The organism is Psychroserpens luteus (assembly GCF_015319355.1).
Classification (GTDB): Bacteria; Bacteroidota; Bacteroidia; order Flavobacteriales; family Flavobacteriaceae; genus Psychroserpens; species Psychroserpens luteus.
Genome location: NZ_JADILU010000005.1, coordinates 1 through 115,343, shown reverse-complemented (window position 1 = coordinate 115,343; position 115,343 = coordinate 1). Strand labels below are relative to the sequence as shown.

General features: G+C 32.7%; 77 protein-coding genes, 1 tRNA gene and 1 pseudogene (1 of these 79 running past the window's edge). 55 read left to right on the top strand and 24 right to left on the bottom strand.

What is annotated here, in order from left to right; all coding sequences use genetic code 11:
- Positions 1-789: the 3' portion of a TdeIII family type II restriction endonuclease gene (locus IM744_RS12595; protein ID WP_194508505.1), read on the top strand. 24 nt of this gene lie to the left of the window's left edge; 789 of the gene's 813 nt are visible here — the last part of the coding sequence; the start codon falls outside the window, past its left edge; the stop codon is at positions 787-789.
- 6 nt (positions 790-795) lie between these two features.
- On the opposite strand, the gene polA is transcribed toward IM744_RS12595, so the two are convergent.
- From polA to IM744_RS12580, 3 genes are all read right to left on the bottom strand, one after another.
- Complete coding sequence (gene polA / locus IM744_RS12590; protein ID WP_194508504.1) at positions 796-3,645, bottom strand: DNA polymerase I; 2,850 nt, start codon at positions 3,643-3,645, stop codon at positions 796-798.
- 224 nt (positions 3,646-3,869) lie between these two features.
- Positions 3,870-6,032, bottom strand: a complete 2,163-nt coding sequence (locus IM744_RS12585) for a T9SS type A sorting domain-containing protein (RefSeq protein WP_194508503.1) — start codon at positions 6,030-6,032, stop codon at positions 3,870-3,872.
- Positions 6,033-6,201: 169 nt separating this feature from the next.
- Positions 6,202-9,186, bottom strand: a complete 2,985-nt coding sequence (locus IM744_RS12580) for a T9SS type A sorting domain-containing protein (protein WP_194508502.1) — start codon at positions 9,184-9,186, stop codon at positions 6,202-6,204.
- A 122-nt stretch (positions 9,187-9,308) separates the two neighbouring features.
- Between IM744_RS12580 and IM744_RS12575 the strand changes: the two genes are divergently transcribed.
- Positions 9,309-11,234 (top strand): histidine kinase dimerization/phosphoacceptor domain -containing protein, encoded by a 1,926-nt coding sequence (locus tag IM744_RS12575; protein ID WP_194508501.1) that lies wholly within the window; start codon positions 9,309-9,311, stop codon positions 11,232-11,234.
- On the opposite strand, the gene IM744_RS12570 is transcribed toward IM744_RS12575, so the two are convergent.
- Positions 11,231-11,845 carry a response regulator gene (locus IM744_RS12570; RefSeq protein WP_194508500.1) on the bottom strand — a complete coding sequence of 205 codons (615 nt, stop codon included), beginning with the start codon at positions 11,843-11,845 and terminating at the stop codon, positions 11,231-11,233. The genes IM744_RS12575 and IM744_RS12570 overlap by 4 nt on opposite strands.
- Positions 11,846-11,942: 97 nt before the next feature.
- Between IM744_RS12570 and IM744_RS12565 the strand changes: the two are divergent.
- Positions 11,943-12,399: pseudogene (locus IM744_RS12565) on the top strand (isoaspartyl peptidase/L-asparaginase); the annotation flags it as partial.
- 110 nt (positions 12,400-12,509) lie between these two features.
- Here IM744_RS12565 and IM744_RS12560 read toward each other — a convergent pair.
- From IM744_RS12560 to IM744_RS12550, 3 genes are all read right to left on the bottom strand, one after another.
- Complete coding sequence (locus IM744_RS12560) at positions 12,510-14,300, bottom strand: T9SS type A sorting domain-containing protein (RefSeq protein WP_194508499.1); 1,791 nt, start codon at positions 14,298-14,300, stop codon at positions 12,510-12,512.
- Positions 14,301-14,529: 229 nt separating this feature from the next.
- Positions 14,530-14,727 carry a hypothetical protein gene (locus IM744_RS12555; protein ID WP_194508498.1) on the bottom strand — a complete coding sequence of 66 codons (198 nt, stop codon included), beginning with the start codon at positions 14,725-14,727 and terminating at the stop codon, positions 14,530-14,532.
- Positions 14,728-14,884: 157 nt separating this feature from the next.
- Positions 14,885-18,901 (bottom strand): hybrid sensor histidine kinase/response regulator transcription factor, encoded by a 4,017-nt coding sequence (locus tag IM744_RS12550; protein ID WP_194508497.1) that lies wholly within the window; start codon positions 18,899-18,901, stop codon positions 14,885-14,887.
- A 118-nt stretch (positions 18,902-19,019) separates the two neighbouring features.
- On the opposite strand from IM744_RS12550, the gene IM744_RS12545 reads away from it, so the two are divergent.
- Positions 19,020-19,949: an isoaspartyl peptidase/L-asparaginase family protein gene (locus tag IM744_RS12545; protein WP_194508496.1), complete on the top strand. Its 930-nt coding sequence runs from the start codon at positions 19,020-19,022 to the stop codon at positions 19,947-19,949.
- On the opposite strand, the gene IM744_RS12540 is transcribed toward IM744_RS12545, so the two are convergent.
- Genes IM744_RS12540 through IM744_RS12530 form a run of 3 tightly spaced genes read right to left on the bottom strand, consistent with a single transcriptional unit; the run spans position 19,950 to position 22,288 of the window.
- A complete protein-coding gene (locus tag IM744_RS12540; RefSeq protein ID WP_194508495.1) occupies positions 19,950-21,047 on the bottom strand; it encodes an HTTM domain-containing protein in 1,098 nt (365 codons plus the stop codon). It abuts the gene before it with no gap.
- Positions 21,044-21,385, bottom strand: coding sequence for a hypothetical protein (locus tag IM744_RS12535; RefSeq protein WP_194508494.1), 342 nt, complete (start codon positions 21,383-21,385; stop codon positions 21,044-21,046). Before IM744_RS12535 ends, IM744_RS12540 begins: the two co-directional genes overlap by 4 nt.
- 42 nt (positions 21,386-21,427) lie before the next feature.
- On the bottom strand, positions 21,428-22,288 hold the full coding sequence (locus IM744_RS12530; protein ID WP_194508493.1) for a cyanophycinase: 861 nt from the start codon (positions 22,286-22,288) through the stop codon (positions 21,428-21,430).
- Between the two features lie 101 nt (positions 22,289-22,389).
- Between IM744_RS12530 and cphA the strand changes: the two genes are divergently transcribed.
- Positions 22,390-25,032 (top strand): cyanophycin synthetase, encoded by a 2,643-nt coding sequence (gene cphA, locus IM744_RS12525; protein WP_194508492.1) that lies wholly within the window; start codon positions 22,390-22,392, stop codon positions 25,030-25,032.
- Between the two features lie 68 nt (positions 25,033-25,100).
- On the opposite strand, the gene IM744_RS12520 is transcribed toward cphA, so the two are convergent.
- Together IM744_RS12520 and IM744_RS12515 are read right to left on the bottom strand one after the other, a co-directional pair.
- Positions 25,101-25,373 (bottom strand): hypothetical protein, encoded by a 273-nt coding sequence (locus IM744_RS12520; RefSeq protein WP_194508491.1) that lies wholly within the window; start codon positions 25,371-25,373, stop codon positions 25,101-25,103.
- A gap of 348 nt (positions 25,374-25,721) precedes the next feature.
- On the bottom strand, positions 25,722-25,985 hold the full coding sequence (locus IM744_RS12515) for a hypothetical protein (RefSeq protein ID WP_194508490.1): 264 nt from the start codon (positions 25,983-25,985) through the stop codon (positions 25,722-25,724).
- A 172-nt stretch (positions 25,986-26,157) separates the two neighbouring features.
- Here IM744_RS12515 and IM744_RS12510 point away from each other — a divergent pair, with 172 nt between their 5' ends.
- Positions 26,158-27,570: an aldehyde dehydrogenase family protein gene (locus tag IM744_RS12510; protein WP_194508489.1), complete on the top strand. Its 1,413-nt coding sequence runs from the start codon at positions 26,158-26,160 to the stop codon at positions 27,568-27,570.
- Here IM744_RS12510 and IM744_RS12505 read toward each other — a convergent pair.
- From IM744_RS12505 to IM744_RS12495, 3 genes are read right to left on the bottom strand one after another with little or no spacing between them, the layout of a single operon-like run.
- The gene (locus IM744_RS12505) at positions 27,567-28,568 is read right to left on the bottom strand and encodes an isoaspartyl peptidase/L-asparaginase family protein (protein ID WP_194508488.1); all 1,002 of its coding nucleotides are present in this window, start codon (positions 28,566-28,568) and stop codon (positions 27,567-27,569) included. The two genes, IM744_RS12510 and IM744_RS12505, sit on opposite strands and share 4 nt — an antisense overlap.
- A 38-nt stretch (positions 28,569-28,606) precedes the next feature.
- Positions 28,607-30,277, bottom strand: coding sequence for an MFS transporter (locus tag IM744_RS12500; RefSeq protein WP_194508487.1), 1,671 nt, complete (start codon positions 30,275-30,277; stop codon positions 28,607-28,609).
- A 39-nt stretch (positions 30,278-30,316) separates the two neighbouring features.
- Entirely contained in the window at positions 30,317-33,265 is a 2,949-nt protein-coding gene (locus IM744_RS12495) for a GH92 family glycosyl hydrolase (RefSeq protein ID WP_194508486.1), read from the bottom strand.
- A gap of 112 nt (positions 33,266-33,377) precedes the next feature.
- Between IM744_RS12495 and IM744_RS12490 the strand changes: the two genes are divergently transcribed.
- The gene (locus tag IM744_RS12490) at positions 33,378-34,604 is read left to right on the top strand and encodes a metallophosphoesterase (protein WP_194508787.1); all 1,227 of its coding nucleotides are present in this window, start codon (positions 33,378-33,380) and stop codon (positions 34,602-34,604) included.
- Between the two features lie 143 nt (positions 34,605-34,747).
- The gene (locus IM744_RS12485; protein WP_194508485.1) at positions 34,748-35,044 is read left to right on the top strand and encodes a thioredoxin family protein; all 297 of its coding nucleotides are present in this window, start codon (positions 34,748-34,750) and stop codon (positions 35,042-35,044) included.
- 83 nt (positions 35,045-35,127) lie between these two features.
- Here the strand turns inward: IM744_RS12485 and IM744_RS12480 are convergent, their stop codons facing one another.
- Both IM744_RS12480 and IM744_RS12475 read right to left on the bottom strand, forming a co-directional pair.
- Positions 35,128-35,775 (bottom strand): polysaccharide deacetylase family protein, encoded by a 648-nt coding sequence (locus IM744_RS12480; protein WP_194508484.1) that lies wholly within the window; start codon positions 35,773-35,775, stop codon positions 35,128-35,130.
- Positions 35,776-35,781: 6 nt separating this feature from the next.
- Positions 35,782-39,108, bottom strand: coding sequence for a glycosyltransferase family 117 protein (locus IM744_RS12475; protein WP_194508483.1), 3,327 nt, complete (start codon positions 39,106-39,108; stop codon positions 35,782-35,784).
- Positions 39,109-39,257: 149 nt separating this feature from the next.
- Here IM744_RS12475 and IM744_RS12470 point away from each other — a divergent pair.
- Positions 39,258-39,331, top strand: a tRNA-Gln gene (locus IM744_RS12470).
- Between the two features lie 62 nt (positions 39,332-39,393).
- Here the strand turns inward: IM744_RS12470 and IM744_RS12465 are convergent.
- Positions 39,394-40,218 (bottom strand): universal stress protein, encoded by an 825-nt coding sequence (locus IM744_RS12465; protein WP_194508482.1) that lies wholly within the window; start codon positions 40,216-40,218, stop codon positions 39,394-39,396.
- Positions 40,219-40,371: 153 nt separating this feature from the next.
- Here IM744_RS12465 and rimP point away from each other — a divergent pair, with 153 nt between their 5' ends.
- The 3 genes from rimP to infB all read left to right on the top strand — a co-directional run bounded on the left by rimP (position 40,372) and on the right by infB (position 44,930).
- On the top strand, positions 40,372-40,836 hold the full coding sequence (rimP, locus tag IM744_RS12460; RefSeq protein WP_194508481.1) for a ribosome assembly cofactor RimP: 465 nt from the start codon (positions 40,372-40,374) through the stop codon (positions 40,834-40,836).
- 9 nt (positions 40,837-40,845) lie between these two features.
- Entirely contained in the window at positions 40,846-42,078 is a 1,233-nt protein-coding gene (nusA, locus tag IM744_RS12455) for a transcription termination factor NusA (RefSeq protein ID WP_194508480.1), read from the top strand.
- Between the two features lie 65 nt (positions 42,079-42,143).
- The gene (gene infB, locus IM744_RS12450; RefSeq protein ID WP_194508479.1) at positions 42,144-44,930 is read left to right on the top strand and encodes a translation initiation factor IF-2; all 2,787 of its coding nucleotides are present in this window, start codon (positions 42,144-42,146) and stop codon (positions 44,928-44,930) included.
- Between the two features lie 112 nt (positions 44,931-45,042).
- Here the strand turns inward: infB and IM744_RS12445 are convergent, their stop codons facing one another.
- On the bottom strand, positions 45,043-45,423 hold the full coding sequence (locus IM744_RS12445; RefSeq protein WP_194508478.1) for an SPOR domain-containing protein: 381 nt from the start codon (positions 45,421-45,423) through the stop codon (positions 45,043-45,045).
- A 242-nt stretch (positions 45,424-45,665) separates the two neighbouring features.
- Here IM744_RS12445 and IM744_RS12440 point away from each other — a divergent pair, with 242 nt between their 5' ends.
- From IM744_RS12440 to IM744_RS12325, 24 genes are all read left to right on the top strand, one after another.
- Complete coding sequence (locus tag IM744_RS12440; RefSeq protein WP_194508786.1) at positions 45,666-46,964, top strand: c-type cytochrome; 1,299 nt, start codon at positions 45,666-45,668, stop codon at positions 46,962-46,964.
- Between the two features lie 90 nt (positions 46,965-47,054).
- Positions 47,055-50,312, top strand: coding sequence for a TAT-variant-translocated molybdopterin oxidoreductase (locus tag IM744_RS12435; protein WP_194508477.1), 3,258 nt, complete (start codon positions 47,055-47,057; stop codon positions 50,310-50,312).
- A 33-nt stretch (positions 50,313-50,345) separates the two neighbouring features.
- Positions 50,346-52,076 carry an NrfD/PsrC family molybdoenzyme membrane anchor subunit gene (gene nrfD / locus IM744_RS12430; protein ID WP_194508476.1) on the top strand — a complete coding sequence of 577 codons (1,731 nt, stop codon included), beginning with the start codon at positions 50,346-50,348 and terminating at the stop codon, positions 52,074-52,076.
- Between the two features lie 9 nt (positions 52,077-52,085).
- Entirely contained in the window at positions 52,086-52,616 is a 531-nt protein-coding gene (locus tag IM744_RS12425) for a DUF3341 domain-containing protein (protein ID WP_194508475.1), read from the top strand.
- 9 nt (positions 52,617-52,625) lie between these two features.
- Positions 52,626-53,186, top strand: coding sequence for a c-type cytochrome (locus tag IM744_RS12420; protein ID WP_194508785.1), 561 nt, complete (start codon positions 52,626-52,628; stop codon positions 53,184-53,186).
- A 24-nt stretch (positions 53,187-53,210) separates the two neighbouring features.
- Positions 53,211-54,605, top strand: coding sequence for a quinol:cytochrome C oxidoreductase (locus IM744_RS12415; protein ID WP_194508474.1), 1,395 nt, complete (start codon positions 53,211-53,213; stop codon positions 54,603-54,605).
- A 25-nt stretch (positions 54,606-54,630) separates the two neighbouring features.
- Positions 54,631-55,692 (top strand): cytochrome c oxidase subunit II, encoded by a 1,062-nt coding sequence (locus tag IM744_RS12410; protein WP_194508473.1) that lies wholly within the window; start codon positions 54,631-54,633, stop codon positions 55,690-55,692.
- 26 nt (positions 55,693-55,718) lie between these two features.
- Entirely contained in the window at positions 55,719-57,512 is a 1,794-nt protein-coding gene (locus IM744_RS12405) for a cytochrome c oxidase subunit I (RefSeq protein ID WP_194508472.1), read from the top strand.
- Between the two features lie 203 nt (positions 57,513-57,715).
- Positions 57,716-58,228 carry a hypothetical protein gene (locus IM744_RS12400; RefSeq protein ID WP_194508471.1) on the top strand — a complete coding sequence of 171 codons (513 nt, stop codon included), beginning with the start codon at positions 57,716-57,718 and terminating at the stop codon, positions 58,226-58,228.
- Positions 58,229-58,369: 141 nt separating this feature from the next.
- On the top strand, positions 58,370-59,392 hold the full coding sequence (gene ruvB, locus IM744_RS12395; RefSeq protein WP_194508470.1) for a Holliday junction branch migration DNA helicase RuvB: 1,023 nt from the start codon (positions 58,370-58,372) through the stop codon (positions 59,390-59,392).
- Between the two features lie 7 nt (positions 59,393-59,399).
- Positions 59,400-60,734: a cytochrome P450 gene (locus IM744_RS12390; protein ID WP_194508469.1), complete on the top strand. Its 1,335-nt coding sequence runs from the start codon at positions 59,400-59,402 to the stop codon at positions 60,732-60,734.
- Positions 60,735-60,877: 143 nt separating this feature from the next.
- Positions 60,878-62,221, top strand: a complete 1,344-nt coding sequence (locus IM744_RS12385; RefSeq protein WP_194508468.1) for a cytochrome-c peroxidase — start codon at positions 60,878-60,880, stop codon at positions 62,219-62,221.
- Between the two features lie 56 nt (positions 62,222-62,277).
- Complete coding sequence (gene queG, locus IM744_RS12380) at positions 62,278-63,195, top strand: tRNA epoxyqueuosine(34) reductase QueG (RefSeq protein WP_379660179.1); 918 nt, start codon at positions 62,278-62,280, stop codon at positions 63,193-63,195.
- A 153-nt stretch (positions 63,196-63,348) separates the two neighbouring features.
- Complete coding sequence (locus tag IM744_RS12375; RefSeq protein WP_194508466.1) at positions 63,349-64,254, top strand: hypothetical protein; 906 nt, start codon at positions 63,349-63,351, stop codon at positions 64,252-64,254.
- Between the two features lie 248 nt (positions 64,255-64,502).
- Entirely contained in the window at positions 64,503-66,785 is a 2,283-nt protein-coding gene (locus IM744_RS12370) for an NADP-dependent malic enzyme (protein WP_194508465.1), read from the top strand.
- Positions 66,786-66,908: 123 nt separating this feature from the next.
- Positions 66,909-67,490, top strand: a complete 582-nt coding sequence (ruvA, locus tag IM744_RS12365) for a Holliday junction branch migration protein RuvA (protein WP_194508464.1) — start codon at positions 66,909-66,911, stop codon at positions 67,488-67,490.
- A gap of 4 nt (positions 67,491-67,494) precedes the next feature.
- Entirely contained in the window at positions 67,495-74,994 is a 7,500-nt protein-coding gene (gene sov, locus IM744_RS12360; RefSeq protein ID WP_194508463.1) for a T9SS outer membrane translocon Sov/SprA, read from the top strand.
- Positions 74,995-75,053: 59 nt separating this feature from the next.
- Positions 75,054-75,434 (top strand): glycine cleavage system protein GcvH, encoded by a 381-nt coding sequence (gene gcvH / locus IM744_RS12355; protein WP_194508462.1) that lies wholly within the window; start codon positions 75,054-75,056, stop codon positions 75,432-75,434.
- Positions 75,406-75,783 (top strand): VanZ family protein, encoded by a 378-nt coding sequence (locus tag IM744_RS12350; RefSeq protein ID WP_194508461.1) that lies wholly within the window; start codon positions 75,406-75,408, stop codon positions 75,781-75,783. Before gcvH ends, IM744_RS12350 begins: the two co-directional genes overlap by 29 nt.
- Positions 75,784-75,852: 69 nt before the next feature.
- On the top strand, positions 75,853-76,578 hold the full coding sequence (locus IM744_RS12345) for an energy transducer TonB (RefSeq protein WP_194508460.1): 726 nt from the start codon (positions 75,853-75,855) through the stop codon (positions 76,576-76,578).
- Between the two features lie 116 nt (positions 76,579-76,694).
- Complete coding sequence (locus IM744_RS12340) at positions 76,695-77,486, top strand: energy transducer TonB (protein WP_194508459.1); 792 nt, start codon at positions 76,695-76,697, stop codon at positions 77,484-77,486.
- Between the two features lie 137 nt (positions 77,487-77,623).
- Positions 77,624-79,735: a gliding motility protein RemB gene (locus tag IM744_RS12335; protein ID WP_194508458.1), complete on the top strand. Its 2,112-nt coding sequence runs from the start codon at positions 77,624-77,626 to the stop codon at positions 79,733-79,735.
- Between the two features lie 102 nt (positions 79,736-79,837).
- Positions 79,838-80,323, top strand: coding sequence for a hypothetical protein (locus IM744_RS12330; protein WP_194508457.1), 486 nt, complete (start codon positions 79,838-79,840; stop codon positions 80,321-80,323).
- Positions 80,324-80,371: 48 nt separating this feature from the next.
- A complete protein-coding gene (locus tag IM744_RS12325; protein ID WP_194508456.1) occupies positions 80,372-81,019 on the top strand; it encodes a hypothetical protein in 648 nt (215 codons plus the stop codon).
- Between the two features lie 27 nt (positions 81,020-81,046).
- On the opposite strand, the gene IM744_RS12320 is transcribed toward IM744_RS12325, so the two are convergent.
- A complete protein-coding gene (locus IM744_RS12320; protein ID WP_194508455.1) occupies positions 81,047-81,931 on the bottom strand; it encodes an MBL fold metallo-hydrolase in 885 nt (294 codons plus the stop codon).
- 127 nt (positions 81,932-82,058) lie between these two features.
- Here IM744_RS12320 and cyoE point away from each other — a divergent pair, with 127 nt between their 5' ends.
- The 15 genes from cyoE to tsaB all read left to right on the top strand — a co-directional run bounded on the left by cyoE (position 82,059) and on the right by tsaB (position 95,571).
- Positions 82,059-82,952, top strand: a complete 894-nt coding sequence (gene cyoE, locus IM744_RS12315) for a heme o synthase (protein WP_206694494.1) — start codon at positions 82,059-82,061, stop codon at positions 82,950-82,952.
- A 1-nt stretch (position 82,953) separates the two neighbouring features.
- The gene (locus IM744_RS12310; RefSeq protein ID WP_194508454.1) at positions 82,954-83,535 is read left to right on the top strand and encodes a cytochrome c oxidase subunit 3; all 582 of its coding nucleotides are present in this window, start codon (positions 82,954-82,956) and stop codon (positions 83,533-83,535) included.
- A 138-nt stretch (positions 83,536-83,673) separates the two neighbouring features.
- Positions 83,674-84,651: a cytochrome c oxidase subunit 3 gene (locus IM744_RS12305; RefSeq protein ID WP_194508453.1), complete on the top strand. Its 978-nt coding sequence runs from the start codon at positions 83,674-83,676 to the stop codon at positions 84,649-84,651.
- Positions 84,652-84,670: 19 nt separating this feature from the next.
- The gene (locus IM744_RS12300; RefSeq protein ID WP_194508452.1) at positions 84,671-85,111 is read left to right on the top strand and encodes a cytochrome C oxidase subunit IV family protein; all 441 of its coding nucleotides are present in this window, start codon (positions 84,671-84,673) and stop codon (positions 85,109-85,111) included.
- Positions 85,112-85,179: 68 nt separating this feature from the next.
- Positions 85,180-85,893 carry a hypothetical protein gene (locus tag IM744_RS12295; RefSeq protein WP_194508451.1) on the top strand — a complete coding sequence of 238 codons (714 nt, stop codon included), beginning with the start codon at positions 85,180-85,182 and terminating at the stop codon, positions 85,891-85,893.
- A gap of 66 nt (positions 85,894-85,959) precedes the next feature.
- Entirely contained in the window at positions 85,960-86,715 is a 756-nt protein-coding gene (locus tag IM744_RS12290; RefSeq protein WP_194508450.1) for an SCO family protein, read from the top strand.
- Between the two features lie 13 nt (positions 86,716-86,728).
- A complete protein-coding gene (locus IM744_RS12285) occupies positions 86,729-87,268 on the top strand; it encodes a DUF420 domain-containing protein (RefSeq protein ID WP_194508783.1) in 540 nt (179 codons plus the stop codon).
- Between the two features lie 3 nt (positions 87,269-87,271).
- Positions 87,272-87,499: a hypothetical protein gene (locus IM744_RS12280; RefSeq protein WP_194508449.1), complete on the top strand. Its 228-nt coding sequence runs from the start codon at positions 87,272-87,274 to the stop codon at positions 87,497-87,499.
- 134 nt (positions 87,500-87,633) lie between these two features.
- Positions 87,634-88,371 carry an ABC transporter ATP-binding protein gene (locus tag IM744_RS12275; protein WP_194508448.1) on the top strand — a complete coding sequence of 246 codons (738 nt, stop codon included), beginning with the start codon at positions 87,634-87,636 and terminating at the stop codon, positions 88,369-88,371.
- Positions 88,364-89,608, top strand: a complete 1,245-nt coding sequence (locus IM744_RS12270) for an ABC transporter permease (protein ID WP_194508447.1) — start codon at positions 88,364-88,366, stop codon at positions 89,606-89,608. Before IM744_RS12275 ends, IM744_RS12270 begins: the two co-directional genes overlap by 8 nt.
- Position 89,609: 1 nt before the next feature.
- The gene (locus tag IM744_RS12265; RefSeq protein WP_194508446.1) at positions 89,610-90,869 is read left to right on the top strand and encodes an ABC transporter permease; all 1,260 of its coding nucleotides are present in this window, start codon (positions 89,610-89,612) and stop codon (positions 90,867-90,869) included.
- 34 nt (positions 90,870-90,903) lie between these two features.
- Positions 90,904-92,061, top strand: a complete 1,158-nt coding sequence (locus tag IM744_RS12260) for an efflux RND transporter periplasmic adaptor subunit (protein WP_194508445.1) — start codon at positions 90,904-90,906, stop codon at positions 92,059-92,061.
- Between the two features lie 55 nt (positions 92,062-92,116).
- Entirely contained in the window at positions 92,117-93,559 is a 1,443-nt protein-coding gene (locus IM744_RS12255) for a TolC family protein (protein WP_194508444.1), read from the top strand.
- Positions 93,560-93,562: 3 nt separating this feature from the next.
- Positions 93,563-94,867 carry an efflux RND transporter periplasmic adaptor subunit gene (locus IM744_RS12250; RefSeq protein ID WP_194508443.1) on the top strand — a complete coding sequence of 435 codons (1,305 nt, stop codon included), beginning with the start codon at positions 93,563-93,565 and terminating at the stop codon, positions 94,865-94,867.
- Between the two features lie 26 nt (positions 94,868-94,893).
- A complete protein-coding gene (gene tsaB, locus IM744_RS12245; protein WP_194508442.1) occupies positions 94,894-95,571 on the top strand; it encodes a tRNA (adenosine(37)-N6)-threonylcarbamoyltransferase complex dimerization subunit type 1 TsaB in 678 nt (225 codons plus the stop codon).
- Here tsaB and IM744_RS12240 read toward each other — a convergent pair.
- The 3 genes from IM744_RS12240 to IM744_RS12230 form a co-directional block, all read right to left on the bottom strand.
- Complete coding sequence (locus tag IM744_RS12240) at positions 95,568-96,380, bottom strand: mechanosensitive ion channel family protein (RefSeq protein WP_194508441.1); 813 nt, start codon at positions 96,378-96,380, stop codon at positions 95,568-95,570. The genes tsaB and IM744_RS12240 overlap by 4 nt on opposite strands.
- 89 nt (positions 96,381-96,469) lie before the next feature.
- Positions 96,470-97,177, bottom strand: a complete 708-nt coding sequence (locus IM744_RS12235) for a hypothetical protein (protein ID WP_194508440.1) — start codon at positions 97,175-97,177, stop codon at positions 96,470-96,472.
- Positions 97,178-97,257: 80 nt separating this feature from the next.
- Entirely contained in the window at positions 97,258-97,458 is a 201-nt protein-coding gene (locus IM744_RS12230; protein ID WP_194508439.1) for a dodecin family protein, read from the bottom strand.
- Positions 97,459-97,622: 164 nt separating this feature from the next.
- Between IM744_RS12230 and IM744_RS12225 the strand changes: the two genes are divergently transcribed.
- The 3 genes from IM744_RS12225 to IM744_RS12215 are packed head-to-tail and all read left to right on the top strand — an operon-like array spanning position 97,623 to position 110,418.
- Positions 97,623-99,479, top strand: a complete 1,857-nt coding sequence (locus tag IM744_RS12225; protein ID WP_194508438.1) for a T9SS type A sorting domain-containing protein — start codon at positions 97,623-97,625, stop codon at positions 99,477-99,479.
- 6 nt (positions 99,480-99,485) lie between these two features.
- On the top strand, positions 99,486-110,000 hold the full coding sequence (locus IM744_RS12220; protein WP_194508437.1) for a SpvB/TcaC N-terminal domain-containing protein: 10,515 nt from the start codon (positions 99,486-99,488) through the stop codon (positions 109,998-110,000).
- A gap of 52 nt (positions 110,001-110,052) precedes the next feature.
- The gene (locus tag IM744_RS12215) at positions 110,053-110,418 is read left to right on the top strand and encodes a hypothetical protein (RefSeq protein ID WP_194508436.1); all 366 of its coding nucleotides are present in this window, start codon (positions 110,053-110,055) and stop codon (positions 110,416-110,418) included.
- A gap of 120 nt (positions 110,419-110,538) precedes the next feature.
- Here the strand turns inward: IM744_RS12215 and IM744_RS12210 are convergent, their stop codons facing one another.
- The gene (locus IM744_RS12210; RefSeq protein WP_206694492.1) at positions 110,539-111,435 is read right to left on the bottom strand and encodes a NifU family protein; all 897 of its coding nucleotides are present in this window, start codon (positions 111,433-111,435) and stop codon (positions 110,539-110,541) included.
- 358 nt (positions 111,436-111,793) lie between these two features.
- On the opposite strand from IM744_RS12210, the gene IM744_RS12205 reads away from it, so the two are divergent.
- Positions 111,794-115,343: choice-of-anchor L domain-containing protein (locus IM744_RS12205; protein ID WP_194508435.1), on the top strand; the 3,550-nt coding region annotated here is incomplete at its 3' end.

Below are 115,343 nucleotides of genomic sequence, written 5' to 3'. Positions count from 1 at the left end.
GTATTTCAAATTTCAAGAGAAACAGTAATCAATAGTATTACCAATTTCATTGGTAACCGTATTGATGTAATTCCAAATTTTCAAATTCTAGACTTGATAATACCTGTGGAACGTAAAATCCGTTCTATAGTTGGAGGAATGGAAACTTCTTTAGGAACAACTCTTTGGGAACCATTGGCTAAAAATCTAGCATCACTCAATGGATTTGAAGTAATCAATGAAAATCTTCCTAAGCCTGCAAATATGCCTGCAAATCTGCAAAGTACCTTACAGATAGTTATTGAAGGTAGAAATAGTAATAATCCTGTTTTTACATCTGAGTATTGTCATAATAGGATTAAAGAAATATGTCAAACTTTTGTTGATAATCCTATTAACGATTTTGTTAAAGCGCCAAGAGGTTTTGGTGTTGATATATGGTTAAGAAAATCTGAAATCAATTATTTTTTTGATACTAAAACAGTACAACCAAATGTTGGAGCTTTATCGAAATGTTTTGAGCAAGTTATAAATTGGTACGCTTTTTTTTATTCTCAATTTCCAACTCAATCAGCTCAGTCAAGAATAGTATTTCCTTATAACCCTTATGGTGAAATTGATTTTTGGTCAAAAACTATGGGTGGAGGATGGCCTCTAGAACCAACTAATGAAGGCTGGGTTGAAAATGAATTTTGGGATTTTTGTTCAGGTGTAGAAAACACATATCAAATAATTCACGAGTCGTTTATTTCAATTTCAGAAACAGGTGATTTAGAGGAAATCATCCAAGAGATATTTTATGGTAATTAATTTATCCTAATGCGCCTCCAACCAATTCAAACCCGTATCCACTTCAACATCCAACGGAACATCCATCACAAAAGCATTCTCCATTTCAGTTTTAATCAACGTTTTCATGTCTTCGAGTTCTGGTTTATAGACATCAAAGACCAATTCATCATGAACCTGTAAGAGCATCTTAGTTTTAAAATTTCCGTGGGATAATTTATTATAAATATTAATCATGGCAATTTTAATAATATCTGCTGCGCTACCTTGAATTGGTGCATTTACAGCATTACGCTCTGCAGCTCCACGAACAACAGCATTACGAGAATTGATGTCTTTTAAATAACGACGACGACCTAAAACGGTTTGTACATAACCATGATCTCTGGCAAAATCAACTTGCTCACTCATGTAAGCACGCAATTTTGGATAGTTCTCATAATAGGTATCAATAAGCTCTTTGGCTTCACCACGAGATAAATCTGTTTGGTTACTGAGTCCAAAAGCAGAAACACCATAAATAATCCCGAAGTTGACCGTTTTTGCATTACTACGTTGTTCTCTCGTTACTTCTTCTAACGGAACTCCAAATACTTTTGAAGCTGTAGATGCATGAATATCCTCACCATTTTTAAAAGCTTCAATCATGGTTTCTTCTTTACTCAAAGCTGCAATGATACGCAGTTCTATTTGCGAATAATCGGCAGCGAGTAAGGTGTAATTCTCATCTCTTGGCACAAAGGCTTTACGCACTTGGCGACCACGTTCTGTACGAATTGGAATGTTTTGTAAATTAGGATTATTACTACTCAAACGTCCAGTTGCAGCAACGGTTTGCATATAATCTGTATGCACACGACCTGTAGATGGTTCTACTTGTAATGGTAATGCATCAACGTAGGTGCTTTTCAGTTTTGCGAGACCTCTATAGTCTAATACTTTTTGGATGATTTCATGATCTTTTGCTAAGTATGATAAGATATCTTCACCTGTTTTATATTGACCTGTTTTGGTTTTCTTTGGTTTATCAACCAATTTCATGTTTTCAAAAAGAACGATACCTAACTGTTTTGGTGAGGCAATATTGAATTCTTGACCTGCAGCAGCATAGATTTCTTGTTTGAGATTTGAGATGTCTTTAGTTAGGTCTTTAGATAATGAATTTAGAAAATCTTTATCGAGATTAATCCCTTCCAATTCCATTGCAGCCAGTACACGTAGTAAAGGCACTTCTATATCATCAAATAATTTTTGCGTGTTGGCTTCACCTAATTCTTTCTCAAAATGCTCTTTTAATTGTAAAGTGATGTCTGCATCTTCAACTGCATATTCGGTTTGTTCTTCTATGGGAACATCACGCATTGACAATTGATTCTTCCCTTTTTTACCAATCAATTCTGTGATAGAAACTGGTGTGTAATTGAGATACGTTTCTGCCAATACATCCATATTATGACGCATATCTGGATTGATGAGGTAATGTGCCAACATGGTATCAAAGAGTTTGCCTTTGACGTCAACGTTATATTTTGCTAGGACTTTAATGTCGTATTTTAAATTCTGACCGATTTTTTCAATCTGCTCGTTTTCAAAAAATGGTCTTAAGAGCTCTATGAGGTTTTGAGCGTCTTCTTTTTCCTGCGGAAATGGGATATAAAACCCTTTTCCGGTTTCCCATGAAAATGCAATTCCGACTAACTCTGCTGTCAACGGATTCAAGCCAGTAGTTTCTGTATCAAAACACACTGAGGTTTGATTCAGAAGATTTTTTACAAATAATGTCGTTGCCATTCCTGGAGCGACACTTTGGTAAAAGTGAGACGTTGTTTCTATGGTTTTTCTTGTGTATTCTGAAGTGGTTTCAGTTTGTGCACTATCTGAAGGTGCAGCGCCAAACAAAGAAAATTGACCTTCTCCTGCAGATTTTTCTTCTTTAGGCGTTGTTTTTGGAGCGTCTTGTTTTTGAGATGTTTCTGTTTTTGGCGCAATCGCTTCCGCAGAAAATGTTTTTAAGAAATTATCTATTAATCGTCTAAACTCTAAGTCCTGAAAAATCTCTGTGACTTTAGGAATATCTGGCTCAGACATTTCAAAATCTTTTTCATTAAAGTCTACAGGAACATCGAGCATAATAGTTGCCAGTTTTTTGGATAACAATCCAAGTTCTCCATTGGCTTCAATCTTCTCTTTCATTTTACCTTTAAGCTCATGAGTATTGGCTAGCAGGTTTTCCATGCTACCATAAGCTGCTAAAAATTTCTTAGCGGTTTTTTCTCCAACACCTGGTAATCCCGGAATATTATCACTCGCGTCTCCCATCATGCCTAAAAAGTCAATGACCTGTAAAGGATCTGTAACTTCAAATTTTTTCTGCACTTCTGGAATTCCCCAAGTTTCATAACCACCTCCAAACATTGGTCTGTACATGAAAATGTTTTCAGACACGAGCTGAGCAAAATCCTTATCTGGTGTGACCATAAAAGTTTTGTAGCCTTCTTTTTCGGCTTTTTTGGCTAAGGTTCCAATGACATCATCTGCTTCATAGCCTTCTTTCACCATAATTGGAATGTGCATGGCTTTTAAAATCTCATAGATGTATGGAATGGCAGTTTTAATACCATCTGGAGTTGCATCACGATTGGCTTTGTAAGCTTCAAACATTTCTACACGATCGGCACTACCACCTTTATCAAAACAAACCGCTAAATGATCTGGACGTTCTCGTTTAATAACGTCTAAAAGGGAATTCATAAAACCCATAATAGCTGAGGTATCTTCTCCTTTAGAGTTGATTCTTGGGTTCTTTATAAAAGCGTAATACCCACGAAAAATTAAAGCGTAAGCATCGACTAGAAATAAGCGTTTTTGATCTGACATGTTATATCATTTATTATTTAAGTGGCTTCGTAAAATGTCTTTTTTTGGAAAAGAGTCATCGAATAAGCATGAACTGACAGCTTGCAAAATACAAAACTTAGACCTCGATATGAAACAATGGTTTATTAAATAATCAACAAAAAGAAAGTCGCTCCCTATAGCGACTTTCTTACTCTAAATATAACTGAAGACCATTCAATTATGGGATAATATTATAGTGAGATTTACTCTAATATTATTCTTTGATATTTAATACTGTTGTTAGATTTTACTTTTACGATATACATTGAAGCGTTGAGGTGTTCTAGATTAATAGAATTTTGATTGGATGTTTTTGCTACAATTTTTCCGAGGATGTCATAGATCAAAATGGAATCAACAGTGGTTTCCGAAGAAATATTTAATATCCCATTTGTAGGATTTGGGTATATGACAATGCTATTCTCAAAAGTATTACTATTTGTACTTAATGTTGGAGCACTTTCTATGGTGAAACTTTTATAAGAATTGTTATTTATTAGTGCTAAAGGTCTAAATACACGAAGCTTGTATGTTGTTCCGTTTGTTAAATTTTCAACACTTCCTTGGCCAGAGAAACAGCCTAATTCATTTCCGTTACAGGCATCATAGATGGCAAAATTATTCCATGTTAATGATCCGTCAATAATTATTGAGCCATCCATTGGCATTGTAAAATCGTACCAAACATCTGCATAGTCTTCTGCTGTTGTTCCTGAGCAACCCACTTCATTAATAATAGTTGCTCCTACAATTCCGAAGTAAACTGTAGATGCTATTGTGGAAACAGTAATGTTTTCTGCGGAAGCGCAATCGTCGTTATTTATAATTTCAAAAGCTTGAATGGAAAATGCTCTATAGTCGTTATTATCTGCAAGGTCTAAAGTTCTAAAAACACGAAGTTTATAATTTGTTGAAGCAGTTAAATTAGTAAATAACTCATCTCCAGCTCCACATTGAATTAGTGTTCCACCACAAGTGTCGTATAAAGCTAGACCGTTCCAAGCAATTGTGGCATCAACATAGAGGTTGCCATTTACAGGCATTGTGAAATCGTACCAAATATCTGCATAATTTGTAGTTGTGCCAATACAGCCTTCTTCGTTATTTATGGATGCTCCACCAATATCGAAATTAATTGCAGATTGTGTTGTTGAGACTGTAATATTTTCTGCGGAAGCACAATCGTCATTAGTCACAGTTTCAAAAGCTTGAATGGAGAATGCTCTATATTCGTTATTATCTGCAAGGTCTAAAGTTCTAAAAACACGTAGTTTATAATTTGTTGAAGCAGTTAAATTAGTAAATAACTCATCTCCAGCTCCACATTGAATTAGTGTTCCACCACAAGTATCATATAAGGCTAACCCATTCCAAACAATAGATGCGCCAACAAAAAGGTTGCCATTTACAGGCATTGTAAAATCGTACCAAATATCTGCGTAATTTGTAGTTGTACCAACACAGCCTTCTTCATTATTTATTGATGCTCCACCTATTTCAAAATCTATAGTGGATGCTGTCGTAGATACTGTGATGTTTTCTGCGGAAGCACAATCATCATTTGTTACGTCTTCATAAGCAATTATGCTGAAGTTTGAGTAAGTATTGTCTGCATTTTCACTAGTTCTAAAAATTCGTAATTTATAATCTGTTCCAGAAGTTAAGCCAGTTATAAATTCATTGCTGGTACCACATTGTATTAGTGTACCACCACAACCATCGTATAAAGCGATATTATTCCAAAAAATACTAGCATTTATATATAAATTACCATTTACTGGCATTGTGAAATCGTACCAAATGTCTATATAATCTAAGGTTGCTCCTGAGCATCCAATTTCATTATTTACAGAAGCTCCACCAATTTCAAAATCTACTGAGGTTGCTGTTGTTGAAACTGAAATATGTTCAGAAGAAGCACAATCATCATTTGTTGCTGTTGGAAAAGCTTTAATACTAAAATTTTGAAAGCTTGTATTTGTGGCCTCGGTTGATGTTCTATACATACGTAAAAGATACGTGTTTCCAGATGTTAGATTAGTAAAAAGATCTTTTGTGTTTACGCAATCTATTTCTGTACTACCACATGAATTATATAAAGCAAATTTGTTCCAAACAATTGTACCATCTACCAATATATTACCATCTAAAGGCATTGTGAATTGATACCAAACGTCAGCATAATCTCCAGTTGTACCACAAATAGTTTCATTGTTGATTACAGCTGTATTAATATCGAAAATAAAATTTGTAGATGTATTTGTAACAGTTATTAACTCAGCGTTATTGCAATCATCATTTGCAGGTTGGCCAAAGCTTAATGCCACAATAAAAAGCGTTAATAATAAAGTGTATTTTTTTTTCATGATTATAGTTTATTTGTAAATATATACGTTTTATGAAATTTGGATAAGTGATTTAGTTCTAATTGTATAGATGGTATCAAATCCTGTTTTATTGGTGCGATTTTGATCAAAGAAAGTCGCTCTTTATAACGACTTTCTTGATTAAAATTAAGATATGCGCATATATATCTTATTCAATTATAATTCGTTTTGAGATATGACCATTTTTAGTTGAAATTTTTAGAATATATAGTCCAGATTGATATTGACTAACATCTATATTTAAAGATTTTGTTACTACTATTTTCTTACCTAAAATGTCAAATAATTCAATAGAAGTTATAGATTGATTATCATTAATAGATATGTTTAACACATTTTCTACAGGGTTTGGATATATTGAAATAGAATTATTTAAATTAAATTCGTTTGTAGAAAGTACACTACAATCTTTACTAAAACTGGTTTCGTTGTCTATTATAGTCCAATTTTCAGTGCTGTAATATGTGTCGTCAACTTCTATACACCCTAGTTGATGATTATTAGTAGTTCTAAATGAAACGATATTTATGTTATTTCCATTTTTAACATTAAGGCTATTAAGTTCATTACTCTGACATAATAAGGTTGTAATAGCTGTATTATTGGTTAAATCAAGGTCAACAATATCATTCCCTGTACAATCAAGCAATTCTAAATTAATATTATTATCAAGATTTAAACTTGTAATATCATTTACGCCACAATATAAAGTGGTTAGCGCAGTGTTGTTATTGAGATTTAGACTTGTAAGGTCATTGTATTCGCAACGTAACAATTCTAATAAGGTATTATTGCTGAGGTCTAAATTTGAAAGTGTTAAGTTGCTGCAAACTAAATTTATAAGGTTATGGTTGTTGGTAAGGTCTAAAGACGTTAGTTGTGTATAACCGCATCTTAAATCTTCTAATAGTGAATTGTTTGATACATCTAACATGGTAATATCATTATGATAAAAATGCAATAAGCTAAGCTGTGTATTGTTGGATACATCTATACTTGTTAAGTTGTTGTTATAGCATCTTAATTCTCTAAGCGCTGTTAAGTTGCTAACATCTAAGGTTGAAATGTTATTGAAAAAGCATGATAGTTCTTCTAAAGCTATAAAGTCTTCAATGCCTGTAAGATCTGCTATACCTAAAGATGCTATACTTAACGATGTTATAGCATTAATACTTGCGGTAGGTACGTAATCATCTAAACTTCCTGTGTCATAACCTAAATCTATGAGTGCTTGCTCAAAATTATCGTCTGGTACATATGTTAGACTCAAACTGCAATCTTCACTAAAACTAGTTTGAGGATCAATACTTGCAAAATCATCTATCCAATTTACTGTAGAGGCAACATCATCTACCTCAATGCAAAATAGGTTTGGGTTGTTTTCAGCATCTAAAGTAGAAATAATTGCATTGTTACCATTTTTAATATTTAAGCTTGTGAGCTGGTTGTCCGAACAACGTAAGTCTGTTAATTGGGTATTATTGCTTAAGTCTAGTGCAACAATTGCGTTGTCTCTGCATCTAACATCTACTAAATTAACATTCATATCTAGTTCTAAACTAGACAAGTTACTATTGTCACAAGTTAAATGTGTTAGAGCTATATTAGTATCTATGTTTAAAGCTGTAAGCTGATTGTTACTGCAGATTAGCGCCTCAAGTTGGCTATTATTACTGAGGTCTAAGTTAGAAACTGATGTATTACTACAATATAAGCCTAATAGGTTAGGGTTGTTGGTAACATCTAAGGACGTAAGAGAATTGTCACTACAATTTAAAGATTCTAATAGTGTATTGTTTGAAATATCTATAGAAGTAAGTTGATTGTCACTACAACTTAAAGTTTCTAATAGTGTATTGCCTGAAACATCTATAGTCGTAATAGCATTATCATTACAATTCAATTTTTTTAGTACAGTATTACTAGAAACATCTAAGCTTGTTAAATCATTACCATAACAATCTAAACGTTCTAAAAGTGTATTATTTGAAATATCTAAACTTGTCAAATCATTATCACCACATTTTAATTCTCTTAGCACTGTTAAATTGCTAACATCCAAACTAGAGATATTGTTGGCTAAACACTGTAGTGATTCTAATGCTATAAAATCTTCTATACCTGTAAGATCTGCTATGTCTAAAGCGACCATTTGTAACGTTGCTATAGAATTAATGTTTGCTGTAGGTACATAATCATCCAAACTTCCCGTGTCATAACCTAAATCTATGAGTGCTTGCTCAAAATTATCATCTGGTACGTATGTTTCACTTACACTGCAATCTTCGCTAAAACTGGTTTGAGAACCAATATTTGTCCAATTCTCTGTAGAATAAGCAGCATCATCTACCTCAATACACAATAGATTTGGGTTATTTTGAGCACTCATAGAAAGATTAATATTGTTACCGTTTTTAAGATTTAAGCTTGTAAGTTGGTTGTTTAAACAATTTAAGTGTGTTAATTGTGCAGTATTGCTTAAATCTATTGCAGTAATTGCGTTATTAAAGCATATAAGATCTTCTAAATTTACATTATTATAAAGGTTTAAACTTGACAAGTTATTATTGTCACAGGTCAAATCAGTTAGAGCCGCATTAGTATCTACGTTTAAATTTGTAAGCTGGTTGCCATAACAATTTAACTCTATTAGGTTGGGGTTGTTGTTAACATCTAAGGAAGTAAGTTGATTGCTATAACAAAATAAATATTCTAATAATGTATTATTTGAAACGTCTAGTGTTGCTATATTATTATTATTAAAAGCCAAAATTGTAAGCGCAGTATTATTGGAAACATCTAAACTTGTTAAATTATTATAACCACATCTTAATTCATTAAGTGCTGTTAAGTTGCTAACATCTATATTAGAAATATTATTTGTATAGCACAACAGCGTTTCTAAAGCTACAAAATCTTCAATACCTGTGAGGTCTGCTATGCTATTACCATTTATAGATAATTCTGTAATAGCATTAATGTTTACTGTAAGCACCGAACCGTCTATAGCACCAGAATCATGTCCTAAATTAATTAAGGCTTGCTCAAAGTTAGGATCAGGAATAGCAGTTGTTTGAGATAGACAAATAGTGCTAAAGCATAAGCATAAGGTAAAAAGTAGTACTGTTTTCATAAGAATGGTTTTAATTATTAATGGTGTAAAATTCTTAAATTAGGCGAAGTTTTTTTTCATACTAATGGGTGGTTTTTTTAAAATTTGTGTTTACTACCTTTGTAACCATAAGAAATAGACAGTTGTATAAAATTTTAAAAAGTTGTATCGTTATTTTAGTATCCTGCAATGTTTTAGTTGCACAGGATGCTAAATTGGATAAGTATCAAGATAGTTTACAGAACATTATTAAGACTAGTTCAGTAATCAGTGATAAGAAAGAAGCCTTGTTTTTATTGGGAGAATATATAGTGCAACGGAATCCTGATTTGGCAGAAACAACAGCGAAAAATTTAGAAGCTAATTATATAAGTAAAGATGATAGTATAGCGTTAAGACGTAATAATTATATTTTTGCAGCTAGCCATAGATGGCATGGAGATTATAGCACAGCTTTAGATTATTATGAAGATATTCACAAGTACTCAAAAAGACATGATGATTCTCTTGATATTGCCAAGAGTGCCCATTTTATAGGTTCTATTTCTATGTTTTTAGGTAAAAATGTAGTTTCCCAAAAACGTCTTATTGAAGCTGCAGAAATTTATAACCAAATAGGAAGCCCAACAGAAAAAGCTAAAATTAATAATAGCTTAGCTAGTTTTTATCTCAATATGGATCAACTAGAAAAAGGAAAAGATCAATATTTAAAAGCACTGAGACAGTTTGAAATTTTAAAAGATAGTTCTGGTATGGCTAGCGTAAATGCTAATTTAGGATTGGTTTATATCGAACTGGGTGATTTCAAAAAAGCAGAAATGCATTTAATGAAGCAAAAAGAGTTAAATGTCATCTTTCCAACTCAAAGAGAAATGGGGTTTCATTACGATTTTTTGGGGATATTAAGACAGGAAGAAGGTCGGCTAGAAGATGCCTACCAAGAACATCTTAAAGCCTTTAATATTAGAAAAAAGTTGAGTAGTACCTATAATTTGTGCGAATCTAATCTTAATATGGGAGAGATTTTGATTAAATTGAATAGATATGCTGAGGCAAAAACGTATTTAAAAGACGTATTTAATTATGATGAGCATCAGTCTTTAAATCAACAACAACGTGCTTACGAACTATTAGCAGACGCTAATAAAAAAAGTGGAAATTATTTAAAAGCTTTGGAGAATTATGAGTCGTTTAAACTGATTAGCGATTCTATCTACTCAAAAGAATCATTAGAAATTATTGCTGAAAAAGAAGCACAATACAATAAGCAAAAAAAAGATGTACAGATTGCTCTTTTAAATAAAGAAAAACAGCTTTTAGATAAAGAAGTATCACAGTCTAAAACCATAGCAATTATAACAACTATAGGTTTATTATTACTACTTGTTTTGGTAATTGCTTTGTATAAAATTTACTTAAAAATTATTCAAAAAAATCGAATTATTAATAAAGCTTTGAAAGATAGAGAGCTTTTATTGCATGAAACACATCATCGTGTTAAGAATAATTTACAAATGATTTCTAGTTTACTTAATCTTCAATCTAAGTATGTAACAGATGAAAGAGTACACGAGATTTTACAAAATGGGAGAAATCGTGTGCAATCTATGGCCATATTGCATAAAAATTTATATGTTGGTGAAGACCTAAATATGGTCAATATTCAAAACTATTTTGAAGGTTTGGTTGAAAACATCCTCAATTCTTACAATAAAACAGAAGGCGATATTAAGCTTGAGATCAAAGCAAAAAATATCATTATGGATATTGAATCTGTAGTACCTATTGGGTTAATTGTAAACGAATTAGTGACTAATGCACTAAAGCATGCATTTCCAGCAACTACAATTGAATTGCCAGCAATAAGTCTAATAATGGTAGAGTTGGATAGGGATCATGTATTAATTGTTAAAGATAATGGTATAGGAATAGATGAGACCATTGAAAATAAAACAGAATCTTTTGGCCAACGTTTAATCAGCTTATTTACAAACAAATTGAAAGCAACAGTTACCACTAATACTAGCCATGGAACTGAAATTTCTATTATATTTCCAAGAGGAAATTAGCGCAACAATTCGTTAAGTAAAGTAATTGTTTCCAACCGCGTGTGCGTATTCATTTTTTCGTAAATATTTTTTATATGAGATTTTATGGTGTTAACACTTACGTATTGATCTTCTGCTAATATTTGATTCGTTTTTCCTTCATGCAGGCCTTTTAAGGTTTCAAACTCTTTTTGTGTTAAAGGCGTTTTTATTAATGAATTAACGATCTCGCGATTTAAATTAATAGGTAATATGAATTTTGAAAAACTATACAAGGCTATTTCAATGGTTGAATAGAGTTCCTTTTCGTTAAAAGGTTTAACAACATAACCCATTGGTAGGGTTTTTTTTGCTTGGTCTAAAATTTGTTTTCCAGAGTATGATGTGAGATAAATGAAAGGTATCTTTTTAGTATTGTTAATATGTTCTGCGACTTGAAAACCTTCAAAATTGCCTTCTAAATTAATATCTAGTAATACTAAATCAGGTTTTAATGTGTTAATGGCATCAATAGCATCCTTCTTATCATAAGCCACACCAACAGTTTTGTAATTAACATTTGACAGCATACTTCTAATGTCTTCACAAATAATAGGATCATCTTCTACAATCAAAATTTGAATTTCAGACATGCGTAGGTTTTAGTAGTTACTCAAATTTACAAAAACTTATCACTTCATAGAAATTATTTAAAATACAATGTGTAATTTTCAAATCTAAAAAAATGAAATTAATACATTTTCAATAGCCATACATGGAGGCGCAGGAACACTCGTTAAAGGGATGATGACTTCAGAACTAGAGGCCTAAATAAAGCAGATTTAAAAAACGCTTTAGACCAAGGTTATACTGTTTTAGAAACTGGTGGAACAGCCATTGACGCAGTTGAAAAAGCAGTTCAGGTCTTAAAAATTCACCTCTATTTAATGCAGGGAAAGGGTCTGTTTTTACAGCTACAGGATCTCATGAAATGGATGCAAGTATCATGGACAGAAAAATCTTAAATGCATGAGGAGTGAGCTTAATTACTGGAATTAAAAATCCTGTAAGTCTTTCCCGTGATGTAATGGAAAAAAGTGAGCATGTTTTTTTAGCTGGAGAAGGTGCGATGCAATTTGCTAAAGAATTGGATTATAAATTAGAAGAGCCTTCTTATTTCTATGATGAGTTTCGACATAAACATTGGTTTACTAATTACTGAAGATTAATAAAGTCGCTCCATGTAAGCGACTTTTATACTCAAAAATATAATTGAAGACAATTTTCAATTATGGGCTTAAATTCTAGACTTAGTATTTACTCTAGTAGTATTCTTTGATATTCAATAGTGCTGTTAGATTTTACTTTTACAACGTACATTCCAGAGTTTAAATGTTCTAGATTAATATAATTTTGATTAAATGTTTTTGCTACAATTTTTCCGAGGATGTCATAGACCAAAATAGAATCAACAGTGGTTTCCGAAGAAATATTTAATATTCCATTTGTAGGATTTGGGTATATGATAATGCTATTCTCTGTAGCAAAGTTATTTGTGCTCAAGGTTTCAGATGTTTGAATAGTAAAACTTTTGTAAACATCATTATTTGCAAGTACTAAAGTTCTAAAAACACGAAGCTTATATATTGTTCCGCTTGTTAAGCCTACAAAATCTCCATCAGACTGAAAGCAACCTAATTCATTGCCATTACAAGCATCGTAGAGTGCGAAATTATTCCAACTTAGTGTTCCGTCAATACTTACATTGCCATCGGTAGGCATTGTGAATTCATACCAAACATCTGCATAGTCTTCTGCAGTTGTTCCAGAACAGCCAACTTCATTATTAATGGTAGCACCAGCAATCCCAAAGTTAATCGTAGTTGGTGAGTCTGTAACTACAATAGTTTCTGCAGAGGTACAATCATCGTTATTTATAATTTCAAAGGCTTGAATAGAAAACGATCTGTAATTGTCATTATCTGTAAGAGCTAAAGTTCTAAATACGCGTAATTTATAATTTGTTGTCGCTATTAAGCCAGTAAATAATTGATTGGCAGTGCCACATTGTATTTCTGTGCCATTACAGGTGTCATATAAAACAAAATTGTTCCAGCCAATTGAGCCATCAACATATAGGTTTCCGTTAACTGGCATTGTGAAATAGTACCATATGTCTGCATAGTCTGTTGTGGTTCCTGTGCATCCAATTTCATTGTTAATGGATGCTCCACCAATTTCAAAATTTACTGTGGATTGTGTTGTGGAGATTATTATGTTTTCTGCTGAAGCGCAATCGTCATTGGTTACGTCTTCATAAGCAATTATGCTGAAGCTTAAATAAGTGTTGTCTGCATCTGCACTAGTTCTAAAAATTCGTAATTTATAATCTGTTCCAGAAGTTAAACCAGTTATAAACTCATTGCTGGTACCACATTGTATTAATGTCCCACCACAACCATCGTATAAAGCGATATTATTCCAATTTATACTAGCGTCAATATATAAATTACCATTTACTGGCATTGTAAAATCGTACCATATATCTACATAATCTAAAGTAGCTCCTGAGCATCCAATTTCATTATTTACAGATGCTCCACCAACTTCAAAACTTACTGTAGATACTGTTGTTGAAACTGAAATGTTTTCAGCAGAAGTACAATCATCATTTGTTGCTGTTGGAAAAGCCTTAATACTGAAATTTTGATAGCTTGTATTTGATGCATCGGTAGATGTTCTATAAACACGTAAAAAATAGGTGTTTCCAGATGTTAGATTAGTAAAAAGATCTTTTGTGTTTACGCACTCAATTTCTGTACTACCACATGAATCATATAAAGCAAAATTATTCCAACTAATTGAACCATCTACAAATATATTACCATCTAGAGGCATTATAAATTGGTACCAAACATCTGCAAAATCTGTAGTTGCACCACAAATAGTTTCATTATTTAATACCGCTGTATTAATATCGAAAATAAAGTTTGTAGATGTATTTGTAACTGTTATTAACTCTGGATTATTACAATTATCATTTGCAGGTTGGCCAAAGGATAATGTTGCAATAAAAAGAGTTAAAAATAAAGTGTATAATTTTTTCATATTTTTAATTTTATGAATTGATTAGAATTGTTTCAAAGCTTATTGTACAGCTGGTAATGTATAAAGTGTCATTGGTTGTTTTTTTAGAAAAATCTGCACCCTAAATTTGCTTTCAAACTCTAGAAATAAAATTTGAAATTATCAATTATTGGTTGATAATAATACCTTATGTGTTCAATTTTTGACAAACGTTTTATGGTACTTAGAGTATTAATAAATTTATTTATGATTATAGTTTTACATCTACATCAAAAGTGTTTCTGACGTCCCTAAAAATGGTGTGAATATAATAGGATGCACCTAAAATAAGTTCGGCACCTCCAAGAATAAAAGGATTGAGATTTCCTAGAAGTTGAATAGAAACATGACCAGCAAGAAAGCTAGAATTGATAATTAAGAGAGAAGCTAGAATTGTTGAAATTTTCATAATATGTTGATTTAATGATTAATAGCATTGTAAACTTATTATTAAACTCAAGACATGGTCTAGATTATTTTTTCAAAAACGGGTAGTATTTTTTCAAAATGAAGAAAAAGGATAGGGAGTATTCAATTAGTAATACTTTTTTGTTATTGATTATCAATTAGTTGCGGAATTCAGTTGGGCTTTGGTCAAATTCTTCTTTGAAAGCCTTACTAAACCAATTGGGATCGTTAAATCCTGTATTATAAGCGATTTCAGAAATGGATAAATCAGTAGTTTTTAGTAATTCTTTAGCTTTTTCTAGGCGAACTTTTCTTATAAAAATTGCTGTACTTGTATTGGAAATGGCTTTTAGTTTTCGGTATAATTGAGAATCACTCATGAGCATAAATCTCGCTAATTGGATAGCTCCAAAATTTGAATTATCCAAATGTTTATGAATGGCTTCTATAGCTTTATTTAAAAAGATGAGGTTTTTATCGGTTGTTACTTTTTTAAGCTCAGTTTTTTCTACAATTGTATGAACTGAGTATATTTCCTGCAGTTTTTTTCGCTTAGCAATTAGCATCTGCATGCGTAATATTAATTCTTCTTTTTGAAAAGGTTTGGTTAAATAAGCATCTGCACCACTTGTAATTCCTTCAATTTTATCCTCTTGCATGGCTTTGGAGGTTAACATTATAATAGGAATATGATTGGTGTTAGTGTTGCCTTGAAGTTTTTGAGTGAGTTCATAACCATCCATAATTGGCATCATGACATCTGTAATTACAATATCCGGAATGTTAGCTTTAGCAAGCTCCAATCCTTCTTTACCATTTTTAGCAAAACTAACTTTATAATGTGGTTGTAGGCAAGAAGCTATGTAATGAGCCATATCTGTATTGTCTTCAACTATGAGTACTGTATTAGAATCTTTATCTACAAGGATGTCATTTAATTGTGGGACAACTTTGTCAATTGTTACTGTTTTGTCGCTAAGATCTAAAACTTTTTCTTCTGCGTTATTGGTTATTGGTAATGTTACCGTGAAGGTTGTGCCAATGTTTAATTTAGACTTAACATTAATGCTTCCTTTAAAAAGTTCAACTAATTCTTTTATTAAGGCAAGACCAATACCTGTGCCTTGTGCTATTTTATGTTCATTGTTTTCAACTTGAAAAAAGCGATCAAAAATATATGGTAATTCTTCTTCCGAAATTCCATGACCTTGATCTATGACTTTTACTCGAAGCGTATTCTTTTCTATTTTGGTAATGTCTATTTTGAGTTCGGAATCTTTAGACGAAAATTTTAAGGCATTGGAAATTAAATTAGAAAGAATTTGACGCCATTTTTCGGCATCATAATCCATAAGAATTTTGTCTGGATTGGCACTAAATTTTAATTCAATTTTCTTGTCTGGAGCAATGCTTAAAAAACTATCGACAATATGTTTTGAGTAGGCTACAATATCATTCTGAATTAAATTTAAGTTAAGTTGTCCTTTTTCTAGCTTGGCTAAATCTAGCATTTGGTTGACTAAATTAAGCAAGCTGTTACTGCTTTGTTCTATGGTGTTCAATGAGGAATTAACATCGTCTTTACTAGAAAAGCGTTCTTTTAAATTATCTAAATAACCAAGAATTATTGTTAAAGGTGTTCTAAATTCATGTGTGATATTTGTGATGAAACGGGATTTTAAATTGTCTAATTCCTGTAAACGTTTAGACTCTTGATTAGCAATTTGTTTTTGTAAGCTTAAACGATAAAATATATATACAAGAGCTAAAAAAGCAAGTATATATAAACAATACATAAAGTTACTCTTGTACCAAGGAGGTATTACTTTTATTTTTAGTTGCAAAGGCGATGTACTCCAAACTTTATTACGAGATTTTCCCTGTATTTGGAGAACATGATTTCCTTTAGGTAATTCTAATAGTTGAATTTCTCTGGTATCTCTTAAGTCGTTCCATTCATTATCATTTAAAGCATAAATAAATTGATTGTTTTTATTGGGACGTAAATCTAAATCTGAAAAGCTAATGTAACACGGGAAATCTCTGTCGTGTAAAGTAATCTCATCTGTCTTAGTAATACTTTCATTTAGTATAGACGGATGGGTTGATGGACTTATTTCTTTATCTTTTACTCTTAATGATGTAAATGTGATATTACCCTCAACATCTAGTTCTGAGACTTTGTTTGGGTCAAAAATATTAAAGCCACTAATGCCACCAACATAGACTTGGTTAGAATCTTTATCATAATAATGAGCGCCTAAGTTGAACTCTGAACTTTGTACACCATCGCGTTGATTATAATTGGTGAACTTCTCAGAATTTTTATCAAATTTAAAAAGACCACCATTTGTTGTCAACCATAAATTATGAGATTTATCTTCAGTAATACTGTAAACAAAGGTGTTTGTTAAACCATTTTCTTCATCATAACGCTTAAACGTGTTTTTTTTTGGGTCAAACTTATTAAAACCATCTTGTGTAGCAATCCATAAAATTTGGTTTTCATCATGCCAAGTATGTAAGGTCGTGTTGCTACTTATACTATTAGCATCGTTTATGTCGTGATAATAGTTGGTGAATTTTGGTTGCGAATAATTAGAGGTTTCAAATGTTAGTTTATTTAGACCATCTTCTGAAGTGATCCAATAATTTAAATCCTTGTCTTGGGATATATTATAGGTAAAGTCAGAACTTATAGAATTAGACTGAATGTCGCTTTTATAATTTTCGAATGTTAGTGTATCCTCTTTTAAGTTACCCGTGAATCTATTTATTCCACCTCCATAAGTAGCAATCCAAACATTATTATTGTGGTCTATATAAACTCCTCTAGTTGCATTTGAGCTTAAGGAAGATAAATTAGTTTCGTCATGATAGATACTAATTATGTTAGGTTTTTTTGGATTAAAATTTTTAAGATCTATTATAGAAACGCCCTTGATGGTGGCAACCCACAAGTTGTTATCTTGATCAATAGCCATGGCTCTTATAACATTAAAAGCGAATGTGTTGTTTGTGTTTTCTTTTGTAATTTGGGTAACTTCATCTTTGCTGTTAATACAATTAATACCTTTACGAGTACCAACAAATAAGTACTCATCGTTTTTAGCGAAAGATAAAATAAAACTATTGTTAAGAGCTATTTCAGAATTGGTGTTAATAGTTTTAAATACGGGTTTTTTTAAAGGAACAACATCCAAATTATTTGTTCCTATCCAAAGTAAATTACCATCAGTAAATGTATCGTAAACTCTATTAGAGGAAATGGAGTTACTATGTTTTTGTTCTCCCTTGTATGTGGTGATAGTTTCAAATTTAAGATCATTAAAATTTTTAGCAATAAAAAGACCATTAAACGTTCCTAAGTAGAACACATTATTGTAAAAATTAATGGATTCAATATTTAATTTTTCGGACTTTTCATTAGACTCTAATTCTATTTTATTGAGTGATTTTGTTTTCTGATTAAATGCAAATAATCCATTAGAAGTCCCTAACCATAATGTGTCGTCTTTTATAAATATTGTATTTATTACACCAACAGAATTACCTAGTTTAATTTCATCAAAGACTCTGTTATCATCAAGTATGTTTCTTATAACAAAGACTCGACCTTCATTTGTGCTAACAAATAAGGAATCATGGTTTATGAAACTTGTGTTAAATTGTAGTTGTTCATTATTAGCTTTTGTAATTATAAAAGGATGGTAATTATCATTTTTCTTTTCAAAAACAACAATGCCTTGATTCAAAATAGTGGCAATAATACTACCATTAGACATTTTAGATAAGCTAGTACAATTACCTTTTTTTATTATAGTTTTTTTAAAACTATTTAAGTTAGAGTCATAAATACAAATACCATTATCATTAGTTCCAATCCATATATTATTGTTATTATCCTCAACTAGTGTATTAATAAAATTTCCAGAAATTGATAAACTATCTTTTTTTTGATTTTTGTAGACTTTAAAAGAGGTTCCGTCAAATCTATTTAACCCATCCTGTGTTCCAAGCCATAAAAAACCATTTTCATCTTTTAAGATACTTCTAACTGTTTCTTGAGACAATCCGTCATCTAGTCCATAATGATAAAACGTATAGTCTTGTGCATGTAAAATGTTCCAACTAGTTAAGATTAAAAAGAGCACAGCTAAACAACTAGTTTTCATTGATTTATTTAAGGTGTTATGTTATAAAAATACAATTTTTTAGTTAATAGATAGTTGATTCATTTTTATTAAAATAATAGAAACTAAAGTGTATTTTTGAATTTTAAAATTTAAAGTGATGAACACATTTTCAATAGCCATCCATGGAGGCGCAGGAACTTTAGTAAAAGGTATGATGACTTCAGAATTGGAGGCAAAATACCGAGCAGATTTAAAAAATGCTTTAGATCAAGGGTATACTATTCTTGAAAACGGAGGAACAGCTGTTGATGCAGTTGAAAAAGCGGTTCAGGTTTTAGAGGATTCTCCATTATTTAATGCAGGAAAAGGATCAGTTTTTACTGCTACAGGATCTCATGAAATGGATGCCAGTATTATGGACGGTAAAACGCTAAATGCTGGAGGAGTAAGTTTAATTACTGGCATTAAAAATCCTGTGAGCCTTTCTCGTGATGTGATGGAAAAAAGCGAACATGTTTTTTTAGCTGGAGAAGGTGCAATGCAATTTGCTAAAGAATTGGATTATAAACTAGAAGAGCCTTCTTATTTCTATGATGAATTTCGTCATAAGCAATGGTTAGAAATTAAGGATACAGATAGTTTTCAATTGGATCATGCTACAAAAAAAGATTCAAAATTTGGAACCGTTGGAGCAGTAGCTTGCGATCAAAACGGAAATATTGCTGCAGCAACGTCAACTGGTGGAATGACCAATAAAAAATGGGGACGCGTTGGTGATAGTCCGATGATTGGTGCAGGAAATTATGCTAATAATAAAACGTGTGCTATTTCATGTACAGGAAGTGGTGAGTTTTTTATTAGAGGAGTTGTTGCTTATGATGTGGCTTGTTTAATGGAGCATAAAAACATGAGTGTGCAGGAGGCTTCTAACGAAGTTATCAATAAACGTATTCTGGAAATTGGTGGTGATGGTGGTTTAATTGCGGTTGACACTAAAGGGGATATTGCAATGCCTTTTAATACTGAAGGAATGTATCGTGCGAGTAAAACTTCCGAAGGAAAAGAACTTATCGCGATTTATAAATAATTATTGCTTTTTTTGACGCTTCCAATTTATAGGAATAAAATAGAATATCATTGCCCAAACAAAGATGGCATTGGTGATAAATAGTGTCGTCCTGTGATTATAAAGAATGATGTAAATGATAATGTCTAAAATTATTAATAACATGAAAACATTAGGTGTGTAGAGTAAAATGTCTTTTAAGGCTTTATGATTATATAGCGTTTCGTTTTCTGTTTTCAAACTTAACCAATGGGTGTTTTCTGAAGGCATTGGTGACCAAATTTGCTTCTTATCAACATCTAATAATGTAAAGAACCGTTTTAAAAGGTTTAAACTTTCAGCTTTATAATTGATAATTAATTTTTTCTTCGGAAGGTTTAGAAACACCAATAAAATGAGGACTAGTGATTCTAAGAAATGTCCGAATCTAAAAGAAGTAAGCGTAAATAAGGTGGTATGAAAAATGATGATAAACCATATTGTTAAGGAGCGTTTTCTTTTAAATAGAATCATGATTGCAATACCAAACTCTGTAAACATAGCGATATAAGACAATAGTTTTGCTAGAACTAAATCTGGAAATAATTGCGATACATATAGATATACTGGGTTTTCTCTTGCGCTTCTTAACCAAGTGTCCATGAATGCTCCAGACCACCAATCTGGCTCTAAAAATTTATTGATTGAAGCACCAAAATAAACCAAGCTCAATTGAAAAATAAATAGATAAGGAGGTTGTTTGCTATTTGATAATCCAGCCAAAATAAGTGCGCATGCACAAATAAACGTATGATTGAAAAACAAGGGTTTAGATGCTAAAATATTTAGTATAACTACTAAGCCAATGACCAAACTAGCAGTTCTCACTTTGATATTAAAAAATAAGCTAAAAGCACTTAGAGCAAATAACGTTTTTAATGTGTAGTTAAAGAGATTTGGATAGTTGTTAAAACTGTCAAGAGCAGGAATAAAAGGAATAAATGGGTCTGCAATTTTAAAAAATAAATGATGTGTGACTAAAAGTATAACTAAGAGTTTACACATCAATAATACATTAGGATGCATTTTTGTGCCTACAAACTGAAATGGTCGTACTATAAAAGCTGCGAGATTGTTCATCGTTTATATGTCCATTCTTTTTCTGGGTGACCATTAGTAGAATATTTCACTGTTACTTTAGCATTGTCATCCTTGCCATAAGTATCTTCATATTGAGAAATGAGTGAGAAAACATTGTCTATTGAGCGTTGTTCCCAGCCTCTCATTTTGTATTTGTAGCGTGCTTCGGCTTCTTGTTGTGTTAGTGTTTTTCCGTCAATGGTTACTAAGGTTTCAAACAGTGTGTGACTGTCATAAGGTGCCCAACAAAAAAAACGTTCGGGAACAAATCGTGCATAAGCAATGCCACCTACTTGGAGTAAGAGAAAAATAATTCCGAAGAAAAATCTAGTTTTCATAAGATTTAAATCTACAAGAAATTGAAATGATTATCAAAAAAACTAGATGAAAGGCGCTTCTATAGGTAGCACTTTCACTTTTTTCTTGTCAATATGAAAACGGTCTCCATTAGATAAAATATGGGTGCGCATGCCAGTTAGAGACATTGGAGTACCTGTTTTTAATTCTTTATGTTTATTATGTCTTAAACGTCTGCCATCAAAAATAATAACCATTCCAGAGCCAATAACGCGACATTTATTATTCTTAATAATCATACCAGTGTCTTCAGCTAGTCCAATACCAATAAGTTTTGGAAATTGGGCTACAGCTTCAGAAATTCTACCAAAACGACCACGTTTAATAAAGTGTGTATCTATAATTAGGCCTGGAATTAAACCTAAACCTTTGTACATGGTTACAGCGCCTTTGATAAATGCTTCTGTGGCACTTCCTCCAGCAATCATTTCTTGAGACATCATCATTGCTCCAGCACTTGTACCAGCGACAACAAAACCTTTTTCGTTTTTATAACGGTGTTTTATAATCTCATGGATTTCTGTACCACCTATTTTATCAGTGATTTTGGATTGATCACCACCAGAAAACATAATGCAATTAGCAGATTTTATTAAATCTATAGACGCTTGTTTTTCAGAGTCTTTTTTGCTTCTAATATCTAAAACAGTGACGTTTTTGCACCCTAAAGTAGAAAAAGCTTCTAAATAATTTTCTCCTACTTCTACAGGAATACTTGATGCTGTGGGAATTACAACAATATTAGCATCTGTTCCTCCAGCTTCTCTTACAACATGAAATAAAATACCTTCATCAATGAACTCTAGAGTGTATTGTTCGCTCTCTTCTATTCCTTTATCTTCATTTCCACCAATGGGAATTAGTGTTCCTTTATTCTTCAGCATAAATATGGGATTGCATATGTTTTGGGCAACAAAAATAAACTAATTTTTTATGGGAAAAATTTATATATTTATAATCTTTCACTAACAAAAAACTACAAAACATGAATATACGCGAGATAAATGCGATGAGAGGTCCAAACTATTGGTCAATAAGAAGACATAAACTTATTGTTATGGTATTGGATTTAGAAGAAATGGAGGAATACCCTACAAATAAAGTTGAAGGTTTTTCTGAACGTTTAAAGACAATGTTTCCATCCATGTTTTCTCATCGTTGTTCTGAAGGTTGTGAAGGTGGTTTTTTTATGCGTGTAGACGAAGGCACTTGGATGGGTCATGTTATAGAACACATTGCACTAGAAATCCAAACACTTGCAGGAATGGATACTGGCTTTGGGAGAACTCGTGGTTATGGAGAAGAGGGGGTTTACAACGTTGTATTCTCTTACATGGAAGAAAGTGTTGGTCGTTTTGCAGCTAAATCTGCAGTTAGGATTTGTGAAGCACTAATAAGTGGAGAAACATATGATTTGGAAAATGATATTCAAGAAATGCGCGAACTTCGTGAAGCAGATCGATTAGGACCAAGTACAGGATCTATTATTGAAGAAGCAGAAGCTAGAGGGATTCCATGGATTAGATTAAACAAATACTCATTATGTCAATTAGGATATGGTGCCAACCAAAAACGAATTCAAGCGACTGTTACTAGTGAAACCAGTAGTATTGGTGTAGAAATCGCTTGTGATAAAGAAGATACAAAGTACCTTTTAGAACAAGCTGAGGTTGATGTGCCAAGAGGTGATATTATTAAAAGAGAACGTAGTCTTGCTGAAGCTTGTCGCTATGTTGGTTATCCTTTAGTTATTAAGCCTGTAGATGGAAATCATGGAAGAGGAATTACTGTAGATATTCAAAATTATGATGATGCTTTAGTGGCTTTTCATCATGCAAAAGACAGTTCGCGTAGTGGAGCAATTATTGTAGAAAAATTTATTGTAGGAGAAGATTATAGATTATTAGTGATTAATAATAGATTAGTTGCTGGAGCTATTAGAACTCCTGCTCACGTTATTGGAGATGGGAAATCAACGGTTCAAGAATTAATAGATATAGTAAACAGTGATCCGCGTCGTGGTTATGGACATGAAAATGTATTGACCAAAATTACTATAAATGAGTTAACGCAAACCATAATAAAAGATGCAGGTTATACTTTAGAATCTATTATTGCTGAAGGTGAAAGACTCATTTTGAAAGACACAGCAAATTTAAGTACTGGTGGAACAGCAGAAGATATTACAGATATTATACATCCTGCAAACGTAAGTATGGCAGAACGTATTTCAAAAATTATTGATTTAGATATTTGCGGTATCGATATCATGACCACAGATATTTCTAAACCACTTTCTGAAACAGGAGGTGCAGTTTTAGAAGTTAATGCTGGGCCAGGATTTAGAATGCACTTAGCTCCAACATCTGGATTACCAAGAAATGTTGCAGCACCAGTAATTGATAAATTATTTCCAACTAAAGGAGAGACAGGACGTATTCCTATTATTGCAACCTCAGGTACAAATGGAAAAACAACGACGACACGTTTAATAGCACACATTGCTAAAATGAATGGCTATCGTGTTGGTTACACGACTAGTGACGGTGTTTATATTCAAAACAGATTGTTAATGACAGGTGATTGTACAGGACCTGCAAGTGCAGAATTTGTACTTAAAGATCCAACCGTGAATTTTGCAGTTTTAGAATGTGCTAGAGGTGGATTACTTCGTGCTGGATTAGGATTTAAAAAGTGTGATGTAGCTGTAGTTACTAATGTTGCTGCAGATCATTTAGGCTTAAAAGGAATCCATACCATAGAGCAATTAGCAAAAGTGAAAGCGGTAATTCCAGAAACCGTTTTACCCGATGGTTATGCCATTTTAAATGCAGATGATGATTTAGTTTATGACATGCGACGTAATTTAGAATGTAATGTAGCGTTGTTTTCTATGGATGAGAATAATCCACATATTAAAGCAATGCAACGTTTAAATGGTATTACAGCAGTTTATGAAAATGGTTGGGTAACTATTTGTAGAGGTGAGTGGAAAATGCGCTTAATGAAAGCTGAAAATATTCCGTTGACGTATGGAGGGAAAGCTAAATTCATGATTCAAAATGTACTTGGAGCAGTACTTGCTGCTCATGTTCAAGGTATAAGTATAGAAGATATGAAAGCTGGTTTAGAAACATTTATTCCTTCAGCATCGCAAACACCTGGACGTTTAAATATGTTTGAGTTTAACGACTTTACAATTCTTTTAGATTATGCTCATAATCCAGCAGGAATGCGAGCACTTCAAAAGTTTACAGACGAATTAGAGTGTACTGTAAAAGTGGGGATTATAGCAGGAATAGGTGATAGAAGGGTAGAGGATAATAACGAAATGGGATCAATTGCTGCCGAAATGTTTGATGAAATCATTATTCGTCAGGATAAACGTTTAAGAGGTAAAACAGAAGAGGAACTCATTAAAATGCTTAATGATGGTATTAAAATGAAAGATCCAAATAAGAAAACGACTATTATTCCTTCGGAAAAAGAAGCCATAACTCATGCAGTTAAAAATGCAGTCAAAGGATCGCTTATTATATTATGTAGCGATGTGATTCCTGATGCTTTAGAATTAGTTCAAAAATTTAAAGAACAAGAATCTCGAGGAGAATTGACTTTTGACTCATAATATTTAAAATTATGACATAAAAAAATCCGAAACGCAAGTTTCGGATTTTTTTATGTTTTATATGAAGACTAGCAAAGCTTAACTGTTTTTACTTTTATCTGTAAACTTTTTCTGTAAGCTTTAATACTAATAATTTCAATACTCTTCTTTCTGTTTATTTTTAAAACTTGAGCTTTAAATGCAGAACTTGAAGCAGTTTCTTGTTTTATGTTTTTAGATTCATTGGTATTTTGGATTACAGTTTTAACAATACCATTAGTTTTAATATCTTCATTAGATACCTGTGCCATTGAAAGTAAAGGTAATAATGTAAAGGCTAAAATTGTTAATACTTTTTTCATAATCTTCGATGCTTTGATTTATAATCTCAGTTCAAAGAAACGTAACATTACTCTCGATGATTAATATTTTAGTTAAAGCGGACGATTTTTAGTTAAGATGAAAGCACTTGTAAAAAATAACGATGAAATACATAAAATACTCTTGAATCCCAATAAATACGCATAGGATTAAGTGACAAGTTATATGGATAACCTGTATTTAAATAGTTTTGGTAAGTTTAGTCTAAACAATTAGATATTTAAAAATTAGAATCTAGATGATAACTAACTTTTTATTAATTATTATGACATTTAATATAATGACATGAAAAAAATCAAAATATAAATTTTAGTATTTTTATATGCTGTCTAGCAAAGTTTAATTGTCTTCACTTTTATCTGTAAACTTTTTCTGTAAGCTCTAATACTTATAATTTCAGTACTTTTCTTTCTATTTAGTTTTAAAACTTTAGCTTTCATTGTAGAACTTGAAGCAGTCTCTTGTTTTATTTCTTTAGTTTTTTCGATTACAGTTTCTATAGTATCATTATTTTTGATAACTTCATTTGTTTCCTGTCCTATTGAAAGGAAAGGTAATAATGTAAAGGCTAAGATTGTTAATACTTTTTTCATAATCGTTGAGGGATTTATTATTAAACTTATGTCAAAGAAACACAACATAATAGATGATGATAAAAAAAATGGATAAACCGGTTGGTTTCTAGTTAAGATGAAAGCACTTGAAAAAAACATCGACGAAATACATAAATATGGCTTGTAGCTCAATAAAAACGTATAGGATTAAATGATAGATTTCACAGATAACAAGTATTCAAATCTTTTTGAAAAGCAAAAAGCACATCAATTAACTATTGGGAAAACGACTTATAAGGATCGTATTAAAAAGCTAAAAAGGTTACAGGTGGCTATAGAAAAGACCTATAAGCAAGAATTACGAGACGCTCTATATAAAGATTTTAAAAAACCTCAATTAGAAGTTGATCTTACTGAAATTTACCCAGTAGTTGATGAAATCAAATTTATAAGTAAACATTTAAAATCTTGGCTTAGAAACCAAAAAGTAGACACACCAATATCTTTATTAGGGAGTTCATCTTGGATTAAAAATGAATCTAAAGGCGTTTGTCTAATTATCTCACCTTGGAATTTCCCAGTCAATCTTACCTTTGGACCATTAGTATCTGCAATTGCTGCAGGAAACGCTGTGATTTTGAAACCAAGTGAAATGACACCTCACACTTCTAAAGTGATGTCTAAAATTGTGAGTGAACTTTTCAATGAAAATGAAGTTGCACTCATTGAAGGTGAAGTTGAGGTTTCGCAAGAGCTACTCAAATTACCATTTAATCATATCTTTTTTACAGGTTCGCCACAGGTTGGTAAAATTGTAATGAAAGCAGCATCAGAGCATTTGACTTCTGTCACCTTAGAACTAGGCGGTAAATCACCAGTAATCGTTGATGACACTTCAAATCTAGATAAAGCGGTTAAGAAAATTATCTTCGGAAAGTTTCTAAACGCAGGTCAGACTTGTATTGCACCAGATTATGTGTTGATTAATGAATCTATAAAATCAGAATTTATTAAAAGCTTTAAAAAACATCTTAAAGATTTTTATTCTGAAGACGTCTCTAATTCTGATTCCTTCGGAAGGATTGTAAATCAAAAACATTTTGAAAGATTGAATGGGTATTTGGAAGACGCAAAGTTTCGAAATGCAAGTATTACCATTGGCGGAAATTCCGAAGAAAAAGAAAATTATATTGAACCAACCGTTGTGTTTGACGCTTCAGAAGACAGTGAACTCATGCAAAATGAAATTTTTGGACCAATACTTCCTGTGAAAACCTACACGTCAATTTCTGAAGTTTTAGATTATATCAATTCAAAAGAAAAACCTTTGGCGCTTTACATTTTCAGTAGTAATAAAAAGCGTATTAATGAGATTATTAATAATACGCGTGCAGGAAGTACATGTATTAATCATAATCTGTTACAGTTTCTAAACCATAACTTGCCTTTTGGAGGTTCTAATAATAGCGGAATTGGAAAATCTCATGGCTATTTTGGGTTCTTAGAATTTACAAATCAGCGTTCAGTATTAAAACAACATACCCTTGGAGCTGTTGATTTATTAACGCCTCCTTATACTAATTTTAAACAAAAATTGGTGGATTTGACGATTAAGTGGTTTTAAGCTTTATTAAAAAAATCTGAATGAATTTGCTCATTCTTCCCATCTTGATATTTCATATAAGTGAATCCCTTATGAATACAATATGAACCCGTTTCTCCAGCTTTATTAATAGCGATGTAAGCAATTTGAAAATCTTTGTAACGGTTATTTTTGCTCGTAATTCGATTCACAGCTTCTTCACATGCTTTTTGCGGAGACATTCCATTTCGCATCAATTCTACGATTAAAAAACTACCAACGGTTTTCAATACTTCTTCTCCCATTCCTGTCGCTACAGCACCTCCAATAGTATTATCTATAAATAAACCAGAACCAATAATTGGAGAATCTCCAACACGACCTTTCATTTTATAGGACAGTCCAGAAGTGGTGCAAGCACCTGCTATATCTCCATCGTTATCCATACAAAGCATGCCAATGGTGTCGTGATTTTCAATATTAATTAAAGGTTTGTATTCTGGAGATTCTAACCATTTTTCCCATGCTTTTTTAGAATTTTCGGTTAGAAGATTGTCTTTTTTGAATCCTTGTCGGTAAGCAAATTCCTCGGCACCTTTAGCAGCTATGATAACATGAGGAGTTTCGGTCATGACGCGTTTTGCTAATTCAGCAACGTTAGTGATATTTTCAACACATAATACAGATCCGCAATCGCCATTGCTATCCATAACACAAGCATCTAAGGTTACATTGCCTTCACGGTCTGGTGCACCACCTTTACCAACGGTTGTATTTTTTATATTTTCTTCTTCAACTTCAACTCCAGAAATTGCAGCATCCAAAGCTTTTGTTCCTTTACTTAATTCTTCACCAGCTTTAGCATTGGCATCTACAAAACCCCAAGTACAAATTGCAATAGGAGTTTTAGAGGATTGAGAAATCAGGGTTGCTTCTTTTTTTTCTTCGGAAGGATTATCAACACAACCAACTAAAGAACTGCCAACAGCTAATCCAGCACTTGATAACGCAGCATTCTTGATAAAATTCCTTCTCTTCATCTCAAAATTATTTCTCCTTTCCGGTTAAACCGAAATTATTAATATGTAACACCTTGTTTATCTAAAACAGTTTTAGTTCTAAAAGCATAGAATAATAAATACAGAAAACAAGCCACAGCAATCCAATATGAAGATTGAATATTAAATACATCTGCCAATTTACCTTGTACTGGCGGAATAATGGCGCCACCTAAAATCATCATAATTAAAAATGCAGAACCTTGAGAGGTATATTTTCCTAATCCAGCAATACTTAATGTAAAAATACATGGCCACATAATTGAACAGAATAAACCACCAGATAAAAATGCAAATAAGGCTACATTTCCTGATGAGAATAAACCAACCAACATACCTAACATACCCAATACACTAAATACTTTTAAAGTTCTTACAGGACTATCTTTTGCTAAAAAGAAACCTCCAATTTGAACAGCAATACAAATACCAAAAAAGAGAATTTCATTTGCTGAAAAGCTATATTTAATTGAATTAGCTAGGATAATGACTCCAAACGCTACGTAAGGAACAATGATAAGTAATACTTTTTTAAAACCTTTACTAGGATTGAAAACTGTAATGGCTCCAACCCAACGACCAATCATCAATCCTCCCCAATATAACGATACATAAGGTGCAATTTGAGCATCATTAAGTGATGGTAATCCTAATTCGTTTAAACCGGTTCCGTCTACCGCTCTTTTGAGTAATTCTCCTAAATTACTACCAACAGTTACTTCTACACCAACATATGTAAATATGGCTAACATCCCTAAAACCAGTTGTGGGTATTTCATTGCTCCCCAACCTTCTGCTTTTTTTGAAGATCTAGAATATGCAAATAATAATGAACCTACAACAGCAGCTAGTGCTATAATTAATAGGAACAGACGTGTGTGTTCTAATGTTTCAGAAGCAGTTTCGTTACCTGTGTACGTGCTAAAAATATAACCAAAACATCCAATGATGATTACGGTTAGAACAATAAGAAGATTTCTAGCTTTATTTGCTGGTTCAAATGCTGTGTCAGATTTTAATGCTGGCAACTTTTTTGAAAAGTAAAACAGTGCAGCAGCAATTAGAAACAATACGCCAACTCCAGCATATAATCCTTGTACAGTAACTAAAGTGATTTCATTGTTAGCAATCATTGTAGCCAATTCTTCTGTGCCTCTAGTTGCAGAACCAAAGATTACTAAACCAACTACAATTGGTCCAATCGTAGTTCCGAAAGAATTAACACCTCCTGCTAAATTTAAACGATGAGAACCTGTTTTAGGGTCGCCTAAAGCTATAGCGAATGGATTGGCTCCTGTTTGTTGGAGGGAAAATCCTAAGCCAACTATAAATAATGCAATTAGCACTAGATAAAAAACACTTGTATCGCCTTGTTCTGCACCTGCAGTCGCAGGAAACATGGCAAATGCACCAAGAGCAGATAATAATAAACCATAGACAATACCATTTTTATAACCCCAATTATTATAAATATCCTTTTTTAAAGAGCCAGAAATTATAAATAATAATAAGGCACCAAAATAGTAAGCACCATAAAAAGCAAAGTCAACCAGCTGTGATTGAAACTGGTCAATATTAAAATAGGTTTTGCAAAATGGAATAAAAACACCATTAGATGCTGCAATAAATCCCCAGAAAAAGAAGACAGTCACTAGAGTAGTTAATGCCGATTTATTATTTTGATTTGTCATGTGTGAGTTAATTAGTTGGCTAAATATAATTTAATAAGTTTATTTGATTGATATTTCATCAGCAAAAATCCAACTTCTGCCATCATGAGGATAACCTAAATGCCATTTTGGAAGTTCGCCTATTTTTTTAGCGATGATTTTTATGTAACGATAATTTTCTGTAGGAAAACTAAAAGACGTGTTTTTTATGAGTACATCATCGTTTCGTTTAGCAGTATCAATCTTGATGGTTTCGATTGATGTAAATGTTTTGCCATCTTTTGAAACAAGACATTCAACTTCTGTAGGATAAAAAATCCAAGCACCTTGATCTTGTAAAAAGTTGATTGAAATGTTGCTAATGGGCTTTGTGCTTCCTAAATCTACAGTTGCAATGATATCTTTATCTGAGTAACCTTGCCAAGTTCCTGTTCTAAAATCTTGTGTACCCATAATGCCATCTATCAACGCGTCGTTGCCTCCAGCATTGTATTGATTGGCATATTCGGTATCTAATTTGATGGAGAGATTTGGATCTATTTTATAGAATTTAGTTTCAATAGTTGCACTTTTATTTCCTAATTCACCAACTGCATAAACGTTTAATGTCATAGCTTCGGAAATTTTAAATGGCGCAGTATATAGCCTAAATTCAGAATTGTTTAGGCTATAAAAAATTTCTGTATTAGAATTTACGATTCCCAAACTAACCTCTGTTTCGCCTTTGAAAGCAACATCACCTTTGGCTATAAAAGGAGCAGGAACAATGACATGTTCATTAATTTCGGTTTTAGGTTCTTGACCTTCTCGACTTCCCCAAATTGTAGGAATATCGGTCATTTTAAATTCTAATGTTCCGCCAGCCATGATATCTTCATGTGCTATAAAAGTCTTGTCTAGCTCTTTTTCGTTAAGGAAAACATGTTCGATATAAATATTGGTGTCACTTAAATTGTTGGCAACGATTGTAAATTGTTTTCCGCTTTCTAAATTTATTGTGGCTTTATCAAATAGAGGTTTACCTATAATATATTGATTACTCGCAGGAGTTACTGGATAGAATCCCATAGATGAGAATACGTACCAAGCGCTCATTTGTCCGCAATCTTCATTTCCCGAAATGCCATCAGGTTCATTAGTGTATAACTCAGTTAAAATCTGGTGTACTTTTTCTTGCGTTTTGTGAGGTTTATTGACAAAATTATAAAGATAAGCCATATGGTGACTTGGTTCGTTTCCGTGAGCATATTGTCCAATAAGACCAGTGATATCTGCTTGATTGCGACCAGAAGTTTCTGCTTCTGCAATAAATAATTCATCTAATTGCGCTTCTAGTTTATCTCTTCCGCCGAGAAGATTCATAAAACCAGAAACATCTTGTGGTACGTAAAAACTGTATTGCCAAGAGTTGGCTTCAGTATAATTAAAATTCACTTCATACGGATCAAAAGGAGCAAACCATGTGTTTCTAAAACGTCCACGCATGAATTTAGTTTCAGGATCGTAAATGTTCTTGTAGTATTGCGCTCTTTGGGTATATAATTTATAATCGTCATCCTTTCCCATTGCTTTTGCCATTTGTGCAATCGTCCAATCGTCATAAGCATATTCGAGTGTTTTAGAAACCGATTCACTTTCTTCTTCCACAGGAATAAAGCCAAACTCCTTATAAGATTTGAGACCGAGTTTATCTCTCGTAGCCGAATGTTTCATAGCATGCAACGCTTTTTCTGCATCATAACCTCTAATGCCTTTCATGTAAGCATCTGAAATTACTGGAACTGCATGATAGCCAATCATACAACCTGTGTAATTGGCACTTAAATCCCAAATAGGCATAATACCACCTTCATCATGTTTTGATAAAAAAGTGTTGATAAAATCATTAGTGCGATCTTGTTCTATAATCGTATAGAGCGGATGAGCAGCACGATAGGTGTCCCAAAGTGAGAATACGGTATAATATTCAAAATCTTTAGTTTCGTGGATTTCTAAATCCATACCACGATAGCGACCATCAACATCTTGATACAGATTTGGAGCTAACATGGTGTGATATAATGAGGTGTAAAAATTTGTTTTATAATCTTTATTTTGAGATTCTATAACAATCTTATCGAGTTGATTCTCCCAAGTATCTTGAGCTTCTTTTTTAATTTGATCAAATGTTTTGTTTCCAATTTCTTGCTGTAGATTTTTTGTTGCTCCAGCTTGATCAACTGCTGAAATTCCTACTTTAACATAAACAGGATCGTTGTTTGGATTGTCAAATTCTATGGCAGCTTTCTTACTTTGGTATTTATAGTTTTTAGAAATTGGAGTTCCATTTTCGTCGTATGTGATGTTTTTTATAGGTTTTGAAAATTGAATGGTGTAAAACAAACGTTGGTCTGTTGCCCAAGCTTTAGAATGTCTAAATCCTGAAATTGTAGAATCATTTATCTTCTGGATTTTGTAATCTAAAACTTGATCGCGATGCTCTAAATCTAGGATTAGGAACTGCTCGCTTTCCTTAGGAAATTGATATTTATGAATTCCGCTACGTTTTGAAACGGTTAGTTCTACATCAATTTCAGTAGAGTCTAAATGTACTTTGTAATAACCTGCTTGTGCAATTTCGTTGTCATGTGAGAAATGTGCACGATAGCCTGATTTATTGTCGCTTCCATTATTGAAATTGATACTGTTAGTTGGCATTAAAAGAATATCACCATAATCACTAACACCAGTTCCGCTGAGGTGTGTATGTGAAAACCCATAGATGTATTCATCACTATAATGGTAACCAGAACATCCATCCCAACCATCGAGTCGAGTATCTGGACTGAGTTGCATCATCCCAAAAGGCATTGTTGCTCCAGGATACGTGTGGCCATGTCCACCTGTACCAATAAATGGATTGACATATTTAATAAGTGGTTTGTCTTTTTTAGCAATTTCTATTGGTGATTCTGCTTTACAACTTATTAGAATTAAGGCTGTTAAAACAATAGAAAAAAGAGATTTCATAGAAGGGTGTTTAAATCGAATGAAAAGATACTAATTCTTAACGTATCGTTAAAAATATTTTGAAAAGTTAATTTGGTTTTTAAATCGGTTATCTTTGAGAAAACTTCATTTTATGTTGCGTTGGATTATTTTTGTTGTAATCTATATTATATTCTCATTTTACGGACTTCAAGCTGTTAAAACAGTAACCAAAGCAAGTGCGTTGCACTATCTTTTTATTTTTATCGCAGTAATTGTTGCAGGAAATTTTATCTATCAATTCTCCATAGGTGCTGAAGGACGTGTATTAAACCCATCAAAAAGTTATGCCTTTGGTGTTTTATTGGCTTTTATGTCTTTAAATCTAGTGATAGTTCCTATTCTTCTTGGAGAAGATATTATAAGAGGAGCAATGGGTTTGTATGATAAATTGGTCACTAAAGAAACCTTAGACATTCCTTCTCGACGCAAGTTTATTAGCCAGATTGCTTTAGGTATTGCAGCACTTCCTTTTGCGTCTCTTCTTTACGGAATGTATAAAGGAAAATATAGATTTAGGGTTTTAGAATACGTTTTACATTTTGAAGATTTACCCGAAGCATTTGATGATTATCGTATAACACAGATTAGTGATATACATTCAGGAAGTTTTGATAATAGAAAAAAGATTGAATATGGTGTGGATCTTATTAACGAACAAAAATCTGATGTTATTTTTTTTACAGGTGATTTAGTGAATAATAAAGCTTCTGAAATGGTACCATGGACAGATTTATTCAGTAAGCTAACAGCTAAGGATGGTGTCTATTCTGTATTGGGAAATCATGATTATGGTGATTATGTAGATTGGCCTTCAGCAGATGCTAAAAGACAAAATCTAGCCGATTTAATTCAAATTCAGAAAACGATGGGTTACGATGTTCTACTTAACGAAAGTCGTTTTATCGAAAAAGATGGACAGCGTATTGCTGTAGTAGGTGTTGAAAATTGGGGAAAAGGTGGATTTAAAAAAGCTGGAGATCTTAGAAAAGCTACCACAAATGTAGATTCTAAAGATTTTAAGATATTATTAAGTCACGATCCAAGTCATTGGGAAGAGTGCGTAATCCATGATGATTATCACTATCATATAACCTTGAGTGGACATACCCATGGTATGCAATTTGGAATTGAAATACCGGGTTGGATTAAATGGAGTCCTGTGAAATGGCGTTATAAGCAATGGGCTGGGATTTATGAAAAACTTGGACAATATATAAATGTTAATAGAGGATTTGGATATTTAGGATATCCTGGACGTGTTGGGATTTGGCCTGAAGTAACTGTTATAACACTTAAAAAAGGCACTAATAACGCATAATATTGTAGAAATGTTATATTTACTCTTAAATTGTTTATTTTTATATATATGTAAGAGTGAACCTATTGAGATGTGATACCTAAAGTGTTACCAAAAATCCATGTAGGTTTGTGTATAAATATCTGATTTAAAAGTTTAAATGTATGTCAAAATTTGGGGAACTTATAGATGTAGATATTCCTGTCTTGTTAGATTTCTTTACAGAAGGAAATGATCAGTCTACAGCAATGCATCCTGTAATGAGAGATGTTGCAGCAGCTCTTGGTGACAAAGCCAAAGTCATTAAAATTGACGTTGATAAAAACAAGGAATTGGCCGAAGCGCTTCGTGTTAAAGGCTTGCCAACACTCATTATTTATAAGAATGGTGAAATGAAATGGCGTCACAGTGGAGAGCAAGATGCTAATACATTGATTGGTATCGTGCAAGAATATCTTTAGTTCCTGCGCAGGCAGGAATCTCATTCTATAATTAGACCATTTTTATATTTAGTAATACGCTGAGTTATGGACTTTAGTCTAAATTAAATCGCTTTAAATATATATCCTTTTTCACTAAATGTTTTTAATACCTTCGGAAGCGCATACATCATGTTTCTTGATGCTTTTACACTATCGTGAAACACAATTATACTTCCTGATTTACTTTTAGAAATAACATTTTCTAAACATTTTTCTTCGGAAATATCTTGTTCCCAATCAAAAGATAATACATCCCACATAATAATTTTATAGCCTAATTCTAGTAATTTTTTACCTTGTTTTGGTGTAATCTGTCCATAAGGAGGACGAAAGAGATTGGAGATTGGAGATTGATGAGTTGCGATTTTTGAATCAATAATCACCTGAGCCTGATTGATGTTTTCTATGTAATCTTTGGTTTTAGTTTTCCAGCCTTTAATATGATTTTGGGTGTGGTTGCCAATAGTATGACCATCTCGAATAATGTTTTCAAAAATATCAGGATGTTTCTCAACATTATTACCAATACAAAAAAAAGTGGCTTTGGCATTATATTGCTTTAGAGTGTCTAAAGTCCAATTCGTAATCTGCGGAGTTGGCCCATCGTCAAAAGTTAAATACAACTCCTTATTATTAGTTGCAATGTCCCAAACATAGTTTGGGAACATCTTTTTTGCAACTATAGGTGTTTTAACTGGAGCTATTTTCACAGTCTCTTATTCTTGAATTCCTAAAATTTTATCTATAGTATCTTTAGGGAAATCTCGTTCTTCTCTTACTGGTGGTTTTGCCTCCTCTTCCTCTTCTCCTGTGAAGTGTTTGAATAGTTTAAGGTAGTTATTAAACTTCTCTGTTTCTTGTATAGCAAAGTCTTTGTCATTATAAATCACTAAGATGTCTACAAGACTTCTGTAGCGTTCAATGTCTGTTACAATTTCATCTAAATAACGCGTTTGGTTTTCTATAGATAACTCACTCCAATACGTTAAGTTTTCTTGATATTTTCTTGTAACGTCAGTATATACTTTTCTTGCTTTATCCTTTTTGTCAATTTCGTAATAACCACTAATGTATGGTTCTAAAAGTGTATAGAAACCAAACTTGTCTACTGGCATTTTTTCCATTGCTAAATCAGCAATGTTTTCTGCCTCTTCTAATTTGTCTTCATTTATTAATTGCTCTAAAAGTCTGGCAAGATTACCTCTATAAGTGATACCGTTTTTACGGGTTTCAACATCATGATAAATCTTATCGCTACCACTATTTCCCCAATCCCAAGACATTACTTTTTCGTACATAAGGTCTGAGTCCACACGTCCCATATCAAAAGGATTAGCTCTATCTACTGCTGTTTTTATTGGAACTAGTTTGTAACATAATCCGTCGAGTTGTAAATAATCCTTCATCCAGATATAGTCATCATCACTAAATGCACCTCCTGTAAAATATATAGGACGTTTCCAATCATTGTTTGCAATGATATCTAGCATTAATAACCTGTTTTTGTATAATGCGCCTCCAGAAATATTAATATCAATATATGGTACTATTTCATCAGCATCCTTTTCTTTAACAATTCCGTATTTTAAAACATTGGCTTTATTAACAGGAACTCTTACATGAGATGTAGGTAAATAGTTTGAGTTTTGTAATTGTTCAGGATATCCATTTGGATCTTCTCCTTTACGTTGCATCGCATATTTAAGAGTGTATTTAGGATCATCATTAGATATGAAATTCATGTACTCTTTAATCATCATAGTGTCTTGAGTGATTTCATATTTCATGATATAATCACGCGTACCATATTTATACTGATCATGTGTTAACTGTGAAGGAATAGGGTCGCTTTCATAGGCTTTACGCTTCATTTGATCGATGTACCAATCGGTTTGAAATAAACTAGTGTTTACCACACGAACATCTGTTCTCACGCCTTCTATTTCTTGTAAATACCATAATGGGAAACTATCATTATCTCCAATGGTAAATAGTATAGCGTTTGGCGCACAGGATTCGAGATATTTTCGAGCCATAGCTTGTGCTGTATATTTTTCAGATCGGTCATGATCGTCCCAATTTTCTGCAGCTAAAATCCCAGGAACTAATATGAGAGAGACTATAGTTATTGCAGGAGCTAAAAACTTGGAGCTGGTGTATTTCCGAAGCATATCAAAAATAGCATACACTCCAAAACCTATCCATATCGCAAACACATAGAATGAACCTACGACAGAGTAATCTCTTTCTCGAGGTTCAAAAGGTCTCACATTGGTATAGAATTGAATGGCTAATCCTGTAAATAAAAAGAAAACGAGTAATACCCAAAAACGTTTTGGATCGCGTCCTAATAAGAATAAAAAGCCTATGATGCCTAAAATTAAAGGTAACATATAATAGGTGTTTCTTGCTTTATTGTCTGCAACATCACTAGGAAGATTCTCTTGCGATATGCCTAAACGAGCTTCGTCAATAAAGTTAATTCCGCTTATCCAATTTCCATGTAAATCATCATATTTACCTTGAATATCATCTTGACGTCCAGAGAAGTTCCACATAAAATAGCGCCAATACATATAACCCAACTGGTAATCTATCATATAATAGAGATTATCACCAAATGATGGTTTTTCTATGATTAGAAAGTCTCTACCAAACTGTTTTAAGAAGTTATGATAATCTTCATAATCGACTTTGCCTTGAGCAACTTCATTTTTAAATTCATTAACCAATTGTCGTACTTGGTTTTCCATTTGATATTCAGGTTTGATCCTAAAATCTAATAAACCGGTGAACATCATATAGTTTTCTGCATGCTCAGTACTCCACATTCTTGGTAGAATAGAGGCTTGCTTTGAATTGTAGCGCTGTTCGGCATTTTTCCACTTGTTAACTATAACATATTCGCCTTTGACGTAATCTTTTTCATATTTAGGTTTAGCATCTTTATATGGATTGTTTTCATCAAGACCAGTGTATTGATCTGTAAACAATGGTCCGTAAAACAAATGTGTTTCAGGATATTGCTCTAAATTATAATAGGCTAATAATTCTCTGGCACTTGATGGATTATTCTCATTAATAATCACATTAGCATTTGCACGAATAGGTAACATCACCCATGATGAAAACCCAATAAATATAAAGATTAAGCAAAGCGTTAATGTATTTGCGTATTTGTATCCTTTATCACGAGTGTATTTTAATCCGAAATAGAACGCAGCAATCAAAAGTATTCCAGTAATTATTGATCCAGAATTAAAGGGGAGACCAATGGTGTTGACGAAGAAAATTTCCGAAGCACTAAATAGAAGTAATGCATTTGGAAGTAGTAATTTGAATATAAAAAGCAAGATCGCAGCAGCAATGACATTTGCTAATATGAAATTGACTACAGTGATTTTTTTATAATTTTTAAAATAATAGATTAATCCTAATGCTGGGATTGTCAATAGTCCCATAAAGTGAACTCCAAATGATAATCCAATAACGAATGCAATTAAGATTAACCATCTATGACCTCTAGGCTTGTGCATGTCTTCTTCCCATCGTAATCCTAAATAAAACAGAATAGCCATGATTAAAGTTGCCATCGCATAAACCTCAGTTTCTACAGCATTAAACCAAAAAGAATCTGTAAAAGTGAACGCTAAACTACCAACTAAAGCACTTCCTAAAATAGCAATAGATGTGTTTTTAGATAATTTTTCATCTTTAATCTTTGCTAGTTTACGCAACAATATTGAAATCGTCCAAAACATAAATAGTATTGTAAATGCACTTGATACTGCACTCATCATATTTAGCATGGCACCAATTTGTGCAGGCTCTAAAGCAAACATAGAAAAGAAAGCTCCTAACATTTGAAATAAAGGTGCTCCTGGTGGATGTCCTACTTGTAATTTTGAAGAGGTGAGTATATATTCTCCTGCATCCCAGAAACTAACAGTAGGCTCTATCGTTAGTGCGTAAGTAATTAAAGCTATAGTAAAGGCAAGCCATCCTAAAATGGTATTCCATTTCTTGAAGTTGAAATGTGTCATAAACAAGTCTATTTAATGCGAGCGAAATTAACAATAATTATCAAAAGCATTACCTATTTTAAGTAAACGTTATCATTTTTTGATTTTTTTATAAAAAATTGTTTGCACAAGTGAAACTTTGTTATAAATTTGCATCCTCTTAAAGAGATTGGCCTATGGTGTAACTGGCTAACACATCTGTTTTTGGTACAGAAGAGTCTAGGTTCGAAACCTAGTAGGCCAACTAAAAACGAAAAAGTCCTTACTAAATTTAGTAAGGACTTTTTTATTTTGATAATTTTAAAATTAAATTTTAAACGTAATCACTGGTCTCTTGGCGTGATTTACAAGATCTTCACTAATGCTGCCATTAAAGAAATGAGCAATGCCTTGTCTCCCATGAGTGCTAATCCCTATTAGGTCTGCATCAATATGTTTAGAAAAATTGAGAACACCTTTTTCTACAGATTCATCATTATAAATGTTTATGGTGAAATTTTTAAAACTATTATCACTTATAAATTCATCGATTCTATCATTTGCTTTTAATGTCGTTGTAAAATTACTAGCAGTATTAACCATTAGTAAATGTAATTGTGCTCCAAAAGCTGTAGCGAATTTTGTGGCTTGACGATAAGTTTCTTTATTGTCATTTTTGAAATCTGATGCAAAAACAATATCATCTATACTGAAATCAACATGATTGTTTTTAATAACTAATACAGGTACATCAGAGTTTCTTACTGCTTTTTCTGCATTTGATCCTACAAACATTTCTTTAATACCACTTGCGCCATGTGAGCCCATTGTAATCATTGTAATGCCATGTTCTTTACAGATTTCAGAAATACCGTTAAATGAGCCATCAGGTTTAACAATTTCATGTACTGTGATATCTTTTAAATAGTCACTATTCATGATATCCTCAAATTTTTGATGAGCCATTTTCATAAAAAACATAACTTCTGGTACATCTGCATGAGAATTTACAGCATCAATGTCTTGCATGGGAATTTCTAACATATGCAGTAAATAAATCTCGCTGTTATGCTTTTTTGCTATTTGCGCAGCAACTTTTAAGGCGTTTTCTGCTTCTGCTGAAAAATCTGTGGGAACTAGTATTTTTTTCATATTGATAGAGTTGTTTATGATTATATAAATTTAAGAATAAAAAACGAGACTTAATGACTTGTGAAAATCAATAAAAATGTTGTATATTTGCAGCGTTGTTTGAAGAAAAAAGAATAATGAGCGGACGAGAAGTCCGCTCTTTTTATACTAAAAATGTTCAGAGATACCGTAAAAAACTTATTAGACGAAGCCTTAGAAGAGCGTGAAGACCTGTTTTTAATCAGTTTTGACGTGTTGCCAGATAATTCAATAAAAATTATTATTGATGGTGATAATGGTGTTTTAGTTGAGGACTGTATATTTATAAGTCGCGCAATTGAACATAATTTAGATAGAGAAGAGGAAGATTTTTCTTTAGAGGTGTTGTCTGCTGGAGCTACAGAGCCTTTGGTAAATATGAGGCAATACATGAAAAATATTGGTAGAACGTTAAGCGTAAAGACCAAAGAGAATGAAACAATAGAAGGAGCGTTGACTCAAGCAAATGAGGAAACTATTCTTTTAGAGTGGAAAACAAGAGAGCCTAAGCCAGTTGGTAAAGGGAAGGTAACAGTAAATAAGCAAGCAGAAATAGCGTATGACGCTATATCAAAAGCTCAAGTGGTAATAAAATTTTAATTCATAATTATGGAAAATATTGCGTTAATTGACTCGTTTTCAGAATTTAAGGACGATAAATTAATTGATCGTGTAACGCTAATGGCTATTTTAGAAGATGTATTAAGAAATGCGTTGAAGAAAAAATATGGTGATGACGATAATTTTGATATTATTATAAATCCAGATAAAGGAGATTTAGAAATTTGGAGAAATAGAATTGTAGTTGCAGATGAAGAGGTTGAAGAACCTAATCAAGAAATAGCATTATCTGAAGCTCAAAAAATCGAACCTGATTTTGAAGTAGGTGAAGATGTTGCAGAGGAGGTTAAATTAATAGATTTAGGACGTCGTTCAATATTAGCGCTACGTCAAAATTTAATTTCTAAAATTCACGAACACGACAATACTAATATATATAAGCACTTTAAGGAGCTTGAAGGGGAAATTTATTCTGCCGAAGTTCACCATATTCGTCATAGAGCGATTATTTTATTAGATGACGATGGTAATGAAATTATCCTTCCTAAGGATAAACAAATCCCATCAGACTTTTTTAGAAAAGGAGAAAATGTAAGAGGAATTATTGAAAGTGTTGAATTAAAAGGAAATAAGCCAGCAATTATAATGTCTAGAACTTCACCGAAATTTTTGGAGAAGTTGTTTGAACAGGAGATTCCTGAAGTATTTGATGGTTTAATTACAATCAAACATGTGGTTAGAATACCAGGTGAAAAAGCAAAAGTAGCAGTAGATTCTTATGATGATAGAATTGATCCTGTTGGAGCTTGTGTAGGTATGAAAGGTTCTAGAATTCATGGTATTGTTCGTGAATTAGGTAATGAAAATATTGATGTTATTAATTATACTAATAACTTACAATTGTTTATCACAAGAGCTTTAAGTCCTGCTAGAGTAACCTCAGTGAAACTAGATGAAGAAAATAAACGTGCCGAAGTTTTATTAAAACCAGAAGAGGTTTCTAAAGCAATTGGTAGAGGAGGTCACAACATTAGATTAGCTGGTAAATTAACTGGTTATGAAATAGATGTGTTTAGAGAAGGTGCAGAAGAAGATGTTGAATTATCAGAATTCTCAGATGAAATCGAAGGATGGGTCATTGCAGAATTTAGTAAGGCAGGTTTAGATACAGCAAAAAGCATTCTAGAACAAGATGTTATTGATCTTGTGAAAAGAACAGATTTAGAAGAAGAAACGATTATTGACGTTATTAGAATTCTTAAAGAAGAATTCGAAGATTAATGCTAAGTAGCCTTATTTAGGTGATTTTGGTAGAATAGATTTTTAAGTTATATTACAAGCAATTTATGGCTCAAACTAGATTAAATAAAGTATTAAGGGAATTAAATATCTCTATAGATCGCGCTGTTGATTTTTTAGAATCAAAAGGTGTCGACATAGAGAAGAGTCCTAATACTAAAATATCAGAAGAGGTTTATGGAATTCTTTCAGGTGAATTTCAAACCGATGCTAATAAAAAAGTAGCTTCTTTAGAGGTTAGCGAAGCAAAGCTAAAAGAAAAAGAAGAATTACGTGAGCAACGTGAGCGTGAATTGGAAGAAAAAGCTGCCAAAGAAGCTAAGAGTCGCGAGGTTGTTAAGGCCAAAGCAGAGCTTAGTGGTCCTAAACAAGTTGGTAAAATAGACTTGAATAAGGATAAAGCACCTAAAGTTGAAACTCCAAAAGAAGTAATTCCTAAAGCTGAAATAGCTAAAGAGGAAGCTCCAAAAAAAGAGGCTCCAAAAGAGGTTGCTCCTGCTGTAGAGAAAACAGTTAAAAAGGAAGAAGCGCCAATAAAAGCAACTCCTGCTAAAGAAGAGGTTAAAAAAGCTGATTTACCAAAAGCAAAAGCAGAGGTAGTAAAAGAAGCGAAAGAAACTCCTAAAACAGAAGAGAAAGCAAAAAGTAGCGAGCCTGTTGAAGAAACATTAAAAACACAGTACAAAAAACTTACTGGTCCTAAAATTGCTGGTGAAAAAATTGATCTTTCTAAGTTTAAGAAACCTAAAAAGAAAGAGGATAAAAAAGCGTCTGATACAGATAAAAAGAAGAGACGTAGAATTAGTAAAGGACCATCAACTGGAGGAGATAATAGATCTAACAATAGAACAGGAAATCAAAGAGGTGGTTACAAAGGTAAATCACCCGCAGGTAAACGAACATCTACTGTTAAAGCAGAGCCAAGTGCAGAAGAAGTACAAAAGCAAGTACGTGAAACACTAGAAAAACTTCAAGGTAAATCTAGTAAAGGAAAAGGCGCAAAATACAGAAGAGATAAAAGAAATCAACATAGAGAGCAGACTGAAATCGATGCACAAATCGAAGATGCAGAAAGCAAAATCCTTAAAGTTACAGAGTTTGTAACTTCTAATGAAGTTGCTACCATGATGAATGTTTCGGTAACCGAAATTATTTCAGCATGTATGTCTCTTGGTATGATGGTTACAATGAACCAACGTTTAGATGCCGAAACTTTAGCTGTTGTTGCAGAAGAGTTTGGTTATAAAGTTGATTTTGTAACGTCAGATATTGAAGAATCAATTGAAGAAGTAATAGATAAACCAGAAGACTTAGAACCTCGTGCGCCAATTATTACAGTAATGGGTCACGTAGATCATGGTAAAACATCTTTATTAGATTACATACGTAAAGAAAATGTTATCGCAGGAGAATCTGGTGGAATCACACAGCATATTGGTGCTTATGGTGTTACATTAGAAAACGGACAAAAAATAGCTTTCCTTGATACTCCAGGTCACGAAGCCTTTACAGCGATGCGTGCTCGTGGTGCTCAAGTAACAGATTTAGCTATTATTGTAGTTGCTGCAGATGATTCTATAATGCCACAAACTAAAGAAGCAATTGCTCACGCTCAAGCAGCAGGAGTACCTATTGTTTTTGCGATTAATAAAATTGATAAGCCTGGTGCAAATCCTGAAAAAGTAAAAGAAGGATTAGCACAAATGAATTTATTAGTTGAAGATTGGGGAGGGAAAATCCAGTCTCATGATATTTCAGCTAAGAATGGAACAGGAGTCAAAGAACTATTAGAAAAAGTATTGTTAGAAGCCGAATTATTAGAGCTTAAAGCAAACCCAAATAAACATGCAAGCGGTACAGTTGTCGAAGCATTCTTAGATAAAGGTCGTGGTTATGTATCTACCATTTTAGTACAAGCAGGAACTTTAAAAATTGGAGATTATGTATTAGCTGGTAAAAATAGTGGGAAAATAAAAGCCATGCATGATGAACGTGGACACGAAGTAAAAGCTGCTGGACCATCCACTCCTGTATCTATATTAGGATTAGATGGAGCGCCTCAAGCTGGAGATAAATTTAATGTCTTTGAAGATGAACGTGAAGCTAAGCAAATTGCAACGAAACGTATGCAATTACAACGTGAACAAGATGTTCGTACAACTAAGAAATTAACACTTGCAGAAATTGGTCGTCGTATTGCATTAGGTACATTTAAAGAATTAAACATTATTATTAAAGGTGATGTAGATGGTTCTGTTGAAGCATTAACAGATTCGTTCCAAAAATTATCTACCGAAGAAATACAAGTCAACATTATACATAAAGGTGTTGGTGCCATTACAGAAAGTGATGTGTTATTAGCAACTGCATCAGATGCGATTATTATCGGATTTAACGTGAGACCAATGGGTAATGCACGTCAAATTGCAGATAAGGAAGAAATCGATATCCGTATGTACTCGATTATCTATGATGCGATTAATGATCTTAAAGATGCAATGGAAGGCATGTTATCTCCTGAACTTAAAGAAGAGATTACTGGTACTGCAGAAATTAGAGAAACATTCAAAATATCTAAAATAGGTACTATTGCCGGTTGTATGGTTGTTAGCGGTAAAATCATTAAAAGTGCAGGTATTCGTTTAATTAGAGATGGTGTTGTTATTCATACTGGAGAATTAACATCGTTAAAACGATTTAAGGATGATGCTAAAGAAGTATCAAAAGGTTATGATTGTGGTATTCAGTTAAAGAATTACAACGATATTCAAGTAGATGATATAATAGAAGGATTTCAAGAAGTAGAAGTTAAGAAGAAACTTAAGAGTAAATAAAATTTTCATTTATTCTGATATTTTTCTTCTGAATGACTTCGGAAATATAAAAGCAAAAAAAATGCGACTCTTTTGAGTCGCATTTTTTATTTATAATAAGCTTAACCTAAAATTAATCTTCTTTTTTAGGTTCAAAAACCATGGCTTTAGAAAATTTCTTTTTGATTTCTAATAAAGCAATATCAGCTTCTAAACGTGTACTGAAATTTCCAACCCAAACTTTATAATTAGGCGTTTCATAAACCATTTCCGCAGGCCATTGTGCAAAAGTATTACTAAACTTTCGTTTAAGAGTCTCTGCTTCAGATCGTGATCCGAAATCCAATTGAATTTTATATAAATCAACGGTCTTTACGTCTTTTTTGTATTCTAATAACTTAGTAATGTCGCTATCTTGATCAATTGTAACTACACCTTCTTGTGCAACTAGTTGATTTGAAAGCACTAAAAAGAGTATTAGTGAGAGTGTTATTTTTAGAATATTTAGTTTCATATAATTTGAAATTTGCTACAAAGAAAACGTTTTTTTTTAAGTGTTGTTTTAATATTGATAATATTAATTAAATTAAACCCACGTATATTATTTAGAATCCTTATAAATTATCAATTAACAGTTCTGTAACATTTAAAAAATGGACTATAAGTATTATTTTTGCGGGAGATTTTACACACGCTTTTTTTTAAAGTAGTATGAAAAAATCGTACCAAAGTTTAGAAGATAATCCAACTAACAATATGATACAGGTGATTTACCGACATTTAGCCTCAAAAATTCCTTACTTAGGATTGGTTATTTTACTTACGTTTTCTACTTCACTTAGCGCTCAAGAAGGCGATCCTGTTAAGGGAAAAACTATATTTAATACTAATTGTGCATCATGTCATAATCTAGATAGAAAGATGACAGGTCCTGCACTTCGTAATGTAGAATCGCGTTTAGAAGATGAACAGGGTCTAGGTAGAGATTGGTTAGATAAGTGGATTCGTAACAGTGCAGGATTGATTAAATCTGGAGATGCTTATGCGAATCAGGTTTACAATGAGTACAACGGAACTGCAATGACTGCGTTCCCGCAACTAGAAGATCAAGATATTTCAGATATCCTAGCTTATACTGCTGAGCCAGCTAAAGAGAAGGTTGTAGTAGATGAAGTAACTTCTGGTGGTGGAGGTTCTTCAGAAGGAGGGATTTCAAGCAAACTAATATTAGGTGCATTAGCAATCTTATTTGCTTTACTTGCAATTGCTTTAATTTTAGTTAGAAAAACATTAAATCGTTTTGCTGAAGAAAAAGGTATTGAAGCTGCGCAAAAAGATAAGAGTCTTCCTATATGGAAAGCATTTGTACAAAATCAATTTTTGGTTTTAGTGACTGTGATTTTCTTTTTATTAGCAAGTGCATATTTTGTATATGGTTATTTATCGCAAATTGGAGTAGATCAAGGTTACGAACCAGTGCAGCCAATTCATTACTCACATAGAATTCATGCTGGTGATAACGGTATTGATTGTAAATACTGTCACTCATCTGCTAGAGTTAGTAAGCATTCAGGTATTCCTTCTTTGAATATTTGTATGAACTGTCATAAATCAATTTACCAAGTTGCAGACGAAACTCAGCAAGAAGGTATGGATGAATATGGTGTTGATTATAATGCTGAAATTCAAAAACTATACAAAGCTGTCGGTTGGGATGAAGCTGAGCAAACATATACAGGAGTAACTGAGCCAGTAAAATGGATTAGAATACACAATCTTCCGGATTTTGCTTATTTCAATCACTCACAGCACGTTGAAGTTGCTGGTGTACAATGTCAAACTTGTCATGGTCCTGTTGAGGAAATGGAAGTGATGTATCAACACGCGCCTTTAACAATGGGATGGTGTATTAACTGTCACAGAGAAACAAATGTTAATGTAGAAGGTAACGCGTATTACACAAAAATACATGATGAGTTATCTAAGAAATATGGTGTAGATAAGCTTACAGCTGCTCAAATGGGTGGATTAGAATGTGGTAAGTGTCACTATTAATCTAAACGATATTAGTAACCTTTGAAAAGGTAATCTTAGAAATAGGATTTAAAACAATAAATTTAATAAGAAGTAATTCAATTATATAATATGTCATCAAACAAGAAATACTGGAAAAGTGTTGAAGAGCTAAACGAAAATAGCTCTATTGTTGAGACGCTAAAACAAAATGAATTCGTAAACGAAATACCTACGGATGAATTTTTGGGAGATAAAGAGACTTTAGAGTCGTCTTCTACTACGCGTCGTGACTTTTTAAAGTATGTTGGTTTTAGTACTGCAGCAGCATCACTTGCTGCTTGTGAAGGACCAGTGATTAAAGCAATCCCTTATGTAGTTCAGCCAGAATCAATTATTCCTGGTGTTGCTAATTATTATGCAACAACAATTGCTAATGGGTTTGATTTTGCATCTGTTTTAGTAAAAACACGTGAAGGTCGTCCTATCAAAATTGAAAACAACGATTTAGCAAAAACACATAATGGTGCTAATGCAAGAGTTAACGCTTCTGTTTTAGGATTATATGATAGTTTGAGAGTTAAAAGTGCTATGAAAGGTGGTCAAGACATCTTATGGTCTACTTTTGATACTGAAACTAATCAGAAATTAACAGATTTAAAAACTGCGGGTAAAGAGATTGTGTTATTAACACAAACCTATGCTAGTCCGTCAACGTCAAGATTAATTTCAGAATTTAAATCTAAATACGGAAATGTACGTCACGTTATATATGATGCGGTTTCAGAATCTCCTGCATTAGACGCTTTTGAAGGGAGTTATGGAACTCGTGGTTTGGCGAGTTATGACTTTTCTAAAGCAATGACAATTGTTTCAGTTGGAGCAGATTTCTTAGGAGATTGGCAAGGTGGTGGATTTGATTCAGGATATGCGAAAGGACGTGTTCCGAAGAACGGAAAAATGTCTAGACATATTCAGTTTGAATCAAATATGTCATTAACTGGTGCAAATGCGGATAAACGTGTACCATTAACGCCAAGTCAACAAAAACAAGTATTAGCTAAATTATATAGTTTAGTAGTTGGAGGATCTGCACAAACAGATTTACCAGAAAACATAAATAAAGCAGTTCAAAATGCTGCTTCAGAATTAAACAAAGCGGGTAGTAACGGAGTTTTAGTAACAGGAATTCAAGATGTCAATGCACAAACCGTAGCATTAGCAATTAACGAAAAACTGAACAGTAAAGCGTTTGAGACTTCAACACCTATATTAACAAGACAAGGTAGTAATACAGCTGTTACTAAATTAGTAGCAGATATGAAAGCTGGACGTGTTGGTGGTATCATCATGAGTGGTGTTAACCCAATGTATACATTACCTAATGTTTCGGAATTTGCTGAAGGTCTTGAAAAAACAGAATTATCTATTGCTTTCTCTATGAAGGCAGATGAAACAGCTACAAAAGCCGAGTATATCGCTGCTGCACCTCATTACTTAGAATCTTGGGGAGACGTAGAAATTAAGAAAGGGCATTTCAGTTTAATGCAACCTACTATTCGTCCGTTGTTTGATACACGTCAATTTCAAGACGCTTTATTAAAGTGGACAGGAAGTGATAAAACATACAGAGAATATATCAAATCAGGTTGGTCTGGTGGATCTTTCAATAAAGCATTACAAGATGGTGTTTACGTTTCTGATACTTTTTCTAGTGCACCAAATGGAGCATCAACTACAACTACGGAAACTTCTTCGGAATTAAATGATAAAAAGGATAGAACATTCCTTGGAGGCGTAATTCATGATGTTGCTGTAGGTGTTGGTATTAAGGATGAAGATAAAGATGAGTATTCAACGACTACATCATCTGCAACTACAACAACAGGTGGTTTAAATGGTACAGCTGGTGCAACTGCAATTAATGCAGGAAGCGCAGCAAGAAATTTAGCATCTTCTGCTAAGTCAGAAGGTTTGGAGTTGTCATTATATACTAAAGTAGGTATGGGTGACGGTCAAGACGCCAACAACCCATGGTTACAAGAGTTTCCAGATCCTATTACAAGAACATCATGGGATAACTATTTAACAATATCTGCTGCAGATGCAAAAACAGCAGGATTAGAAAATAAGCATGTAGCAACAGGAGCTTTAGATGGTAGTTATGCAGATGTAACTGTAAATGGAGTAACTGTTAATAATGTGCCTGTAATTATTCAACCAGGACAAGCTAATGGATCTATAGGTTTATCTTTAGGTTATGGTAGAACAGCAGGATTAAAAGAAGAAATGATGACTGGTGTTAACGCTTACCCGTTATACCAAGATTTTAATACAGCACAAAACGTATCTATTAAGAAAGCAGCAGGAATGCATGAGTTTGCATGTGTGCAGTTGCAAAACACATTAATGGGTCGTGGTGATATTATAAAGGAGACTACTTTAAAAATATTTAGTACAGAAGATAGAAATGTTTGGAATAAAGTACCAACAGTATCTTTAAACCATGAAGAAGTTGAAATAACATCTCCAGAAGTAGATTTATGGGATGAGTTTGATCGTTCAGTCGGACATCACTTTAACTTATCTATAGACTTAAACTCTTGTACAGGATGTGGAGCATGTGTAATTGCATGTCACGCAGAAAATAATGTACCAGTAGTAGGTAAAGAAGAAATTAGACGTAGTCGTGATATGCACTGGTTGCGTATTGATAGATATTATTCTTCAGAAGATACTTTTGCTGAAGATGATACTAAAAAAGACGAGTTTTCTGGACTTTGGGGAGACAAAGGATCTTTAGGTGGTTTTGGTGAATTAGAACATCCAGCAGATAATCCTCAAGTTGCTTTCCAACCAGTAATGTGTCAACATTGTAACCATGCACCTTGTGAAACTGTATGTCCTGTGGCTGCAACATCACATGGTCGTCAAGGACAAAACCATATGGCATATAACCGTTGTGTAGGTACACGTTATTGTGCAAACAACTGTCCATATAAAGTGCGTCGTTTCAACTGGTTCTTATACAATAAAAATGATGAGTTTGATTATCATATGAACGATGATTTAGGTCGTATGGTATTAAATCCAGATGTGACAGTACGTTCTCGTGGTGTAATGGAAAAATGTTCTATGTGTATTCAAATGACACAAAAAACAATTCTTGATGCAAAACGTGATGGTCGTGTTATAAAAGATGGTGAATTCCAAACCGCTTGTTCTGCAGCTTGTAGTAGTGGAGCAATGAAATTTGGTGACATCAATGATAAAGAGAGTGAAGTTGCAAAACTTAAAGAAGATGATCGTATGTATCACTTATTAGAAAGTGTTGGTACTAAACCTAATGTTCAGTATCATACTAAAGTGAGAAATACAACAGAAGCATAGAGAAAATTAATTAAGAAACAATTATAATAGATTATGGCGTCTCATTACGAAGCACCTATTAGAAGACCCTTAGTTACAGGAGAAAAATCATATCACGATGTTACCGTGGATGTGGCTGCACCTGTAGAAGGAAAAGCAAACAAAGCTTGGTGGATTGTATTTTCAATCGCACTTGTCGCATTCCTTTGGGGAATTGGGTGTATTATCTATACAGTATCTACAGGTATCGGTACTTGGGGATTAAACAAGACCGTAGGATGGGCTTGGGATATTACTAACTTCGTTTGGTGGGTTGGTATTGGTCACGCAGGAACATTGATTTCTGCAGTACTATTACTATTCCGTCAAAAATGGAGAATGGCCATTAACCGTTCTGCAGAAGCTATGACAATTTTCTCAGTAGTTCAGGCAGGTTTATTTCCAATTATTCATATGGGTCGTCCATGGTTAGGATATTGGGTATTGCCTATTCCTAATCAATTTGGTTCACTTTGGGTAAACTTTAACTCACCACTACTTTGGGATGTATTCGCGATTTCTACATATCTATCGGTTTCATTAGTTTTCTGGTGGACTGGTTTATTACCTGATTTTGCGATGCTACGTGATCGTGCCATTAAGCCTTTTCAGAAGAAAATATATTCATTACTAAGTTTTGGATGGTCTGGACGTGCTAAGGATTGGCAACGTTTTGAAGAAGTATCTTTGGTACTTGCAGGTTTAGCAACACCATTAGTACTATCTGTACATACTATTGTATCATTTGATTTTGCTACTTCAGTAATTCCAGGTTGGCATACAACGATTTTTCCTCCATACTTTGTTGCTGGAGCAGTATTCTCTGGTTTCGCCATGGTAAACACACTTCTTATTATTATGAGAAAAGTGTGTAATTTAGAAGATTATATTACAGTACAACACATAGAATTAATGAACATCGTAATCATGATTACAGGTTCTATAGTTGGTGTGGCATATATAACAGAGTTATTTATAGCATGGTATTCTGGAGTTGAGTATGAACAATATGCATTCTTAAACAGAGCAACAGGTCCTTATGCTTGGGCTTACTGGATGATGATGTCTTGTAACGTATTTTCACCTCAGTTCATGTGGTTTAAAAAATTAAGAACGAGTATTATGTTCTCATTCTTTATCTCTATCGTTGTAAACGTTGGGATGTGGTTTGAACGTTTCGTAATTATCGTAACATCTTTACATAGAGATTACTTACCATCGTCTTGGACAATGTTCTCTCCAACGTTTGTTGATATTGGAATATTTATAGGTACGATCGGATTCTTCTTTGTATTATTTTTACTTTATGCGAGAACATTCCCAGTGATTGCTCAAGCAGAAGTTAAGACCATCTTGAAATCTTCAGGAGAACGTTATAAAAAGATAAGAGAGCGAGGAGATAGTTTAGTTGGAACTGGTTCTGATGAAAGAACTTCAGTATTAAAAATTGAAGAAGAAACAACAGCAATCAAACCTAGACAAGATAAAACTGAAAAGTTAGACAATCTATTAAAAGGTGTTGGAACATTTGATTCAACCGTTCAAACTGTAGATGATTTGCAAGTTATAAACGGTATCGGTCCAAAAATGGAAGAGGTACTTAATAGTATTGGAATCTTTACTTACGCTCAAGTTAGTAAAATGACAAAAAGAGAATATGACTTGTTAGACGATATTACAGAGTCCTTCCCAGGAAGAGCAGAACGTGATGATTGGTCTGGTCAAGCTAAAAAATTAATAAACTAAAAATAGTACATGGAAGCTTCAAAAGTAATTCACGCTATTTATACAGATGATGACGTCTTAATGAATGCTGTCAAAAAAGTCAAGGCAGCAAGACATCACATTGAAGAGATATATACGCCTTTTCCAGTTCACGGACTAGACAAAGCGATGGGACTTGCTCCTACAAGGATAGCTATTGCATCATTTATGTATGGTTGTGTTGGTTTAACTGTTGCAATCGTGATGATGAATTTCATTATGATAGAAGATTGGCCTCAAGATATTGGTGGAAAACCAAGTTTTAGCTACATCGAAAACATGCCTGCATTCGTACCAATCATGTTTGAGTTAACCGTATTCTTTGCAGCGCATTTAATGGTAATCACATTTTATTTAAGAAGTAGAATGTGGCCATTTAAAAAAGCTGAGAATCCAGATCCAAGAACTACTGATGATCATTTTTTAATGGAAATCCCTGTTCATGGAAATGAAAACGAATTAACTAATTTGTTGAAAGAAACTGGAGCAGTAGAAATTAATTTAATTGATAAAACGCATTAATTGATACAGATGAAAAGTGTTTTTAAAATAGTAGTAGTATTAATGGTATTTGCAAGTGTTGTTTCTTGTCAAAAGAATTCAAGACCTAATTACCAATTTATGCCAAACATGTATGAGCCTGTAAGCTATGAAGCTTATCAGGAATCTGATGCTTTTCCTGGAGGAGTTGAGGCTCAATTGCCAGCAGAAGGCTCAATACCTAGAGGAGGTCACATGCCTTTTGAAATAGCAAATACAAATGATGGTTATCAATTAGCTAAGTCATCGCTTATGAGTCCATTAGACTCTACTCAAATCGATAGATTGAGAGCAGGTCAGTTATATGATATTTACTGTGGAATTTGTCATGGTAAGAAAGGTGATGGTAAAGGAACACTTGTTAAAAGAGAAAAGATTTTAGGTGTCCCTAGCTATGATGATGCAGGAAGAGCGATTACTCAAGGTAGTATTTATCATACGATTTACTACGGAAAAAATGCAATGGGTTCTTACGCTAATCAATTAAATGAAGAAGAGCGTTGGCAAGTTGTCAATTATGTTTTGGAATTGAAGGCAGACTTAGAAAAATAAGATAGATAAAGATTATATATAGATATGTATACATTTTCAAGTAAATTAAAATCAGTCGCAATAGGCCTAATGATCATTGGAGCTATTGGTGTTGTCATTGGTTTTGTAACATCTAACAAAGATTTTACTCAGGTAGAGACGATGTTAGCTAGCGAATCTCATAATGGAGAAGCAGCTGATCATCACGACGCTAATGCTGAAGATTCTCATGCTACTGAAACATCACATACAACAGAAGCGCATGCTGAAACTGCAGATCATGCTATTTCAGATGGTCATGGTGATGCTCACGCAGAAGTAGATGAACACACAAAACATGTTAATCACGTCATGCATGCTATGCATAAAAGACCTTGGGCAGCTTTATATGTTGCAGCATTTTTCTTTTTTATGATTGCACTTGGTGTATTAGCTTTTTATGCAGTACAGTATGCAGCACAAGCTGGTTGGTCTCCTTTACTATTAAGAGTTATGGAAGGAATAACAGCTTATATGTTACCAGGAGCTTTAATAGTCTTATTAATTGCTGCTTTATCACACTTTATTGGTCACAACAGTATTTTTGTTTGGATGGATCCTGAGGTAGTAGCACATGATAAATTAATAGCAGGTAAAACAGGTTGGTTAAATATCTGGGGTTTTATTATTAGAGGATTAATATTTATTGGAGGATGGTTTCTTTATAGACATTTCTCTCGTAAGTATTCAATTGCTCAAGATAAAGCTGATGATAATAAAAACTTTGTAAAGACATTTCGTATTTCTGCAGCATTCTTAGTGTTCTTTTTATATACAGAGTCTATGATGTCTTGGGATTGGATTATGAGTGTAGATCCTCACTGGTTCTCAACATTATTTGGATGGTATGTATTAGCAGGAATGATGGTTTGTGGTATCACTGTAATCTCAATGGTTACGATATACTTGAAATCTAGAGGGTATTTACCTAAAGTAAACGATAGTCATATACACGATTTAGCTAAATTCATGTTTGGGTTTAGTATTTTCTGGACATATTTATGGTTCTCTCAATTTATGTTGATCTGGTATTCTAACATTCCAGAGGAAGTAACATATTTTGTAACACGTTTTCAAGATTACCAAATACCATTTTTAGGAATGGTTGTAATGAACTTTGTATTCCCATTTTTGGTATTGATGAATAGTGATTATAAACGTATTCCTTGGTTTGTAATCATGGCAGGTGTTATAATCTTATGTGGGCATTATATAGATATTTTCAATATGATTATGCCAGCTACGGTTGGAGATCAATGGTCTATAGGTATTCCAGAAATTAGTTCAATTCTACTTTTTGCTGGGTTATTTATCTTTATTGTATTTACTGCATTAACAAAACATCCACTAGAGCCAAAACGTAACCCTTTCATCAAAGAAAGTGAACATTTCCATTATTAATAAAATATAAAGAACAGAAACAACAATGACTGCTTTTTTAACACTTATAATAGTACTTTTTATAGCTATTGCAATTTGGCAAATGGTCAAAATCTTTGATCTAGCTCAAGTAGGTTCATCAAATAGCCAAGTAGCTACAGAAAAAGACAATACAATTAATGCTTACTTAATGATGGGATTTTTAGTCTTCATCTATGCCATTACTATCGCTAGTTTTTGGTATCTAGGAGATTTGCCATTAATGTCTAATTCTGCTTCAGAACATGGACCAGGTTTAGATAATTTAATGATTATCTCAATGATTCTGATATTCATTGTACAAACAATTACTCAATTTTTACTACACTACTTTGCATACAAGTACAAAGGAGAGAAAGGACGTAAAGCATTATTTTATGCAGATAACAATACACTTGAAGCAATATGGACATTTATTCCTGTTGTAGTATTAGCAGCTTTAATTATTTGGGGTTTATTCACTTGGACAAGTATTATGAATGTTGAAGAGACTGAAGACACAATTGTTGTTGAGTTATATGCACAGCAGTTTAACTGGAAAGCTCGTTATGCAGGAGAAGATAATACACTAGGTATGGCAAACGTAAGATTGATTGATATTGATCGAGCTAATATATTAGGTGTAGATGAATCTGATCCTAATGCACAAGATGATGTCATCACAACAGAGTTACATTTACCTGTTGGCAGACCAGTACTCTTTAAAATGCGTTCACAAGATGTATTACACTCTGCTTATATGCCACACTTTAGAGCTCAAATGAATTGTGTTCCAGGTATGATTACTCAATTTGGATTTACGCCATCTGTTACAACTTCAGATATGCGTCAAAATCCAGATATTCAAGAAAAAGTAGCAAATATTAATTCGATTAGACTTGGAAATAAAGAAAAAATAGAGGCTAAAGGTCAAGAATTGTTATATGAGTTTGATTACTTGTTATTATGTAATAAGATTTGTGGAACATCTCATTACAACATGCAAATGAAGATCATAGTAGAAACTCAAGAAGAATATGATGCTTGGATGAAAGAGCAAAAATTATTCAAAGATTCTTTAACAAAATAAAAAGATTAAAAAAAAGAAAATAGATTATGTCAGCACACGCAGATACTCACGCACACGACGACGATCATGGACATCATCATAAAGAGACTTTTGTAACTAAATATATATTTAGTCAAGATCATAAAATGATTGCAAAACAGTATCTTATTACAGGTACTATTATGGGAGTTATTGGTGTTTTAATGTCAATAATGTTTCGTATGCAAATTGCTTGGCCAGAAGAGCCTAATGTTCTTTTTGAAGCATTATTAGGTAAATGGGCTCCAGATGGTGTTATGAATGCAGATATTTATCTAGCATTAGTAACCATTCATGGTACTATCATGGTATTCTTCGTGTTAACAGCAGGATTGAGTGGTACATTTAGTAACTTATTAATTCCGTTGCAAATTGGAGCACGAGATATGGCATCAGGTTTCTTAAACATGGTTTCATACTGGTTGTTTTTCCTATCAAGTGTAATAATGATTATTTCATTATTTGTTGAAGCAGGACCAGCAGCAGCAGGTTGGACAATCTATCCACCATTATCTGCTTTGCCTATGGCATCAGGAGGTTCTGGTATGGGTATGACATTATGGTTAGTATCAATGGCTATCTTTATTGCTTCGTCATTACTAGGGTCATTAAACTATATTGTAACAGTAATTAATTTACGTACTAAAGGAATGTCTATGACTAGACTACCTTTAACAATTTGGGCATTCTTTGTAACAGCTATTATTGGTGTTGTATCTTTCCCTGTATTATTATCTGCTTGTTTATTATTAATAATGGATAGAAGTTTCGGTACATCATTCTTTTTATCAGATATATTCATACAAGGAGAAGTATTACATTACCAAGGAGGTTCACCAGTTTTATTTGAACACTTATTCTGGTTCTTAGGACATCCAGAAGTTTATATCGTTATCCTTCCTGCAATGGGATTGGTTTCAGAAATTATAACAACTAACTCACGTAAACCGATTTTTGGTTACAGAGCAATGATAATGTCAATTCTTGCAATTGCATTCCTTTCAACAATCGTTTGGGGACACCATATGTTTATTTCAGGAATGAATCCATTCTTAGGGTCTGTATTTACATTTACAACCTTATTAATTGCAATACCTTCCGCAGTAAAAGCTTTTAATTGGATTACTACTTTGTGGAAAGGTAACATACAAATGAATCCAGCAATGCTATTTTCTATTGGTTTCGTTTCTACTTTTATTACAGGAGGTCTTACAGGAATCATTTTAGGTGATAGTGCTTTAGATATTAACGTACATGATACGTATTTCGTTATTGCGCATTTTCACTTGGTAATGGGTATATCAGCATTGTATGGTATGTTTGCAGGTATTTACCATTGGTTCCCAAAAATGTTTGGTCGTATGCTAAACAAAAACTTAGGATATTTACATTTCTGGGTAACAGCTATATGTGCTTACGGAGTTTTCTTTCCAATGCACTTTATAGGTATGGCAGGATTGCCTAGACGTTATTATACAAATTCTAATTTCCCATTATTTGATGATCTAACTAATGCGAATGTAGTGATAACATTGTTTGCTATCGTTGGTGGAGCATTTCAGTTGGTATATTTATGGAATTTCTTCGTTTCTATTTTCTTTGGAAAAAAGGCAGAACAAAACCCATGGAGATCAAACACTTTAGAGTGGACTACTCCAGTTGAGCACATACATGGTAACTGGCCAGGAGATATACCTCATGTTTACCGTTGGTCTTACGATTACAGTAAACCAGGACATGATGTTGATTTTGTACCTCAAAACGTTCCTTTAATGGATGGTGAGGAAGAATTACAACACTAAACTAATTCCTTTGAAAAAAGGAATCTCATAATAATATTTAAAGACCTTTAGATTGAGCAATCATTCTAAAGGTCTTTTTTTTATATTGGATTATGCTGAAATATAAAGTCGGGTTATTTTTTCTTTTGTACAAAATTCAAATAATATTTTTATAATTGTTTTTTTTTTTTTTACATTTATAATGAATTTAAAGTCAGACTATTATGAAAAAAATAATTTTCAGTTTATTTATTGTAATATTTGTCTTTTTGTCCTGTGAACAAGAAGATAGTAAGCAAATAAATCAAAATGCAGAACTTACAAAAGAAATCACCTTTGATCGATTAACTAGTAGTGTTATTGGTTATGAGAAAGATGGGAAAGTACAATTAGGTGTTTCAAATGAAAAGGTTATGAATACTTTTAGGAAATTCACTAGAGTATATAGTCAAGATTTAACTCCACAATCATTTGAAGTTATAGAAATTGATTCTAAGCAATATCTACGTTTTCATAGTGAAGGTAATGTAGTGTCTACAATTGCTTTAATTAAAGGAGATAATGGTCAATATAGATCTGGCTCAGTAGTCTGTGAAACCGTTGCATGTGCAAATAATGATGGTTGTATTCCAGAGGGCAATCATTGTACAAAATGTGTTCCCGATAATGCAGATCCAGAAGGTCCTATTAGAGGTGATTGCAAAAAAACCAGTGGAGGTCCAGTTATAGATCCTTAATTTGACTTACATAAATATAATGAAAGCCTTTCTAAAATTTAGAAAGGCTTTTTCATTATATTTGTTTCAAGCAAACCTGCAAGATTTCTAAAACCTTGTAGATTTTATATAAAAAAGACTCCTGCTTTCGCAGGAAGTAGTATGAACGAAAACCTAGACCCAACAGACGACAATTTCACTCCAGAAGAACTTGATGTAGAAAAAAAGTTAAGACCCTTGTCCTTTGATGATTTTACAGGTCAAGATCAGGTATTGGAGAATCTTCAAATTTTTGTTCAGGCAGCTAACGGTAGAGATGAAGCTTTAGACCACACACTATTTCATGGACCTCCAGGATTGGGTAAAACAACGTTAGCGCATATTTTAGCAAGTGAGCTTAATGTTGGTATAAAAGTGACTTCTGGACCAGTTTTAGATAAACCAGGAGACTTAGCTGGATTGCTAACCAATCTTGATGAGCGTGATGTATTATTTATAGATGAAATTCATCGATTAAGTCCAATTGTAGAAGAGTATCTATACTCAGCAATGGAAGACTACAAAATCGATATCATGATTGAGTCTGGACCTAACGCAAGAACGGTTCAAATTAATTTAAATCCGTTTACGCTAGTTGGAGCGACTACACGTTCAGGATTACTAACGTCTCCAATGCGAGCACGTTTTGGGATACAAAGTAGATTACAATATTATAATACTGAATTACTAACCACAATTGTTCAACGTAGTGCAACTATTTTGAATGTTCCTATTTCTATGGAAGCAGCTGTTGAGATTGCTGGACGAAGTCGTGGTACACCAAGAATTGCAAATGCTTTATTACGTCGCGTTCGTGATTTCGCTCAAATAAAAGGAAATGGTAGTATAGATATCAAGATTGCTAAGTTCGCCCTTGAAGCACTCAGTGTAGATGCTCATGGTTTGGATGAAATGGATAATAAAATATTGTCCACTATAATTGATAAATTTAAAGGTGGACCAGTTGGGATTACAACAATTGCGACTGCTGTTAGCGAAAGCGCAGAAACCATAGAAGAGGTTTATGAGCCATTTCTTATTCAACAAGGCTTTTTAATGCGTACACCTCGTGGACGAGAAGTAACAGAACAAGCTTACAAACATTTAGGTAAGATTAAAGGACCTACTCAAGGAGGATTATTCTAAAAAGTGAATGGAAGATAAAAAACAAATACCTACAGTTCCTTTAAATAAATTCATTAGGCATTCGTTAGAAATACTTAAAAACCCTTTACCATTTCATAATAGAAACTTCAATGAACTAGGTGATATTTTTAGATTAAAAATTGGGTTTAAAAATAGCGTGATTTTTTGTAGAGATGCAGCTTTTGCAGTATATGTACTTCAGAAGAATCAAAAAAACTATAAAAAATCTAAAATTCAAACCGAAGACTTAGTCAAATATGTAGGTGAAGGCTTGTTAACTTCCGAAGGTGAAAAATGGAAGAAACAGCGTAAAATGATGCAACCTGCTTTTCACAAAAAGCAATTAGAAAAGTTGCTGAGTGGGATGCAAGACACAATAGTTTCAGAATATGAAAAGATACAAACAGATTCTACCATAGATATTTTTCCAATTCTTAATGATTTAGCATTTCAAACGGTAGTTAAATCATTATTTACTAAAGCAGCCAAATCAAAAGATATGGGAAGGCTTCAGTTTATAACCGAAGCTAATCAACGCATGCTCGTTAGAGAATTACGTCAACCTTACCTAGGTTGGTGGTTTAAACTAAGTGGTACGATTAATACACATTTAAACCTTTCAGAAGAAGCTAGAGTAATTTTAAAGCGTATTGTAGATGAAAGAAAATCATCTGGTAAACGTTATGATGATTTATTAGATATGCTACTCGAAACCAAATATGATGACGGACTTGGGATGAGTGAAGAACAACTTATTGATGAAATCTTAATCATATTTACAGCAGGACATGAGACGACTTCTAATGCATTGACATTTACATTTCAGTTACTAGCGAAACATCCTGAATGGCAAGAGAAGATATATGAGGAAATTTCCGAAGTAAAAAAAGAGGCAGATGAATTGATGGTTAATGTTATGGCTTCAAAAATTTGTCAGCAAGTTATTGAGGAATCCATGAGATTGTATCCTCCAGCTTATTTTATAGATCGTGTAAATAAGACAGATGATAGTTTTAATGGTTTAGACTTTGAAGCAGATTCTAATCTCTTATTTTCGGTTTATGAAATACATCGTCATCCAGATCTTTGGGATGATGCAGACCAATTTAAACCAGAACGTTTTGATGAAGGTTCAAGAAAGTTCTCATCACAATATTTTCCCTTTGGAGCAGGACCAAGAAAATGTATTGGTAATAACTTTGCTATGTTTGAAATGATTATTGCGGTTCAAGAATTAGTTTCAAAGTATAAAATATATCCAGATTTTGAAGATATTGATATTACTCCTTTAATTACTTTGAAACCAAAAAATGCATTTTTAAGATTTGAAAAGAGAACTTAAAATTAATGTCATCACTTAATAAGTGAAAATCAGCAGTTTATCTCCGCTAATGTTATATGTGGTATAAAACAAGACTTTAATCTAATTTATTCAGCTTGTTATTTATTTTAATTTACTTTTCAGAAGCTATTAAATCAATCACAATGAAAAATTTACGATTCTATATTCTGTTATTGACAGGATTTACTACCTTTTTGGTGTCTTGTGCATCAGATGATGATAACTACGAGTCAATTCCATCACAGAGTATTCTAGAAAGTAGGATTATTGAACTTTACGGTTCTAAAGATGCTTTAATTCAACCTTTAGCAACAGATTTCAATCTCATCCCAAACGATCCTAATAACTCAATAACTTCTGCAAAAGTAGAACTTGGTAAAATGCTTTTTCATGAAACAGGAATTGCAATGAATCCAAATATGGAGGAAAGTATGCAAATGTATTCTTGCGCAAGTTGTCATCATGCTAAGGCTGGTTTTCAAAGTGGAATATTGCAAGGTATTGGAGAAGGTGGAAATGGTTTTGGAGTTAATGGTGAAGGACGATTCAAAAATGTCATGTACTTGGAGGCAGATATAGATGTTCAGCCCATTAGAACACCAAGTGTACTCAACGTTGCATATCAAGACGTTATGCTTTGGAATGGTCAATTTGGTGGTACAGGAACAAATCAAGGTACCGAAGCAAACTGGACAATTGGCACACCTAAAGCTGTTAATAACTTAGGGTTTGAAGGTGTAGAAACTCAAGCTATTGCAGGTTTAGATGTACACAGATTAGTTATTGACCAAAATTTTATAATTAATTCAACTTATAAAGATATGTTTGATGAGGCATTCCCAAATGATGATGTTTCAGATCGTTATTCAAAGTTAAATGCAGGTTTAGCAATCGCAGCTTATGAGCGTACGTTATTACCAAATCAAGCACCTTTTCAGCAATGGTTAAACGGAAATGAAAATGCTATGAATGAGCAAGAAACAGAAGGAGCTCTCTTGTTTTTTGATGATGCTAATTGTTATTCATGTCATTCTGGCCCAGCTTTAAACGGAATGGATTTTTATGCTTTAGGTATGAAAGATTTAGCAGGAGATGAAGTATTGACAATAATAGATGATGCTACTAAACGAGGTCGAGGAGGTTTTACCAATAACCCAGAAGATGATTTTAAATTTAAAACACCTCAATTGTATAATTTAAAAGATGTGACATTTTTTGGTCATGGAGGAAGTTTTCAATCTATTGAAGATGTTATTCGTTATAAAAATACTGCTGAAATAGAAAATCAAGAAGTTTCGTCTAGTCAAGTGACTCCTTTATTTGCATCTCTTAATTTATCAGATGATGAAATTGATGCGATTACTGCATTTCTAGAAAATGCACTTTATGATAGTAATTTACAACGTTATGTTCCAGAAGAATTACCAACTGGTTATTGTTTTCCTAATGCAGATCCTATGTCATCTCAAGATATGGGTTGTAATTAATCCATTTAGTTTTCTTTAAAACTCTAAAATAAACTTTAGATGTTTTAAATTTGAACGTGAACAAAACACAACAATCTCAATTTATAAAAGCAGAAGCCAAACGTCTTGGGTTTTTGTCCTGCGGAATAAGTAAAGCAGGCTTTTTAGAAGAAGAAGCGCCTCGACTCGAAAAATGGTTGAAGAATAATGCACATGGCGAAATGCGTTATATGGAAAACCACTTTGATAAACGCCTCGACCCAACAAAATTGGTTGAAGGTTCAAAAAGTGTGGTATCATTACTTTTAAATTATTTTCCTTCGGAAATTCAAAACCCTGAAAGTTATCAACTCTCAAAATACGCCTACGGAACCGATTATCACTTCGTCATCAAAGATAAACTGAAAGAATTATTATATTCTATTCAAGATAAAATTGGAGATGTACACGGAAGAGCTTTTGTCGATTCTGCACCAGTATTAGATAAAGCTTGGGCAGCAAAATCTGGATTAGGATGGATTGGAAAACATAGCAACTTACTCACGCAACAAATTGGTTCCTTCTATTTTATAGCAGAACTTATTATTGATTTAGACTTAGAATACGACCACGCAACAACAGACCATTGCGGAACTTGTACTGCATGCATTGATGCATGCCCAACCGAAGCCATTACAGAACCTTATGTTGTAGATGGAAGCAAATGCATTTCTTATTTCACTATAGAACTAAAAGAAAATATTCCTACGGAATTTAAAGGTCAGTTTAATGATTGGATGTTTGGTTGTGACATTTGTCAAGATGTGTGTCCTTGGAATCGATTTTCAAAAGCGCACAGTGAACCCTTATTTAATCCACATCCAGAATTATTGTCAATGACTAAAAAGGATTGGGAAGAAATTACAAAAGACACCTTTAATAAGATATTTAAAAAATCGGCAGTTAAACGAACAAAATTTGAAGGATTAAACCGAAATATTAATTTTTTAAAATAGCGATGTTTTAACAATTATCGTTTAGTATTTTCGCACTTTAAATACAGTTTGAATCAATTAATTTAGGAGCTTTCAAAATAAAGTTATTTAGTTTTGAAATGTTTAAAGATTTGTTTCGACTATAGCTGATTAATCAATTAAAAGACACAAAAAATGAAAACACTCTATAAACTTCTAGGTTTATTTTTAGTATTAAATCTTGTAGCTTGTAAGCAAACAGCCAAAGAAGAAGTAGATACTACTACAGAAGTAAAAACAACTGAAGCTAATTATGATATTCCAGATTCTTGGATACAAAAAAGAGTTGATGCAGCTAATAAAAGACTTAATACTACAGAAGCAGGTAAAGTACTTTGGAGCGCAATGGAAGCACATGGAGGTTTGAATAAATGGTATTCTAATGGCTATTTTTCGTTTCATTTTAATTACGCACCAGTAAATGTTAAAGGTATTAGAGATTCTTATCAAACCATAGATACTTGGAGTAATAAGGCAAGACATAATAGTATTACAGATCCAACATCAAGTTTTGGTTGGGATGGTGAAGAAGCTTGGGTAAAACCAAAGGATAGTACTTCATTTGCTTACGATACGCAATTTTGGGCGTTAACACCATTATATTTTTCTGGTCAGCCTTTTGTTTTAGATGGAGAAGGTGTTAACCTTGAATTATTACCAGAACAAGAATTTCAAGGTACAATGCAAAAAGTCATAAAAGCGACTTATGATGCTGGTGTAGGATCTGCTCCAGATGATTATTATATTCTATATGTAAATGCAAAAACTAATTTGGTTGATGCTTTTAAATATATTGTTTCTTATCCAGAGTACTTCCCTAATGGAGGTCATGCTCCAGAGAAGATTACAGTGACTCAAGGAACAACTACTGTAGACGGTATTGTTTTTGCAACAGGTTTTAAAACCTATTGGTCAACTAATGATAAGGATGGGTTAGGTGAGTATATTACTAAAATAGACGTTAGTGATATTAGTTTTTCTCCAACTGTAGAAGAAAATTTCTTTTCAAAACCAGAAGGAGCTAAAGTATTAAATAAGTAATTTTATATAATTAACAGTATAATAAAAGCCTCAGTAATCATTTTTTGATTATTGAGGCTTTTTGTTTTTACTTGCTTCAAAAGGCTTTAGCTAAACGTACTAAGTTTGAAGGTTTAGAAATAAATATCCCATTCCAAAGGTTTAATATTTCCGAAGAAAACTCAATAATTCTCAGTTTAAGTTACTCTTAAAACACGTACATTTGTAATTCGATTTTTTACAAGCTATAATTAATTCACACCACCTATATGAGCAAGCAAAGTAAACGCAGAGAAGCTTTAGTGTATCACGCAAAACCAACTCCAGGAAAAATACAAGTAGTTCCCACAAAAAAATATGCAACACAAAGAGATTTATCTTTAGCATATTCTCCAGGAGTAGCAGAGCCTTGTTTAGAGATTGAAAAAGATAAAAAGAACGTTTATAAATATACAGCAAAAGGAAATTTAGTTGCTGTAATATCAAATGGAACTGCAGTTTTAGGTCTAGGTAATATTGGTCCTGAAGCATCAAAGCCTGTAATGGAAGGTAAAGGATTACTCTTTAAAATATTTGCAGATATTGATGTGTTTGATATTGAGGTTGATACTGAAAATATTGAAGAATTCATTCAAACCGTAAAAATGATTGCTCCTACTTTTGGAGGAATTAATCTTGAAGATATTAAAGCGCCTGAAGCTTTTGAAATAGAACGTCGACTTAAAGAGGAATTAGACATTCCTGTAATGCATGATGACCAACATGGTACTGCTATTATTTCTGCAGCAGCATTATTAAATGCTATAGAAATTGCAGGAAAGAAAATAGAAGAAGTTCAAATTGTGATAAGTGGTGCTGGCGCTGCAGCTATTTCATGTTCTAGATTATATCAAGCTTGTGGAGCAAAACGCGAGAATATGGTCATGTGTGATAGTAAAGGTGTCATTAGAGATGATCGTGATGATCTTACTACTGAAAAAGCTGAATTTGCAACGCATAGAAAAATTGATACACTACTAGAAGCTATGGAAAATGCCGATGTTTTTATCGGTTTATCAAGGGCAGATATTGTGACTCCAAATATGCTTTTGGCTATGGCTAATGATCCTATTGTTTTTGCTATGGCTAATCCAGATCCAGAGATTCCTTATGATGTGGCTATTGCAACTCGTAAAGATATTATCATGGCAACGGGTAGAAGTGATCATCCTAACCAAGTGAATAATGTTCTTGGATTCCCATTTATTTTTAGAGGAGCTTTAGATGTTCGTGCTACAAAAATAAATGAAGCTATGAAAATGGCAGCTGTTTATGCTTTAGCAAATTTAGCTAAAGAACCAGTGCCAGAACAAGTAAATATCGCTTATGGTGAAACGCGTTTGACTTTTGGACGTGATTATATTATACCGAAACCTTTTGATCCAAGATTAATTGCCGAAGTGCCTCCAGCAGTAGCAAAAGCTGCCATGGAAAGTGGTGTTGCGACAGAACCAATTGAGGATTGGGAAAAATATAAAAATGAACTTTTAGAACGTTTAGGGTCTGATAACAAAATTGTGAGATTGCTTATTAATAGAGCAAAAATGAACCCAAAACGAGTGGTTTTTGCAGAAGCAGATCAATTAGATGTACTAAAAGCTGCTCAGATTGTTCATGATGAAGGGATTGCTACACCTATTTTATTAGGTCGTCGTCAAACGATTGTTAAATTAATGGAAGAGATTGAATTTGATGCAGATATAGAAATCATTGATCCAAAATCTGACGAAGAAGAAGAACGAAAAAATCAATATGCAAAAGTATATTGGAATCAAAGAAATCGTAAAGGTGTAACACTTTATTCCGCAGAAAAAATAATGCGAGAGCGTAATTACTATGCAGCAATGATGGTTAATGTAGGAGATGCAGATGCTTTGATATCTGGGTATTCTAGAAGTTATCCATCTGTAGTAAAACCAATGTTAGAACTTATTGGGTTAGCTCCTGGATCTACAAGAGCAGCGACTACTAATGTAATGATGACCCAACGTGGACCAATGTTTTTGAGTGATACGTCTATTAATATTAATCCATCAGCAGAAGATTTAACGAGAATTGCACAAATGACAGCAAGTGTAGTAAAGATGTTTGGTATGGAGCCTGTGATGGCAATGATCTCTTATTCTAATTTTGGATCTTCTAAAAATCAAACAGCAACTAAAGTTCGAGAAGCAGTAGAGTATTTGCATAAAAGACATCCTAGTTTAATAGTTGATGGTGAATTACAAACTGATTTTGCGCTCAATAGAGAACTTTTGGAGACTACATTTCCATTTTCTAAACTTGCAGGAAAGAAGGTGAATACACTTATTTTTCCTAATTTGGAATCGGCTAATATTACTTATAAGTTATTAAAGGAACTTAATAAAGCAGACTCTATTGGACCTATAATGATGGGTATGAAAAAACCTGTTCATATCTTACAATTGCATGCAAGTGTAGATGAAATTGTAAATATGACCGCTATCGCAGTGATAGATGCTCAACAAAAAGCTAAGATATCTAGTAAGTAAGCAGAGTGTATTACCAAACTAATCATCTTTGTAATGCAAATAATTTTATTACATTTGAGTTTTCATTTTTAATTGTGACATAGTTGTTATTATGTTGTGATTTAGATTAAACCCAATTGAGTAATGATAACACATATTCAAGGTAAATTAGTAGAGAAGAATCCAACAGATGTTGTCATAGACTGTAATGGTGTTGGTTATTTTTTAAATATATCATTACATACTTTTTCACAAATTCCAGACCAAGAGGCTCTCAAATTATTTACACATTTAATTGTGCGAGAAGATTCTCATACCCTTTTTGGATTCGCATCTGTCTCAGAACGTGAAATTTTTAAATTATTATTATCTGTAAGCGGTATTGGAGCAAATACAGCTCGTACGATGCTGTCATCATTATCACCACAACAAGTTAAAGAGGGTATTGCACATGGTGATGTCGCATTAATTCAATCTGTTAAAGGGATTGGAGCTAAAACTGCAGCGAGAGTAATATTAGATTTAAAAGATAAAATACTTAAAGTATACGATATTGACGAAGTTTCTGTTAATAAAAACAATACGAATAAAGATGAAGCGTTATCAGCTTTAGAAGTTTTAGGGTTTGTTAAAAAGCAAGCAGAACGTGTTGTGGATAAAATTGTGTCAAAGCAACCAGATGCAACTGTAGAAAATATTATTAAAGAAGCGTTAAAAAATTTATAGAAATTTGATTACAACTAACTATACTTTATCGAAATCATTTAAGCACTTATTTAGTATTGCTTTAGTTTTGTTTAGTGGTTTTGGTTTTGCACAAACTGATCCTATAGAGCAAGATTCAACTAAAACAGGATTTTCTTTAGGTAGGCTGAGTATTCCAAATCCGCAAAGTATAGTTTCAAAATACACATACGATCCAATTACAGATAGATACATTTATACTGAAACAGTTGGAAATTTTAATATCAACTATCCAATAATTTTAACACCTGCGGAATTTCAAAGACTCGTATTACTAGAGCAGCAACAAAAATATTATAAACAAAAAATTGATGCTGCAGCAGGACAAAAAGAAGGGTCTGAGGATGAACAAAAAAATCTATTACCAGAATTTTATGTCAACTCTGGATTTTTTGAAACTATTTTTGGAGGAAATACAATTGAAGTCATCCCTCAAGGTTCTGCTGAAGTAGATTTAGGAATATTATTCACAAAACAAGACAACCCAACATTCTCGCCTAGAAACCGAAGTAATTTTACGTTTGATTTTGATCAGCGTATCAGCTTAAGTTTATTAGGTAAAGTAGGTACACGTTTACAAGTAACTGTTAATTATGATACAGAATCTACATTTGATTTTCAACAATTAACAAAGTTAGAATATACACCAACTGAAGATGATATTATTAGAAAAATTGAAGTAGGTAACGTAAGTATGCCTCTTAATAGTTCATTAATAACTGGTGCACAGAGTTTATTTGGTGTTAAAACCGAATTACAATTTGGTAAAACTAGAGTAACAGCTATTTTCTCTGAGCAAAAATCACAATCACAATCTGTTGTAGCTCAAGGTGGTGGTACTGTAGAGGAATTTGAGTTTTTTGCTAGAGACTACGATGAAAATAGACACTATTTCTTATCACACTATTTTAGAGATACCTATGATGCATCGATGTTAAGCTATCCTTACATTGCTAATAATGTTCAAGTAACGAGAATTGAAGTATGGGTAACCAATAGGAGTAATCAAACCGAAAATGTTAGAAATATTGTAGCACTCCAAGATTTAGGGGAATCAGACTATGATCCTGCAGATACTGCAAATGATGATATTGGTTTAGAAAATCCGCCAGCAGGATTTATAAATGTTCCCACAGGATCATTCCCAGATAATGGAAATAACAATTTTGATCCAACAAACATTGGAGGAGCAGGTTCTCAATTATCAACAGCAGTAAGAGATATTACAACTGCAGAACAAGGTATCTTGATTCCTGCGAATGAAGGTTTTGACTTCGGAAAACTTGAAAACGCAAGAAAATTAGAACAAGGACGAGATTATGAGTTAAGCCAACAACTAGGTTATATTTCTTTAAATCAAAGATTACTTAATGATGAAATTTTAGCAGTTGCTTTTCAATACACTATAGGTGGAGAAGTGTATCAAGTTGGTGAATTTGCTAATGATGGTGTGAACTCTACAGCTTCTGGAAATGATACAGATAATGACGGTGTTCCAGATGCTATTGACGCAGATGTTGATGGAGATGGTACGGTAGATAATGGACCAGATACAGATGGCGATGGGATTAATGATATAGGTGATGCAGATATTAATGGAGACGGAACAATCGATAACGGACCTGACGCTAATTTTGATGGTGTTAATGATAGTTTTATAACCGTTCAAGAAGGTTCTACACAAAGTTTGATTGTTAAAATGTTGAAGAGTCCAATTACAGATGTCAATCAGCCTATTTGGGACTTGATGATGAAAAACATCTATGATACTGGCGCTTTTCAATTAGATAAAGATGATTTTAGACTTAATATTTTTTATACTGAAGCTTCGCCTTTAAACTATATTTCCCCTGTTGTATTACAAGATGGTACTGTAATTCCATTTCCAGAATTTAATAATAACACGCCTTTCGATACTTCGGATGATGGAGAAATCATAGACACACCTTTAATTAGGTTATTTCATTTAGATAGATTAAACTTTAATAACGATCCACAAGCAGGTGGTGATGGATTTTTTGATTTTGTGCCAGGTATGACCGTTTTAACTCAAAATGGAAAAATCATATTTACAAAAACAGAACCTTTTGGTCGTTACCTATTTGATATTCTTGATGACGATGGTGTTAGTATAGATAACGAAGCAGATTATAATTATGATGGTCCATTAATAGGAAGTCCATATAATGCCAATCAAGAAAAGTACGTTTACGATATTCTTTACAAGGAAACAAAAACAGCAGCATTAGATGAAGCTGAGAAAAATAAATTTCAAATAAAGGGACGTTACAAGTCTTCAGGAGGTGATGGGATTCCGTTAGGAGCATTTAATGTGCCTAGAGGATCTGTGATTGTAACCGCTGGAGGAAGAACTTTAGTTGAGGGACAAGATTATACAGTTAATTATCAAATTGGTCGTGTGTATATTATTGATGAAGCTTTAAAATCATCTAATATTCCTATCAATGTTTCCGTAGAAAATAATGCAGTTTTCGGACAACAAACAAGACGTTTTACAGGAGTAAATGTAGAACATCAGTTTAATGAAAACTTTGTTTTAGGTGCGACACTTTTAAATTTAAGTGAGCGTCCAATTACTCAGAAAGCTAATTATAATACAGAGCCAATTAATAATACAATATTTGGTTTTAATGGTAATTATTCTACAGAAGTACCATTTTTTACAAGATTAGTTAATAAACTTCCAAATATTGATACAGATGCGCCTTCAAATCTTTCGGTAAGAGGTGAGTTTGCATATTTAGCACCAGGAGCTCCTAAAGGAACAGACTTTGACAATGAAGCTACTGCTTATGTAGATGATTTTGAAGGTACACAAGGTGCCATCGATTTATTATCGCCTCAATCCTGGTTCTTATCGAGTAGACCTAGAGGTTTAGGGAAAATTTATGCAGGTTTTGGTGGTGAAGATGAAAATGGTATTCAAAATGGTTTTGATAGAGCATTATTAAACTGGTACACTATTGACCCTATTTTTTATAGTACTCAACGTCCAGGTGATATTAGTGATGAAGATGTTTCAGACTTGTATACTCGACGTGTGTTTATTGATGAAGTCTTCCCGCAATTAGATATTGCTCAAGGTCAAAGTACAGTAATAAACACTTTAGATTTAGTGTATTATCCAACAGAGAGAGGTCCATATAATTTTGACCCAAATGCAGATGGAGATAACATTGAGGCGAATGATAGTTGGGCAGGAATTACAAGACAAATAACGTCTACAGATTTTGAACAAGCCAACGTAGAATACATTGAGTTTTGGTTAATGAATCCTTTTATGGATGACAGTGGGAACACCATTTTAAGTTCTTCTCCAGGAAGCCTATTTATTAATTTGGGTAACATTTCCGAAGATGTATTAAAAGATGGTAAGAAGCAATATGAGAATGGGTTGCCAGAAGATGGTGATATCACACCAATATTACCAGTAACAGCTTACCAAACGGTTGTGCCTAGAAATCAATCATTAATTTATACTTTCTCTACTGGAGGAGAAGAGCGTAACAATCAAGATGCAGGTTATGACGGTTATGATGATGCTCAAGAATTAGCGCAATTTGGAGCAGCGTTTGGACCAGATCCATCAAAAGATAATTATACCTATTACTTAAATACTGAAGGCGATATTTTTAATCGTTACAAAAAATATAATGGTCAGCAAGGGAACTCTCCAGATGTGTTTACAGACACGAATAGAGGTTCTACAGCGCAGCCTGATGTTGAGGATATCAATAGAGATAATACAATGAATACTATTGATAGTTATTTTCAATATGAAGTAAAAATCGATCCAAACACTTTAAATGATAATAATCCTCAAATTAATGATGTAAAAACAAGAACAGTAACGTTACCAAATGGTCAAGCTGCAAATGTTACATATTATCAATTTAGAATCCCAATCTCTGAACCTACGGAAGCTATTGGAGGTATCTCAGATATTAGATCAGTTCGTTTTGCGCGTTTGTTTTTAAAAGATTTTGAAGAGAAAACGGTCATGCGTTTTGCAACTTTAGATCTGGTACGTAGTGATTGGAGACGTTATAAATTAACACTTGATGATGAGGCTAACAATGATAATGATAGTACAGATTTTACTGTAGGTGTTGTTGGACTTCAACAAAATGAAGGTAATTATGTATTACCTCCCGGTGTTGAATTAGAGCAATTAAATAACAACAATAATATTATTAGACAAAATGAGCAATCTTTGCAACTTGAGGTTTGTGATTTAGAACCACAAGATTCTCGTGGTGTTTATAAAAATATTAATGTAGATATGCGACAGTATAATAAACTGCGTATGTTTATTCATGCAGATGAAGGAGAGTCTACATCTATGCTTACTGATGGTGATTTGGTTGGTTTTATACGTATGGGTAATGACTTTACTCAAAACTATTATCAAATAGAAGTGCCTTTACAAATATCATCTGGTATGTCATCTTCAGAGTCTGTTTGGCCAGAAGTAAATGAAATTAATATAGAACTAGATGTATTAGAACAAATAAAATCTATAGGTATTGCAGATGGTTCATTAGCAGACTTAGAACCAAATTTTTATGACCTCAATGGAGGTGAATTAACAGAAACAACAGAATTTGCTCCACATACTATTGGACAACAAAGAGTAGCTATTAAAGGAAATCCAAACTTTGGAGATGTACGAGTTTTAATGGTAGGTGTTAAGAATGCTAGTCAAAGTGGAATGGACGTTTGTGGAGAAGTTTGGTTCAATGAGTTACGTTTAGCAGATTTAGATAATGAAGGTGGATGGGCTGCAGTTGCTGCAATGGATGCTAATTTTGCAGACTTTGCTAATGTAAGTGCAACAGGACGTAAAAGTACCATTGGTTTTGGTTCTGTTGAGCAAAGACCAAATGAACGAAGTAGAGAAGATGTTGAGCAGTATGATGTAGTGACTAATTTAAATTTAGGTCAGTTACTGCCTAAAAAATGGGGAATTCAATTACCATTTAATTATGCAATAGGTGAACAAATTATCACACCAGAATATGATGAGTTTTATAGAGATATAAAATTACAAACACAGTTAGATAATACGACTAATCGTGATTCAATTTTAAAGGTTAATGAAACCTATGTCAAACGTAAGAGTATCAATTTTATAGGTGTTAGAAAAAATAGAACAGGAGATTCAAAACCACGTTTCTATGATGTAGAAAACTTAACGGTTAATTACTCTTATAACAAAGAAGAGAGTCGTGATTTTGAAATAGAGAGCGCTTTAAGTCAGCAAATAAGAGCAGGAGTTAATTATGCTTATAGTTTTGATGCTAAGCCTATAGAGCCATTTAAGAAAAATGATTCTCTGTTTACAGGTAAATACTGGAAGATTTTAAAAGACTTCAATTTTAACCCAGTACCAACGAGTTTTTCAGTAAATACAGATATTATTCGTCAGTTTAATAAGCAAAAATTTAGAGAAGTAGATTTAACGGGAGATAATATTGGTTTGGAAGAGTTATTCCGAAGAAATTATAATTTTAACACGCAATATGCTCTTAATTACAACTTGACGAAAGCATTGAGTTTAAATTTTACAGCTGCAAACACAAATATTGTTAGAAATTATTTTGTGGATGATGTTATTAATGGTAGACAAAATCCAAACTTAGATGTTTGGGATGGATTCTTTGATTTTGGTGATCCAAATATTCAAAACCAGCAACTACAGGTTAACTATGAAATCCCATTATATAAGATTCCTACGTTGAGTTTTATGAGAGCAACGTATTCTTATACTGGAGATTTCCAATGGCAAAAAGGATCAGACATTAACAACAGTTTACCTGGAATTCCAGATTTAGGTAATTCAATCCAAAATGCGAACACTCATAATATCAACTCTACATTTAACATGGAGACTTTGTATAAGCATGTTGGTCTTACAAAAAAGAAAACTAGAGGTTCTAGAACATCTAAAAGGGCAACGCCTAATGCTTTAGATAAGGATGGAAAATCTACTGCACCAACTGCTGCGCAAAATGAACCAAGTAAAAAAGGCGCAGGTTCTAAAATATTGGATGGAGCAATAGATTTATTGACTGCAGTAAAACGTATTCAAATAAATTATACCGAAAATAATGGTTCTTATTTACCAGGTTATTTAAGAACACCTGGATTTATTGGTACTTTCAAGCCAACTCTGGGTTATACTTTTGGTAGTCAAAGTGATATTAGAGATTTAGCTGCTAGAAATGGTTGGCTAACTGTATATGAGGATTTTAATCAGCAATATAGCGAAACGACTAATCGTATTTTAGATATTTCTGCAGACATAGAATTGATTCCAGATTTGAATATTGATCTAACGGGTGGTCGTACATATTCTGAAAACACGACGCAAAACTTTAGAGTTGAAGATTTTGTAGATGCTAATGGTGATCCAGGTTCAGATGGTGTGTTGGATTATAATCCGTTGATTACTAATTCCTTCGGAAATTTTAATATTTCAACAGCTTTAATCAAAACATCATTTAGTAAAAGTGACGAAAATCAATCTGCAGCATTTGATGATTTTAGAACAAATAGGCTAGTAGTTGCTAGACGTTTAGCGAGAAACTTTTATGGGAATGATACTTATGCTGTAGATGCAGAAGGTTATCCTTTAGGCTTTGGTAAAAACAGTCAAGCTGTACTATTACCATCATTTTTAGCAGCTTATAAAGGGACAAATCCAGATAAGATTAGTTTATCTGCTTTTAGAGATATTCCAATCCCTAACTGGCAATTAAAATATACAGGCTTCATGAAAATGAAGTGGTTTAAAAAACGTTTTAAGCGTTTTTCAATTACGCATGGTTACCGCTCTAGTTATACAATTAATCAATTTAGAACAAATTTAGATTTAAAACCAGAAGATTTACAACCAGGAGTAGCTTATGAAGACCAGCTTAACTTTAATGATGTTGTTGACCAATCTGGGAATTTTAAAAATCAAACCATTTATAGTAACATCAATCTAGAAGAACAATTTAGTCCATTATTTAGACTTGATTTTGAAATGAAGAACTCAGTAAAGATTTTAGCTGAAATGAAAAAAGACAGAATATTGTCTATGAGTTTTGATAATAATTTATTGACAGAAATTCAAGGTAAAGAATACATTTTAGGTTTAGGATACCGTATCAAAGATTTACGTATTAATTCTAAATTAGCAGGACCAAAGCAAGTTATAAAAAGTGATTTAAATATGAAGGCAGATGTTTCAGTAAGAAACAATAAAACCATTATTAGATATTTAGATATTGAAAATAATCAAATCACACAAGGTCAAACCATTTGGGGATTAAAGTATACTGCAGATTATGCATTTTCTAAAAACTTAACTGCAATCTTCTACTTTGATTATACATTCTCAGAGTACGAAATATCAACTGCATTTCCACAAACGACAATTAGATCAGGATTTACATTGCGTTACAATTTTGGAAATTAGTAGTAAATACTATCTAAAAAAATTACATTTGTAATAACATATAAATATTAATTAAAAAGATGAATATACCATCAGATTTAAAATATACCAAAGATCACGAGTGGATCAAAATAGAAGGTGATACAGCTACAGTAGGCATTACAGATTTTGCGCAAGGAGAACTTGGTGATATCGTTTATGTAGAAGTTGAAACCGTTGATGAAACTTTAGATGTTGAAGAGATTTTTGGTACAGTAGAAGCAGTTAAAACCGTTTCAGATTTATTTTTACCATTATCTGGAGAAATTTCTGAGTTTAACGAAAACTTAGAAGACGAGCCAGAAAAAGTAAACACAGATCCTTATGGTGACGGTTGGATGATAAAAATTAAATTCTCTGATGCTTCAGAAATTGACAATCTATTATCTGCTGATGATTACAAAGCTCTTATTGGTGCTTAAAAAATGGGCATTACCTGTTTTAGTTTTATATGTAGTAGCATTAACTATTGGTAGCTTAGCTCATGTAGGAGGTATTCCTAGTTTAGGATCATCTTTTGATGATAAAATTTACCATTTTACAGCTTATTTTTTGTTTACAATTTTAGTGTACAATTATTGTAGAACAGTTAAATTGACTCATGTCATTCTCATATCTGCAATAAGTGTAATTATTTATGGCATTATTATTGAAGTATTGCAACAAGTATTGACATCATATAGAACATTAGATGTTTACGATGCTTTAGCTAATACTTTAGGTGTTGTCTTTGCATCACTTATGATTACATTTAGAAATAAACAAAGTTAAAATGAATTAATAGCTTGCTTTTTTAACAAATATTTGGTTAATTTAGCATTCAGAAAACCTTTTAAGAACATGGAACCTAAAAAGAATATTAAAGCAGATGTAAGTAGAAACAGTTCACTGTATTTTGCAGTGGGTATGGCCTTGATGTTAGGCATTACTTATTTGACTATAAATTTAAGAACTTACGAAAAGGAAGTTATTGATATTGGTCAATTAGATTTAGAAGCTCTTGAAGAAGAGGATATTCCTATTACAGATCAAAAAATTGTTCCACCACCACCACCACCTCCACCACCAGTAGTGCCAGAGGAAATTGAAATTGTGGAAGATGAAAAAGAAATTGAAGAAACAGTAATTGAATCTACAGAAACAGATCAAACAGAAGAAATCGTAGAGGTTGAAGAAATTGAGGTTGAGGAAGTAGAAGAAGATATAGATGTTCCTTTTAACGTTATTGAAAATGTGCCAATTTTTCCAGGTTGTGAAAATGAAAAAGGAAACAATGCTAAGAAGCAATGTATGTCTGATAAGATTAGCAAGTTTGTAAACAAGAAATTTGATACAGATTTAGCTAGTGAATTAGGATTATCTGGAAGACAACGTATCAACGTGATCTTCAAAATTGATAAAACAGGAAACATTGTTGGGATCCAAGCTAGAGCTCCACATCCAGGTCTTGAGAAAGAGGCTAAGCGAGTTATTGGTTTATTACCAAAAATGAAACCAGGTAAGCAAAGAGGGAAGCCAGTAAATGTACCTTACTCTTTACCAATTTTATTCCAAGTACAAGACTAGATATAAAATAGCATATCATAAAATTTCAAAATCCCATCTAATTAATTAGATGGGATTTTTACTTTGGTATGCTTATTGTGATTTAAACATAATATTAACATTTTAAATCAAATATTATGAAAGATTTTAACAAATCGCACGATATTGCTGGTCAGAGCAATATAAACGTGCAAAAATCACACAAGCACGATGCAAATTTACAAAAAAACTCATCGTTGTATTTTCAAATCGGACTCATTCTTTGTCTTTTAGGGACTTACGCTTTGTTTGAGATGAAGTTTGAAACTAAAGATTTTAAGGTCGCTCTTTTAGAACCTTTAAATACTGATGACTACACCGTTGATGTGCCACCTTTTGTTGTGGAGCCAGATGCGCCAAAACAACAACCAGTCAAAAAAGTAAGAAAACAAGTTATTACAAGTACCATTAAAATTGTTGATGATCTAGACAAAACTCCTCCTGTAGATATTGTTACAACACCTATTGTTGTTTCAAAGCCTTTAAATCCAGATACGATAGGGAAGAATGAGAAACCAGTGGAGATTCCAGAAGTTTTCGATTTAAGAGGTGTTGAAATCGTACCAGTATATCCTGGTTGCGAGAAAATGACAAGTAATAGCGAGCGTATTAAATGCATGAATGAGAAAATCACAAAGTTAGTACAACGTAAATTTGATACTGATCTTGCTGGAGAATTAGGATTATCTGGTACACAGCGTATCAATGTTCAGTTTAAAATTGATAAAAATGGTAATGTTACAGAAATCTTGACTAGAGCACCACACCCAAGCTTAGAAAAAGAAGCAGAACGTGTGACTAATAAAATTCCTAAAATGGAACCAGGACTTCAAAGAAAACAACCGGTTTCGGTTATTTATAATCTTCCTATTGTATTTAGAGTGAATTAAAATTTCACATTTCCGAAGAAAAAATTAAAGCGATCTAGAGCTAACTATAGTTTTAGATCGCTTTTTTATGAGAAATGGTATGACTTCAATTTTGAAAAAAACAGTATCTTTCGCACAAATAATGTTGTACTTGCTATATGAAGAATCGTTTCTTACTTGTGTTTTTATTTGTTTTTGGTTTTATAACTGCGCAAGAGGTTTCAAGTTTTGAAAAATCACCAGTATTTCCTGAGTGTGAATCGCAACCTATTGACGAATTGAAGGTGTGTTTCAATAATAAAATCAATGCGTTTATTTTTAAGGAATTTAAAGTTCCACAAATAGTCAATGATGATAGTTATAAAGGTGAAATTAAAGTGCTTTTTGAGGTTGATAAAGAAGGAGAGATTTCAGTTTTATATATAGATGCAGTTTATGACGAACTCAAAGAGGAAACAAAACGTATTTTTGATTCTTTGCCAAAAATAACTCCTGGAACTTACAACGGGAAACCAACATTTTATCAATATTCACTGGGTATAAAAATACCTTTAATTGATCCTTCGGAAATTCAAACCCAACAAGCAAAAGCAAAAACCATAGACCTATCAACTGCTGCAAATTTAAATGCAGACGTTAGCGATGAATATAAAAACGTTAAGGATAGTATTGTTAAATATGAAAAGCTAGAATATAGTAGTCAGTTAAATATCCCGTTTACACATAATTACTATTCGAGATTCGACCAAGAAATGAATGGTCTGGGAACCAATAGTCATACAGCAGCAAAACCATTTACTTACGATGAAGTTTCAGCATATTATGATTTTAAAGCCGAAAAAGAAGCCTTAGTTAAGGGAAGCGAAAGTTGGTGGAGTAGAAAATTATGGAACGAGCATTTAGTTGAAGTTCAAGGTAAAGATTATTGGTTTACAGTAGATCCTATTTTCGATTTACAAGTTGGTAAAGATACCGAAGCAGATTTCAGTTCTACGTACAATAACACAAGAGGAATTTTCATTCAAGGAGGTTTGGGTAAAAAGTTTAATTTCACGACCTCCATTTACGAGAGTCAAGGTCGCTTTGCGCAATATTTCAATGAGTATGCTGTAAGTTTAAGCGCTGAAGGAAACGAGCCAATCGTACCAGGAAGAGGATTATCAAAATTATTTAAAGATGGCGGATTTGACTATCCAGTTGCTGAAGCTTATTTATCCTATTCGCCAGCAAAATTCATCAACGTTCAATTTGGACACGGTAAGAATTTTATAGGTGATGGTTATAGATCGTTATTTCAAGGTGATGCGACAAGCCCTTATCCATTTTTAAAATTGAACACAAAATTCTGGAAAATAAAATACACGAACACTTGGATGTGGTTGAGAGATGTAAGACCAGAAGTTACAGAGGATGGTGCATTTTTGACAAAATACATGGCAAACCACTATTTGAGTTGGAATGTTACCAAACGTTTAAATATAGGTTTATTCGAGTCTGTGCTATGGGCAAATGACAATGATAGAGGATTTGATATTAATTATTTGAATCCGGTGATTTTTTATAGAGCCATTGAGTTTTCTACAGGACAAGATGCTGGTAATGCTATTTTAGGAGCATCTGCAAAGTATAAATGGAATAACAAAGTAAATCTCTACGGACAATTTATTCTAGATGAATTTGCAATTAATGATGTCACAGCAGGAGATAAGAGTTGGAGAAATAAGTTTGGTTACCAATTAGGTGTTAAATATTTTGATGCCTTTAAAGTTGACAACTTATTACTTCAATTTGAATATAACAGAGTGCGACCTTATACATACTCTCACAATTCTATTGTATTAAATTATGCACATAACAACCAACCTATGGCGCATCTTTGGGGAGCAAATTTTAGCGAAGCGATTTTAATAGGTCGTTACAACTATAAACGTTGGTTTGGTGATGCTAAATTTATCTTAGGGAAACGAGGCTTTGATTTCAATGATGGTACTGATAATTTTAACTACGGAAGCAATATTTATAGAACCGAAGTAGATCGTAATGCAAACAGTGGAATTACAGTTGGGCAAGGAAACACAACAAATGTTTTTCAGGCAGATTTAGGAGGTGGCTATGTTATTAATCCTGCAACCAATATGAGATTGTTTACCAACATCACATTTAGAAATTATAATCCAGAAGCTGATACTGCTGCTGCTTTAAATACAAGTACTACTTGGTTTACAGTAGGAGTGAGAACAGATTTATTTAATTGGTATAATGATTTTTAGATCTTAAATGATTAAGAGTTTGATGATTTATAGATGATATTGCTGTAATGTCAACTTATATAAAATTAATGTAAATTTAAATTTTGAAAAATAAATAAGATTATGAAATACTTTAAGACCCTTGCAATACTTTTCTTTACTTCAGTTCTCTTTTTTTATAGCTGTAATGATAAAACTAAATCAACAAAAGAAGATACTACACCTGCAGTAGAAGTTTCTGACACGCCAAAAACGCCAGCTGTAACTCCAACTCCACCTACTAAAGAGCCTGCTCAAAATGCAAGTGGTGTTTGGCATTATACCTGTAGAATAGGTTGTCCTGGAGGTGCTGGATCAGCAGTTAAGTGTGAAACTTGTGGAAATATTTTAGCCCATAACACGACTTATCATTCAAATACTAATAGTACGCCAAATTCTGCTCCTTTTGCGACTCCTGCAGCTCCTCCTGCTGCGACTCCCGAGCCAGCTCAAAATGCTGCTGGAGTATGGCATTATACGTGTTCAAAAGGACATGCTGGTGGAGCTGGATCTGCAGTTGCTTGTGGCACATGTAGTACTACCTTGACTCATAATACCGCTTATCATTAGCAGCTTGAAGTTCTTGCTAATAGAATAAAATTTTTAAAACAATACAAAATGAATTTACAAAAACTACTCTTTGCAAGTGCCTTATTAATATCAAGCGCAATATGTTATGGACAAGACTATTTTGTGGTTGAAAAAGACACAACTTTTTGTAGTAATTTAGAATTTGGAACTACTGGTCAAGGTTATTTAAAATCTTTACGATATACAGATAAAAACGGTAAAGCTATTGTTATTGAAGGTCGCAAAGTCGTACCAAATGTTATTACATTTTACAGACAAGAGGTAACTATTGATAAAATTCCTCAAAAAGCCGATAAGCCTAAAAGTTATGTGAGATATACCGAACGACTTATAGATGGCACATTAAAAATATACGAAAGATATCCTACGGGAATGGGAGCACATTCATATCGTACTAATGCACCAAATCCATTGACGATGAATAATAGTACGATGTCTCGTAATCAAAATGGTTCTATGCAAACCTCTAGTGGTCGTGCAGGAATTTATAAATTCTTTCTAAAACTTCCTGATGGTACTTACTATAAAATAAACAGTAAGAAGAATATGAAGAAATATATTGTGCCTTACTTAAAAGAATGTGAGGCTTTTGCAAACCAATATAAAGGCGACTACAGTAATGATAGAGATCTTTTTATTGAAATGATAGAATTGTATAATTCTGTTTGTAAATAGATTAGGTGATATAGGTGTTGAATTAGTTTAATTTTTCAAACTTAAATAAAAAGTCCGTCTAATTTTTTCAGAATTAATAAACCCAGTCCCATAATCTAAATCGTCATAAGTTTTAGTGAGCGTTGCATCTTTAGCAACCTCGTCTTCGGTTTTACCTGTTTTTATGGCTTCGGAAATTTTAGATTTCAAATCTTCAAGCATTTTAAGAAAGCTTTGATATTCTTCTTTATTAGATAAATTACCATGTCCAGGAATGACTTTGGTATCATCATCAATAAGTTGAAGTCCGAGTTTTACTGCTTTAATATAACCATCAACACTTCCACCAGAATCTAAATCTATATAAGGATAGCGACCTTTAAAGTAGGTGTCTCCTGTATGCAACACATTGCTTTCTGTAAAATATAGAAGTGCGTCACCATCGGTATGTGCATGTTCTACATGAAAAACACCAATTTTCTCTCCATTGATATGTAGGCTCAGCTCATCGTTAAAGGTAATAATTGGTAAAGCTGCTTTAGCTTCCGAAGAACCATCACGTTTTGGAGTCGTTTCTAAACGCTGTCTCACATTATCATGAGCAATAATGGTTGCACCTAATTTTTGCATGTTTTCGTTTCCGCCTGTATGATCACCATGATGATGCGTGTTTACTAAAAACTTAATGTCTTTATCGCTTAACGCTTTCATTGCTGTATGTATTTTTTCTGAAAGTGGCGCAAATTGATCATCAATTACAAAAACACCATCGTCTCCTATAGAAACACCAATATTACCACCAGCTCCAATTAGCATGTACACATGATCAGCAACTTTTATGGTTTCAATTTCAACCTTGTCAAAACGTTGTGCGTTGGCAATATTTCCGAAGAAAAAAAAGATAATAATAGAGAGCGTAAATAAATATTTCATGGGTGTTCGGTTTTAATAAGAGTCTGATAAAGATACTTAAACTTACAATGCTATTAATTAATCCTATTTTGAATTGTCCAAAACCTTTTTTAAAAGTATCTTTGCAAACGCAATAAAATCTCTGGTATTGAGTACTGTAAAATCTTCTGTAAACCAAGTGTCTTTAATTTCCGATTTTAAGGAAATTACTAAAATGAGACTATCTCTAAGTGTCGTATTTTCTGCACTTGCTGGTTATTTGCTTGGTGCTATTGAAGTAGATTTTTACACATTAACTTTATTGGCTTTTGGTGGTTATTTTATGGTTGGTGCTTCTAATGCATTTAATCAAATTATTGAAAAAGATTTGGATGTGTTAATGGATCGCACTAAAGACCGTCCAATTCCTGCAGGTAGAATGAGTGTGCGTTCTGCATTTATTATTGCAACAATCTTCACCATTTTAGGGCTGACGGTTCTTTATATTATTAATGAGCGCACTGCAATGTATGGTGCTATTTCAATATTTCTTTATACTTGTGTGTATACGCCTTTAAAAACAAAAACACCGTTATCTGTTTTTGTTGGTGCTATTCCTGGTGCAATTCCATTTATGTTAGGTTGGGTTGCAGCAAGAAATGAATTTGGGATTGAACCAGGAACTTTATTCGCTTTACAATTTTTCTGGCAATTCCCGCACTTTTGGGCTATTGGTTGGTTTTTATTTGATGATTATGAAAAAGGTGGTTTCTATATGTTGCCAACTAGAAAACGAGATAAAGGTACAGCAGTACAGGTGATTATGTATACGATTTGGATGATACTCATATCTATAGTACCTGTATTTGGTGTAACTGGAGATTTGAAATTATCTATAGTAGCAGCTGTTATTGTATTGTTACTAGGACTAGTCATGCTGTATTATGCTTTTGAATTATTTAAAAAGAGAACTGCAAAAGCAGCCAAACAATTGATGCTCTCAAGCGTGATCTATATATCACTCATACAAATTGTTTACGTTGCAGATAAATTTATAAGATAGAATGGATTTAACCGAAGGAACATTAGTAGAAAAAAACAATAGAGCCAAGCGCATGATGCTTTGGTTTGGGATTGGTTCGTTAATCATGTCCTTTGCAGGATTAACAAGTGCTGTCTTAGTGAGTAGAAAACGTGAGGATTGGATGCATGATTTTGTATTGCCTCAGGCGTTTTTAATAAGTTGTGTACTTATTTTGATAAGTAGCTTCACTTTTATTCTAGCAAAAAAAGCGATAAAAGACAGTAATAGAAGTTTAGCAACAACGATGTTGTTATTAACTTTTGGGTTAGGAGTCGCTTTTATAATTTGTCAATTTGAAGGTTTTAAACAAATAATAGCTTTTGGTTATTATTTTACGGGAGAAACCTCTAATGTGACCATGAGTTTTATCTATGTTATTGCATTCGCTCACATTTTGCACGTTGCAGTAGGATTAATCTCAATATTGGTCGTAATTTATAATCATTTTAAACAAAAATATACAGCTACCAATATGCTAGGCATGCAGCTTTCTGCAACCTTTTGGCATTTTGTAGATATACTGTGGTTATTCTTGTTTTTATTTTTAACATATTTCGTTTAATTTTTCAATCATTTTTATAAGCTAAAACTCTCTAACTAGTCTAGTAAAGACCTATGTTTTGAATTTTTAGAATTTGATGTTTTTTTACATAGATAAAATGATTATTTTTGTGCAACTTTTAATAACTAAATGCTTTATATGGATACTACAGTAGCAAATACTGGATCAGAAGGCAAAACTTGGGGTGGTGGTAATGATCCACTAAAAGCAAGTTATGGTAAAATGATGATGTGGTTTTTTATCGTGTCTGATGCTTTAACATTTTCTGGATTTTTAGCAGCTTATGGATTTTCACGTTTTAAATTTATTGGTTCTTGGCCAATAGCGGATGAGGTGTTTACACACGTTCCGTTTTTTCATGGAAATTACCCAATGATTTATGTCGCTTTTATGACATTTGTCTTAATTATGTCATCTGTAACAATGGTATTAGCTGTTGATGCTGGTCATCACATGAATAAAACCAAAGTTACTTGGTATATGTTTTTAACCATTATAGGTGGTTTAATATTCGTTGGCTCACAAGCTTGGGAATGGGGAACATTTATTAAAGGTGAGTATGGAGCAGTACAAACTAAAGGTGGAAATATTCTTCAATTAGTAGATAATACTGGTCATAGAGTTGCTATAAGTGATATCGCAATAGATGCTCATGGAGAACGTGTAGAGCATGAACGTAAAAACGGACTTTGGTTTGTTGATGAAGGTGCATTGCCAATGTACACTGTTGATGAAGTTTATAACGGTTTAGTCGCTAATCCTGATGTTGTAGTAAGAACACAGATTATCAACGAAGAAGGTCATAAAACGGTATTATCAAGAGAAGAATCACTTTCTAAGTTAAAGAGAGAAGGTGTTTTAGTTGTTCAAGGTGCTAACCTACATGTTAACGAATATGGAACATCTCTATTTGCAGATTTCTTTTTCTTTATTACAGGTTTTCACGGTTTTCACGTATTCTCTGGAGTTGTAATTAATATCATCATTTTCTTTAATGTTATTCTTGGTACTTACGAGAGAAGAGGAAGCTATGAAATGGTTGAAAAAGTTGGATTATATTGGCACTTTGTCGATTTAGTATGGGTATTTGTATTCACATTCTTCTACCTAGTTTAATTAAGAATAAAATTTTAAGATGGCACACGAACATAAATTAGCAATATTTAGAGGTACCGTTAAGTTTAAATCAAACATTCAAAAAATTTGGGGTGTTTTAATATTCTTGACTATCATCACAGCAATAGAAGTTATATTAGGTATTTATAAACCAAGCATGTTTATGCATACATGGATGACTCCTTTTGAAGGAGGATTCTTTGCAACTTTAGGAAACATTATATTTTCTCCTATTGTTTACATGAAACCTTTAAACTTAATATTTATACTATTAACATTAGTAAAGGCATATTACATAACATGGGATTTCATGCACATGAGAGATGAGACTAAAGCGTTAAGACGTATGGTGGTTTGGACAGGTGTGTTCTTGGTTTGTTATCTTATATTTATCCTATTACAAGAAGGAGGATATATACAAGGTGTCTATGAAAACGGTTATGTTAAAAGAGATTTTTAACACAATATCATCATTATAAAGTATAGTAAAAGACGGTTTTTTAAACCGTCTTTTTTTATTTTTGCACTATGAAGAAAAGCAACATTAAACGCAATCTAGTATTAGGCATCTTATTCCTTTTGCCTGTAGCATTTTTATTGATGCTTTATCCATCTACTCACAACTATAATCCTTTAGATATTGTAGATGAAAGTGTGTCAGATTTTGAATTGTTTACATCAAATTCTGAAACTGAAATTCTTTTTAAAGATCACATTACTATTGTTGGTTTCCTCGGAAATGAGCCAGAAAAACAAAGTATAGCTGCTTCAAACCTTAAAGAACTAGTTTACGATAAGTTTAAAGGCTTTAAGAAATTTCAAATAGTAATCGTTCTACCAAAAGGCTCAGAAGCTAGAGCAGAGCAACTTCAAAAAGAAATTAATAATTATGACGATATGCGTTTTTGGCATTATGTTTTTGGACAGCCAAACGATATTAAAAAAGTATTTAATAGTTTGAAAACTGAAGAATCTTTAGATGCTAACCTGTTTTCAGATCACGTTTTTATTGTAGATAAAGATGTAAATCAACGTGGACGATTAGATGATAGAACAGATAAGGAGAAAGAAAAGAAAGAATCAACTTATCCTTTATATTCTTACGACTGCATAGAAGTTGCCGAAATAAAAAATAAAATGAGTGACGACTTAAGAATTTTACTTACAGAGTATCGCCAAAAACGTAAGGGTGAGTTTGATTCGTCAACACGACGAGCAGAAGATTTAAAAGGAACTAATTAATCAAAATAGATTCCTTTCCTTAATTGGGCTTTGGAATTTTATATTTGAAATTTGACTTAATATATTATGAGTACAAAAAAAACAAATTATTCTTACATAGGGATTGCACTTATTCTTTTGGTCTTCGGAATTATTTTTGTCCCGAAGATAATAGATCGAATTAAAGCAGGAGATATCATTAGAGCAGAAAGTAGATCAAAAAACGTATCTACAAATGCTGAAGGTTTTGTTTCAGATTTAATGTATCTAGAGATTAATGGAGAAGCTAAAAAAGTGCCACCATTCTCTTTTGTAGATCACCTAGGGAATACGATTACCAATAAGGATTACGAAGGTAAAGTCTATATCGTAGAATTTTTCTTCACAACTTGTCCTACAATTTGTCCAAGAATGAATAGAAACTTAGTTCAAATTCAAAATACATTCTCAGATTTTGAAGATTTTGGAGTGGCTTCTTTTACTATAAATCCAGAAACTGATACACAAGAAGTACTTAAGGAGTATGCAGTAAAATATGGAATTACAAATCCTAATTGGCATTTAATGACAGGAAGTCAAGAAGCTATTTATGAATTATCAAACATAGGTTTTAATATTTATGCTGCTGCAAATCCTGAGGTTGATGGCGGATTTGAACATTCAGGAAATTTCGCGCTCATAGATAAAAACGGATTTATGCGCTCAAGAAAAGATGACTTTGGGAATCCTAAAATTTTCTATAAAGGTATTGTTTCAGAAGAAGAGAAAGTTGACGAAGATGGAGAAACGGAAGAAATAAGTATGCTTAAAGTCGATATCTCTAAACTATTAAAAGAAGATTGATATAATGAGCGTTATAGAAAACCCTTCCGAAGAAAAAAAATATAATAAGTGGATAGTCGTTTTGGCTATTGTGATTCCTGTTGTAGTTGCTATTTTGTCAAGAGTAAAATTGCAAGATTTTGGTATTGAAGTAGAGCCTTTGACGTTTTTACCTCCAATTTATGCAACAATTAATGGGATGACAGCATTTGTATTAATCTTTGCAGTCATTGCAATTAAAAAGAAAAATAGAATGCTTCATGAGCGTCTTATGAAACTAGCTATTACATTATCGGTTGCATTTTTAGTTATGTATGTTGCCTATCACATGACGAGTGACTCTACAAAATTTGGTGGAGTAGGTGTAGTAAAATATGTGTACTATTTTATTTTACTTACACACATATTACTATCAATCATAATCATTCCTTTTGTTTTAATCACTTATGTAAGAGCGATTACTAATAATTTTGAGCGACATAAAAAAATTGCAAGAATCACATTTCCATTGTGGTTGTATGTGGCAATAACTGGAGTTATAGTCTATGTGATGATTTCTCCATATTACATTTAAATCATGAAGCAGAAACTCATCTTTTCTCTTTTTTCTATACTCTTTTTTCTAAAAGGTAACGCTCAATGTGCCATGTGCAGAGCTGTCTTAGAAAGTGAAGAAGGACAATCTACTGCACAAGGTGTTAATGATGGCATCATGTATTTAATGGCAATTCCTTATTTATTGGTAGCTGGTATTGGGTTTATGGTTTATTGGAAATTCTTCCGTGAAAAAAAAGAAATCAAATAATTTCTACTAAAATTGTAACAATCTTGATATTTATACGTCTTATGTATATCAATCAATAATCTAATTCTTAACAAATACTTAGCATAAACCATTTAGCGTTTTGATTAAGTTTGTAAGAATTAACCAATCATATTATGATTCAAATCAAGGATTTACACAAGTCTTACCACATGGGAAGCAATTCGCTTCATGTTTTAAAGGGTATCAATTTTGACGTAAAACAAGGAGAACTTGTCTCTATTATGGGTTCATCTGGATCTGGAAAATCAACACTACTTAATATTCTAGGTATGTTAGATGAGGCAGATGAAGGTCAATACATCCTTGATAATGTGCCTATCAAAAACTTAAATGAAAAAATAGCTGCAAAGTATAGAAATGAATTTCTTGGCTTTATTTTTCAATCCTTTAATCTTATCAACTACAAAAGTGCATTAGATAATGTGTCTATGCCATTATATTATAAAGGTGTAAAACGAAAAGAACGCACAGAGAGAGCAATGCACTATTTAGAGAAAGTTGGTTTGGCACAATGGTCGCATCACTTACCAAGTGAGTTGTCTGGTGGTCAAAAACAACGAGTAGCAATTGCAAGAGCATTAGCAAGTGATCCAAAAGTTTTATTAGCAGATGAACCAACAGGTGCATTAGATACCAAGACCTCTTATGAAGTTATGGAACTCATCCAAGGAATTAATGATGAAGGGAAAACTATTTTGGTAGTTACTCACGAACATGATATTGCACAAATGACAAAACGTATTGTTAATCTTAAAGACGGATTAATTATTGACGATAGTCCAGTTGAGCAAATTAGAGCTTCAGAGCAAATTAGACTTTCAGAGCAATTAAAAGATTCTCAACATGTTTGATATAGAACGTTGGCAAGAAATCTTTGAGACGTTAAGCAAAAATAAATTGCGAACGTTCTTGACAGGACTTTCTGTAGCTTCTGGGATTTTTATTTTGGTCGTACTTCTTGGTTTTAGCAAAGGAATAGAAAATGGTGTAAAATCTCAGTTTGAGCAAGATGCTACAAATTTAATTACAGTTTGGACAGGTGTGACTACAAAAGGCTATAAAGGCTTAAATCCTGGTCGTTACATTCAAATGAAGAATGATAATTTCGAACTTATTTCTCAAAAATATGAAGACAATATAGAGTATGAAACATCTTTATATGCAATTTGGGGAGCTGAAGTAGCTTATAAAAACGAAACAGGAAATTATCGTGTAAGAGGCGCAATGCCAGATCATCAATTTATTGAAAATGCAGAAATAGAGTCTGGACGATTTGTGAATCAATCAGATTTAAAAGAAAATAGAAAAGTTGCAGTAATTGGTCGCAAATTAAAACAGGACTTATTTAAGGATGAAGACCCAATAGATAAAAACATTTCAATTTTTGGAATGAACTTTAAAGTCATTGGTGTTTTTATTGATCCGGGAGGAGAACGCGAAGAGCAGCAGGCTTATATTCCGTTAACAACATCGCAAAAAGTATTTAATGCAGGAGATAACATTAGAAACATGTTGTTTACTATAAAGATGTCAGATAATTTTGATGAAGCTGTTGCCTTGTCTCAAAATATGGCAAATGCTATTGAAAGTGAATTAAAGGTAATGCATACTGTTGCACCAGACGATACTAGTGCTGTACGCGTTTTTAATACTCTGGAAGAAGCAAAACAAATCTATTCTTTAATAGCAACCATACAAGCAGTTTTTTGGTTTGTAGGTATTGGTACTATCATTGCAGGAATTGTAGGTGTTGGTAATATCATGCTCATTATTGTAAAAGAACGAACCAAAGAAATAGGAATTAGAAAAGCATTAGGAGCAATGCCAATGTCTATTGTTAGCATGATTTTACAAGAGGCTGTTTTTGTAACTATGTTTTCGGGATTATTTGGATTAATCTTTGGTCTTGGTTTATTAGAACTCGTAGGACCTATGATTGATAGCGATTTTATTAAATACCCTCAAGTTGATTTTAATATTGCATTAACTACAGTGTTTTTATTAGTTTTTGCTGGAGCTTTAGCAGGATTTATTCCAGCGTATAGAGCAGCAAAAATAAAACCTATTGTAGCACTAAGAGACGAATAATATGTTTAACAGAGACCGTTGGGACGAAATATTAGAAGCTTTAAATGCAAATAAGTTCAGAACTTTTTTGACTGCATTTGGTGTGTTTTGGGGAATTACAATTTTAGTACTGTTGTTGGCTTTAACTAACGGACTTAAAAATGGAGTTACTGCAGATTTTGGTGACTTCGCAACCAACTCCATGTTCATGTGGACGCAAGGCACATCTAAACCATATAAAGGTTTGCCTAAAGGACGTTACTTTAACTACAAAATTGGTGATGTCGCAGCTATAAAATCTGAAATTCCAAATATTAAATATGTATCGCCAAGAAATCAATTAGGTGGTTATAATGGAGCGAATAATGTAGTAAGAGGAACAAAAACAGGCGCATTTGAAATCTATGGTGATTATCCTGAATATATAAAGCAGCAACCTATGGATATTATTCAAGGTCGTTTTATTAGTTATTCAGATATAGAATCTAAACGTAAAATTTGCGTTATAGGAACTGGTGTAGAACGTGGACTTTATGATAAGGGAGAAGATATATTAGGCACATACGTTAAAATTAATGGCGTTAACTTTTTAGTGGTTGGAACGTTTAAAATGAGTAATAGTCAAGGTGATGGTGAGCAAGAAGCGAGTACTATTTATATTCCATTTACTACGTTTGGACAAGCATTTAATAGAGGGGAAAGTGTAGGTTGGATGGCAATTACTGCAGAGGATGGAACAAGTATCACAACCCTCAAGCAACAAATATTTGACTTAATGAAGTCAAGGCATACAGTGGCTCCAGATGATGATCGCGCTATTGGTCATTTTGACCTTTCAGAACAATTTGAGCGCGTTAATGGCTTGTTTTCAATATTAACAATTGTAGGCTATTTTGTAGGTGCTTTGGTGCTTATGTCTGGAATTATTGGGATTAGTAACATTATGCTTATTGTTGTAAAAGAGCGTACTAAAGAAATTGGTGTAAGACGTGCATTAGGTGCTTCACCATGGATGATTAAATCCCAGATTTTACAAGAAAGTTTAATATTAACGATTTTATCAGGAATGGTTGGGATTTCATTTGCAGCATTTGCGATTTGGGTTATGAATACCATTTTAGATAATGCAGGACCTGTAGAAAATTTTGCAAACCCAAGTGTGAGTATGCAAGTGGTGTTTACAGCTTTAATCATATTAGTAGTATCTGGAGTTTTAGCAGGATTAATTCCAGCTAATAGTGCAACAAAGATGAAACCTGTAGATGCTTTAAGAATAGAATAAGATAAATCAAAATAAATTATATAATCATCAACCAATGAAAAGAACTAAAACTATAATTTTATTAATATTAATCGTCGTCATTTTTGGAGGCGCATTATATTATTTATGGCAAAAAAATCAGGAGGATCCTATAAAGTATACTTCAGAAAGCCCAACTGAACAAACCATAGTCGTTAAAACAGTAGCGACTGGGAGTATTGTTCCGAAGGAAGAAATATTAATAAAGCCAAACATCTCTGGAGTTATCGAAAAAGTGTTTATCGAGGCTGGAGAATATGTTGAGCAAGGGGATTTAATCGCTCAAATTAGAGTAATTCCTAATGTGTCATCATTAACTAGTGCAAAAAATAATATTGCGTCAAATCAAACAGCATTTCAAACAGCTAAGATTAATTTGCAAACACAGCAATCTAATTATGATAGACAAAAAGCGCTATTTGAAAAAGGAGTGATTTCTGCAAACGATTTTGAAGGTGTTAAAAACACGTATTTACAGACGAAACAATCTGTTGAGCAAGCAAGAATCAATGTGAACTCTGCAAACCAGAATTATGATATTATTAAAACTGGAACAACAAGCGGATTAGGAAATATTGCGCAAACTCAGGTGAGAGCAACGGTTTCTGGGATGGTTTTAGATGTTCCTGTTAAAGCAGGTAATCAAGTTATTGAAGCTAATAATTTTAATGAAGGAACGTCTATTGCTTCTTTAGCAGATGTGAAACAAATGATTTTTGAAGGTAAAGTTGATGAAAGTGAAGTTGGAAAAATAAAAGAAGGTTTACCATTAGAAATTACTGTTGGAGCTATTGAGGATCAAAAATTTGATGCTATCTTAGATTATATTGCTCCAAAAGGTGTAGCAGAGAATGGCGCGATTCAATTTGAAATTAAAGGATCACTTAAAAAAATGGACTCTACTTTTATTAGAGCTGGATTAAGTGCTAACGCATCTATTATTTTAGAAAAGGCAGAAAAAGTTCTTGCCATTAGAGAGGCATTAGTTCAATATGATGATGATACTAAAAAACCTTATGTTGAAATCGAAACTGGAGATCAACAATTTGAAAGAAAAGATGTGGAATTAGGTATTAGCGATGGTATCTTTGTAGAAGTAAAAAGTGGTATTAACAAAGACGATAAAATTAAAGTTTGGAATCAAATACAAGGGATGCCAGATTACGCTCAATAAAAATTTCAGCATTTAGTGTAACACTTTAATAATTATAGATACTTATAGATTAATTATGAAAAAAATAGTCAGCATATTAATTGTTTTAATAACAATAAGCTCTCAAGCTCAGAATAAAAAATGGACACTTATTGAGTGTGTTCAGTATGCTTTAGAAAATAATATTTCAGTAAAGCAAAGTGAATTAGACATCGCAATTGCAGATATAGATGAACTTACAGCAAAGGGGAATTTTATGCCTAGTTTAAATGCTGGTGCAGGAGTTTCAGAAAATACAGGACTTAGTTTTAATCCTGTAACCAATAATGCTCAAACAGAAACATTTTTATCTGCTAGCGGAAATATAAATGTAGGTTATACATTATTTGATGGTCTTAGGAATATAAGAACACTACATCGCGCAAAAATATCTAAATTGGCAAGTCAATATCGTTTAGATAAAATGAAAGATGATATTTCTCTTTTTGTTGCGAATGGTTATCTTCAAGTTATTTTAAATAAAGCGAACTTAGAAGTTCTACAATCTCAAAATGCAGTAACTCAAGAACAAATTGATAGAACTACTCAATTGGTTGAAGCTGGTTCTTTACCAAGAGGTGATTTATTAGAAATTAAAGCTATTGATGCTAGTGAGAAACAAAATATTGTAAATGCAGAAAATGCGATTCAGATTACGTTGATAAATCTTGCTCAATTACTTTTGATTAAAGATTATGAGACATTTGATATTGAAGATGAGGGCTATGATGTAGTTGATGGAGGTATCGCAGATAAAGATATTTCTGAAATTCTAGCAAAAGCAAAAGAATCACGATCTGAGATAAAAATAGCAGAGCAAAATGTTGAGTTAGCAAAAAAAGATGTGCAAATAGCTAAGGGAGCAAATCTTCCAACATTATCTGCCTTTTTTGGTTACAATACAAGGTTTACCAATACATCATCTTTTATACAACAAGTAGATCCTGATAACCCAACATCTATTCAGCAAATTGGTGTTGTTGAAGCTACGGGACAATCAGTTGTTGGTGAATTTCCAAATACTATTTTACAAGAAGTTGGAGCAGATCCTTTTATAGATCAGTTATCACTTAATGATGGTATTGGATATGGACTTAACTTGAGTATTCCTATTTTTAATGGGTTTGCAACTAAAGGAAGCATAAAGCGAAGTAAAATTAATTTACAACGTACTGAATATCAATTAGAGCAAGCAGAATTAGATTTAGAATCTACTGTATATCAAGCTTACGTTGATGCTAAAGGTTCTTTAAAATCTTATGAAGCTGCAGTATTATCTTTAGAGTCTCAAGAATTGGCTTATGATTATGCTAAAGAACGTTATGACGTTGGATTAACAAATGCATTTGATTTTAGTCAATCTAAACAAAGATTTGACAACGCAAAAATAGAAGTTAATCGTGCTAAATACGATTATATATTTAAGTTGAAGGTTCTCGAATTATACTTCGGAATACCAGCAACAGAATTAAAGTTTTAAAAAATGACTAAAAGAACTAAAATTATTCTCGGAATTGTTGTCTTGATTCTTCTTGCTTTGGTTGCAGGAAAATCAATGGGAATGTTCGGTAAAAAAGGAAACATCAAAGAGGTAGAATTTAAAACAGTAGCTTTATTAGATATTGTTGAAACAGTTTCTGCTACAGGTAAAATACAACCTGAAATTGAAGTTAAAATATCAAGTGAGGTTTCTGGAGAAATTTTAGATCTTCCGTTCAAAGAAGGACAACAGGTTAAAAAAGGAGATCTTTTAGTTAGGGTTAATCCAGATTTAATTCAGTCTGCAGTAAGTAGATCACAAGCATCTTACCAAAATGTAAAAGCAGGATTGCAACAAGCAGATGCATCACTAAAAGAAGCAAAAGCAAATTATAATAGGAGCAAGTCTCTTTTTGAAAGAGGTGTGATTTCAAAAGCAGATTGGGATGGAGCTATTGCAGCTTTTGAGACAGCTACAGCATCAAGAAGTTCTGCTTATTATAGTGTGCAAAGTGCAGCAGCAACCGTTAATGAAGCTAAAGATAATTTAGGGAGAACAACAATTTATGCACCTATGAGTGGTACAATTTCTTTGCTTAATGTAGAATTAGGTGAGCGTGTTGTTGGGACTCAACAAATGGCTGGTACAGAAATCTTAAGAGTTGCTAACCTTAATAATATGGAAGTTGAGGTTGATGTTAATGAGAATGATATTGTAAAAGTACAAATTGGGGATTCTACAATTGTTGAAGTTGATGCGTATTTAAAAAAGGAATTTAAAGGCGTTGTTACAGAAATAGCAAACTCTGCAGCGAGTGCATTAACAGCAGATCAAGTCACAAATTTTAGAGTTAAAGTAAGAATTTTAGAAGAATCTTATGCAGATTTATTAGAAGGTAAACCAGAAAGTTATTCGCCTTTTAGACCAGGAATGACAGCAACAGTAGATATTATTACAAACAAACGTAACAACTCTATTGCAGTTCCTATTAGTTCGATTGTGATTAAAACAGAGTCAGAAATGACCGAAAAGAAAACAGACAGTAAAACATCAGATTCCGAAGAAATAAAAACTGAAGATGAAGAAAAATTTGAATGTGTTTTTGTTAATGATAACGGTGTCGCTAAACTAGAAAAAGTTAAAACCGGTATTCAAGACGATACAAATATTGAAATTATATCTGGTTTATCTGAAGGTGTAGAGATTATTACAGGACCATACAATATGGTGTCTAAAACACTTAAGCCAGGAGATAAAATAGAAAAAAAAGGTGATAAAACTAAAAAAGAAGAATCTACAGAAGAGTAGTTCTCAACTTTAATCAAACCATCGTAATGCCTATAATATTAAGCATAGAAACATCTACAACAAATTGTTCAGTCTCTCTTTCAAAACAAGGAGAGACTTTAGTTTTAAAAGAAGATAACAACAGTAATTATTCTCATGCAGAATCCTTACATGTATTTATTGATGATGTTTTAAAAACTGCCAAAATAAATAAAACTCAAATCGATGCCATTGCAGTTAGTAAAGGACCTGGTTCTTACACTGGCTTACGTATTGGAGTATCTGCAGCAAAAGGCTTATGTTATGCGCTTGATAAGCCATTAATTTCTATATCTACGCTTCATGCTTTAGCACATCAGGTTGATGCACAAGAAGGCGTCATTGTACCTATGTTAGATGCAAGACGTATGGAGGTTTACTCTGCGATATATGATTGTGAATTTAATTTACTTAGGGAAATTGAGGCGCAAATACTTGATGAATTATCATTTAAGAAGGAATTAGAAAGCGGTAAGGTTTTTTTCGTCGGAAATGGAACTGAAAAAACAAAAGCTTTGCTATCTCATGATAATGCAATTTATGTAGATAATAAATTACCATCTGCAAATGAAATGAGCGCTTTGGCTTATGCTAAATATAAAATAGGCGACATCGAGGATGTCGCCTATTTTGAACCTTTTTATTTAAAAGATTTTATTGCTTTAAAACCTAAGCCTAAATCTTAGCCTTGTTTTTGTATTTCAACAGCATGTGGATAAGGTATTTCTATACCAGCTGCATCTAATGCTTCTTTGGTTTGTTCTGTAACATCAAAGAATACAGTCCAATAATCTGCAGTATTACACCATGGTCTTACTACAAAATTTATTGAGCTATCTGCAAGTTCAGATACTGCTATTGTTGGAGCAGGATCCTTCAATATTAATGGATGTGCATCTAAAACACTTTTAAAAACATTTTTAGTTTGTTTGATGTCACTATCATAACCAACGCCAAATACTAAATCTACTCTACGAGTACCTTCAGTAGAAAAATTAATTATATTTCCATTAGAAAGCGCTGCATTAGGTATAATAATCTCTCTGTTTGAAAGTCCAGTAAGTTTAGTCGTGAAAATTTCAATTTCTTTTACAACACCAACTTCACCTTGAGCTTCAATTAAATCACCTATTTTAATAGGTTTAAAAATCATAAGTAAAACACCTCCTGCAAAATTACCAAGAGAACCTTGTAATGCTAAGCCAATGGCTAAACCAGCTGCTGCTAAAACTGCTGCAAATGAAGTCGTCTCAATACCAAGAGTACCTAAAATTACTATAATGAGAACAATCTTTAAGACCCATCCAACAAGATTTAAAAGAAATTTTTGAAGACTTGGGTCAAATTCTCTTTTGTTCATTGTCTTTCTTACACCTTTGATTAGGGTTTTTATAACCCATGAACCAATAATCCATATAGCAATAGCTGCTATTACTTTAGGACCAAAATCAACGATGATTTCATAACCTTTGTCTATCCATTCTTGTAAATCCATAATATAATTTTTAATTAGAGTATAATATTAATAATAAAAACCCGAACGATATAAGAATGCGTTCGGGTTTCAAATTTAATGTTTTAATACTAAAGCGTGTTGAGGTAGCCAATTAACTCTATTAAATCTTCTTCACGAGACGTTTTTATTTTATTCTTTTTAATAAAGTTTAAAACTTCTTTTGAGTTTTTTGGAAACAAATTGGCTATGTCTTTTTTCTTGCTTGGTAATTCACGTGCATAAGCACCATTTATAGAAATAAAGTGTGTGTCACTAATATTTTTGAATTCTGCAGGCTTGTCTTTGTCATAACCTGTTATAGCTAGCTTAGCTTTATAATACTTTACTTGTTTTTTAGAGAAAAGTTTTATCTTTCCATTATCATCTGTTAATGGAACAAAATACCCTCTTTGCATGCCATCATCAGAATTAATGTAGTTTAAAGGCGTTAGTTTTAAATCATCATTAATAAATGTAATCACAACATTACTAATACTCTTATTGAAATTTTGCACCTTGTCTTCTCCAACTTTTACTTCAATTTCATCGGTATAGGCATTATACCTTATGTTATAAACTTCTGTTGGCATAGCAGATATTTTTGCAACTGTAAAATCTTCATAGAGATAAGGTGATCCAATTGCTTTTTGATTTTTTTTATTAATCGTAGTAATAAATGAACCACTTCCTTCCATTAAAGCTTGATTAGATCCTATATCTTCCTGTGCTTGAACAAAGTTGAAACTTGAAGCTACTACTAGACTTAGGGAAATAAAAAATAATGTTGATTTTTTCATAATATTGTTTAAATGATTTTTTTGATTAACATCAAAAACCATACCTTTTTTTAATTTAAAAAAAGGTATGGTTTTAGGTCTTATTTTAATTCAAAAGTTAATTTCAAATTAACTCTAAACTCTGTAACGTTGTCATCTTTAACTATTGCACTTTGTTCTTGCACATATACAGATTTGATATTTTTTACACTTTTTGATGCTTGTTTTACTGCTTTTCTTGTTGCATCTTCCCAGCTTTCATTAGAATTTGATAATACTTCAATTACTTTTAATACTGCCATTTGAGTGTTGTTTTTAATTCACACAAATATAAATATATTAAAATAAGGAATGGAACATGATTTAATAAAAAATCAATCTAAAATTAGGAATTTATTTACTTTTTCTTGTTTTTTAACATTATTTTTAGTTATTTAAACGTTTAATAAATCAACTATTGAATTTTATGCAAAACCTCTACAAGTTTAAAGCAATTATCACAATTGCTTCCGCATTCCTATTTTTTTTACACAGCTATTCGCAAGATAACTTATTGTTTGATCAGAATATTTTATGGATCAAAGGAGATAGTAATTCTAAAGCAGAAACAATTAACAAAAACCCTATTTTGAAACTCGATAAGGATTTGAGCTTTGTAAATAAACTAAATGAAAAATCTACTTTCTTTTTTGTTTTTAAGAATGATTCAATTGCTAGTGTCAATAAAATAGCGAGTTTAAAATATGGGCATCAAAATGTTGAAATATCAACTGAAGGGATTGTAAAGAACGGAAAGAAAGTTATTGAAATTGAGACAAAGCCATATGGACAAATAGTCTCGTACACCTTTCATGATGCAAAAGTCAACCTGTCTTCTAAAAATGAAATGATATTTTATAAATCTAAACTAAAAGATGATAGTTTTAAATTTCTGGAAATAATTGTTTTACCAGAAATATTGTCTACAAAAGAAATTAGAAAAGTAGAAACTTATTTAGCTTTAAAATTTGGAATTTCACTCACAGAAGAGCAAGATTATTTAGGACGTCATAATGATACGATATGGAATGCTTCTAAATCTGAGAAATTTTCACATCGAGTTACCGGAATAGATTTTAATATTGATAAAGGTTTAAATCAGAAGTCTTCAAAAAATTCTCAAGGTGATGGTTTAGAAATAGCATATAATTTTAATAGAGATGCGGAAACTCCAAATGATAAAATTGAATATTTACTTTGGGGTGATGATAACGAAACTATTAGAATAGAAGAAGATAAAAGAGAGACTAGTTTTGTTCAGAGAACATGGAAGTATAAGTATTCAATACTTGATGAGGTGAATTCTGATGAATCTCCATTAGTTAATTTGGATTTTGATTTAAGCTCAAAAGATTTGGAGTCACTCCAAGGCCATGAGAATTTGTATTTAGCATTTTCAGATCAAAGTGATGCTTTCACCATTGATAATATAGATGCTATTGAATTATTTGAACCATCACAAATAGATTCGTTATCTCTAAATTTTAAAGGCGTAGAACTTCAAAAAGAGGGCTATTTTAAACTATTAAAAATTGATGACATTAACATTGACTTTGCTGAAAACATGATTTGTAATTCTTTATCAGAGTTCAAATTTGATATAGCTGGAGGAGTTCAGCCTTACACTATTCAATTAACAAATCTTAAGACAAATGCCAAAGAGAATTATAATATAAATGATAACGTGTTTTCTAAAACATTTGAAACCTCTGGTGAATACGAGATTGTTGTTAGGGATAAGTTTAATCAAATAATCTCTGAACTGTTTGAGGTTAAAGATTCGCAAATCATAGTTGAAATGTCTTCACAAATTGAAATTTTTGAAGGTGATTCTAGGCTCATGTCACCATCAATAACTACCACAATTGATTCAGAAAACTTGAAATATAAATGGTATTTTAATGAACAAATAATTACTGAAACCAAAGATGTTAGAATTTCCGAAGAAGGCGTATATAGACTAAATGTAAGTACTGAAAGTTGTGATTGTGATTTTCCTCTATCGGTTGAATATAATAAACTTGATGACGATACTAATGCTGAAATCACCTTAACTCCAAACCCTATAAGTGCAGGTGAAAACCTAAACCTTAATTTTAATTTCACTAAAGTTCAAAATTTAGACATAACATTATTTGATGTAAATGGTAAGTTAATTCTCAATGAGAGTTTACAAAAAATAAAAACAACTACTTATCAAAAACAGATTGAAAATAGTGGTGTTTACTTCATAAATATAAAATATTCTCAAAAAACTAAAACCTTTAAACTTATCGTAAAATAAAACTACATGAATATATTTACTTCAAGCTCCGATTTAAACTTCAAGAATTTTTATAAAGTTTTCAAAAAGGTTTTTATTTGTCTTTTTATTGTATTTGGTCTTTATCTTTCATACTCAAAAGAAAGTAAAGTCATTAATGATAGTAAAAAAGATTTAACACTTTTTAAAGCACTATTACAAACCAAAAAAGAGGTTAATATTTTAGAAGCTGATACTTTATTGAAAAAAGTGTACAAGCCTACAGATAAAAAACCTACAATAGTAACCAAATCATATAAGAGAAATTATACTCATAAAAGTGATTTCAAGGTTGAGACTATTTTTAGTGCAGACTTACAATTGGGTAAAATAGAGGTTGACACAATAACAAAAATTGATAACCCGAAAGACAATTATTTTAGTGTCAACATTCCTGATAATTTTAGTTTAATTGACAAGAAGATATTTTTGGAATATGAAATTTATGGGATAGATGAAAAATCAACACCATCAAAAAGTATAAATCATCAATGGGTTTATGGTGGTTATATGGTTAAAAAATCAAATCAATGGATTAAAAAAAGAGAGGAGATAGATTGTAAATGGATGCATGTAGGAGAAAATTCGATATTTTTCACTCTTCCACCAAATGCAGATTATCAGTATAAAATTAGAGACGTAAAGATTAAAACTGAAAGTTCAAGTATTACCAAAAATAATTTTGCTGAAATTGTTCTTACAAATAATAATTATGATTTAACTAAATCAGGTAAAAGATATGTCGTTGGTTTTTTAAGAGGTTATGTAAATGACTTTAAGGTCTATGCTAATGAACAAGAATTAAAATTACACGATAATGTTTTTGAAGGTTTTATTAATGTTGACAATAATTCGAAGTTAAAATTAGAATTATTTAGTGAAAATGGAGCGAAAAAAATTCAAGAGAAGCAAATTCAGGTTAAAAATTTAGAAGCAGATAATTTAAATGCTATCAAATTAGAAAAACGCTCTGCAATTCAGAGGTTTGAAGCTTATCAGAAATCATCTTTACATATAGGTGATGCCAAACTGACTTTAAATGATAGTTCTATAATTCAAGCAAAAACATTAACAGCTAAAATTTTAAGAACTATAGATTTACCTAATCTAACACCAGGTTTAATAAATGTTACTGCAGGCGGAAGTGCATACCGATTTCTGCCAGATGGAACAAAGTTTGTTACTCCTGTAACCTTAGAAATACCGTATGATTCTATTGCAATCCCTAAAGGTTATACCGAAAAAGATATTAAAACGTATTTTTTTGATACTCAAAGCAAAAGGTGGCTTGTAGTTGAAAAAGATTCTATAAACTATAACAAAAAAGCGATTGTTTCTAAAACAACGCATTTTACAGACTACATCAATGGCATTATTCAAACCCCTGAAAGTCCACAAACAAATGCTTTTACCTCAACAATGATGAATGATATTCAGGCTGCTAATCCAGCTAGTGAAATAACCATGATTGCAGCTCCGCAAGTCTCTCAAAAGGGTGATGCGAATGTTTCTTTTCCTATTAAAATTCCATCAGGACGTAACGGTATGCAGCCTCAATTAGGGTTGCAATATAACAGTGAAAACAATAATGGGTGGTTAGGTATTGGGTGGAATTTAAATACGCCTTCAATTACTATTGATACAAGATGGGGAGTCCCATTATTTAATACTTCCAAAGAGTCAGAATTGTATATGTTAAATGGTGAACAATTAATGTATTCTAAAATTACGAATACTGAAGGAGATAGAGTAGACTGGATGCCCAACAGACATTATGATGCTTCCTCACAATCTGGGATATATTCAACAGTAGAAAGAGATAGAATATCTGATGCAATCTTTACGCCAAGAAAGCAAGGAAGTTTTTCTAAAATAGAACGATTAGGAAACTCTCCGAGCAATTATTACTGGAAAGTAACAACATCTGATGGTACAATTTTTTGGTACGGTGGAAAAACAAGTGTTGAAAATAATAGTGTAATTAAAGATGGTAACGGAAATATTGTCCACTGGGGACTATTTATGATTGAAGATGTTTATAAGAACAATGTTAAGTATGAATATGGTAATTATACTGCATTTGGATATAATGGTGCTAATGCTAATTTAAATGGAGGAAGAGTTTTTAGAATAGCTAATATCTACTATACTGGTTATGGAGATAATAATGGATTGTATAGAGTAGAGTTTGTATCTAATAGTTCAACAGGTAATTTACGTCAAGATCCTATTATTGATGCTCGTTTAGGTATTAAACGTGTTGTGCCAGGTGTTTTAAGTGAAATTAGAGTATATGATGATGGTGATTTAATTAGATATTATGCTTTAAAATATGGTTCTAGTGTGTTTTTTAAATCCCAATTAAATAGTATCGCTGAACGGGATGCAAACAATGTGGAGTTTTATGAGCATGAATTTGATTATTACAATGATATAGGTCAAAATAAATTTATGTTCAATCCACCAAAATCTATTGATGTGCCTAATTTTTCGGCAAGCTATGCTCTTGGGTTTGGAAATGCTCTGGGAACTTCTAGAATAAATTCTAGTGAAAGTACTGAATTGAGTTGGGATGCCAGAATAGCTGCAGGAATAAGTTTATTTTATGTAGGTAATAATCCAGGATGGGTTTTTACAGCAGGTGCAGTTTTTGGAGAAAATTACACCAAAAATAAAGGGAAGATTGCCATGGTTGATATGGATGGAAACGGATTAGATGATATTTTATACCGATCAGGAGATAAACTTAAATATTTGCCACATATAGTTGATGCTAATGGAGATCATATCATTATTGATGAGGAAAAAACAGTACTAAACATTAATAATTATCAAAGAACAAAAGGTAAAACAGTAACTGTTGCTGGAGATTCTTATGATGCACACTTTTTGAGTTTTTATGCAGGTACTAAGCGTTTTAAAACTGAAAACGAAACTGATATTTATATAACTGATGGTAATGGCGATTTGTTGCCTGATATAGTCAATAATAATAGCGTGTACTTTAACACAGGGCTAAACGATGAGGGTAATAATGTTTTTGAAACTTCTAGTACAAATACACCTAACATGTTAATTACTGCAGATCCAAGTTTGATAAATCCAGATGATGTAGAAGATATTGATCCAATTTCTGACGAAGTATCTACGCATTATGATATTGTGAGAACATGGGTAGCACCTAGAGATGGCCACATAAGAATTACAGATAATGTACAGTTTATGCCGCAAAGTTCAAACAGTACGCTCACTTATAGTATTGAATCTGAATGGTGGAGAACTAATGACAACTATAGATTATATTTAAGAGAGTTTAATAATTCCTTTCAAAGTGAAAATATTCTTATTACTCACGTTGACACCTATGACCCTTCTCTTGATATATCAGATGTGCATGGCCATGATAGTTACGACGGACTTGAAATGCAAATCGGTAAAGGAGAAAAAATTTATTTTAGAGTTCATAAAAATATCGATGGAGATAATGACTTATTAATAACCAATCCAACAATAGAATATGTGAATTTAAATTCTAACATCGATCAGAATAATTTAGATAGAAATAGGTTTAATTATGGGGAAGACTATCTTTTAGGAGATAATCGAGAATTAGAACTTGAAGGTTCAGGAAATATCCAAATTACATGGCCAAGTCTTACGATGTCTAATCAATCAGATGATGTAGAATATAAAATAATTCAAAGTACAAGGGATTTAGTGTCGGGTGATGTAACAGAAAATAATATTTTTTATAAATTTTGTCCAAAAAACGTTACAACTGTAGTGTCTCAGACGGGAAGTGTAAGTAATTTTAATATTAGTAGTATTCCTGTTAATTCTCAAATATCTTTCAGGTTTGAAGTAAACTCTGATTCTAATGTAAGATGGGGAGATACAGAATGGAAGCCTAAGTTCGTTTATACGCCTGATGCAAATGCCAATAATGATGGTGTTATGGAATTTGAAAAAGAAATTGCAGCTATTTATTCTATATATTATGAAAATGACCCAAAAGAGTATCAGTTGGAATCCTATAGTAATGGTTCAGGTCAATTTGTATATGACTTGCCCAATACCAATACAACCTATAGTGTGTTGCCTAATACCATATACCCAACTAATACGTCTCAAGCACTCACAACCGAAGATTCGGGAGAGTTTTTATTCGTTGTAAAAAAGAATGCAGTTGTTATTGGTAAGCGAAAGGTGACGATTAATGAAGGAGTCATAAGCTTAGATAATAATACACCTATTTCTTTTTATACGGGTAATGCTACTACAGACCCCAATGATATACTCGTAGATTTTGCATTTTATATTAAAGGTAGAAATAATCACTTGCTATTTGAAAGATATAACAGTGCGCTTATTGCTTACACAGGTGATAACCTATACAATACAGGGAATGTTATAATTGGTCATGCAGACGAATGGAATAATTTCCCTGTTTCTGATACGGACCATTTTTTAAGAAGGACTGTATATTCGTGTAATGACGATTTTCAACATTTAGGAAGTTTAAATAGAAGTTGGGGACAGTTTCTTTATAATGATGAATTGGATGACGATGATTCTGTGGCAAGTGATGAATTTGGAAAACTCATCAATACATTTATCGTTGATTTGCAGTCAAGTAATTCGTCAAATGATATTTTAGATCTTTTAGGAGTTGATTCTAATTATTGTTCAGATACTTACACCGATCAGCAAGATATAGAAGACTGCTTAATCGCTCAATTAGAAGATTTATATGATATTCCAGATGAAGGTTCGATAGATGAAAATACAGACTTAGAGTCTCTTGTAAATACAATATTTACTAATATAGATATATCAACGCTTTCAAATCTTTCTGCGTTAATGTCTATGAAACCTTATAGATATGAGGAAAATAATACTTTGAAAGAAAAATGGATAGGGTTTTCTGACAAGCAATTTTCTACTACAAATTCAGTTAAAAATGGTGATTTTACATTCAGTGAATTTGATCAAGTTTTTGAAAATCCAGATGAAGTAGAGAGTCCTTATCTTGAAGCAGATCAAAGTACAGGAATGTATGCCATGACCTTGGTACATAAGAGTTCAGCAAGAAGTTATTCGGCAGGTTATGGTAGTTTAACATTCTCTAAAAGTGAATCAAGTTACAGTAATAGAATTTCTGGATTTATGGATATTAATGGAGATAAATATCCAGATTTATTAACTTCGGTTAGTGCTCAGTCTTCAAATATGACAGGCGGTCATACTGATGTTGTAAATAATTATAATATTGACCCAATTAGTTCTACAGATAGTGATAATTCATCATTATCGCTAAAACGTAGTTATCCTATTGCAGGTAGAGAGAAAACGAAAGAATCAAAGAGTGATACTGGAGATCCTAAGTACCACGCAGGAATTGGTTTGAGTGCAAATTTAGGTGGAGAAAATAAGGAAAGAAGTTCCTTTGTTGACCTTAATGGAGATGGGCTTTTAGATAGAGTTACTCATAATGGTAGTACCTTTAAATATAGACTTAATAATGGAAGCGGTTTTTCAAATACTCAAGAAGATTTTGCTTTGTATAATTCAATTGAAACACATCCTAATTCTCTTAGTGCTAGTGCGAGTATCTCAGCCAATTTGAATTTAGGTAACGTGCCATTTTCTGTATCATTAGGTTACTCTTCAACAGGGTCTAATACCGATGTTTCACTACAGGATATGAATGGCGATGGACTAATAGATCTTTTGGTTTTTAACAATAGTAATAACGCTAAAGTCTATTTTAATGTTGGAAATAAGTTTTTAAATTCTCCAGTATCGCTTACTTATGCAAATAATAGCTATGTAAGTTTATTTGATGATGGTAAGACTACTAGCGCGTCATTGGCCGGAAGCTTGAGTTATTTCTATGGCTGGTCAGTTTGTTGCCCATTACCATTACCACCATTTTATTGGCCAATTATATTTGTTAAGGTTGGCGGGAGTGCTGGCGGAAGTGCCAGTTTATCAATTTCTGAAACAGAAAGACAATTTAGTGACTTTAATAATGATGGTTATGCCGATTATGTTAAAAAAGACGGTAGAGATTTAAAAGTATATTATTCTAGAATTGGAAGAACAGATAAATTAAAATCAGTATCCAATCCACTTGGAGGAATATTTACGATTGATTACGAACATAAAAGTGTGGATTATAATAACCCAACTTCAAAATGGGTGATGAGTAGTATTATTGCTGAAGATGGTTTAGATATAGCCTTAGATGGTAAAGATATTTATCGAAAAGATTTTGAATATGAAAATGGTTTCTATGATAGAAGAGAACGTACATTTTATGGATATGAAACAGTAAGTACAAAAGAATTTATTAATGGGGATACTGACAATCCATCATTATATCGTTCTTCTATTTCTAAATATTATAATAAAAGTTACTTTCTTCAAGGTATGCCAATTGATTCGAGAATGGAAAGAGTAGGTGGGTCAAATAACACTTATTCTATAACACAAAATACCTATAAATTGTTTCAAGTTAATCCAGATGGAACTATTGATTTAGATAGTCAAGTTGATTTAGATTATGACACTGGAGGAACAGAAGGTAGACGACAAGCAGCTCCTTTGCTAACCGAAGCCATTACTGAAATTAAAGAATTCTCTACAAATTCAATTATTAGTAAAGTTAATATGACTTACGATGAGTATGGACGAGTTGTAGACTATATTGATCATGGAGACTTAGCTATCGAAGAAGACGAATATCATACAACAATTCGTTATCATGGATTAAATAATAACATATTAAGTGTGCCTTCTATGATAAGAGTATTTGAAGGTGTATCTGGTACTTCAAACCTAATGAGACAAAGAACAACTGAAATTAACAACCCTGATACTGGTGAAATTAGTGTCATTAAAGCCTGGTTGAATGATTCTGATTTCGCTGAAACAATAATGAAATATAATCAATTTGGTAATTTAGCAGAAATTTATTACCCTGAAAATGCTAATGGACAATCCATGTATAATAAATATACTTATGATAATATTTACAATAAATATATAGTTGAAATTTCAGATGCTTTTGGATATAGTTCGAATAGTACCCATGATTCAAAATTTGATGTGGTACTAAAAACTACAGATATTACAGGTAATGTTATGACATACACTTATGATTCTTTTGGAAGAATAACTTCTGTAGTTGCTCCAAAAGAGGCTTCTAACAATAATGCCTATACTATTGGTTTTCAATACATGCCAACCTACAATGAGGTTGTCACAAATGGTTACAGTGGCTGTATTGATGAAGAGGATTTTGTACCTGTGGCCATAACAAAGCATTATGATGTATTACATCCAACAAACCCTTTAGAGACCTTTACTTTTGTAGATGGTTTGTCAAGACCAATACAAGTTAAAAAAGATGTAGAACTAAATGTTGGTACTCCAAGTGCTCCCGAATACAAGGAGTTTATGTCGGTTTCGGGAATAGTGACTTACGACGACTTTGGAAGACCAATAAAGCAATACCATCCTAAAAAAGAGAATAAAGATTGTTCAATAAATTTTGTGATTAATGAAATTGATGACCCATTATCTAATTATTTTGTGTCAACCTCATATGATGAATTAGATAGAGCAGTTTTAGTAGTTGACCAAGTTGGATCAGAGAGTAACTTTAAATATACGATAGAAAATGATGCTTTTGATAATTTGAATCAATTGAACACATCTATAGTTAATCAAGATGCTCAAGATATTATCACACATACATATACCGATATCAAAGGAAGAAAAACTTCTGTAAATACCATAGGCCCAAATGGAGATATTTGGACAAGATTTAATTATGATGTTATAAACCAAATGACATCTTATACAGATGATGAAAATTTGACAACAATAAATATATATGATAATTATGGAAGAAAAATATCAACTAGTCATCCTGATAATGGTGAGACTAATATAACATATGATTTATCTGGTAATATTTTGACGCTTCAAACAGCTAATTTAGAAAGTAATGAAACTTCTATATCATATGATTACGAATATAATCGATTAGTGAAAATAATTTTCCCTGAGCTTGAAGGTAGTAATATAAGTAATGTTACTTATTATTATGGGGCTCCTAATTCGGGAAATAAGACAGGAAAGCTTATATATCAGCAAGACGCTACTGGTGAACAAGAATTTGATTACGGTAATATGGGAGAGCTTGTATATAATAAGCGTACAGTAGTAGCTCCTAACCTGCCAACGAGAAGTTTTATAACCCATTATGAATATGACAGCTTTAATCGTTTACAAACTTTAATCTATCCAGATGGTGAAAAAGTTGGTCATGGCTATGATTTGGGAGGTAACCTTAATAGAATAGTAGGAGAGCATCAAGGTTCAGAGTATCCTTATGTAAAACAAGTAGATTATGATTATTTTGGACAAAAAACATTTATATTATACGGTAATGGAACAAATAATACCTATACCTATCAACCAGATTTAAGACGTTTAGAGAATCTTATCTCAAAAACGGGAGACAATAATGTCATGTTCAATAATACATACAAGTATGATAATATAGGTAATATTACTCAATTAGAAAACAACGCTGCTTATAATCCAAATAACCAATTGGGAGGAACATATACTCATAAATATGGGTATGATATTCTCAATAGACTTATAGGTGCTGAAGGCGGTTTTAGGGGCTACGAAAATAATGTGTCAGATTATAAGTTGAGTATGAAGTATAATACCACTCACGGGATTACTTCAAAAAATCAGGAACACAACCAGTCTGGTGGTGTTAATCCTAATAATTCATACGCTAATACCTATAAGTATTATGAAGGAACTCATCAGGTAAAAGAAATTAGTAATGGTTCAAATAGCACCAAATCATTTAAGTATGATTTTAATGGTAATACAATTTTTGAGCAAGACTTTGATGGTAATGAAAGAGGTCTTTATTGGGATGAAAGTAATAGGTTGAGAGTAATTGCTGGAAAAGAAACCATGCAACATTATATTTATGATGCGACTGGAGAACGTACTTTAAAGTCATCATCTTCACTTGAAGAAGTATATAATAATGGTCAACCTGTGAATACAAATAGTATTAACTTTGATAATTATACCACCTATGCGAGTCCATATTTGGTTATTGATGCTAACCAGAGATATAGTAAACACTATTTTATGGGGTCTCAGCGTATTGTAAGTAAAATTGGTGAACAGAATATAGATATCTTTAATAGCGAAAATCCGCGATTAGCAGCAAGTGGTAAAGAAAAAAGTTCTCAGTCAAAAGTAGCTATGGATGAGATTAGACAAAGGCAAATATCTGATTTACTTGTAATAATTGAAAAGGCTGGTTTAGGTGCTCCAAAGTTTAAAGACTACGAGGTAAACTCGGATAGTATTATTAAGGATGAGACTCGAGCACCGCAAAATTACGGAATATATTTTTTTCATCCAGACCATTTAGGTACTGGTACCTATTTAACAGATATGTCTGGTAATCCATATCAATTCTTTATCAACCTACCTTTTGGAGAAACCATGTATGAACAGCACAGTTATGCTGAAGATTATGTGAATCCATATAAATTCAGTGGTAAAGAATTAGATCGGGAAACAAATTTCTATTATTTCGGAGCTCGCTATTATGATCCAAATACAAGTTTATGGCTGAGTGTAGATCCTTTAACTGAAAACTATCCTAGTATTGGAGGGTATTCATATTGTGCAAATAACCCTATCATATATTTTGATCCTGATGGTAGAAGAATTTATTTTGTTCCGGGATTAGGATATGACCCAAGTGATCCTAGTCCTTATGTGTCAGGTTTTGAGATTTCAGCAAATACATACCTTAAAAATTATAATACTTACTCTAAAACAATAGACGGTTCTTTTTCTACTTTTAGTGATATGATGCATGTTATGTGGAATGGTCAAAAACCGCTAAGAGGCCTTGCGCCAGAAGGGTCTAGGATACATAATGTTGCATCTAGTATAGCCCAGGATTTTATAAGTAATACTTTACAAGAAGGTGAACAAAATAATTTAGTTGGTGCTAGTCAAGGTTCGGTTACTATAGCTCAAGCAGCCATCCAGCTTCTTGAAAACCCTTCAGAATATGGTTTGGATGATGATTATACTATTGATAATCTTGTTTTGGTCGGTTCACCAGTAAACAAGGATTCTAAATTAATGGCTAAATTACAAAATCTAAAGGAACAAGGTAAAATAGGAAATATACTATATGAAGACTATCAATCTAAAGATAGTAATGGAAACTATAATGATATGGTTACTGGATTGGCATCTAAAACAAGAGCTGGAGCAGTCATAAAAGGAATAGGGTTTATTGTTAGAATGCTATCTAAAAAAAGCAGAGAAAAAGATCCTCACTACAGGGCTTCTCAAGATTTGCCCCCAAATCCAGGTGATCCTAATTTTAGTGCAGGTATAATTATAAACTTAAAGAAGGATGGCGTACATTAAATTTATAAGTTTATTACTAATTTTAAGTTTAATAACTAGTTCTTGTGTAACTATGAAAACAGATGCTTATCTAAAAAAGGTAAATAAAAATAAAGACATTATTATAAATTTATCTTTGAGTATCCAAAAAAAATTTAATCAAAGTGCTTCTAAGTACTTGGTCATAGAACCTTCAGATATAGCGCTTGAAAATCAAAAATCAATTGAACTTCTAAATGAGCTTGACATTAATAGTATATACTTGTGGAGAGAGAAAGAAGTTAATAATGACTCAATAATTATTTATTCAACAGATTACAATCCTTTTTTTGGCAATCGAAAATCTATTACATATTGTTATGGGAATTGTAAAATGAGTGAGGATTATATTAAAGTGACGGATAGGATTTATTATAGAAAACATAAAAAACAGTTTTAATTATTAATAAATATACAAACAATAAAAAAATGATATAACTGAAATGTTTTCTACTAATGTTCTAAAAGTTTTAAGCTAAAGCAAGTAAAGGGTTTTGTTCATTTACGAAATATGCATACTCTATCCATTAATAGCCTCAACAGTTTCAACCTTGCCTTTCATCATTTCCTTAAGCATGTTTTCAATACCACTCTTTAAAGTATAGGTGGAAGATGGGCAACCGCTACAGGCACCTTGTAAAATGACTTTTACCTTTTTTTCTATAGGATCGTAAGATTGAAATTCAATGTTACCACCATCACTTGCAACAGCAGGTTTTACGTATTCTTCTAAAATATTTATGATCTCTTTTGAGATATCATCTTTAGATTCATAGTCATTATCTAACTGATCACTTTGTTTAGATTTCGTTTCAGGAGCATTAGGCTCTATTATGGTTTTTCCATTCTCAATATAGCTTCTTAAAAATTCTCTAAGCTCCATCGTTATGTCATTCCATTCAGCAACATCAAACTTTGTAATAGACACAAAATTCTCATCAATAAATACACTTTTTACAAACGGAAAATGAAAAAGTTCTGCAGCCATTGGTGCATATTTAGTGTCATCGATAGATGTAAACTCATGTGTAGTGGTAACCAGTTTTTTATTTGCTACAAATTTTAAAACTGATGGGTTCGGAGTGCTTTCAGCATATATAGTTACAGGTGTTTTCTTTTTTTCTTCAGAAGAATTCACAATCACAGCACCAGAATTTAAATACGTCACAATCTGTTCAGCAACTTCATTTTGAACATCTGCCCATTCAACGATGCTAAATCTTTCAATAGCAATAAAGTTACTAGAGATATACACTTTCTTAACAAAAGGAAGGTAAAATAGTTGTTGAGCTAAAGGAGACGAACTTGCCTCATCTATATTGTTAAATTCAAAACTTTCATGTTGTGTTATAAATTGATTAGTTTCAAATTTAATAATTGAAGGATTTGTGGTTTCTTTTATAGAGATAGAATACATATTTATAGCGCTTATTTCTGCAAAAATAAGCAACTAAAAATTCAAATGATACTATTTTAAGAATATCATAACGTATTAAAACAGTCTGATGTATTAAAATAAAAAGTCATATTTAGAGTTATTTTAAAATGAGTGCTGGGAAATTAAACTGTTAAACTGTTACTTTTAAAACGATTTAACAATTGTGATTCTTTAATTTTTTCTTAAATTTCGCTCTTATTATGAAAACCTCTACCTACAACTTGATTTTATTTTGCTTTTAATGGTGATTTTTATTTAAGTTGTATTTCATTTGTTTTGTGCATTTTGAAGTGGTAAATGAACGTTAAATAATAAGTTTAAAATTACTTTAAACATTATGAAAAAGCTTTACTTACTATTTTTCTTACTTTCTTACATGTCTTTTGCACAAGATTTAAATATGCAAAATGGTAGTTTTAATAGATGTGCACCAGATAAGTTTTATGATTCAGGAGGAGCTGGAGGTGCTTACAGTAGTGATGAAAATTTTGTAACCACAATATGTGCAAATAATCCAGGAGAGTTTATCATTTTAGACTTTTTAGCTTTTAGTACTCAACTTAATTTAGACGTTTTAACCATTTATGATGGTGATGATACAACAGCGCCAATTATTGGATCTTATAATGGCGCTAATAATCCGGGAACAATAGTTGCTTCAGATACTAATGTAAGTGGTTGTATTACAGTAGAGTTTGTTACAAATGATTCAGGGACAACAACAGGATGGGAAGCAGATATTATTTGCGCAGTACCATGTCAAACGATAACTCCTTCAATAGATAGCACAATGCCTGAAATGAATTCTTCAGGCTCAGTACAAGCTAATGTTGGAGAAGCCATAACATTTAATGGGAGTGCGAATTTTTCTACAGATGGCAATGGCGCAATTTATGAATGGAATTTTGGAGACAGCAATACAGATACTGGAAATACAGTAACCAACACCTACAATGCTCCAGGCACATACACTGTGACATTAATTGTAACAGATGATAATCCTATAGGATGTACAGAAACTACAACTATTTCTGTTTTTATCGTTGGAGAGAACATAGTTGTGGATCAAACCACATATACAATAGAACAATTAGTAGAAGATGTATTAATAAATAGCGATTGCGCTCAAATAAGTAACATACAATCGTCTACAGGAACAGATTTTGGTGACGATAATGGTATTGGTTATTTTATAAATGACGGAACATTATTCCCTTTTACAGACGGTATATTATTGACCTCAGGTGATGCTAGTAAGGTTAGAGGTCCTAACGATAATGCATTAAGTGATGGAGGAGGTAATTGGCCTGGAGATACAGCATTAGATACAGCAGTAGGTATCTCATCCAACAATGCATCTGTCATAGAGTTTGATTTTGTACCTCTTGCAGATAGTATCAGTTTTGAATTTTTGATGGCTTCGGAAGAATATAACGGATATTCAGGTGGATCTTTTGAATGTACCTATTCAGATGCTTTTGCATTTTTACTAACAGATTCTGCTGATAATGTTACCAATTTAGCTGTCCTTCCGGCAACTACCACTCCTATATTAGTTACCAATATACATCCCGATAATTCTGGATGTAATGCAATAAATGAGCAATATTTTGGAGGCTATACACAATGGCCAGATATGTCAGTTCCATACAATGCTGGTACTCCTCCTCAAGCACCAATGAGTTTTGATGGTAGAACTGCAGTGTTTATAGCTCAATCTGCTGTAATACCAGGTGAAACATATCATATAAAATTAGTCGTTGCAGATGCTTCTGATACAGCTTTAGATTCAGGTGTATTCTTAAAAGCAGGAAGTTTTGATTTGGGTGGAGATTTAGGTGATGACATAACAATAGCAGCAGGTACTGCAGAATGTTATGGAGCTACAACGGTTTTAGATACTCAAACTCCTACTGCTGCTCATGTTTGGTATATAGATGGAGTTGTAATTCCAGGTGAAACTGGATCTACTTTAAGTGTAACAGAATCTGGTGTTTATTCCGTAGATGTAGTGTTTTCAGGGATTTGTCAGGCTAGTGATTCGGTTATTGTAGAATTTAAACCAATTCCAATCGCAAATACACCTCCAAATACAACTATTTGTAGTACTTCCGGTACTGGAGAATTTACACTTACAGATAATGATACTGAAATTTTAGGAACTCAAGATCCAGCAGAATTTGAAATTAGTTATCACCTCATAGAGCAAGATGCGATTGATAATATTAATCCTCTAACTAGTCCTTATACAAACGTTTCTAATCCTCAAACTATTTTTGTTCGAATTGCAGAATTAACTCAAGAATGTTTTGATACGACATCTTTTGATTTAGAATTCACAAATTTAGATATCAATACAGTTTTAACACCTTTACAAGAATGTGATGACAATAACGATGGTTTTGCAATGTTTACACTAACAGATGCTAACATAGAAGTTATTGATGTTTTAGATCCTGCAACTGTATCAGTTTCCTATCATTTTTCTTTAGCTGAAGCTGAAAGTGGAATGAATCCATTACCTATCCCTTACACTAATGTAATGATAGATAATCAAACAGTATTTGTTAGAGTTCAATCTAATTTAAGTTCAGATTGTTACAATACAACAACATTAGATTTAATAGTGAATGCTTTACCTGTTCCAGTAATTCCAACATCGTACGAAGTTTGTGATGATGATAACGATGGTTTCTCCATATTTGATTTGACAACAAAAGATTCTGAAATACTAGGAACTCAAACAGGAATGACTGTAACGTACCATGAAACTCTCATAGAGGCTATTGATGGTGTTAATGCTCAAACTAGCCCTTATAGTAATATATCTGCTGGCTCTCAAACGATGGTTGTTAGAGTTACAGATGATATCACTGGTTGTTCTGATACTGCTGAATTAGTATTATTTGTGAATCCAATCCCTTCTGTTGGGAGTATTTCAAATTATCAACTTTGTGATGATAATTTATCAGGAGACGAAACTGAAATATTTGATCTTTCAACTAAAGATACAGAAGCTATTGATAGTCAAACAGGAGTTACAGTAACATACCACGAAACACTTTCTGATGCTGTTGATGGATTAAGTCCGTTATCTAACCTTTATAGTAATACGAGTAATCCACAAACCATTTTTGTAAATATTACGAATACTACAAGTGGTTGTGTTAATGTTGGGAATTTCGATTTAATAGTCAATCCATTACCAGCATTAGTTTCTCCAACCCCATTAGAAGTTTGTGACGATGGTACACCAGATGGGATTACGAGTATTGATTTAACGTTAAAGAACGTAGAAATCACAGACAACAATCCAAACTATTCAGTAAGTTATCATATTGATTTATTAGATGCACAGAACAACGCAAACCCATTAGATATACCCTACACAAATACGATTGACGGACAAATCGTAGTAGTAAGAGTTCAGGACATCAACACAGGTTGTTACAATACAACGACCTTAGAATTAATAGTACAACAAGCACCAATAGCCAATACACCAACCGCATTAGAATATTGTGATCCAGACAGTGATGGCTTTGGCGAGTTTGATTTAGAAAGTAAAAATAACGAAATCACAGGAGGCGATCCAAGTTTAACAGTGAGCTACCATGAGACCATGGCAGACGCTATCAACAATGTGAACTCATTAACAAGTCTCTACAACAATATTGTAGAAGACATGCAAACCGTTTACGCACGTGTAGAAAGCTCGACTATAGCCACCAATTGTGCAACCATAGTAGAATTAGTACTTATTGTCAACCCAACGCCACAATTAGGCGCAGGACCAACCGCATTAGAAGTTTGTGATGATTTATCAGCAGACGGTATAGCTCAATTTGACTTGACCAGTAAAAACGCAGAGATCCTTCAAAACTTAG

Excerpts from the sequence above, each read along its gene's own strand:
- IM744_RS12415 (WP_194508474.1), top strand. The coding sequence starts at position 53,211 with ATGTATACATTTTCAAGTAAATTAAAATCAGTCGCAATAGGCCTAATG.
- IM744_RS12240 (WP_194508441.1), bottom strand. The coding sequence starts at position 96,380 with ATGGATTTACAAGAATGGATAGACAAAGGTTATGAAATCATCGTTGAT.
- IM744_RS12220 (WP_194508437.1), top strand. The coding sequence starts at position 99,486 with ATGAATATATTTACTTCAAGCTCCGATTTAAACTTCAAGAATTTTTAT.
- IM744_RS12580 (WP_194508502.1), bottom strand. The coding sequence starts at position 9,186 with ATGAAAACAGTACTACTTTTTACCTTATGCTTATGCTTTAGCACTATT.
- ruvB (WP_194508470.1), top strand. The coding sequence starts at position 58,370 with ATGAACGAAAACCTAGACCCAACAGACGACAATTTCACTCCAGAAGAA.
- IM744_RS12500 (WP_194508487.1), bottom strand. The coding sequence starts at position 30,277 with ATGACAAATCAAAATAATAAATCGGCATTAACTACTCTAGTGACTGTC.
- IM744_RS12425 (WP_194508475.1), top strand. The coding sequence starts at position 52,086 with ATGGAAGCTTCAAAAGTAATTCACGCTATTTATACAGATGATGACGTC.
- IM744_RS12305 (WP_194508453.1), top strand. The coding sequence starts at position 83,674 with ATGGATACTACAGTAGCAAATACTGGATCAGAAGGCAAAACTTGGGGT.
- IM744_RS12570 (WP_194508500.1), bottom strand. The coding sequence starts at position 11,845 with ATGTCTGAAATTCAAATTTTGATTGTAGAAGATGATCCTATTATTTGT.
- IM744_RS12510 (WP_194508489.1), top strand. The coding sequence starts at position 26,158 with ATGATAGATTTCACAGATAACAAGTATTCAAATCTTTTTGAAAAGCAA.
- IM744_RS12445 (WP_194508478.1), bottom strand. The coding sequence starts at position 45,423 with ATGAAACTAAATATTCTAAAAATAACACTCTCACTAATACTCTTTTTA.
- IM744_RS12215 (WP_194508436.1), top strand. The coding sequence starts at position 110,053 with ATGAAAACAGATGCTTATCTAAAAAAGGTAAATAAAAATAAAGACATT.
- gcvH (WP_194508462.1), top strand. The coding sequence starts at position 75,054 with ATGAATATACCATCAGATTTAAAATATACCAAAGATCACGAGTGGATC.
- IM744_RS12555 (WP_194508498.1), bottom strand. The coding sequence starts at position 14,727 with ATGAAAATTTCAACAATTCTAGCTTCTCTCTTAATTATCAATTCTAGC.
- IM744_RS12270 (WP_194508447.1), top strand. The coding sequence starts at position 88,364 with ATGTTTGATATAGAACGTTGGCAAGAAATCTTTGAGACGTTAAGCAAA.
- IM744_RS12535 (WP_194508494.1), bottom strand. The coding sequence starts at position 21,385 with ATGAAAACTAGATTTTTCTTCGGAATTATTTTTCTCTTACTCCAAGTA.
- IM744_RS12320 (WP_194508455.1), bottom strand. The coding sequence starts at position 81,931 with ATGAAATATTTATTTACGCTCTCTATTATTATCTTTTTTTTCTTCGGA.
- IM744_RS12310 (WP_194508454.1), top strand. The coding sequence starts at position 82,954 with ATGGATTTAACCGAAGGAACATTAGTAGAAAAAAACAATAGAGCCAAG.
- IM744_RS12530 (WP_194508493.1), bottom strand. The coding sequence starts at position 22,288 with ATGCTGAAGAATAAAGGAACACTAATTCCCATTGGTGGAAATGAAGAT.
- IM744_RS12350 (WP_194508461.1), top strand. The coding sequence starts at position 75,406 with ATGATTACAAAGCTCTTATTGGTGCTTAAAAAATGGGCATTACCTGTT.
- tsaB (WP_194508442.1), top strand. The coding sequence starts at position 94,894 with ATGCCTATAATATTAAGCATAGAAACATCTACAACAAATTGTTCAGTC.
- IM744_RS12390 (WP_194508469.1), top strand. The coding sequence starts at position 59,400 with ATGGAAGATAAAAAACAAATACCTACAGTTCCTTTAAATAAATTCATT.
- IM744_RS12560 (WP_194508499.1), bottom strand. The coding sequence starts at position 14,300 with ATGAAAAAATTATACACTTTATTTTTAACTCTTTTTATTGCAACATTA.
- IM744_RS12225 (WP_194508438.1), top strand. The coding sequence starts at position 97,623 with ATGCAAAACCTCTACAAGTTTAAAGCAATTATCACAATTGCTTCCGCA.
- IM744_RS12375 (WP_194508466.1), top strand. The coding sequence starts at position 63,349 with ATGAAAACACTCTATAAACTTCTAGGTTTATTTTTAGTATTAAATCTT.
- IM744_RS12255 (WP_194508444.1), top strand. The coding sequence starts at position 92,117 with ATGAAAAAAATAGTCAGCATATTAATTGTTTTAATAACAATAAGCTCT.
- IM744_RS12420 (WP_194508785.1), top strand. The coding sequence starts at position 52,626 with ATGAAAAGTGTTTTTAAAATAGTAGTAGTATTAATGGTATTTGCAAGT.
- IM744_RS12585 (WP_194508503.1), bottom strand. The coding sequence starts at position 6,032 with ATGAAAAAAAAATACACTTTATTATTAACGCTTTTTATTGTGGCATTA.
- IM744_RS12405 (WP_194508472.1), top strand. The coding sequence starts at position 55,719 with ATGTCAGCACACGCAGATACTCACGCACACGACGACGATCATGGACAT.
- IM744_RS12475 (WP_194508483.1), bottom strand. The coding sequence starts at position 39,108 with ATGACACATTTCAACTTCAAGAAATGGAATACCATTTTAGGATGGCTT.
- rimP (WP_194508481.1), top strand. The coding sequence starts at position 40,372 with ATGTTCAGAGATACCGTAAAAAACTTATTAGACGAAGCCTTAGAAGAG.
- IM744_RS12330 (WP_194508457.1), top strand. The coding sequence starts at position 79,838 with ATGAAATACTTTAAGACCCTTGCAATACTTTTCTTTACTTCAGTTCTC.
- IM744_RS12435 (WP_194508477.1), top strand. The coding sequence starts at position 47,055 with ATGTCATCAAACAAGAAATACTGGAAAAGTGTTGAAGAGCTAAACGAA.
- nusA (WP_194508480.1), top strand. The coding sequence starts at position 40,846 with ATGGAAAATATTGCGTTAATTGACTCGTTTTCAGAATTTAAGGACGAT.
- IM744_RS12210 (WP_206694492.1), bottom strand. The coding sequence starts at position 111,435 with ATGTATTCTATCTCTATAAAAGAAACCACAAATCCTTCAATTATTAAA.
- IM744_RS12295 (WP_194508451.1), top strand. The coding sequence starts at position 85,180 with ATGAAGAAAAGCAACATTAAACGCAATCTAGTATTAGGCATCTTATTC.
- IM744_RS12260 (WP_194508445.1), top strand. The coding sequence starts at position 90,904 with ATGAAAAGAACTAAAACTATAATTTTATTAATATTAATCGTCGTCATT.
- IM744_RS12250 (WP_194508443.1), top strand. The coding sequence starts at position 93,563 with ATGACTAAAAGAACTAAAATTATTCTCGGAATTGTTGTCTTGATTCTT.
- IM744_RS12520 (WP_194508491.1), bottom strand. The coding sequence starts at position 25,373 with ATGAAAAAAGTATTAACAATTTTAGCCTTTACATTATTACCTTTACTT.
- IM744_RS12505 (WP_194508488.1), bottom strand. The coding sequence starts at position 28,568 with ATGAAGAGAAGGAATTTTATCAAGAATGCTGCGTTATCAAGTGCTGGA.
- IM744_RS12400 (WP_194508471.1), top strand. The coding sequence starts at position 57,716 with ATGAAAAAAATAATTTTCAGTTTATTTATTGTAATATTTGTCTTTTTG.
- IM744_RS12540 (WP_194508495.1), bottom strand. The coding sequence starts at position 21,047 with ATGAACAATCTCGCAGCTTTTATAGTACGACCATTTCAGTTTGTAGGC.
- IM744_RS12370 (WP_194508465.1), top strand. The coding sequence starts at position 64,503 with ATGAGCAAGCAAAGTAAACGCAGAGAAGCTTTAGTGTATCACGCAAAA.
- IM744_RS12235 (WP_194508440.1), bottom strand. The coding sequence starts at position 97,177 with ATGAAAAAATCAACATTATTTTTTATTTCCCTAAGTCTAGTAGTAGCT.
- IM744_RS12300 (WP_194508452.1), top strand. The coding sequence starts at position 84,671 with ATGGCACACGAACATAAATTAGCAATATTTAGAGGTACCGTTAAGTTT.
- IM744_RS12550 (WP_194508497.1), bottom strand. The coding sequence starts at position 18,901 with ATGAAAACTAGTTGTTTAGCTGTGCTCTTTTTAATCTTAACTAGTTGG.
- cphA (WP_194508492.1), top strand. The coding sequence starts at position 22,390 with ATGAATATACGCGAGATAAATGCGATGAGAGGTCCAAACTATTGGTCA.
- IM744_RS12345 (WP_194508460.1), top strand. The coding sequence starts at position 75,853 with ATGGAACCTAAAAAGAATATTAAAGCAGATGTAAGTAGAAACAGTTCA.
- IM744_RS12490 (WP_194508787.1), top strand. The coding sequence starts at position 33,378 with ATGTTGCGTTGGATTATTTTTGTTGTAATCTATATTATATTCTCATTT.
- IM744_RS12515 (WP_194508490.1), bottom strand. The coding sequence starts at position 25,985 with ATGAAAAAAGTATTAACAATCTTAGCCTTTACATTATTACCTTTCCTT.
- IM744_RS12410 (WP_194508473.1), top strand. The coding sequence starts at position 54,631 with ATGACTGCTTTTTTAACACTTATAATAGTACTTTTTATAGCTATTGCA.
- IM744_RS12340 (WP_194508459.1), top strand. The coding sequence starts at position 76,695 with ATGAAAGATTTTAACAAATCGCACGATATTGCTGGTCAGAGCAATATA.
- ruvA (WP_194508464.1), top strand. The coding sequence starts at position 66,909 with ATGATAACACATATTCAAGGTAAATTAGTAGAGAAGAATCCAACAGAT.
- IM744_RS12465 (WP_194508482.1), bottom strand. The coding sequence starts at position 40,218 with ATGAAAAAAATACTAGTTCCCACAGATTTTTCAGCAGAAGCAGAAAAC.
- IM744_RS12290 (WP_194508450.1), top strand. The coding sequence starts at position 85,960 with ATGAGTACAAAAAAAACAAATTATTCTTACATAGGGATTGCACTTATT.
- IM744_RS12385 (WP_194508468.1), top strand. The coding sequence starts at position 60,878 with ATGAAAAATTTACGATTCTATATTCTGTTATTGACAGGATTTACTACC.
- IM744_RS12485 (WP_194508485.1), top strand. The coding sequence starts at position 34,748 with ATGTCAAAATTTGGGGAACTTATAGATGTAGATATTCCTGTCTTGTTA.
- nrfD (WP_194508476.1), top strand. The coding sequence starts at position 50,346 with ATGGCGTCTCATTACGAAGCACCTATTAGAAGACCCTTAGTTACAGGA.
- infB (WP_194508479.1), top strand. The coding sequence starts at position 42,144 with ATGGCTCAAACTAGATTAAATAAAGTATTAAGGGAATTAAATATCTCT.
- IM744_RS12440 (WP_194508786.1), top strand. The coding sequence starts at position 45,666 with ATGATACAGGTGATTTACCGACATTTAGCCTCAAAAATTCCTTACTTA.
- IM744_RS12545 (WP_194508496.1), top strand. The coding sequence starts at position 19,020 with ATGAACACATTTTCAATAGCCATCCATGGAGGCGCAGGAACTTTAGTA.
- polA (WP_194508504.1), bottom strand. The coding sequence starts at position 3,645 with ATGTCAGATCAAAAACGCTTATTTCTAGTCGATGCTTACGCTTTAATT.
- IM744_RS12265 (WP_194508446.1), top strand. The coding sequence starts at position 89,610 with ATGTTTAACAGAGACCGTTGGGACGAAATATTAGAAGCTTTAAATGCA.
- IM744_RS12335 (WP_194508458.1), top strand. The coding sequence starts at position 77,624 with ATGAAGAATCGTTTCTTACTTGTGTTTTTATTTGTTTTTGGTTTTATA.
- IM744_RS12275 (WP_194508448.1), top strand. The coding sequence starts at position 87,634 with ATGATTCAAATCAAGGATTTACACAAGTCTTACCACATGGGAAGCAAT.
- IM744_RS12230 (WP_194508439.1), bottom strand. The coding sequence starts at position 97,458 with ATGGCAGTATTAAAAGTAATTGAAGTATTATCAAATTCTAATGAAAGC.
- IM744_RS12495 (WP_194508486.1), bottom strand. The coding sequence starts at position 33,265 with ATGAAATCTCTTTTTTCTATTGTTTTAACAGCCTTAATTCTAATAAGT.
- IM744_RS12325 (WP_194508456.1), top strand. The coding sequence starts at position 80,372 with ATGAATTTACAAAAACTACTCTTTGCAAGTGCCTTATTAATATCAAGC.
- IM744_RS12280 (WP_194508449.1), top strand. The coding sequence starts at position 87,272 with ATGAAGCAGAAACTCATCTTTTCTCTTTTTTCTATACTCTTTTTTCTA.